Source organism: Massilia alkalitolerans DSM 17462 (assembly GCF_000427785.1).
In the GTDB taxonomy this organism is placed as follows: domain Bacteria; phylum Pseudomonadota; class Gammaproteobacteria; order Burkholderiales; family Burkholderiaceae_D; genus Telluria; species Telluria alkalitolerans.
In genome coordinates this window covers 1-107699 of the sequence record NZ_ATYR01000021.1, presented here as the reverse complement: position 1 = coordinate 107699, position 107699 = coordinate 1, and the positions used below count along the sequence as shown (strand labels likewise).

Sequence of the window (107699 nt, the reverse complement as noted above, 5' to 3'; positions counted from 1 at the left end):
TTTCGATCCACACTTCCTCCCCACGCTCGGTCACCCTCACGCAGTTGTGCTTCACTTCGCTCACTGTGGTCAGCTCACGGCGGGACTTTCACCCACAAGAGTGCGCTCATGCTGAGCGCACAACAAAAAAGCGGACCGAAGTCCGCTTTCTGATGACACCGCGTTAAGAATTAACGCTTGTCGATCCCCGGCACATCACGCACCGGCGAACCCACGAACAGCTGACGCGGACGACCGATCTTCTGCTCCGGATCGGCGATCATTTCGTTCCACTGGGCGATCCAGCCGATGGTACGGGCCATCGCGAAGATACCGGTGAACAGCGAGACCGGGATGCCCAGGGCCGACTGCACGATGCCCGAGTAGAAGTCGACGTTCGGGTACAGCTTGCGCGAGACAAAGTATTCGTCGTTCAGCGCAATCTTTTCCAGTTCCATCGCCAGCTTGAACAGCGGGTCGTCCTGCAGGCCCAGTTCGTTCAGCACTTCGTGGCAGGTTTCGCGCATCAGCTTGGCGCGCGGGTCGAAGTTCTTGTAGACGCGGTGACCGAAGCCCATCAGCTTGACGCCCGAGTTCTTGTCCTTGACCTTCTCGATGAAGGCCGGGATGTTCTCGACCGAGCCGATTTCCTTCAGCATGGTCAGTGCGGCTTCGTTGGCGCCGCCGTGCGCCGGGCCCCACAGGCAGGCGATACCGGCAGCGATACAGGCGAACGGGTTGGCGCCCGACGAACCGGCCAGGCGGACGGTCGAGGTCGATGCGTTCTGCTCGTGGTCGGCGTGCAGGATCAGGATGCGGTCCAGGGCGCGCACCAGCACGTCGTTGACCTTGTACTCTTCGCACGGGTTGGCGAACATCATGTGCATGAAGTTCGCGCTGTACGACAGGTCGTTGCGCGGGTACATGAACGGCTGGCCGACCGAGTACTTGTATGCCATCGCGACCAGGGTCGGCAGCTTGGCGATCAGGCGGATGGCCGAGATCTCGCGCTGCTTCGGATCGTTGATGTCGAGCGAGTCGTGGTAGAACGAAGCCAGCGCGCCGACGGTGCCGACCAGGACCGACATCGGGTGCGCGTCGCGACGGAAGCCGCGGAAGAAGAAGTTCATCTGCTCGTGAATCATCGTGTGACGGGTCACGGTGTCGTCGAACTTGGCCTTCTGTTCGGCGTTCGGCAGTTCGCCGTTCAGCAGCAGGTAGCAGGTTTCCAGGAAGTCGCAGTTGACGGCCAGCTGCTCGATCGGGTAACCGCGGTACAGCAGTTCGCCCTTGTCACCGTCGATGTAGGTGATGCTCGAGTTGCACGAGGCAGTCGACATGAAGCCAGGGTCGTAGGTGAACTTGCCGGTCTGGCCGTACAGCTTGCGGATGTCGATGACGTCCGGGCCGATGGTGCCTTTGTAGATCGGCATGTCGACCGACGGGCTGCCGTCGGAGAACGACAGGGTGGCTTTGGTATCAGAGATATTCATGGCACTTCCTTCTTGTGGGAGTGGATCTAAAAACAGTTACGAATTCTGGCTGTAGGTCTCGAACTACGCCTGCCGCAGGCGCGCCAGCAAGGCGCGCACGTGCGGCTGGTCGACCTCGCCTTCAGGCTCGGTCCGGCCCAGCAGCAGGTCCATCAGCGGGTTGTCCGCCAGGTCCAGCAAGCGGGTCAGCGCATCGACGTCCTCGTCGCTCAATTCTTCTTCATGCGCATCCAGGAAGCGCGTGAGGATCAAATCGTTTTCGAGCAGGCCGCGGCGGGCACGCCAGCGCAGGCGGGCACGATTGGCGGGGTCGGATTGATGCGTTTTCACTAGAGTCCGTTGTTGGGTCAACATCATACTCCGCATGCCGATATTAGGCAGTACGGTACTTTTACTGTATTTGCGGCATCTTTATCGGGGGATGCCGCAATTTGTCGCAATATGCATGCGACGCTTGAACGCGCGGTCGGCGAAGCCGACCACCCTACGAGAATCGTGCTACCCGTAGGGTGGGCGGGTTTCCCGCCCACGCGTTCAAATCACATCTGAACAGACGCGACTTAAATCGCGCGGCGCACCAGCAGTTCCTTGATCTTGCCGATCGCCTTGTTCGGATTCAGGCCCTTCGGGCACACGTCCGTGCAATTCATGATCGAGTGGCAGCGGAACAGGCGGTACGGGTCTTCCAGGTTGTCCAGGCGCTCGTTGGTGGCTTCGTCGCGCGAATCGGCGATGAAGCGGTAGGCCTGCAGCAGGCCGGCCGGGCCGACGAACTTGTCCGGGTTCCACCAGAACGACGGGCACGAGGTCGAGCAGCAGGCGCACAGAATGCACTCGTACAGGCCGTCGAGCTCTTCGCGCTCTTCCGGCGACTGCAGGCGCTCTTTCTCCGGCTTGATCGAGTCGTTGATCAGGTAGGGCTTGATCGAGTGGTACTGCTTGAAGAAGTTGGTCATGTCGACGATCAGGTCGCGCACCACCGGCAGGCCCGGCAGAGGACGCAGCACGATCGGCTGGGTCAGCTCGTTCAGGTTGGTGGTGCAGGCCAGGCCGTTCTTGCCGTTGATGTTCATTGCGTCCGAACCGCACACGCCTTCGCGGCAGGAGCGGCGCAGGGCCAGCGAGTCATCGACGTCGGACTTGATGCGCTGCAGGACGTCGAGCAGCATCTTGTCGGTGTCTTGCAGCTCGACGGTGACGTCTTGCATGTAAGGCTTCGAATCCTTGTCCGGATCGTAGCGGTAGATCTTCAGTTGGACGGTGCGTGCCATGTTTTTACCTGTCTTATCGGGCCGCGATCTAAAACGCGGCCCTTCGAAAAATTAGAAAGTACGGGCCTTCGGCTTGAAGGTGTCGACGGTCAGCGGCTTCTGCACCACCGGCTTGTATTCCAGGCGGTTGCCTTCCGAGAAGAACAGGGTGTGCTTCATCCAGTTCTCGTCGTCGCGGTTCGGGAAGTCGCTGTGGGCGTGGGCGCCGCGCGATTCCGGACGGGCAGCTGCCGACACGATGGTTGCCTTGGCGGTCTCGATCAGGTTGTCGAGTTCCAGCGCTTCCACGCGGGCGGTGTTGAACACCTTCGACTTGTCCTTGAACGAGACGTGCTTGCGGCGCTCGTCGAGCTTCATGATTTCCTTGACGCCGGTCTCCAGCAGTTCCTGGGTGCGGAACACGCCGCAGTACTTCTGCATGGTGGCGCGGATGTCGTTGGCGACGTGCTGGACCTTCTCGCCGCCGGTCGAGGTCTCGAGGCGGTTCAGGCGGTCCATGCCGAAGTCGGCGGCGTCCTTCGGCAGCGGCTTGTTGACCTTCTGCTTCAGGTTCGATGCGACAACGTGGTTGCCGGCCGCGCGGCCGAACACCACCAGGTCGAGCAGCGAGTTGGTGCCGAGGCGGTTGGCGCCGTGGACCGAGACGCAGGCGCACTCGCCGATCGCGTACAGGCCGTTGACGATCTTCTGGCCACCGGTGCCGTCAGGTGCGACGACCTGGCCGTGGATGTTGGTCGGGATGCCGCCCATCTGGTAGTGGATGGTCGGGACGACCGGGATCGGTTCCTTGGTGGCGTCGACGTTGGCGAACTTGTGGCCGATTTCCAGGATCGACGGCAGGCGCTTCTCGATGGTGTCCTTGCCGATGTGGCGCAGGTCCAGCAGCACGTGGTCCTTGTTCGGACCGCAGCCGCGACCTTCCTTGATCTCCTGGTCCATCGAACGCGAGACGAAGTCGCGCGGCGCCAGGTCCTTCAGGGTCGGCGCGTAGCGCTCCATGAAGCGTTCGCCGTTCGAGTTGATCAGGATACCGCCCTCGCCGCGCACGCCCTCGGTGATGAGGACGCCCGCGCCGGACACGCCGGTCGGGTGGAACTGCCAGAACTCCATGTCCTGCAGCGGCAGGCCGGCGCGCGCCGCCATGCCCATGCCGTCGCCGGTGTTGATGAAGGCGTTGGTCGATGCGGCGAAGATGCGGCCTGCGCCGCCGGTGGCGAAGATGGTGGTCTTCGCTTCCAGGATCATCACGTCGCCGGTTTCCATTTCCAGGGCCAGCACGCCGAGCACGTCGCCGTCGGCGTCGCGGATCAGGTCGAGGGCCATCCACTCGACGAAGAAGTGGGTGCGGGCACGGACGTTACGCTGGTACAGGGTATGCAGCAGCGCGTGGCCGGTACGGTCGGCTGCGGCGCAGGCGCGCTGGACCGGCTTCTCGCCGAAGTTCGCGGTGTGGCCGCCGAACGGACGCTGGTAGATGGTGCCGTCCGGGTTGCGGTCGAAAGGCATGCCGAAGTGTTCGAGTTCGTACACGACCTTCGGGGCTTCGCGACACATGAATTCGATCGCGTCCTGGTCGCCCAGGTAATCGCCACCCTTGACGGTGTCGAACATGTGCCAGTACCAGTCGTCTTCGCTCATGTTGCCCAGCGAAGCACCGATGCCGCCCTGGGCAGCCACGGTGTGCGAACGGGTCGGGAACACTTTCGACAGCACCGCGACGTTCAGGCCGGCTTCGGCCAGTTGCAGCGATGCGCGCATGCCGGAACCACCGGCGCCAACGATGACCGCGTCAAAGCGGCGGGTAGGGATTGCAGTTTTGATTGCTGCCACGATTACACACTCCAGAGAATTTGCACGGTCCAGGCGGCGCAGGCGAGCAGCCAGAAGATCGTCGCCAGCATCAGGAACAGGCGCAGGCCTGCCGACTTCACATAGTCCATCCAGATGTCACGGATGCCGACCCAGGCGTGGTAGAACAGGCCCAGGAAGGTCACCAGGGCGAACAGCTTGAACCACTGGCGGGCGAACAGGCCGGCCCAGCCTTCATACGTGAAATTCTGGCCGGTGAGGAAAGCGACCAGCAGAACGACCGTGAACACGGCCATGACGATGGCGGTGACGCGCTGCGCCAGCCAGTCCTTGACGCCGTAGTGGGCGCCGACGACGAGACGGCGCGGTCCGATATTATTCTTGTTTGCCATGATTAAAACACTCCGAACAGTTTCAGGGCGACCAGCGCGGTCAGCACCAGGCTGATGATCAGCACCCAGCGGGCGGTCTTCTGTGCAGCATCCTTGTCCAGGGCCAGGTGGTTATCCATGAACAGGTGGCGCACGCCGGCGACGAAGTGGTGCAGGTAAGCCCAGGACAGGCCCAGAATGATGATTTTCGCGAACGGATTGCTCACGACGCCACGGAAGTGCTCGAACGAGATTTCCGACATCAGGCTTTCCTGCAGCAGGTACAGCAGGAACGGCAGGAACAGGAACAGACCGGCGCCGCTGACGCGGTGCAGGATCGACACGATGGCCGATGGCGGCATGCGATATTTACCTGTGATATCACCAATGCCAACGTTGCGGAACTCCGGCCGCCCTTTTTTTGCAGCTTCTCTCACGGCTTCGGACATGAAACACCTCCCTCTATGACGACAGTTTTTTAATGAACCCTTCATTTTCGCCGATTTTGTGACGGGGTACCAAGCATCCAGGGGTGGAAAACCGGGGCATCCCTGCGGCGAACCGGGCACTGTTCGTCGCGTACGCAAAACCAACTTATTTTAATCGCTTGGAGCGATCGCTGCAGAGGGCCGCTTGGTCCGCCACAGTTGGCGCCTATTCTGCGGCGCCCCCACGGTCATCTCTTATGACAACTCGTTCTGATAATGGTGGCGGGCGGTCGAATAAATTCCGCGCCGCAACTCCACCGGCTTGTCTCCATAACTGAACGACACCCGATCCGCGCACAGCAGCGGCGTGCCTTCCGGCACTTTCAGGTGCTCCGCGGCGGCCGCATCCGCCGCCACCGCGCGGATCTTCTCGGTCGCCCGGATCATGCGGGTGCCGAATTCGGACTCGAACAGTCCGTACATCGGCCCCTTGTATTCCATCAGGCGCTCCGCCGTCAGGCCCTTGAACAGCTGGCCCGGCAGCCACAGCTCTTCCAGGATGGTCGGCACCCCGTCGAAGGACTGCACGCGCTTGATGTAGACCACGGCGTCGCCCGACTTCAGCTCGAGCAGGCGCGCGACCTCGGCCGTGGCGCGGATGCGCAGCACGGCGATGAAGCGGCTCTCGGGATGGTGGGGAACGCCCTCGTCGGGCATCAGGCGCAGGAAGCGGAAGTGGGCGCGCTCCTCGGCATGGGTCGCCACGAAGGTGCCCTTGCCCTGGCGGCGCACCACCAGGTTCTCGGCCGCCAGCTCGTCGATGGCCTTGCGCACCGTGCCCTGGCTGACCTTGAAGCGCCCCGCCAGCTCGACTTCGCTCGGCATCAGCTCGCCCGGCTTCCACTCGCCCGACTGCAGGCTTTGCGTGATCAGGGCCTTGATCTGCTGGTACAACGGGCGGAACGACGGCGATGCGTCGGTACCGCTTGCATCGCTGCTGTTGGGCGAAAGGGGGTTCATAGACCACGATTTCACCACAAAACAACCCCCTACGTCCAGTATATGACTCCCAAGACATGTGTCTTATATAAGACATATGATATGAATTGACAGATAGAACAGTCGAGGCATAAACTCGTGGCCGGCCTGGACCTCCGCGCCTGTCTTCGACCATGCGCGCGATATCCAATTGACACGGTGCGCTTTTGGTATCATTGCAGTTTCCCCAAACTCGCACCCTCGGCTCGACCGTTTTCATTCCCTTTTTGGAGATTCATCATGGCTAAAACCCCAATGCGCGTCGCCGTTACCGGCGCGGCCGGCCAGATCGGCTATTCCCTGCTGTTCCGCATCGCCAACGGCGACATGCTGGGCAAGGACCAGCCGGTCATCCTGCAGCTGCTCGAGATCGACAACGAGAAGGCACAGAAGGCGCTCAAGGGCGTCATGATGGAAATCGACGACTGCGCATTCCCGCTGCTGGCCGGCATGACCGCCCACGCCGACCCGATGACCGCCTTCAAGGATGCCGACGTGGCCCTGCTGGTCGGCGCGCGTCCGCGCGGCCCGGGCATGGAGCGCAAGGACCTGCTGGAAGCCAACGCCCAGATCTTCACCGTGCAGGGCAAGGCCCTGGACGCCGTCGCTTCGCGTGACGTGAAAGTGCTGGTGGTCGGCAACCCGGCCAACACCAACGCCTACATCGCCATGAAGTCGGCCCCGAACCTGCCGGCCAAGAACTTCACCGCCATGCTGCGCCTGGACCACAACCGCGCCCTGTCGCAGGTTGCCGCCAAGCTGAACAAGCCGGTCGGCTCGATCGAGAAGATGGTCGTGTGGGGCAACCACTCGCCGACCATGTACGCCGACTACCGCTTCGCCACCGCTGACGGCGCATCGGTCAAGGAAGCGATCAACGACGACGTCTGGAACCGCGACACCTTCCTGCCGACCGTCGGCAAGCGCGGCGCCGCCATCATCGACGCCCGCGGCGCATCGTCGGCTGCCTCGGCCGCCAACGCAGCGATCGACCACGTGCGCGACTGGGTGCTGGGCACCAATGGCAAGTGGACCACCATGGGCATCCCGTCGGACGGTTCGTACGGCATTCCGGAAGGCACCATGTTCGGCTTCCCGGTGACCACCGAAAACGGCGAATACAAGATCGTCCAGGGCCTGGACATCGACGCCTTCTCGCAGGAACGCATCAACCTGACGCTGAAAGAGCTCGAAGAAGAGAAAGCCGGCGTCGCTCACCTGCTCGCCTAAGCAACAAACCCGGCGTGGCCATCCGGCCGCGCCAAACGTGCCATGCCGGCCCGCCGGCATGGCCGAATCGTTTCAAGACATACCATGCATCCTTCCGAGGTTTTATTCCAGGGCAAACGCCAGCCGCTCCTCCTCCCCGCCTGCGACCACTACGCCGGCTCGGAGAAGCTGATGCGCAAATCGATGGCCCTGCAACAAGAGCTTGGGCCGGTCTTCGACATCACCTTCGACTGCGAAGATGGCGCCGTCGCGGGTAGCGAAGCGGCGCACGCCACGCTGGTGGCGAGCCTTGTCAACAGCAGCGACAACCGTTTCAACCGCATCGGCGTGCGCCTGCACGACACCGGCAGCGCGCACTTCGCGAACGACGTCGCCACCATCGTCGGCAGCAGCGCCGAGCGCCTCGCCTACGTGGTGCTGCCCAAGGTCGAAAGCGCCGACGAGGTAATCCGCGCCATCGACCTGATCAACGAACATGCCGTCAAGGCCGGCCGCAACGATCTTCCCGTACACGTGCTGATCGAGACCCATTGCGCCCTGCGCGAAGCCTACGACATCGCCGCCCTGCCCCAGGTCGAATGCCTGTCCTTCGGCATCATGGACTTCGTCTCGGCCCACTACGGCGCGGTGCCGGCCAGCGCCATGCGCACGCCCGGCCAGTTCACGCACCCGCTGGTGGTGCGCGCCAAGCTGGAGATGGTGGCGGCCTGCCATGCGCACGGCAAGGTGGCCTCGCACAATGTCACCACCGATATCAAGGACAGCGCCGTGGTCGCCAACGACGCCCAGCGCGCCGGCGCCGAATTCGGCTTCACCCGGATGTGGAGCATCCACCCGGACCAGATCAAGCCGATCCTGAAGGCCTTCACCCCGCGCCTGTCGGAAGTGAACGAAGCCACCAATATCTTGACCGAGGCCATGGCGGCGCAATGGGGGCCGATCGCGCAACACGGCCGCTTGCACGACCGCGCGAGCTACCGATATTATTGGACCGTGTTGCAGCGCGCAAAACTGGCTGGCCTGGCGCTGCCGGAAGCCGCTGCGGCAATCGTCAACCTCACGGATTCCAACTAATGGCCACCCTTCTCTCCCGCATCCTTGCCGCCGGCGCATTCGCGTTCGCGGCCGCCGGCATCTGCACCAGCGCAGCCGCCGCCCCCGAAAAACACCCGAAGGCCGAAAAGGTCCTGAAGGCCAAGGCGAAGGCCAAGCCGGCGTCGAAAGCTAAAAAAGCCGCGGTCGGCGCCGCAGCGGCCGGCGCTGCCGCCGCCGTCGCTGCCCCGGTCTATGGCGCCGATGTCATCGACGAACCGGACATCACCGACACGGTCGTCACCGACTATGCTTGCGAACTCGGCAACAAGATCACGATCTACACGAACGCGACGGACAATGCGCACATCGCCCTGCGCTGGAAGAAGCGCCTGCACCGCCTGAGCCGCGTGGGCACCACCACCGGCGCCCAGCGCTTCGAGAACCCGCACTGGGGCCTGATCTGGATCGGCATCCCGGCCAAGGGCATGCTGCTGGATTCGAAGCTGAACCGCCAGCTGGCCAACGAATGCAAGAACGCCGAGCAGGCGGCGCCGGTAGTCGCGACGCTGCCTGCCGAAAAGAATGGCTGATCCGCGGCTGAACCCCGTCGGATCACCTGTATAGCAGTACCGGAATAACAACATATCCCCACTGAAGGAGAGATTATGTCTCGCAACACCCTGAACACGCTGAAGGAATTCCCGGTCGGCGCCGGCCAGAACGGCCAGTACTACTCGCTGCCGGCACTGGGCGAAGCCCTCGGTGTGAACCTGTCGCGCCTGCCGGTGTCGATCCGTATCGTCCTCGAGTCCGTCCTGCGTAACTGCGACGGCAAGAAGGTCACCGAAGAGCACATCAAGCAGCTGGCCAACTGGGGCCCGACCGCCGAGCGCACCGAAGAAATCCCCTTCGTCGTGGCCCGCGTCGTGCTGCAGGACTTCACCGGCGTGCCGCTGCTGGCCGACCTGGCCGCGATGCGCAACGTCGCCGCCAAGACCGGCGCCGATCCGAAGAAGATCGAGCCGCTGGTGCCGGTCGACCTGGTAGTCGACCACTCGGTCACCATCGACCACTTCCGCGAGCCGGGCGCGCTGGACCTGAACATGAAGCTGGAATTCCAGCGCAACAACGAGCGCTACCAGTTCATGAAGTGGGGCATGCAGGCCTTCGATACCTTCGGCGTCGTGCCGCCGGGCTTCGGCATCGTCCACCAGGTCAACCTGGAATACCTGGCGCGCGGCGTCATGAAGCAAGGCGACGTGTTCTACCCGGACACCCTGGTGGGCACCGACTCGCACACCACCATGATCAACGGCGTCGGCGTGGTCGGCTGGGGCGTGGGCGGCATCGAAGCCGAGGCAGGCATGCTGGGCCAGCCGGTCTACTTCCTGACCCCGGACGTCATCGGCGTCAACCTGACCGGCAAGCTGCGCGAAGGCTGCACCGCGACCGACCTGGTGCTGACCATCACCGAACTGCTGCGTAAAGAGAAGGTCGTCGGCAAGTTCGTCGAGTTCTTCGGCGCCGGCACCCGCTCGCTGTCGACCACCGACCGCGCCACCATCGCCAACATGGCCCCGGAATACGGCGCGACCATGGGCTTCTTCCCGGTGGACGAAGCGACCGTCGACTACTTCCGCGGCACCGGCCGTACCGAAGAAGAACTGGCCGCCTTCGAAGGCTACTTCAAGGCCCAGGGCATGTTCGGCGTCCCGCAAGCCGGCGAGATCGACTACACCCGCGTGGTGGAACTGGACCTGTCGACCGTCACCCCGTCGCTGGCCGGCCCGAAGCGCCCGCAAGACCGTATCGAACTGGGTCACGTGAAGAACACCTTCACCGAACTGTTCAGCAAGCCGACCACCCAGAACGGCTTCAACAAGTCGCCGGACGAGCTGCACAAGGTCTACGAGACCACCAACGGCGTGCGCGTGAAGAACGGCGACGTCCTGATCGCCGCGATCACCTCGTGCACCAACACCTCGAACCCGAGCGTGCTGCTGGCTGCCGGCCTGCTGGCCAAGAAGGCGGTCGAGCGCGGACTGACCGTGGCGCCGCACATCAAGTCCTCGCTGGCCCCTGGCTCGCGCGTGGTCACCGAGTACCTGACCGCTGCCGGCCTGCTGCCTTACCTGGACAAGCTGGGCTTTGGCGTGACCGCCTACGGCTGCACCACCTGCATCGGTAACGCCGGCGACCTGACCCCGGAACTGAACGCCGCGATCGTCGAGAACGACATCGTCGCCTCGGCCGTCCTGTCGGGCAACCGCAACTTCGAAGCACGTATCCACCCGAACATCCGTTCGAACTTCCTGGCCTCGCCGCCGCTGGTCGTCGCCTACGCCATCGCCGGCAACATGACCCGCGACCTGATGAGCGAGCCGCTGGGCAAGGACCAGAACGGCGTCGACGTCTACCTGGGCGACGTGTGGCCGACTTCGCAGGAAGTGGGCGAACTGATGCGCTTCGCGATGAACTCGGAAGTCTTCCGCAAGAACTACGCCGACGTGAAGGGCAACCCGGGCGAACTGTGGCAGCGCGTGTCGTCGACCGAAGGCCAGGTCTACAACTGGCCTGAGTCGACCTACATCGCCGAGCCGCCGTTCTTCAGCGACTTCGAGATGACTCCGAAGGCAGCCGCCACCGGCATCCAGGGCGCGCGCGCACTGGGCGTGTTCGGCGACTCGATCACCACCGACCACATCTCCCCGGCCGGTTCGATCAAGGAAGACGGCCCGGCAGGCAAGTGGCTGAAGGACCATGGCGTCCTGAAGGCGGACTTCAACTCCTACGGCTCGCGCCGCGGCAACCACGAGATCATGATGCGCGGCACCTTCGCCAACGTGCGTATCAAGAACAAGATGATCCCGGCCAAGCCAGACGGTTCGGCGGTCGAAGGCGGCATCACCATCCACCAGCCGTCGGGCGAACAGCTGTCGATCTACGACGCAGCGATGAAGTACATCGCCGAAGGCACCCCGACCATGATCTTCGGCGGCGAAGAGTACGGTACCGGCTCGTCGCGCGACTGGGCAGCCAAGGGCACCCAGCTGCTGGGCGTGAAGGCCGTGATCTGCCGTTCGTTCGAGCGCATCCACCGCTCGAACCTGGTGGGCATGGGCGTGCTGCCGCTGCAGTTCATCGGCAACGACAGCGTTGAAAGCCTGGGCATCACCGGCAAGGAAACCTACGACCTGAAGGGCCTGGAAGGCGAGATCAAGCCGCAACAACTGGCGACCCTGGTGATCCACCGCGAAGGCGGCGAATCGCAGGAAGTGCAAGTGCTGCTGCGTATCGACACCCCGATCGAAGTCGACTACTACAAGCATGGCGGCATCCTGCCGTTCGTGCTGCGCCAGCTGCTGGCTGCGTAATTGGCGGGGCCCGCGCCAGCGGGCTGCCGACAAGTAAAAAGGCCGGAGCCTGCGAGGGTTCCGGCCTTTTGTTTTTCTGCCGTGGAGCCGATCGCCGCACCGTAGGCAAATGACTACAGCCCGACAAGCCTTCCGCGATTGTGCACTGCACCATATCGGCCTATCGTGGCTGGACCAGTACACAATCAGGAGGGCCATATGATCGACAATCTTCACGACATCCAGAAACTGCACTACGAGGGGAGAAATGCTTCGGTGCATACATTCGACAAGTATGAACTTGGCCTGGGGGAGCACTATCCAGCTATTTCCGTTTTCACGGAAACCTTGCCCCAGGGGCTGATCAGCGATGAGATCTGATCGCTCCCAGGAACGACGGATAGGGGCTGTCGGCATCCCCGCCGCTAGCCGGTATGGATCGTGGGGCGAAGCCTGAAAAGTGTGAAAGCTTGATGCTCGTGATCCCACGATGGCCTCGGTCTCGCAAGCAAAAAAGGCCGCAAGCTGCACGGGTTCCGGCCTTTTGTCCGTCAAAAGCGGTTCACGTTTACAATGCTGAACCGAATTTTTTCGCAGTCAATATGCTGAACCCCATCGTTTTTCATTCGAGCAAGGCTTTCCCTGGCAAGATCGCCACTGTCGCCCTCTTCGTCTTGTGCTTGCTCTGCGCCAGCGCGAGCGCGCAGCCGCAGCCGGTGCGCGTCGGCCTCGATGCCGAATTCGGGCTGGATAACAGCACCTCGGCCCAGGCCGTCGAGCTGGGCATGCGCACCGCCATCGCCGAGATCAACCGCGCCGGCGGCGTATTGAAAGGCAGGCCGATCGAGCTGGTCACGAAGGATCACCGCTCGATCCCGGCCCGCGGCATCCGCAATATCGAGGAATTCGCCCGCATGCCCGACCTGGTCGCCGTGTTCGGCGGCCGCTTCAGTCCCGTCATCATCGAAGAACTGCCAACCCTGAAAGCGACCAAGACCCTGTTCATGGCGACATGGTCCTCGGCCGACGGGATCATCGACAACGGCATGAAGCCGAATTACGTGTACCGCCTGTCGCTGCGCGACAGCCTGGCCATGCCCAAGCTGCTGCAGACGGCCCACAAGCGCGGTTTGCGCAAGGTCGGTCTGCTGCTGACCAACACCTCCTGGGGACGGAGCAACCTGGCTGCCGCCGAAAAGTTTGCCGAAGCAAACAAGGACATCGCAATCGTGCAGACCGCCTGGTACAACTGGCGCGACCAGACCCTGGTGGCCAAGTACAACGCGCTGCGCAGTGCCGGCGCCCAAGTGGTCGTGCTGGTCGCCAACGACGACGAAGCGGCCGTGCTGGTGCGCGAAGTGGCCGCGCTGCCGAAGGCCGAGCGCGTGCCGATCCTGAGCCACTGGGGCGTCACCGGCGGCGAGTTCGTGCGGCAGGCCGGGCCTGCCCTGAACCACGTCGACTTTTCCGTGGTCCAGACCTTTTCCTTCTTCAAGGCCGACCCGATCCAGCTCGAGCGCTTCATGCGCAACGTCGCCACCGTCTCGAAGGTGCGCAGGATCGAGGACATCCAGGGACCGGTGGGCGTGGCCCACGCCTACGACCTGATGCACATCCTGGCCAAGGCGATCGACCAGGCCGGCAGCACCGACAGGAAAGCCGTGCGCGACGCCCTGGAGAAGCTGCGCACCCACCGCGGCCTGGTGAAGACCTACGCTCCGCCGTTCACCCCGACCCGCCATGAGGCGCTGGGCGCGCGCGAACTCCTGATCGCACGCTACCGTGCGGATGGCGTGATCGTGCCGACCGACGACTGATGATGGCGCTGTGGTCGACGTCCCGCACTGCGAGCCTGACGCAGCGTTTTGCCCTCGCCTCCGCGATCCTGGCCGGCGTGGCCGTGCTGCTGGTGGCGGCAGCCTCGTTCTGGCTGGTCAATCGCCAGCATGATGCCGCGGTGGCGCTGCTGCAGCAGCGCGAAGCGGCCTTCAACGCCAGGAGCGTCGGCAATACCCTCAGGACCCTGGTCACGCGCATGGGCGAAGTGGCGGACAGCCCCATCCTGGCGACCGGCCTGGTCGACAGCGCGGGCAAGGAAACCTACCTGGCGCCCTTCCTCGGCGGCCTGCGCCAGATCGCGGGCATCCCGGTCCAGGTCATGTTCACCGATTTCGAAGGCAAGGCGGTGGCCGGCAATGGCCTCGAGCGCTTCGACCAGGAGCAGCTGGCCTGGCTGCGCGACCGCATCGACCGCGGCGTGGACCAGGCGGCCATCTTCGTGCAGCCGCAAGGCGCGGAGCTGGTCGGCGTCAGCCTGCTGCGCTACTCGCGCACCAATACCCCCGAGGGCGCCCTGGTCTACAAGGTCAGGATGCAGGACCTGCACCCGAACCCCGCGTCGACCCTGACCTGGAAGGGCCAGGCCGCGGCGGCGCCGGCGGAGCACATCCTGGAGATGCCGGTGACGGTGCCGGCCCAGCTTGCGCACCTGGGACTGATGCTGCGCGTGGACGCGTCCGGGCTCGACGACATCCTGGAGGAGCCCTCGTCCCAGTATGGCCTGATCGGCTCGATCGCCGCGCTGATCGCCCTCGGGGTGTTTCTGCTGGGCTCGCGCTTGTCCCTCGGCCTGACCCAGGACCTGCGCAAGCTCGAGCGCTTCGCCGGCAGGTTCGGCGAAGAAGGCATCACCGAGCACCGCGCCGAACTGGCCGGCAGCAGCGAAACGGTCACCCTGGCGCGCTCGATCAACCAGATGCTCGACCGCCTCCATGAACAGCAGGAGCACCTGCAGCAGGAGCACCGGCGCAAGGACGAGTTCCTGGCCATGCTGGCGCACGAACTGCGCAATCCGCTCGCGCCGATCAGCAGCGCCGCCCAGCTCCTGCGCATGCTGTTCGCGGGCGAACCCCGGGTCAGGCAGGCGAGCGAAGTCATTTCCCGCCAGGTCACGCACATGACCCACCTGGTCGACGACCTGCTGGACGTGTCGCGCGTCACGCGTGGCCTGGCCACGATCGACAAGACCGAGGTGGAACTGGGCGAGGTGCTGCGCGAAGCGGTCGAGCAGGTCACCCCTGTGATCAACGCCCGCGGGCACCGCCTGACGCTGGACGGTTCACCCCACCCGCTGCTGGTCAGCGGCGACCGCACGCGCCTGATCCAGGTCGCGGCCAACCTGCTCAGCAACGCCGCCAAATACACGCCGGAGGGCGGCCAGCTGCGCGTCTCGCTGCGCCGGCACGAGGGGAGCGCGGTCTTCGAGGTGCAGGACAACGGGATCGGCATCGGTCCGGAGCTGCTGCCGGTCGTGTTCGACCTGTTCACCCAGGGCCAGCGCACGCCCGACCGTGCGCAGGGCGGGCTCGGCCTGGGCCTGGCGCTGGTGAAGAAGCTGGTCGAGCTGCACGGCGGCGCGGTCGAAGCCCGCAGCGGCGGCGCCGACCAGGGCAGCACCTTCATCGTTCGCCTGCCGCTGCTTCCGACCTATCATGGCGCAGCCAGCGCGACCGCCACCGCCATTGCTGCGGGCTCGGCCACCGGGCAGCCTCGCCGCATCCTGGTGGTGGACGACAACGCCGACGCCGCCAACACCCTCGCCCTTCTGCTCCAGAGCGCCGGCCACGTGGTCACGACCGAGCACTCGGCACGGGCGGGACTGGCGGCGGCCGGGCGCGAGGACTTCGACGTCATCCTGCTCGACATCGGCTTGCCGGACATGAGCGGGCACGAGCTCGCCAAGGCCCTGCGGCAGCAGCCGCGCAGCGCCGGGGCTCTGCTCGTCGCCGTCAGCGGCTACGGCCAGGAACAGGATCGCCGCATGTCGCTGCAGGCCGGCTTCGCTGCCCACCTGGTCAAGCCCGTCGTGGCGGAAGAACTGCTCGCAACCATCGCCGGCGCCAGGGGGATGCCGACGGCGCACCCATCGTCGAAATAAAAGGCCGAAACCCGAAAAGGCGGATCCTGAAAAGGTTCCGCCTTTTGTTTTTTGCCGTGCCGGTATCGCCCCATCGCCCCGCAAGGACCGCCAGGCAAAGCCTGAGCGGTGCGCGAGGCAATGGCAAGGAAATCGTACTAGCCTGTCGCCGTCATGAACCACCGGGAGAGTCCCATGAACGAGCGAAAGCTGATTGGCGTGAGCTTCTGCATCACGTATGTCGTGTTGACCGCCGCCTGCTTTGCCCTTGTGCGGTTTGGCGTCGTCACGAACTGCTACGCGCAACCCCCTGTACCGGCTCGGCTGCTGGGTCGCGCGCATCGACGAAGAAGCACTGGCAAGCGAAGAAGCCTCACGCCCGCGCCCCCATCCTGAGCTCGAGAAGAACTGCGAGCGGCGCGCTGAAGAAATTTATTGAAACAAGCGTTCTGTACGTCCACGCACCGAGGGAGTGGGCGATCAGGAGGATGATGGCTTATCGGGAAAGCAGACAGCACGCAGGTCTGCCCCCTCATTCCAAGCGGAGGCCAACATGCTCTATACCATTGCGATCATACTTCTCGTTCTGTGGGTGCTCGGCATGGTTACTTCGGTAGCCGGCGGACTGATTCACCTTCTTCTCGTCGCCGCCGCCGTCGTCATCCTGATTCGCCTGTTCACCGGCAGAAAAGTGCTCTGACGGGTGACATCGTGAGATGACTAAGCGCCTAACAAAACCCCGAGGGCAAGGCGCATCGTCGAAGACAGTACGCTAGTACGGCGAGACGATGCAACGCAGCCATCGAGGGAATTGTTAGGCGCGCTAAGCCGGAATCCTTGTGGGTTCCGGCCATCCCTACATCTCCGCCCACATCCTGAGCAGGTTGTGATAGTGCCCCGTGATGCCCACCACGGCCTCGCTCTCGCCATGCGCCGCCCGCAGCTTCTGGATGTTGGTGTCCAGCTCGAACAGCATGGCCCGTTTCGTGTCGTCGCGCACCATGCTCTGGGTCCAGAGGAAGGACGCCACCCGCTCCCCGCGCGTCACCGGCAGCACCTGGTGCACGCTCCCTGACGGATACACGATGGCGTCGCCTGCCGGCAGCTTCACTTCATGCGTGCCGTAGGCATCGACCACCACCAGCTCGCCGCCCTCGTAATCGTCCGGGTCGCTTAAGAAAACAGTGGTCGACACGTCCGCCCGCAGCGGCGGCAAGCCGCCGCGCTGGGGGCGGATTGCCCCGTCCACGTGCAGGCCGTAGTGCTCTCCCCCGCCGTAGGCGTTGAAGTAAGGCGCCAGGATCCGCAAGGGCAGCACGCTCGAGAAGAACAGCGGATTGTTCATGAGCGCCTGGCTCACCGTCTGCCCCAGCTCCACCGCCAATGGCGATCCTTCCTTGAGCTGGCGGTTGCGCTTGACCTGGGCGCCCTGCGAGCCGACGCTTTCCCGTCCGTCCACCCATTCCGGCGCTCCCTCCATGCGGGCACGGATCGCAGCGACCTGCTCGCGCGTGAGTACGCCCGGGATGTGCAGCATCATGATGTGAGTCCTCGTAAAAGAAAAAAGCCCTCCCGATCATATCAGGAGGGCGAAGTCCGGTTGCCCGGCGGGGGTGGTACCCGATATCAGAACTTGAGGTTGGCCGTCAGGGCCGCCGAGCGGCCCGGGCCCACGCCGGCGTAGTGCGGCGACGAGACGCGGTCGAAGTACAGCTTGTCCGTCAGGTTCTGGATGTTCAGCTGGAAGGATACGTTCGGGTTCAGCACGTAGGTCGCCATCGCGTCGAAGCGGGTATAGCTCGGCGAATACTTGGTGTTGTTGACGTTGGCGAACTGGCGGTCCACGAAGTTGGCGCCGCCGCCGATCGTCAGGACGCGGCTCACCGCATAGGTGGTCCACAGCGAGGCGCTGTGCTTCGGCGTGGTCGGGAAGGCGTTGCCGTTGAACGGCGACGGAGTCCAGACCGGGTTCGCGGTCGTGCCGGTGTTGGCGAAGCCGTTGTCGGCAACGATGCCGTCCAGGTAGGTGTAGCCGCCGAACACGGTCCAGGCGTTGGTGATGCGGCCCGACAGGCCGAACTCGACGCCCTTCATCTCCTTGCGGCCCACGTTCTGGCTGGTGCCGTCCGGTGCGGTGACGCGGGCATTGTCCATGTCGTTCTTGAACACCGCGGCGCTCAGCGACAGGCGGCCGCCCGGCAGCACTTCCCACTTGGTGCCCAGCTCGATGCTGCGGCTGGTCTGCGGCTGCAGGTTCTGGACCGCCACGCTCAGGGCATCGAGGCCGTCGCCGCCATCATTGCCCGGCGGGGTGGCCGAGGTCGCCCACGACAGGTAGATGCTGCCGTTCGCCTTCGGCTTGTACACCAGGCCGGCCTGGTAGGTATCGAAGCTCGACTCGACGCGGGCACGGGTGGCCGCGCCGCCGGCGGCAGCGGGCGAGGTATGGAGGGAGCTCGAGAAGTCGTCCCAGCGCGCGCCCAGGTTCAGCAGCCACTGCGGGCTGAACTCGATGGTGTCGAAGCCGTACACGGCGCGGGTGCGGGTCACGACGTCGGTCCTGGCCGGCGACACGCTGCGGGTGGTCAGCCACGGGTCATAGGGGTTCGGGTTGACCAGGGTGGTGCAGTTGTACAGGGTGGCGGCGCCTGCGGTCGGGCAGTTGAAGTTGCCAGTGAGCGGGTTGTTGGTGCCAGGGGTGAACACGTAAGTGCCGCGGTCGGTGTTCTCGCGCGAGAACTCGACGCCGACGTTGAAGCTGTGCTTGATACCGGCGGTGGCGAAGTTGCCAGTCAGGCTGGTCGCGTTGGCCAGGGTCCGGGTGTCGACCAGGCGGGTGTTGGCGCGGCGCCAGACGGTGCCGTAGCGGACGGTGTTGCCCTTCGAGTCGTCCGGCTGGGTGTAGACGTAGTCCTGGCCGGTCTTGCCCCAGCGGGTGACGTTGCGGATCGCGAGGTTCGGACTGAATTCGTGGCGCAGGTCGACGGTGGCGACGTCGGTCTCGGTGTCGCGGAAATCGCGGTTCTTCAGGCCGTAGAAGGCTTCGCGATCGACCGTGAACGGAGTGCCGCCGCCGTTCCTGGCGACGTCCGGGCCGCTGCTGACCGGGTTGTTGAACGGGATGCCGGTATCCGGGATCTCGCTGCTATGCATGTGGTAGTAGCTCAGGATCGCGCGGGTCGGGCCGTTCAGGCCGAAGGTGACGGTGGGCGCGATACCCCAACGCTCGCCGCCCACGACGTCGCGGCCGGCGACGTCGTTGTTGTGGACCATGGCGTTCAGGCGGAAGCCCGTGTTCTCGCCGATGACGCGGTTGATGTCGGCGGTGGCGCGGCCGTACTTGTCGCTGCCCAGGCCCACGGTGGCGTTGCTGAAGTTGCTGTCCTTGGCGGTCTTGGTGACGATGTTGATGCCGCCGCCGGCCGAGGAACGGCCGCCCAGCGCCGAGTTCGGACCCTTGACCACTTCGACCTGCTCGATCGCGAAGATCTCGCGCGACTGCGAACCGGAATCGCGCACGCCGTCGATGTAGGTGTCGGTCTGGGCGTTGTAGCCGCGGATGAACAGGTTGTCGCCCACCGGGTTGCCGCCTTCGGAAGCGCCGATGGTGATGCCCGGGACGGTGCGCAGCGCGTCGGTAAGCGACACGGCGCCGGTCTGCGAAATGGTTTCAGAAGTCACGACGGTGACCGACTTCGGGGTGTCGAGCAACGGCGCGGTGAACTTGTCCGAGCTCGATTTTACCGGGCCCTGCACGGCGCGGTCGTGGCCCGCATTGACGACCACCTTGGGCAGGCTGGCGCCCTCAAGCAGTTCGGGCGCTTCTTCCACACCCGTGGCATGCGCCAGCGGCATGGCCAGCGTGGCCAGCACAGCCATTGCGGAGGCCGACATGAGGGGAGCGGAAGGACGGGAGTGTTTCTTGCTCTTGATATAAGTCATTTTATTCTTGGGGTCAGAGAAAGGCGCCGGGCCTAAAGCAAACGTTAATGAGAACGATTCGCATTATCCTTTCTATTTAGGCTTTTTGCAAGCAGCGCCTTTCCTCTTCCGAAGGAGGCCTTGTGTTCATGGCATGTGGCCGAATCAACTACAATACCGGAGATATGGGTTTATCATGACCTTGACCATTATTTGAAAAGAGAGACCCCTAGCGCCATGCGTCGTCCTTCCAAAGATTCAACCCCTAAACTCTCCGCCGAAAGCCAGCGTCTCGTCAGCATTGCGCAAGCCATCATGCAGGCCGCCAGCCGCGTTGAAGAACGGACCTGGGAGCACCAACTGGACACGCAACTGCAGAAGCTGCTCAAGACCAACCACCAGGACAGCATCGATGCCGCGCTGAACGCCCTGTTCAAGGACGATCTCGCCTCCTACGACGTGCTGATGGATGCGGTCGAGGCCGTGAGCGAATCGGCCAGCATGGTCGAGCAGCAGGACGGCGGCGACGTCACCTGGCAGGCCCTGCTGGTGGCCGCGCCGGTGCTCGCCTGGACCCGCTTCAACATCGCCTCGGGCAACATCCCGGCCGAGATGCTGAGCACGCTGCAGGCGCACTTCTCGGCCCACCTGCTGGCCGAAGGCACCCGCATCGCGATGGCGCCCACGCTGTACTCGATCGACCAGCTGCCGCGCACCCATGCCGAAACCTATGCGCTGACGCACAAGCTGGCGGCCGCCGCGCACAAGGGCGGCACGGTCAAGCCGGCCGCGCGCGTGGAAGAAACCGCGCCCTTCCTGGCCGACACCCGCTACCTGCTGGTGGCGATCGTTGCACCGCAGGGCGCGCCGATGTTCCGCTGGCAGGAGCCGCAGCACCATATCGGTTTCGCCGAGGAGCGCAACCGCGCGCTGGAACAATGGCGCACCCAGGGCACGGCCAACATCGCGCGCCTGCTGCCGGGCTGCGGCGTCGAGCTGCTGCTGCCGGAAGCCTATTACGTGGCCTGCCGCGAAGCCGACAAGCTGATCCGCCCGATCTCGATCCGCGCCGCCGTCCACTACCTGACCCACACGCTGGGCGTGGAGCCTTCGGACCTGCGCGCCGTGGTCGCCGGCTTCGGCGAGGAGTCGGCCGACATCCAGATCGACGAATACCGCGTCTCCTTCACCATGCGCCAGGACAGCGACGTCATGTACGGCATCGTCTGGCCACTGTATGGCCAGGAAGACGAGAACGGTACCCCGATGGAAGGCCCGTTCGCCACCGGCCCTGCCCCGCTGACCCCGATCAACGAGATCGTGGCCCACCTGAACGAGGCCGGCATCGCCCACATCAAGCGCATCAACGAGCGCTACCCCGCCGAATACTGCGACGACTGCGGCGGTCCGCTGTTCGCCGACCCGACGGGCGAGCTGGTGCATGCCGAGATGCCGGAGGATACGCCGCCGGGGAGCGAGCACTTCCACTAAGCCGGTTCGTGTGCTCTTCATGGGGGCGGCGCCGCCGCCCCCATGCTGCTGAACAATAAACATACGGAGACTTCCCCGATGCCGCGCCCCGCCGTCCGCCTCGCCCTCGCCACCCTCGCCCTCGCCACCGCCAGCCTCGCCCTCGCCGCCCCGGCGACATCCCCGCAGCAAGCGCGCAGCACCAGCATCAAGTCCACATTCAACTACCTCAGCTTCCTGCCGAAGTCGTATTCGAGCAAAGGAGAAAAAGTCCCGTTGATCGTCTTCCTGCACGGTTCCGGCGAGCGCGGTACCGACCTGAACAAGGTAAAAGCCTGGGGCCCGCCGGCCATCGTCGAGAAGGACCCGGACTTTCCCTTCATGGTCGTCTCGCCCCAGGTGGCGGAAGGCGAATGGTGGGATTCCTACCGTCTGAAGTCGATGCTCGACGACGTCCTCAAGCGCTACAACGTCGACCCCAAGCGGGTCTACCTGACCGGCATCAGCATGGGCGGCTACGGCGCCTGGGATTTTGCCTCGCGCTATCCGGACTACTTCGCCGCTGTGGCCCCGATTTGCGGCGGCGGCATCCCGCGCCTGGCCGGGCGGCTGAAGGACATTCCGGTCTGGGCCTTCCACGGCCTGAAGGACGACGCGGTGCCGGAGCAGGAATCGGCGCGCATGGTAGAGGCGCTCAAGGCCCAGGGCGGCAAGGTGAAGTACACGGTGCTGCCGGAAGCCGGCCACATCGAGGCATGGGTGCATGCCTACGGCGAGGCCGGGTTGTTCGACTGGTTCGCGCAGCAGCGCCGCCAGTGAGTCCGACATGGGGAAAATGATGCCGCGATTTTCCAGGGCCTCGGCCGCCTGCTTCGGCCTCGTCCTGCTTGGCGCATGCGCTTCCCGGCAGGCGGCACCCTTACCGGAACATGGCTTGGCACAAGGCCGGCCCCAGGTAGAGGGATGCCCTTATATTTCGGTGCCAAAAGACAGTCTGGTCATCAAGGGAAATCATCACCTGCCCGACGCGGTGTACTGGCCCAGGTCTCTGGAAAAAACCTACACCGGATGCGTGTACTTCTGGCAGGGCCGTCGCGCCTCTATTCAATCGCCCGTTTTAGACAGGGAAGCCTGGTTGATGGCGTGATTCAAGATATCGTGGACTCCGTTTTCGACGATTCAGACCTGCCGCCCATGGTCTACTGCAAAGCCCAGGACCACCCTCCCGAGTCGGGAGATTGCGCCCGCTTCAGCGAAGGATGGCGTTCCTGGCTAGAAAATTTTTCAGCCTTCACCAACCGAAGCAACTGATCCATCGATGCCATGCCGCCCGCGCCGGACTTGCAGCGCGCTCGCCGCATCAACGCGGCAGGCTGGCGATGACCTTGCTGGCGAAGTCGGCCGGGTTGCCGGCATGCCAGCGCCACACGATCACCAGGTCGTGGTCGGGCGACACGACGATGGTATTGCTGCCCGCGCCCAGTGCGGCATAAGCATTCGCCGGCAGGCCCGGCAGGTTCTTGCCCTTGGTATTCAGCCACCACAGGTAGCCGTAATCCGGACCATGCGCGCTTGGCGTGAGCGCTTCCTTCACGTAGGACGCCGGCAGCACCTGCTTGCCCTGCCACTCGCCGCCGCGCAGCCACAGGTAGCCGAAGCGCGCCATGTCCCAGGAATTGATCCACATGCCGCCGCCCCAGCGCGTACCGCCGCTGACGGACGCTACCTGCTTGCCGTTCAGTTCGACATAGCTGTTATGGTAGGGCACCCACTTCCAGCTGTTGGAGGCGCCGATCGGGTCCATCACCTGCTGCTTGAACACCTGCGGCACCGACTGATCGAACACGCGCAGCAGCGACAAGGCGAAGCGGTTGATGCGCACGTCGTTGTACTCGTAAAAGCTGCCCGGGGCCTGCAGGGCGCGCGCCTTGCGCTCGCCGGCGCCAAAGGCATCCTTGCCGACAAAGTCGGCGTTCTTGCCCCACAGGCTGCCCTCCCACTCGGTTTCCTGCTGCAGGTGCTGCTTCCAGGTGACCTGCGCATTGCGGCCCGAGGCATAGCCGCCGTCGACCACGCGCTTGCCCACGGTTTCGTCGACCGCGATGCGTCCGTCGCGCACGGCGACGCCGGCAACCGTTGCCAGCATGCTCTTGGCCACCGAATAGGTCGGGTCCACAAACTGCGTGTCGCCGAACTCGGCCACCACATAGCCCTTGTAGATCACCAGCCCGTTGGTGCGGGCGCGCTCGGTCGGCATCGAGCCGAGGCGGGTCCCGAAAGTGGCTTCCTGGTCCGAGAAATCCACCGCGCGGGTGGTCTCGCGCGATTGCGCGAACTGCACGGCGGCGGCCAGGGCCTTGGCGTCGATGCCGAGTTCGGCGGGCGACTTGCGGGACCACTCGCCGGCGGGCGGGAAATACGTCGAGGATGCAGGGGTGCTGGCCGTTGCGGCGCAACCGGCGAGCGTCGGCAGCAGCGTGGCCAGGCCCAGCGCCAGTAGGCCGCGGCGTGAAAGCTGAATCATGAATCGGTCCACTGAGAATATGGAAAACGGATCAGGCTGGAGTTGTAGTAGCGCTTGTCGCCGCTGACCTCCTGGCCGATCCAGTCGGGCCTGTCGAACACCGTGTCCTCGGAGGGCAGCTCGATCTCGGCCACCACCAGGCCGGCGTTCTCGCCCAGGAATTCGTCGACTTCCCAGGTGAAGCCGGCGTGCTCGATGCGGCGCCGGTATTTTTCGACGAGCGGGCGCTCGCACAGGGTGTCGAGCAGCTCCTGCGCCTCAGGCAGGGGAATCGGATATTCCCACTCGCCGCGGCGCACGCCGCTGCCCTTGCTCTTGATGGTGAGTGCTCCTTTCTCGCCCTCGATGCGCACGCGCACCGTGCGCTCCGGGTCGGAGCACAGGTAGCCCTGGCGCAGCAGCACGGGCTCCCCGAGCTGGCGCCAGCCATCGCCGCTGAGCAGGAACTTGCGTTCGATCTCGACGCCCATGGCCTGCCTTCAGTCCAGCGTCTGCAGGATCGGCGTCAGAATCGCCGCGCCCAGCGCCGCACTGCGCGCGCCGTTCCAGCCGGTGTGCGGATCCGGCAGGTTGGCGTTGTCCTTGAAGGGCATTTCCAGGGTCAGCGACAGGCACTTGAAGGTGTGGCCGATGTATTTCGACGCCAGGGTCAGCAGTTCTTCGTTGTACTTGCTGGCCGCGTAGCCGTAGACGTTCTGGAAGTCCGGGCTGGCCGCCATGTAGCGCCCGATGAAGGCATTCTGCTCGTCCAGGCGCTCCGGGGTGAAGTCGGACAGCATCTCGCTGCCCGCCACGAAGTTGTACGGCAGCGCCTCGTCGCCGTGGATGTCGAAGAACATGTCGACGCCTGTTTCGTGGATCTTGTTCTTCACGCACAGCACTTCCGGGCTGCGCTCCAGCGAAGGCGTCATCCATTCGCGATTGAGGTTGGCGCCGGCCGCATTGGTGCGCAGGTTGCCGCGTACCGAGCCGTCCGGGTTCATGTTCGGCACGATATAGAACACGGCGCGCTGCAGGAGCTTGCGCGACACCGGGTTGGCGTTGTCCAGCAGCGCATCCATCATGCCTTCCACGAACCATTCGGCCATGGTCTCGCCCGGATGCTGGCGCGCAATCACCCAGATCTTCTTTTCCGCCTGCGGGTTGCCGATCACGACCAGGTTCATGTCGCGGCCGTCGATCGTGGTGCCGATGTCGTGCACCCGCGCGATCGGGTTCTCGGCCACTTCGCCCAGCAGGCGCAGGTGGCGCTCCCAGGTGTAGGGCTCGAAGTAGGCGTAGTAGATGCTGTCGAGTTCCGGCGTGTGGTTGATCGTCATCACCTGGCCATCGAAACTGGTCGGCACGCGGAACCAGTTCTCGGTGTCGTAGCTGGCGGCGACCTGGTAGTCCTCGAAGCCCTTCGGGTAGGTAGCCTGGCCGGCGTTCAGGAAGCGGATCGCGCAGGCCTGGCCGCGCGCGCCCTGCAGGCGGAAGTGGAACCACTGGTGGATGTCGGCGTGCGAATCCGCGCGCAGGTTCAGGTCGATTGCCTTGGGGCCGTCGGCGCGCACGACCTCGATGGCGCCGGAGTCGAAGGCCTGGCTGATTTTGATGGGCATGGCGAATCCTTCTTTGTCGGTTCAAGAGAAACGCATGATACTGCACAGATGCGTGCAGGAATGCGTGCAGCGATGCGCCACGTGAGGCGAGCGGACGAGGCCCGGCGCTGCCGTGCCCTGCCCGGCTGCGCCGGTGGTCTACCGTAGCGCGATTACTGCGCGTCCAGGTCGATCAGGTCCTTGCTGTACATCAGCATGATCTGGCGCATCAGTTCGACATTGCTGCGGTCCAGCACCACGGTCAGGTCTTCCTTGGCGTTCGACGCGAAGTTCATGCGCAGCGTGCCGGGCAATTCCTTGCACTGCACGAACTCGGCGCGCGGAGTGTAGGGATGGTCCCAGTCCTGCTGGCTCACCGGCGCGCAGGGCGGCGGCGGCACCAGGTTCGGGTCACGATTGACCGGCAGGTGCTTGAGCAGCCAGAACACGATGCTTGCCGGCACATAGAGCTGGACGTCGCTGGCGCCCTTGCAGGCAAATTTGACCAGCAACAGGTTGCCGACGCGATCGCAGGACATGGCCATGCTCTTGACTTGACGAATTACCGCAGGTTTCACGACGATATTCCTAGGGAAAAGGTTGAAAAAGGCGCAGCGATTCTACCGCATCCCATTGCCGTGTCACAAACAAAACGGGGAGCTCGCGCTCCCCGTGTCGGTTCTGCCACTGGCTTCTGCTACGCAGAAGCTGTGACTTCGTACGAGCCTCTGGCTCTTACTCCTTCGAGCCGCGGCCGCCGCCCTGCGAGTTGCGGCCGCCTTTTGCGGAGGCTGCACGCGACGGGCCACCCGAGCCGGCATTGGCCGACTGACGGTTGCCGTGGCTCATGCTGCCGGCACGGCGGGCTTCTTCCGAGGTGAACTCGTGGGCCGTCCCCTTGGCGTGGGCGGCCTTGCCGCCCTGGCTGGCGATTTCGCGCTGGCGGGCCGGATCCATCGAAGCGAAACCGCGGTTGCGGGTGCCGCTGCTCTGGCTGTTGCCGCCCTGATTGCTGCCTTGCTTGTTAGCTTGATTGCTTGAGGCCATGATGATCTTCTCCCTTGTACGCTTTATGAACCGCCGCGTCCTGCGGCAGGCTGTTGCCGGGCAAACTCGAAGCCCGATGAGTGACCGGCGAAATCATCTTAGGTAGCACTGATGAATGCTGGTATAGGACGCTTTCAGATGACTTTGTAGGAATTCACGCGACAGAAAATGCATCTGCGAAAGTGTACTTCCAGTAGTCAACAAGCCCTTCAGTATCCGTCCTACACAGCCCCCCTACCCCTTCCTATACTGTATTGGAGTCAAAGCGCGCATCATGGCGATACAAGACGGCGTGCATGCGCCGCACCGACACAGCGAAAGGAGTCGATATGGACGCGAACCAACGTAGCGAGGTCAATAACCAGACCAATAACGGCGCGAACGAAAAATGGACACCCGGCGCCAAGGGCAATACCACCAGCGGCCCCTTGGACCATACCTATCCGCAGGGTCCTAGCCAGCAGGGGACCATCCGCGGCGAGAACGAAATGCATCCTGACCAGGATCCGTCGCACATGGACCAGCAGGAAGTGGCCGCCGAAGACGGTGGCCGCGCCGACTACGAGACCACCCTGCCGGGCGCCGTCCCCGACGACCTGCCGGGCGGCTCGATGCAGAGCCAGCAGACCGGCGGCTCGGGCCCGCAACAGGGCATCACCGACAGCCACCAGCGCCAGATGGAGCAGCATTCACAGGCCTGGGGCCTGCTGGAACAGCCGGTTGGCCACCGCGACAAGCATTCCGGCACCGACCTGCGCGCCCATCCCGCCAACCAGCAGGGCCATAGCCAGGACGCGCATGCGATGAACCCCCATGATCCGGCCCAGCCGGAACTGCAGGGCGGCTCGCTCGGACGCCACCACGGCGTGGCGCCCGGCACCTATCAGTCCCAGGGCACGAGCGCCGAAGTCGGCTACGGCAACCGGCAAAGCGCGGCGGGCAAGGTCGAAGGCACCGGCATGGCGGTCGGGCCGCATCCCGTGAACCAGCAAAGGAGCAAGGAATGAACCAGCAAAACGACCAGAACCGGCAATCGAGCACCGACCGCAACGGTTCGCAAACCGGACCGGCGGGCAGCGAAGGCAAGGCCGAGCCGCACAAGTCGAACGACGTTACCGGCGGCCTGCCGCGCAGCCCGGGCAACAGCGGCCCGCGCACCGAGGACGAGGGCTGGAAGCCGGGCCAGAGCGTGAAGGCGGAAAAGAACCCGGTGCACGAGTCGAACGACGTCGCCGGCGGCCTGCCCAAGAGCCCGGCCGGTGCGAACCGCCTGGCGGGCGACCGCAAGATGGACGACGACACCGGTTTTTCGCGCCAGTAAGCCACCATCGGGGGCGGCCCTGCCGCCCCTTCCGCTCCGCTGATCCCATCCGGGCCGAACATTGATGCACCTCCAAGCCGCAAGATCCTGACGGAACCCGTCCGTTCCCGCTCGACTCCAACCGCACTCAACACGTTCCGTTGTCCGCATGTCGCGGTGGCGGCGCACGTGTATGGAACGTATGCGGAGACGAATCATGACGGAAGACGCAACGCTCGCGGTTTCGGTGGTGGTGCCCGCCTGTGGCCGCATGGACCTGCTCGACCGCTGCCTGGACGCGCTGATGCGCCAGCAGTTCGATCCGCACCAGGTCGAAATCATCGTCGTCGACGATGAGCCCAACCACAACACCCTGCACCTGGTCGCCGGCTGGCGCACCCGCACGCTCGAGCGCGGCCCGCGCCTGTCCTACGTCGCCAACCCGGGGCCGGTCGGGCCGGCATCGAGCCGCAACCGCGGCTGGCGCGCCGCGCGCGCGCCCATCGTTGCCTTCACGACCGACGACGCGGTGCCGGAACCGGGCTGGCTGGCCGAGGGCCTGGCCGCCTTCCGCGACAAGGCCGACGTGGTCTGCGGGCGCATCCAGACCCCGGTCCCGGCCCGTCCCACCGAATACCAGCGCAGTGCCCACGGGCACGAGGCCGCCGACTTCACCAGCGCCAGCTGCTTCTTCCGCAAGACCGCGCTCGAGCGGCTCGACGGCTTCGACGAGCGCTTCAGTGTGCCGCGCGGCAGCGATGCGGACATGTATTTCCGGCTGCTGGAACACGGCGTGAGCATCGTGCGGGCGCCGCGCGCCCTGGTAGTCCACCCGGTCCGCCCCGCGCCCTGGGGCGCGAGCCTGCTGCAGATCCGCCATGCGGTGTTCGACGCCCTGCTCTACAAGAAGCATCCGGCCCTGTACCGCCAGAAAGTCGAGGCGCGCCCGCGCTGGGACCACTACGCGATCGTCGGCGTGCTGCTGCTCGCCCTGGCCGGGCTGCTGGCCGGCCTGCCGCTGCTGGCCGGCCTGGCCTTCGCAGGATGGCTGCTGCTCACCGGCCGCCTGTGTGCGCACCGGCTGCGCGGCGTCGCGCACACGCCGGCGCACGTGGCCGACATCGTCATCACCTCGGCGCTGCTGCCGCCGCTGGCCGTGTTCTGGCGCCTGGCCGGCGCGGTGCGCTACCGCGTCCGTTTCGCCTGAGGCCGCCATGCGCAGACTGAAGGTTCTCACCTGGCACACCCACGGCAGTTACCTGCACTACCTCTCGCACGCGCCGCACGATTTCCACGTCCTGTCCAAGCCGGGCTGCCCACCCGGCTATGGCGGCCGTTGCGGCAGCATGCCCTGGCGCGACAACGTGCATGACATGCCGGTCGAGCACGCGCGCCACCACGAATTCGACTGCATCCTGTTCCAGGACGACCACCAGTGGGAGAAAGACCAGTACGAGTACCTGGCGCCGGCACAGCGGGCGCTGCCGCGCATCTACCTCGAACACGATCCGCCCCTGGCCCACCCCACCAACACACGCCATCCGGTCGACGATCCGGGCGTGCTGCTGGTGCACGTCACTCCGTTCAACGCCCTCATGTGGGACAGCGGGCGCGCGCCCGTGCGCGTGATCGAGCATGGCGTGCCGGCGCCGCACGAGCTGCACTACAGCGGCGAGCTGGCCCGCGGCCTGGTGGTCACCAACCACCTGGCACGGCGCGGCCGGCGCATGGGGCCCGACCTGTTCCTGCAGGCGCGCCGGACGGTGCCGCTCGACCTGGTCGGCATGGCCGCACAGGAACTCGGCGGGCTCGGCGAGATCGAGCATGCCCAGCTGCCCGCCTTCATGGCGCGCTACCGCTTTCTGTTCAGCCCGATCCGCTATTCGAGCCTGGGCCTGGGCGTCATCGAGGCCATGATGGCCGGCCTCCCGGTAGTCAGCTTCGCCACCGCCGAAATGGCCACCGTCATCGAGAACGGCGTGTCAGGCTACACGGCGACCTCGCTGGAGCCGCTGCTCGGGCACATGCAGGCCCTGCTCGACGATCCGGGACTGGCCCGTCACCTCGGCGAAGGCGCCCGCCGTACCGCACGCGACCGCTTTTCGATCGGCCGCTTCAGCAGCGACTGGGATGCCGCGCTGCGCCACGTCACCGGCCAGGGCACGGCCCGGCAGGAGCATGTATGAAACTCGATGAAGTCCAGGCCGCGGCGAACGTGGCAGCAATGGCAGCGGCACAGGCAGCGGCGCTCCCCCCGCCATCCCTTGCCGCGGGCGGTGCCGGCGCACGCCGCATCGCCATCATCAGCGACCACGCGTCGCCGCTGGCCGCACCCGGCAGCATCGACTGCGGCGGCCAGAACGTCTACGTAGCCCAGCTCGCACGCGAACTGGCGCGCGCCGGGCACCTGGTCGACGTGTTCACGCGCCGCGACGCCCCTGAGCAGCGCCAGGTCGTGCCCTGGCTCGAAAACATCCGCGTCATCCACGTGCCGGCCGGGCCGCCGCGCTACGTGCCGAAGGAACAGCTGCTGCCCCACATCGATGCGTTTTCGCGCTACGTCACGCGCTTCGCGCGGCGCCAGCCGGCCGCCTACGACATCGCGCACGCCAACTTCTTCATGTCGGGCATGGTCGCCCAGCAACTGAAGGCGGCGCTCGGACTGCCCTTCGTCATCACTTTCCATGCGCTGGGCAGGGTCCGGCGCCTGGCGCAGGGCACGGCCGACACTTTCCCCACCGAGCGCATGCGCATCGAAGCCGCGCTGATGCGCGCGGCCGACCGCATCATCGCCGAATGCCCGCAAGACCGCTACGACATGGAACGGCTCTACGGCGCGCCACTCTCGCGTATCGCGATCACGCCCTGCGGCTTCGCGCCCGACGAACTGTGGCCGGTGCCGATGCCTGAAGCGCGCGCCCGCCTGGGCCTCGACGAAGGCCGCTTCATCGTGCTCCAGCTCGGCCGCATGGTGCCGCGCAAGGGCGTCGACACCGTCATCCAGGGGGTGGCCATGCTGCGCCACCGCTACGGTGTCGACGCGCAGCTGCTGGTGGTGGGCGGCGACATCAGCGGCCACAGCGGCGCCGGCAGTGGCGACGGCCTCGAGCTGGCGCGCCTGCGCAGTGTCGCGGCCGACCTCGGCATCGCGACACACGTGCGCTTCACGGGCCAGCAGCCGCGCGCGGTGCTGCGCGACTACTACAGCGCCGCCAACGTCTTCGCCAGCACGCCCTGGTACGAACCCTTCGGCATCACGCCGATCGAGGCGATGGCCTGCGCCCGTCCCGTGATCGGCGCCGAGGTGGGCGGCATCAAGAGCACCGTCAACGACAGCGTGACCGGCTTCCTGATCCCCTCGCGCGATCCGGCGGCGCTGGCCGACCGGCTGGCGCGCCTGCACCGCCATCCCGAGCTGGCGCGCGCAATGGGCGAGGCCGGGCGCCGCCGCGCCTGCGAACACTACACCTGGCGCCACGTCGCCACCCAGCTGGCCGCCATCTACGCCGACGTGCTCGATGCCACCCGGCCTGCGGCAGAGGCCGCAGCCTATCCCAACTAAGTCACCTTGAGGAGCCCATGAGTAACTCGACGCAGCAGCATCCTTCCCTGCAAGGCAAGGTCGTACTGGTGACCGGCGCCGCCAGCGGCCTGGGCGCCGCCCTCGCACGCCGCCTGGCCGCCTCCGGCGCCAGCATCTTCGGGGTCGACCGGCAGGCCGCGCGCCTGGCCGACAACATGGCGCAGCTGCGCGAACTGGGCGTGCAGGCGCACGCGCTGGGCGTCGACATCGCCGACCCGACCGTGGCGCCGCGCGTGGTGGCGCATGCCGTCGACGTGCTGGGCCGCCTCGACATCCTCGTCAACAATGCCGGCACCGACGTCACCCTGCCGATCGCCGAACTCGCGGACCAGGACTGGCTGCGCGTGGTGGGCACCAATCTGACGGCGCCCTTCCTGCTGTCCAAGTACGCGGCCGAGGCCATGCGTCGCCACGGCTACGGCCACATCGTCAACATCGCCTCCACCGCCGCCAAGCGCGCCTGGCCCAACGCCAGCGCCTATCACGCCAGCAAATGGGGCCTGCTGGGCCTGTCGCACGCCCTGCACGCCGAACTGCGTCCGGAAAACATCCGCGTCACCGCCGTGATCGCCGGTGGCATGCGCACGCCCTTCCTGCTCGACCGTTTCCCCGACCTCGACGCCGACAGCCTGCAAGACCCGGCCGACGTCGCCGAGGCCATCCATTCCGTGCTGGTGCTGCCGCCCGCCACGGTGGTCGCCGAACTCACGGTCCTGCCGCTGCGCGAAACCTCCTGGCCATGAAAGCGATCTTCCTCGACAAGGATGGCACCCTGGTCGACGACCTGCCCTATAACGTCGAGCCGCGCCGGATCCAGCTGGTGAGCGGCGCCGGCGCCGCCCTGCGGCTGCTGGCCCGGCTCGACTACCGCTTCTTTGTCGTGACCAACCAGTCCGGCATCGCGCACGGCTGCTTCGGCGAAGACGCCATGGGGCCGGTCGCCGACCGCCTGGCCGACCTGCTGTTTCGCGAGAACCTGTCGCTGGACGGCTTCTATTACTGCCCGCACCACCCGCTGGGCACGGTCGGCAGCTACGCCATGGTGTGCGCCTGCCGCAAGCCCTCGCCGGGCATGCTCATCAAGGCAGCGCACGACCACGACATCAACCTGCGCGAATCCTGGATGATCGGCGACATCCTGCACGACGTCGAAGCCGGCAACCGCGCCGGCTGCCGCACGCTCCTGATCGACAACGGCAACGAGACCGAATGGCGGCTCGGCCCGCGCCGCGTGCCCACCCGGATGGCGCCCGACCTGTATGCGGCGGCCGTGCTGATCGCCTCGCACGAGGAGGCGCGGCTGTGAGACTGGTTCACGAAGAGGCGCCCATGAGCGCCCAGTCGTCACGGCCCTGGCAGGCCGCACGGCGCATCCTGTGCGTCCGGCTCGATTCGCTCGGCGACGTGCTCATGTGCACGCCGGCGATCCGGGCCCTGCGCCAGTCCCTGCCGGGCTGCCACCTGACCCTGCTCAGCTCCCCGTCGGGCGCGGCGGTAGCGCCGTACGTTCCCGAGCTCGACGCTGCGATCGGTTTTCGTGCCCCGTGGATGAAGCACGACCACCCCATGGGCGCGCAAGCGCTGCAGGAATGCGCCGCGCAGCTCGCTGCCCAGCGCTTCGATGCCGCCGTCATGTTTACGTCGTACTCGCAAAGCCCCCTGCCCGCCGCGATGCTGTGCCAGCTGGCGGGCATTCCCTTGCGCCTGGCCTCCTGCCGCGAGAAGCCTTACCAGCTGCTCACTCACTGGGTGCCGGAGCGCGAGCGCGAACGGGCGACCCGCCACGAAGTGCAGCGCCAGCTCGACCTGGTGGCCGACGTCGGCTGCACCACGTCCGACACCTCGCTCTCCTTCGCCGTCGCCGCGGCCCACGCCGCGCGCGTCAGTGCCATGCTGGAGGAAGGGGCGGTCGATCCGTCAGCACCCTATCTGGTGCTGCATGCGGGGGCGAGCGCCGCCTCGCGCCGCTATCCCATCCGCCACTGGCTGGTCTTGATCGGCATGCTGCACAGGCAGTTCAAGCACAAGATCATCCTCACCGGCGACGGCAACGACGTGGAGGCGCTGCGCCCGCTCACCGACGGCTGGCGCAGCCCGGCGCATTCCCTGATCGGCAAGCTCGGACTGGGCGAACTGGGTGCGCTGATCCGCGGCGCAAGCCTGCTCATCACCGGCAACACCGGCCCGGCGCACATCGCGGCCGCCGTCGGCACGCCGCTGGTCGACCTGTATGCGCTGACCAATCCCCAGCACACCCCGTGGCGCGTGGCGCACCGCCTGCTGTTCCACGACGTCAGCTGCCGCAACTGCCTGCGCAGCAGCTGCCCGCAGGGTCACCATGCCTGCCTGGACTCCGTGGCGCCGCGCACCGTGCTGGAGGCCGCCGTCGAGCTGCTGGCTGCCGCCCCGCACAGGCCGGCACGCACGGACGACGCGACGCTTGCCTTCGCCTAGATCAGGCCGTATTGACGCAGGCCGTCTGTGAAAGCGCAAAAAACTGAGCACAAACCTATTACAAAAACTCAAGTATTCGGACGAGCTCTGATATAATTTCAGAGTTCGTCGGGGCGTAGCGCAGCCTGGTAGCGTACCTGCATGGGGTGCAGGGGGTCGGAGGTTCGAATCCTCTCGCCCCGACCAACAAATCAATCAAGCAGGGCCAACCATCGGTTGGCCTTTTGCTTTTCCGCGTCACCCATGCGCCGTCACCAAGCATGGCGGTGCCGATTCCCGCCATCCCGTGATCGTCAGGCCGTCCCGAGCTCGTTCGGTCAACAGCCCATGCTATGCTTGAGTTCAAAGGCATTGCTGCGTTCAGCAAGACTCAACCACGCATCGAGGAAAGATATGAAAGACGTCAAAGTAGATGTGCGCGTCAACGTCACCGTCGACCCTGCAAGCGTTCTCCTTGTGCTTGCGACGGCAACCATGGGCTTGTTCTTCTATAAGCAAAACAAGCAACAGAAGTCGCTACCGAACGCATCCTGATGATGTAATGGATGCGCCCGCGCCTGGCGCGGCAGCGTGAAGCGCCAGGGCGGTTTGTCATGCGGATCCGGAGCCCTCGTCATCAAGGGCTTGCGTGCCGGCAGTCGCGTCTGCTTGCTGCTGCAGATACTCCGACGACGCCGCCTCGGGCGCCACCAGCTGCCCTACAGTCCGCGCAGCGCCATCGGGATCACCGGCACCTTGCTGCGCTCAACGATCCTGGCGCCCCCTCTGCCGTGTCCATGACCCAGCAAACTTCTTTAGTAGCTCCAGGTCATAGGACGCGTAGTCTACTGGCATGCTCTGCCGTGATACGCTGATTTCAAAAGCCGGAGGCTGGACGGGGGAATTCGGCATGAACGGCGTTGACGTGTAATAGATGAGCCATCGTTTTGGGTATTCGGCTCGCGGCAACTCTTCCCCGGATGTCAGGGGGGCCCATTCCGCGCTCAAGACCCCGCGCCCACAAGCAGTCTTGCCGGATTCGATCGTGAACGTATCGCCGGGTTTCAGTTTCCCCTTGAATGAGCGCTCAACGCGAAACCTGGCGCGCTCTACGACGGATGTAAAACGAGGGAATGTCTTATCTGAGACCGATACGTTTCTGACGTCGCTGACAAGCGCAACGACCACAAATTCCGCATTGTCGAAATTCGACTTCACGCGCTTTGGCGAATCTTCCCAAAACTCAGGCGCAACTGGCCCGCAGGCCATGACGCCAGACGATGCAGAGCAGGACAGGACAGCAGCAAAAATGAACGGTCGCATCATCGGCCTCCTTGCGCATGCGGATGAGGATAAGGTTCAATAATCGTCCAAGGTCCACTCACGATCACCGTAAGCCTGCCTATTTCCACTCGCCCCTCAGTTCCAGCACCTGCTGCTGGAGATACTCCGGCGACGCCGCCTCCGGCGCCACCGGCTGCCCTACCGCCAGCGCCAGCTTCGAGCGGATCCCGCGCGCGAACGAGCGCTCGAACACGTTCGACTTATCGCGCGTGAACACGCTGCCCCACAGCCCGCGCAGCGCCATCGGGATCACCGGCACCTTGCTGCGCTCGACGATCTTGGCGATCCCGCTGCGGAACTCGTTGATCTCGCCGGTGTGGGTCAGCTTCCCTTCCGGGAAGATGCACACCAGTTCGCCCTGGTGCAGCGCTTCCGCGATGTCGACGAACGCGCGCTCCATCATGAACGGGTCCTCCTTGGCCGGCGCAATCGGGATCGCCTTGGCCGCGCGGAAGATCCAGCGCAGGAAGGGCGTCCTGAAGATGCGGTGGTCCATCACGAAACGGATCGGGCGCGGGCTGGCGGCGCCGATGACGAGCGCGTCGACATAGCTCACGTGGTTGCAGACCAGCACCGCCGGGCCCTGCTCGGGAATGCGGTCGGCGTCGATGGTGCGCACGCGGTAGCCGGTATGAATCAGGAGCCAGGCCAGGAAGCGCATCAGGAATTCCGGCACCAGCGAGAAGATGTACACCGCCACGCAGGCGTTCAGCAGCGCCGTCACCAGGAACATCTCCGGAATCGTAAAGCCCTGCCCCAGCAGAACGATGGCCAGGCCGGCGGCGGCCACCATGAACAGCGCATTCAGGATGTTCATGCCGGCGATGGTGCGCGAGACGTGCTTCTGGTCGCAGCGGGTCTGGATCAGGGCGAACAGCGGCACGATGAACAGGCCGCCGAACACGCCGATCAGCACCAGGTCGAGCATGATGCGCCAGGCGCCCGGCAGGCCGAGCAGCGTGAGGGCGCCCACGGTCGCGGCGCCGTTGAGCTCGGCATAGGCCACGCTCGCGAAATACAGGTCGATGCCGAACACCGACAGGCCGATCGAGCCGAACGGCACCAGGCCGATCTCCACCTTGCGGCCCGACAGCTTCTCGCACAGCAGCGAGCCGGCGCCGATCCCGAGCGAGAACACGGTCAGGAGCAGCATGATCACGCTGTGGTCGCCGTGCAGGTAATCCTTGGCGTACAGCGGGAACTGCGACAGCACCAGCGCGCCGTAGAACCAGAACCAGGAATTGCCCAGCATCGACAGGAACACGGTGCGGTTCTGGCTCGAGAACTTCAGGTTGCGGATCGATTCGGCGAAGGGGTTGCGGCTGATTTTCAGGTCCGGCACCGGCGCCGGCGAGGGCGGAATGCGCCAGCTGGCGATCAGGCCCAGCACTGCGCACAGCAGCGTACCGCCGGCGACCAGTTCGATACCCCAGGGTTTCACGCCGACCAGCAGGGTGCCTGCGACCTCGCCCAGCAGGATGCCGACGAAGGTCCCCATCTCGATCACGCCATTGCCGCCCACCAGCTCGTCCGATTTCAGGTGCTGCGGCAGGTAGGCGTACTTGACCGGACCGAACAGGGTCGAGTGCAGGCCCATGCCGACCACGGCGGCGATCAGGACCCACAGCGTATGGGTCAGCCAGCCGATGCCGGCTACCAGCATGATGGCGATTTCCAGCAGCTTGACGAACCTGGCCATGCGCGCCTTGTCGAACTTGTCGGCGATCTGGCCGGAGGTCGCCGAGAACAGCACGAAAGGCAGGATGAACAGGCCTGCGATCAGGTTGTTCAGCATGCCCGGGTCGGCCGTGGTCCAGTTCGCCGTGTCGAAGGTCAGCGCAACCAGCAGCGCGGTCTTGAACAGGTTGTCGTTGAAGGCGCCAAAGAACTGGGTCCAGAAGAAGGGGCCGAAACGGCGCTGGGTCAGCAGGGAAAACTGGCTCGGTTGGCTCATGCGGGTTGGCTCGTGAACATTGGAAGGCGTAATCTACAACAGCGCACGGGGTGGATTACCCTGTTTTATTGTTGCGTTGCCGATATTAATTCCTAAAGTGTCGGCTGGCGATACCGGATGGGTAAAAAGCATAGACCGCCGAACGGTTCAAGCGGCGCGCCATGTCAACCGGAGGCATTGATAAACTTGATTGAAACGTCTCAAGCACTCGTACATACAACACGATTGTGCAGCGCAGCGCAGGTAGAATCCGCGGATGACTTCTTCCGACTTCCTCCTCCGCTACGCCAGCGTGACAACCGCGCTGTTCGACCACATCGAACACGACATGCTGGCCCTGTCCTGTGCCTTCATCGACGATGACGACACTGCGCCACCAGCCTGGCAGGATGCCCTGCCCCCGCATGCGATGCTGCCACTCGGCCTACCCCAGGCCTAAAAGCTGGGCAAAAAAAAATGATTCGATTCTGCAAGCAATGCCGCAAAATCGAATCATGTTGCAGCCGCCAGTCGGCGGCGGCATCCGTCCTCAGGCCAGGGTTTCCAGGCGAATACGCGTGACCTTGCCGATCACCGCCGGCAGCTTCTCGATCTTCTCGATCGCCGCGATGATGTTCTTCTCGCGGGTCTGGTGGGTCAGCAGGATGATGTCAAGGTTGACCTGGTCGCCCGGCTCCTTCTGCAGTACCGCATCGATAGAGATGCCGGCATCGGCCAGGATGCGGGTCAGGTCGGCCATCACGCCGAGCTGGTCCTTCACATACACGCGCAGGTAGTAGCTGGTGGTGATCTCGGCCATCGGCACGATGGCGACGTCGGTCATCTCGTTCGGCTGGAAGGCCAGGTGCGGCACGCGGCAGTACGGATCGACGGTCGCCAGGCGGGTCACGTCGACCAGGTCGGCGATCACCGCCGAGGCAGTCGGTTCGGAACCCGCGCCCTTGCCGTAGTACAGCGAGGCACCGACCGCGTCGGCCTNCACCAGCACCGCGTTCATCGCGCCTTCCACGTTGGCAATCAAGCGTCCCGTCGGAATCAGGGTGGGATGCACGCGCAGCTCGATGCCTTCGCCGCCTTCCGTATGGGTGCGGCGCGCGATGCCCAGCAGCTTGATGCGGTAGCCGAGCTGTTCGGCGTAGCGGATGTCGCGGGCCTGCAGCTGGCTGATGCCCTCGATGTAGGCCTTGTCGAACTGCACCGGGATGCCGAAGGCGATCGCCGACATGATGGTGAGCTTGTGCGCCGCGTCCACACCCTCGATGTCGAAGGTCGGGTCGGCCTCGGCATAGCCCAGCTCCTGGGCCTGCGCCAGCACGGTGGCGAAGTCCAGGCCCTTCTCGCGCATTTCCGAGAGGATGAAATTGGTGGTGCCGTTGATGATGCCCGCCACCGATTCAATGCGGTTGGCAGTCAGGCCTTCGCGCAGCGCCTTGATGATCGGCACGCCGCCGGCAACCGCCGCCTCGAAGGCCACCATCACGCCCTTTTCCTGGGCCGCGGCGAAGATCTCGTTGCCGTGCAGGGCCAGCAGCGCCTTGTTCGCGGTCACGACGTGCTTGCCGTTGGCGATTGCCTTGAGCACCAGTTCACGCGGCAAGTCGTAGCCACCGATCAGTTCGACAACGATGTCGATGTCCGGGTGGTTCACCACGGCGAAGGGGTCGCCGACGACTTCCACGCCGGCGCCGACGATCCCGCGCGCCTTCTCCAGGTTACGCGCCGCCACCATCGTAATCTCAATACCGCGGCCGGCGCGACGGCGGATATCCTCCTGGTTGCGTTGAAGAACGTTGAAGGTGCCGGCGCCGACGGTGCCGATGCCCAGGAGGCCTACTTTGATGGGTTTCATGATCTCGTATCTCGTTAGTGACCGTTCGGTCCGTCAGCGCGCGTGGCGTCGTCGGTAGCTGTCGAGGAATCGCGCAATGCGTCCGCAGGCATCCGTCAGGTCGTCGGAATTGGGCAGGAACACCAGCCGGAAATGGTCCGGGGCGATCCAGTTGAAGCCGGTGCCTTGCACCAGCAGCACTTTTTCCTCGGACAGCAGTTCGCAGATGAACTGCTGGTCGTCCGCGATCGGGTACATCTTCGGGTCGAGGCGTGGGAACATGTACAGCGCCGCTTTTGGCTTGACGCAGGACACGCCCGGAATATCGGTGAGCAGCTTGTGCGCGAGGTCGCGCTGTTTCAAGAGGCGACCGCCGGGGCCGACCAGGTCGGCAATGCTCTGGTAGCCCCCCAAGGCGGTCTGGATCGCGAACTGGCCCGGCGCGTTGGCGCACAGGCGCATCGAGGCCAGCATGTTCAGGCCCTCGATATAGCCCCTGGCGTGGCGCTTGTCGCCCGAGACCACCATCCAGCCGGCGCGGTAGCCGCAGGAACGGTAGTTCTTCGACAGGCCGTTCAGGGTCAGGAACAGCACGTCGTCGGCCAGCGAGGCGATCGAGACGTGCTCCGCGCCGTCGTACAGGGTCTTGTCGTAGATCTCGTCGGCGTAGATGATCAGGCCGTGCTGGCGCGCCAGTTCGACGATCTCGAGCAGCACCTCGCGGTGGTACAGGGCGCCGGTCGGGTTGTTCGGGTTGATGACCACGATCGCGCGCGTGTTCGGCGTGATTCTCTTGCGCATGTCCTCGATGTCGGGCAGCCAGCCGGCCTGCTCGTCGCAGACGTAGTGCACCGGGTTGCCGCCCGCCAGGCTCACCGCCGCGGTCCATAAGGGATAATCGGGCGCCGGCACCAGCACTTCGTCGCCGTTGTTCAGCAGGCCCTGCATGGCCATCACGATCAGTTCCGACGCGCCATTACCCAGGTAGATGTCATCGATGCCGACACCCTCGATGTTCTTGCTTTGGGTATAGTGCATCACCGCCTTGCGCGGCGCGAACATGCCCTTGGAGTCGGTATAGCCGGCCGCGCCGTGCATGTTGCGGATCATGTCGTGCACGATCTCGTCGGGCGGATCGAAGCCGAACACGGCCAGGTTGCCGATGTTCAGCTTGATGATCTTCTGGCCGTCGTCTTCCATCTCGCGGGCCTTTTCCAGGGCCGGGCCGCGGATTTCGTAGCAGACGTCGTCCAGCTTGTTCGATTTCAGGATCGGTCGCAAAGTATCCCCTGTGAGCTAGGTCTCGCGCCTGCACATTTGTTGCAGTGCGAAAAATACCCATTCTGCCGAAAGCGCCCGATTTAAGCAACCTCACCCCTTCCCGGCCAAATAAAATCCTGCCGAATGGCGTCAGGAAGATCGCAGCTTGCCGTCCCCTCCTTCCGGCGTGCGGGGCGGCCCGGCTCTCCGGTTACAATGGATGTTTCTATGTCATTGCCATCCGCGCTACGATGAAGCTCCATTCCGACAATACCCAGCAATACCAGACCGTCACCGGCTATGACGCCAGCGGTGTCGAGATCAATGCCCAGCGTTTCAACTTCAGCCTGACCGTCATGCCGGAAGTGCCGCCGCGTCCCTGGAACGTGACCCGTTTCGAAGACCTGACGCCTGCCCATTTCGAGGAAATCGCCAAGGATGCCCCGGACGTTGTGGTGCTCGGCACCGGCGAGCGCCAGCGCTTCATCCACCCGAAAATGGTGGCCAGCCTGTCGAGCATGCACGTCGGCGTGGACTGCATGGACAACCAGGCCGCCTGCCGCACCTATAACGTGCTGATGGGCGAAGGCCGCAAGGTCACGCTGGCCCTCATTATCGGCAGCGGCGCCTGATTCCCTGCCCTGCCGCGCCGGACGCGCCGCCCCCTGCCGCGGTGTGCCTTCGCTTGTACCATTCCATAGCCCTCACCAAGCCATCACCAATATGAACCCATCGGCTTTCGCCTTCATCATCACCGGCGTCATCCTGAACGCCGCCGCCCAGCTCCTGCTCAAGGCCGGCACCAACGCCCTCGGCGGTGCCATCCACCTCACCCGCGACAACTGGTTCATGACCGGCCTCAAGGTGGCCACCCAGTGGCCGATCGTGGTCGGCATGCTGTGCTACGGCGTATCGCTGGTAGTGTGGATCCTGGGCCTGTCGCGCACTGACGTCACGGTCGCCTATCCGATGCTCTCGCTCGGCTACGTGATCGGCGCGGTGGGCGCCTGGATGTTCCTGGGCGAAGTCATCTCGCCGCAGCGCATGCTGGCGCTGGGCGTGATCGTGCTGGGCGTGGTCCTGCTGGCGCGCAGCTAAATATTTCCATCTTGCATCTTGAAGAAATGAAAACCCCCGCTATATTGCGGGGTGAAACCTGCATTGTCGACGTCAATACGGACTAGCAAGGCGCGGCCGCGCCGATTATCATTCCGGTATCCGCTGCCCTGCAGGGACCCGGCGCCAGTGCGCCATGACACCAGGAGAATCCCGTGGCCGAGAGCCAAACCGCCGCTACCATCGACAACTTTTCCGCCCCCATGACGGGAGGCCAGACCTTCGAGCTGGCTGGTCGTCCGGCAAAGTACACCGTGCTGTATTTCTATCCCAAGGACAATACACCGGGCTGCACCACCGAGAGCATCGCCTTCCGCGAGGCCTATCCGGAGTTCCAGGCCGCGCATGCCGAGATCTACGGCATCAGTCGCGATTCCCTGCGCTCGCACGAAAACTTCAAGGGCAAGCTGGGCCTGCCCTTCGAACTGATCTCCGATCCGGAAGAAGCGGTGTGCCAGCAGTTCGGTGTCATGAAGATGAAAAACATGTACGGCAAACAAGTGCGCGGCATTGAGCGCAGTACGTTTATCATTGACGCTCAAGGCCGATTGGTGAAAGAATGGCGTGGCGTGAAAGTCAACGACCACGTGGCCGAAGTGCTGGAATTTCTGAAGAGCCAGCCCTGAAAACGGATGGCTCCAGCAACCCAGTTACCGATAACTTTGCTGGACATTGCCACCTATTTTGAGTTACCGCGCTTTTCATCATTACGCTCATCAGCATTATTCTTCCCGCTGCTGCCGGACCGGCATCCTCCGGCTGCAGCTCTCAAGCTGGCATCGCCAGCCACCGCACCACCCCCAAGTAGCATCGTTTTCGTGCAGCGGCGCGCCCCGTGCTGCGCCCGCACGTCCTATTAAGTCCTTTTTCGAATCGAGAACCTGATGCCACTGCCAAAAATGCCAACCAAGCCAGCGACCATGCTGCTGGCAAAAGATTACCCCAAGGCCGAACCGGGCAAGTCGCCGGTGCGTCCGGCGTCCGCGACGGCCGACGCCGAACTCGAAGAACTGATCAGCGGCCAGGCCGTGCCGACGCCGAAGGCGACCCGGGCACGCAAGGCCAAGGCCGCCGCCGCCCCTGCCGCCAATGATGCCGCCCTTGCCGGCACTGCCGCAGGCACGACCGGCACCGCCCCCGTCGACGTCGTCGGCGCACCCGCCGCCGAAGCGCCTGCCGGCGAGGCCCCGCTGGCCAAGGGCCCGGCGCGCAAGTCGAAGGACGGCGTCGGCGCACGCCTGCGCGAGCTCGATGCCGACCAGCCGCATCCGGCCAAGCACAAGCCGGTCGAAGTCAACGTCAAGTCGTCCACCAGCCGCAAGGCCGACCGCAGCGGCACCACCAAGGTCTTCGTGCTCGACACCAACGTCCTGATGCACGACCCGACCTCGCTGTTCCGCTTCGAGGAACACGACGTCTACCTGCCGATGATGACGCTCGAGGAACTCGACAACCACAAGAAGGGCATGTCGGAAGTCGCGCGCAATGCCCGCCAGGTGGCGCGCACCCTCGACGCCCTGATCGCCAACGTCGACGACGACGCGATCGAGGCCGGCATCCCGCTGGCCAAGCTGGGCAACAAGGATGCCCGGGGGCGCCTGTACTTCCAGACCAACCTCGATTCCGCGCCCCTGCCCGAAGGCCTGCCCGAGGGCAAGGCCGACAACCAGATCCTGGGCGTCGTCCGCGCACTCGAAGACCGGATGGACGGCCGCGCCATCGTGCTGGTGTCGAAAGACATCAACATGCGCATCAAGGCGCGTGCGCTGGGCCTGCCGGCAGAGGATTACTTCAACGACCATGTGCTGGAAGACACCGACCTGCTGTACTCGGGCATCGTCCAGCTGCCGGACGATTTCTGGAACAAGCACGGCAAGGACATGGAGTCCTGGCAGGAAAACAAGAACGGCAATTCGGCCACCTATTACCGCGTGACCGGTCCGGTGATCCCGACCCTCTTGGTGAACCAGTTCGTGTTCATCGAGCCGCGCAACGGTGAAGCGCCCTTCTATGGCCAGGTAAAACAGATCAACGGCAAGACCGCGGTGTTCCAGACCCTGCGCGACTACAGCCACAACAAGAACAACGTGTGGGGCATCACGGCGCGCAACCGCGAGCAGAACTTCGCGCTCAACCTCCTGATGAACCCGGACTGCGACTTCGTCACCCTGCTGGGCCAAGCCGGTACCGGCAAGACCCTGCTGGCGCTGGCCGCCGGCCTGGCCCAGGTGCTGGAGACCAAGCAGTACAACGAGATCATCGTCACCCGCGTCACGGTGCCGGTGGGCGAGGACATCGGCTTCCTGCCGGGTACCGAGGAAGAGAAGATGTCGCCGTGGATGGGCGCTTTCGACGACAACCTGGAAGTGCTGATGAAGTCGGACAGCGACGGCGGCGACTGGGGCCGCGCCGCGACCCAGGACCTGATCCGCTCGCGCATCAAGATCAAGTCCCTGAACTTCATGCGCGGCCGTACTTTCGTGAACAAGTTCCTCATCATCGACGAGGCGCAGAACCTGACGCCAAAGCAGATGAAGACCCTGGTCACGCGCGCCGGTCCCGGCACCAAGATCCTGTGCCTCGGTAACATCGCCCAGATCGACACGCCTTACCTCACCGAAGGCTCGAGCGGCCTGACCTACGTGGTCGACCGCTTCAAGGGCTGGAGCCACAGTGGCCATGTCACCCTGGCGCGCGGCGAACGCTCGCGCCTGGCGGACCACGCCAGCGACGTGCTGTAAGCCGGTCGTCATCCATCGCCTGCCGGTTGAAGGCAGGCGGCATCCGGAACGCTCGCCACCTGGCGGGCGTTTTTCATTTCCAGCCCCTATTCATCCCGCATGATCTTCCTGCTGAAACTCCTGCTCGTACCAGTCCTGATCGCCCTCGTCACCCTGGCCGGCCGCCGCTGGGGCCCGGGCGTGGCCGGCTGGCTGTCCGCCTTCCCCATCGTCTCCGGCCCGATCCTGCTGGTGGTCTCGCTCGAACAGGGCCCGGCCTTCGCCGCCAGCGCGGCCGGCAACACGCTGCTGGCGGTGCTGGCCATCCTGGTCTTCAGCATCGTTTATGCGCGCTGTGCCCGGCTCGGCATGGGGCGCGCCATGACGGCCGCGCTGCTCGCCTATGGGCTGGCCGTGCTGGCGCTGCGGGCCGTGTCGCTGCCGCTTTGGCTTGGCTTCGCTGCCGTCGTGATCGCGCTGCTGGTGGCGCCGCGCCTGTTCGGTCACGCCCCGGCGCAGGCTGCCGCCGTCAAACCGGCCAATGACCTGCCCTGGCGCATGCTGGCCGGCGCCCTGCTGTCGCTGAGCGTCAGCTATGCCGCCGCCAGCCTCGGCCCGCGCCTGGCCGGCCTGTTCGCGATGTTCCCCGTGATGAGCACGGTGCTGGTCGGCTTCTCGCACCGTGCCAACGGTCCGGGCTTCGCGGTGGCGCTGCTGCGCGGCATGGTCAACGGCTACTATGCCTTTGCCGTGTTCTGCCTGGCGCTGTCGCTGCTGCTGGGTTCGCAGCCGATCGGCCTGGCCTTCCTGCTGGCGACCGGCGCCGCACTGGTGGTGCAGCTGGGCGTCAAATGGGGCATGCAGCGTCTTTGCGCGCCGCAGCGTGCCGGCGGCCAGAAGGCAGCATAGAATAGCCGCGTTCATCCACCGAGGAGAGTCCGATGCCGCACATGCTGTTGATCCATGAACCCGTCGGCCAGCGCGCCACCCGCAGCGAGGCCGAGGGTCGCGCCGTCTACGAGCGCATGCTGCGCTGGGGCGAAGACCTGCGCAGCCGCGGCCTGCTGCTGGGGGCGGAATCGCTGGCCTCGCAAGACAAGGCGGTGCGCGTGAGCGTCCCGTCCGGAGGCGTCGGGCCGGGGAAGGCGCGCATCGTCGACGGTCCGTTCGCCGAGGCCAAGGAGATGGTCGGCGGCTTCTTCCTGCTCAATGTCGACACCCGCGAAGAAGCGGTCGCGCTGGCGCAGCAGTGTCCAGCGGCGGAGTGGGCGACGGTGGAGGTGCGCGGCCTGGCGCCCTGCTTCGACCGCTAAGAAAAACATTTTCATCCGCGATGTCGAATGAGGCACGCTCCGTTCGTCGTAGCAGATGGAAGCCCTCCCAACGCTTCCATCCCCACGACAAGGAGACCGCCATGCGTTTCATGATCATCGTCAAGGCCACCCCCGACACGGAAGCCGGCATCATGCCCGCCCAATCCCTGTTCGACGCCATGACCGCGTACAACCAGGAGCTGGCCCGTGCCGGCGTCCTGCTCGACGCGAACGGCCTGCGCCCCAGCCGCGACGGCTGGCGCATCCGCTACGACGAAGGGCGCCGCACCATCATCGACGGCCCCTTCGCCGACACCAAGGAGCTGATCGCCGGCTACACCTTGATAGGGGTGCGCTCGCGCGAGGAGGCGATGGAGTGGTCGCGCCGCTTCCCCAATCCGCACGGCGAGTTCGCCAAGGCCGACATCGAAGTCCGCCAGCTCTACGAGCCGGCCGACCCGCCCTCTTGACGCCCCCCCCACAAAAGGATATGAGCATGAAAAAGCAGATCGCCATCACCCTCCCGGTCCAGGACCTCGAACGCAGCAAAGCCTTCTTTGCCGGACTGGGCTTCGGCTTCGACGAGCGCTTCAGCAGCCAGCACGGCGCCGGCATGATCGTGTCCAACGACATCACCGTGATGCTCGCCTCCGAAGACATGGCCCGGACCCTGTGCGCCAAGCCGCTGGCCGATCCGCGCAGCAGCAGGATCGCGCTCCTGTGCCTGTTCTGCGACAGCCGGGCCGAGGTCGACGCCGTCGCAAGCAAGGCCCTGGCCCTCGGCGCCACCCTGCCGGAGCCGGTGGAGGACCACGGCTTCATGTACCAGCACGGCTTCGAAGACCTCGACGGCCACATGTGGGCGCTGACCTACATCGAGAGCATGCCCGAGCAGCAGGCCGCCGCCTGAGCAGACAAGGAGAGCACCATGAACAAGCAGATCTACGTGAACCTTCCGGTGAAGGACCTGGAACGCAGCAAGGCCTTCTTCGGCGCGCTGGGTTTCGGATTCAACCCGCAGTTCACCGACCAGAACGCCGCCTGCATGATCGTCAGCGAGGACATCTATGTGATGCTGCTGACCGAGCCCTTCTTCCAGGGCTTCACCAACAAGCCGGTCGCCGATGCGCGCAAGTCGACCGAAGTGCTGCTGTGCCTGTCCTGCGACAGCCGCGCCGCCGTCGACGACATGGCCGCCAGGGCGAAAGCCGCCGGCGGCAGCTGGCCGAACCCGCCGAAGGACCACGGCTTCATGTACCAGCACGGCTTCGAAGACCTCGACGGCCACATGTGGGAGCTGGCCTATATGGAAGGCATGCCGGCGCAGGCGGAAGACGCGGCAGCCGCAGACGCGGACGTACAGATCTAATGGACGCCCAGGTCGAACGCAGCATCGCCGCCGTCTGGCGCATCGAGTCGGCCAGGATCGTGGCGGTCCTGGCGCGCATGGTGCGCGACGTCGGCCTGGCCGAGGAGCTGGCCCAGGACGCCCTGGTGGCGGCCCTCGAGCACTGGCCGCGCCAGGGCATCCCGGACAATCCCGGCGCCTGGCTCACGACCACGGCCAGGCACGCCGCGCTCGACCGCCTGCGCCGCGACCGCCTGCTCCAGCAGAAGCTGGAGCAGATCGGCCTCGACCTCGAAGCCCAGGAGGCATCCATTGTGCCCGATTTCGTCGACAGCCTGGATGCCGCCCGCAACGACGTGATAGCCGACGACCTGCTGCGCCTGATGTTCACGGCCTGCCACCCGGTGCTCTCGCTCGACGCGCGCCTGGCGCTCACGCTCAAGCTGCTGGGCGGCCTGTCCACCCAGGAGATCGCACGCGCCTTCCTGGTGCCTGAAGCCACCATGGCGCAGCGCATCGTGCGCGCCAAGCGTACCCTGGGTGAAGCGCGCGTCCCCTTCGAGCTGCCGCCGCCGAACGAGCTGGGCGAACGCCTCGGCGCGGTGCTGGAAGCCGTTTACCTGATCTTCAACGAAGGCTATAGCGCGACCGCGGGCGAGAACTGGATGCGCCCTGCCCTCGTGGACGAAGCCCTGCGCCTGGGCCGCATGCTGGCCGAGCTGGCCCCTGGCGAGCCGGAGGCGCACGGCCTGGTCGCGCTGATGGAACTGCAGGCCTCGCGCATGGGAGCGCGCCTCGACGCCGAAGGGCGCCCAGTGCTGCTGCTCGAACAGGACCGTTCGCGCTGGGACGGGGTGCTGGTACGGCGCGGCCTGGCGGCGCTCGCGCGCGCCGCGCAGCTGGGCCTGGCGCGCGGCCCCTACCTGCTGCAGGCCGGGATCGCGGCCTGCCACGCCCGCGCCCGCGTTGCCCGTGACACCGACTGGCGCGCGATCGCGGCGCTGTACGGCGAGCTGGCGCAGGTCCAGCCCTCGCCGGTGGTCGAACTGAACCGCGCGGTGGCAGTCGGCATGGCCGACGGTCCCGCGGCCGGCCTGGTGCTGGCCGACGCGCTGGCGCTGGGCGGCAAGCTGGCCGGCTACCACTGGCTGCCGAGCGTGCGCGCCGACCTGCTCGCCAAGCTGGGCCGGGTCGAGGAAGCGCGCGGCGAATTCGAACGCGCCGCCGCCATGACCGCCAACGGCCGCGAGCGCGAACTGCTGCTCGAACGCGCGCGCGCGCTGCGCTCCTGAATGAAACAGCCCCGTGGGCCAGTGGCGCACGGGGCTGGCGATGGAGGTTTAAGGGCTCAGCGGACGATGCAGTCGGGCCCCTGGCCCTGGTCCGGCCCGTTGGCGGCCGCCGGTCCGCCAACGCTGCCGGCGTCGAAGCTTGGCGGCGGCACGAACTGGATGCCCGGGTTGACCGGCACGAGCACCGGCGGCTGGTTCACGTTCGGCACGTAGCCGAACTGGCCGGCCTGGAAGCCGAGCGCGCCGCCGTGGTTGGTCACGACGATGGCGCCGTCGGTCACGTTCAGGTGCAGGCCGGGCGGCAAAGCCGGCGCCGGGGCGCCCTGGACGGGCACCGGCACGTACTGCGCAACGAAGGTGGTGCCGCGGATGCCGATGGTCGCGGTCGGCGTCTTCAGCGAGAACTTCTCCTTGTTGCGCTTGCCCATCAGGCCGGTGATCGAGCGCAGGCCGCCCTTCACCAGGCTGTAGCTGGCACTGTCGCGTTCCGGCTTGCCCTCGTCGAAGGAAAAATTCTCGACCTTGAAGGTGGTACCGGGGCGCAGCGTGATCTCGCTGTTGTCGATGAACTTGATCTGCGCATAGGTGTTCTTTTCCGACACCAGCGTATCGCCGCTCTCGACCTCGGACTTCAGGCCCAGCACCTTGACGCTGCCGTCGGCCTTCTTCGCCATCAGCGGGCCGCTCAGGCGCGCCACCACGCCTGCGACCTGCGCGGCCCAGGCGGCATTGCCGGTGACGAGCAGCGCCGCGAACAGCAGCGTGCCCAGGGCCCGCTTAGTTGCAGTACATTTTTGTGGCTGGTTTTTCATTCTTTGCTCCAGTGTTCGTACCTGCCGCCGGACCGGGCCCGTTCTCCGACTGCTCCGACGGCTTGGCGCCTTCGCCATCCTGCTTGCCGGCGGCCGGCGTGGCTGCCGGCCGCTTCTCCTGCGCCGGGGTGCGCGTATTGACCAGGTTGACCGTGGTCTGCTGGACCTGGGCCACCGGCTTCTTCGACTCGCCGCCCTGGCTCGGGGCCGGGTTGAACACGGCGCAGCGCGCGTCGAGCGGGTGGGTGGCGCAGAAGTCGGGCTTCGGCAGCACCGCCTCGCAGCCTTGCAGGGTCGGGTTCGCCGCGCACTGCTCCAGGCGCGGCAGGATCGCCGCGCAGCCCGGCTGGGTCGGGCCGAGGATGCACTGCTGCATGCTCGGCAACACCGCGCTGCAACCGGCCAGGGCCTTGTTCGCCTCGCATTGCGCCAAGGTCGGCAGGATGCCGGCGCAGGACGGATCGTTCTTGTTGACCAGGCAGGCGTTGAAGGCCCGCTGCATGACCACATTGCAGCCCAGCCTGCCGGGGTTGGCGCGGCAGCTGTCCACCGACGGCAGTACCTGGGTGCAGCCCAGGGCATCCGGATTGCCCACGCAGGCGTGGGTGGCCTGTTCGATCACGCCGCTGCAGCCCGCGGTGGCCGGGTTGGCCAGGCAGACGCTCAGCTGCGGCGGCGTGGGATCGGGCTGCACGGGATCGGGCTTCACGGGATCAGGCTGCACGGGATCGGGCTTCACGGGATCAGGCTGCACGGGATCTGGCTTCACGGGATCGGGCTGCACAGGGTCGGGCTGCACGGGATCTGGCTTCACGGGATCTGGCTTCACGGGATCTGGCTTCACGGGATCTGGCTGCACGGGATCTGGCTTCACAGGATCAGGCTGCACGGGATCGGGCTGCACAGGATCGGGCTGCTGGGTTCCCGGCTTCGTTTGCACGACTTCCAGCGTGCCGACCACGCTGCCCTCCGGGTAGCTCACCTGGCCGCCGGTCAGGCGCACCTTGCCCGACGCGGACGCCACCCGGCCGGCCGGGCCGATGGTCAGCGCGCCGTCGTTGGCGGCCAGCAGCGTGATGTTGCCGCTGTCGGTACCGACCCGGCCCTGGATGTTCAAGGGGCTGTGCGTGACCAGGCGGATGTCGCCGCTGCCGGTCCTGACGCCGTCGAGCGACCCCGAACCAGGGCCGACGGTCAGGCCGCCGGTGCTCTCGATCGAAATCGCACCGCCGTTGCCCACGCCTTCCTGGGCCACGTTGCCCACGACGAGGGCGCGGTCGTTCACGATGTTGATCGGCGCATTGCCGCTCGCCGTGTTCTTCGCGCTCAGCAGGAAATTGGTGCTGGTGCGCAGTGCCCGGTCGGCTTCGCCGATGCCGCCGCGCGCCTGGATCGACAGGACGTTCGCGCTGAGCCCGCCCGTTCCCTTGACCGATGCGACCTCGGCCACGATCGCCACCGGCGCGGCCACCGGCGCATCGACCTCGAGATGCTCGCCCGTGAGGGTGATGTCGTTCTGCGAGGCGAGGCCGGCGTGCTCGCCGACGCTGCCGATGCGCAGATTGCCGGTCCAGTGGACCCGCAGGCCGGCGCCGCCGGCGCTGCCGGTGGCGCTGCCGGCCAGGGTGCCGATCTGGTTATTGCCGAGCAGGTTGGCACTATTGGCTTCCACCAGCAGTTGCGGCGTCCTGATGACCTTGTTTGCCTGCTGGATGTCGCCGCTGGTGCGCAGCGTGGTGCGGCTGTTGGAGGTGATGTCGGCGGTGAGCGTCATGCCGGCGCTGCCCGCATGGATGTCGATCTCGCCCGACTTCAGCGCGCCGTCGACGACCACGCGGCCGATGCCGCCGATGCCGATCTTGCGGCCGGCATCGATCGCGCCGGCGCTGCCGACCTGGAACAGGCCGCCAGGCGCGTGCAGGGTGGCCAGGAGCCGGCTGGTCGCGCCGTTCAGGAGCACGGGCGCGTTCAGGTACACGCTGCCGGCGCTATCGATGACCAGGTTGCCGTCCAGGGTCAGCGGATTGTTGATCACGATCTCGCCGGTATGGCCGCTGTTGCCGATGTTGATCTCGTAGGCCTTGAAGGCGCCGAGGCGGCCAGGAGCCAGCGTCAGCGCGCCATTGACCTCGGCGGCGTTGACGAAAATGCTGGTGCCCTTGTCGAAGCTGTTGAAGGAGACGACCGGCAGCGTACTGCCGATGCCGCCGATCATGCCGGCCAGCGTCATCCGGTTCGACTTCAGGTCGATATAGTCCGGGCTCGCAAGCTGGCTGCCGGCAAGCAGGTTGATGTGGTTCTTCGCTCGCAGGTCGATGCTGCCCGTGGTCGAGGTCAGCGCCGCGCCGACGGTCAGCTCGTTGCCCGCCTCGGCGCGCACGTCGTGCGGCGTGGTGAGGTTCTCCAGGATCTTCAGGTCCCTGGTCGCCTGCAGCACGATGTCGGCATTGGTGGCGGTCAGCGTGCTGGCCTTGATGTAGGTGGTGTCGCCGGTGGAGACGCCATCGGCGATCACGATGTTGTCCGGGTCGATCAGCCAGCTGCCCTTGCGCCCGCCCGACGCGCCGCCGCCGGCATCCACGCGCACGCCGTCGATGTCGAGCCGGCGGCCCGAGGTTTCGACCAGGCCACCCTTGCCCGCGCCGGCGCCGCGCGCCGAGATGCTGCCGCTGGCAAGGGTGGCGCCGTCCGACCACAGCACGACCTTGCCGCCCTCGCCGTTCGCGGTGGCGTCGGCGCGGATGCTTGCCTCCTTGCCGAAGCTGGTCTGCTGCGCGTTCGGCAAGGCGGCATTCCTGCCCTGGTAATCGCCGCCCACCAGCACGGTGCCGCCCTGGGCGGCGCCGCTGGCGTCGACCTGCGCATTGCCGCCCAGGCTGACGCGCTCGCCCAGCAGCTGGATCTCGCCGCCCTTGCCGCTGCCTTGCGCGCTGGTGACGCTGCCCCCTTCCAGCACGGTTTCCCTGCTGGCCTTCAGGACGATCCTGCCGTCCTGACCCAGCACCGCGCTGTCGGCATTGACCACGCCGCGCTGGTTCACCAGGGCGCCGTAGATGCCGACGCGGCCGCCCTGCGCCACCACCTGGCCCAGGTTGATGGCCTGGTCGTTCGGCGCCGACACCACCACGCTCAGGTCGGGGTTGCCGGCATCGACCAGCTGCACGCTGCGCCCGGCCGCCAGCACCACCTCGCCGTTCGGGGCGGTGATGACGCCGCTGTTCTCGACCTTCGGGGCGACCAGGAAGACCTTGCCGCCGCTTGGGGTCGTGATCGCGCCTTCGTTGCGGACGTTCCCCACGTTGGGAGCGGCGCTGAAATTCTTCTTCCCGGCCAGGAAGTCGCTGTCGCTCATGTCCAGCGTCGAGGCCACCAGGCCGTTCACGTCCACGCGCGCGCCCTGTCCGAAGACCACGCCGTTCGGGTTGATCAGGAAGACCTTGCCGTTCGACTGCAACGCGCCGAGGATGCGGCTGGGGTCCTGGCCGACGATGCGGTTCAGCACCGCGCTGTCGCTGCTTTGCTGGATGAAGCGCGTGATCTCGCCGGCGTTCACCGAGAAGCTCTGCCAGTTGATGATGGTCCCGGGGGTGTTCGTGATCGAGAACACGTTGCCGTCCTGGGAGAAGCTCGCCTGGCCCGCCACCACCTTGGGCAGGGTCGGGGCCGCGGCGCTCGTTGCCACGCCGCCGAAGCAGGCGGCGACGCACAGCGCCGCCCGGCTGAGTCGAATAAGTCCGTTCCTCATGAAATTCTCCTAGTAGGCCAGGCCGACGCGCAGGTGCAGCCTGTCCTTGTCGGCGCCGCCCAGCGCGCCCTCTTTCACCACCTTGCCGTAATCGACCTGCAGGCTGGTCGCGCGCCCCACCGAGAAGCGCAGTCCGACGCCGGCGCCGGCAATGGTGGTGCTGCGCAGTTCGCCCGGCAGCGCCTTGTTGCGCTTGCCGTAGGCGCTGTCGTAGAAGCCCAGCAGGCGGCACTGCCAGCCGCTGCGGCTGCACAGATTCGGCGTATACACTTCCAGGTTCAGGCCCAGGCCCGAGTCGCTTGCCAGGGCGCGCTCGTCGAAGCCGCGCACGCTGGTCGAGCCGCCGGCGCCGAACTGCTCGCCCGGCACCAGGGCGTCCGGCGAATACTGGCCGTTGGCCAGCACGCGGCCCAGCCAGTCTCCGGCGCCGATGCTGCTGCTCCAGGCGCCGGCCAGGCGCAGGGCGGTGTAGCCGGCCTTGGCGCCCGAGCGCGCCGCGCTGAAATCTTCCTGCGCACCGCGCGAGCCGCCGGGGAGGTTGCGCAGCAGGGTCGCCGAGACGTTCACTTCGCTGTTGCCCAGCACCGCGCGGCCGAGGTAGCCGATGCTGAGCGGGCGCACGGTGACGTTGTTGCCGAAGTCCTGGTTGAAGAACATGACGCTGTTCTTGTAGGCCTTCACTTCCAGGCCGGCCACCAGGCGGCCTTCGAGATCGCGTCCGCCCAGGCTGCGCTTGTCCAGCACCTTGCTGTAACGGGCGCCGTAGACCGCGCCGCGCCCGCTCACCGCCAGGTCGAACAGGCCGGCGCTGACCACGCCCGAATCGACGTCGGAATAGCTGGCATAAAGGTCGAGGGCGGCGCCTTGCGCGTACAAGGGCACGTGATAGCCCAGGCCCCAGACCGCGACCTGCGACGGCTCCTCGACCGTGGTGGTGTACTGCAGGCTGCCGACGTGGTCGCGGCCCCAGAGGTTGGCGTGCTGCAGCACCAGGCCGGCGTGGGTCTTGCCGGTCTCGCCCGTGCCGGTGTTGTCGAAGTTGGCCATGACGGTCCAGGGGCGCTCTTCCGCGACTTCGATGCGCGCGTCCACCGTGTCCATCCCAGCTTCGTCCTGCGCGCCGCTGCCGAGGCTCAGCTTGAGCTTCCTGGCCGGGTTCTCGTTGGCCAGCTTCAGGTTGGCCGAGACGCGCGCCAGGTTCGGGGTCTCGCCTTCGCGCAGGGCCGGCAGGCTGCGGCGGATGTTCGCGGTGCCGAAGCTGCTGTTGCCGTCCACCGTGATCCTGCCGATCCGCGTCTGCAGCACATGCAGGCGCACCACCCCGCCGTCGAGCTCCTGCTCCGGCAGCTGCACCGTGACCAGGTTGTAGCCGCGCGCGTGGTAGAGCGCTTCGAGCGCCTCCAGGGCGCGCTGGACGTCGCCGAAATCGCGTCCCTTGCCGGTAAACGGCGCCACCGCGCCCTCGATCTCGGCAGCGCCGAGCAGGGTGTTCCCACTGACGTCGAAACGCTGGACGTCGAAGCGGACGATGTCGTCGGTACTGCCGGCGGCACCGGGTTCCTGGCCCCAGGCGCTGGCCACGGCCATGGCAAGCACTGAGCCTGCAAGCAGGCGCGCAAAGCGTTGTTTCATCGGATTTGCTTTATAGACTGTTGTTTTTATAAGTTTTTCTTATGAATCATGGACATGCGATGGCCGCACAAGGGCCATAGTCGATGGGCAGTGTAACGAGCTTTTTGTTGCAATGGAGAAAAACTAGAACGTCAACGGAAACTTCCCCCACACAAAGGGGGGCGTTCCGTTGCTTCATTGACACACTACTTGCTATCGAAGCGCGTCACCCCATCCCAGTCCAGGCCCGGGGGATGGGCGCGGTAGTGATCGATGCGCTCCAGGTACAGGGTGTACAGGCCGCGCCCGGGATGAGCGCTGGCCAGCGCCCGGATCGCCGCCTGCGCGGCATCCCAATCTTGTGTGCGCAGCAGCGCCAGCGCCGCGTCCCACTGCGCCAGCTCGTCGATGACGGCGGGCGCCAGCTCCGCGGGCTTGCCGAGCGGTTCGTAGATCGCGACCGGCTCGTTCTTGCCCTTCACCCGTACCCGATCGAGCTCGCGGTAGACGAATTCCGGCGCCGCCAGCCTGGTGGCGGCGCCGACCGCGATGCCGACGCCGTAGACCTTGGTGATGCCTTCCAGGCGCGCCCCGAGGTTCACGGCGTCGCCCATGACGGTATAGGCGCGGCGGATGTTGGAACCCATGTCGCCCACATGCATGAGGCCGGAATTCAGGCCGATGCCGATCTTCAGTTCCGGCCAGCCGCGCGCCAGGAAGTCGCGATTCAGGCGCGCGGCGCTGGCCTGCATCAGGAGCGAGGTGGCCACCGCGCGGCTGGCATGGTCGGCAAACGCGACCGGCGCGCCCCAGAAGGCCATCACGGCGTCGCCGATGTACTTGTCGAGCGTGCCCTGGTGGCTGGAGCGGATGTCCTCGGACATCGCGGTGAGGTAGAGGTTGATGTACTCGCGCAGCTCCTTCGGGGAGAGGCCCTCGGAGATGGTGGTGAAGCCGCGCACGTCGACGAACATGACGGTCAGCTCGCGGCTCTCGCCATCCATGTTGTAGGCTTGCGGGTCTTCGGCCATCTTTTCCACCAGCTCGGGGGCGACGTACTCGCCGAAGCGGGTGACCAGCGCCCTGCCCTTGCGGAATTCGAAGAAGTAGCCCCAGGCGAGGTTCAGCACGAACAGGGTGGCGACCAGCAGCAGGCAGATGAAGACGTTCAGCACCAGGTCGTGTTCGGTGTAGGCGTACCAGTTCAGCCAGCCGCAACCGATGAAGACGGTGGACGCGAGCAGCACCGACCAGGCCGGGGCCAGCACCGGCAAGGCGAAGCTCAGGAGCAGCCCGACCACGACCGCCAGGCCGGCTTCGAGCGCCTCGGCGGACCAGGGGCGCGCCTTGAAACGCCCGTCCAGCATCGACTTGATCATGTTGGCGTGAATCTCGACGCCCGGATACTGGGCGCTCACCGGCGTGGCCCGCAGGTCCTGCAAGCCCGGGGCGGTGGTCCCGACCAGCACGATCGTCCCTTCGAGCAGCGCTTTCGGCAGCTTGCCCGCCAGGACGTCGGCCGCCGACACGTAGGGGAAGGCCCCGCCGTCCGGCCCGCCGCTGCCGCGGAACTGGACCGTGCTGACCATGCCGTAACCCACTGGGAAGCGCACCACGCCGGCCTTGTTGGTGAACATCTGGATGGTGTCGAAAGCGGAGGCGTCGCGCTCGGCCTGGGACATCTGGTCCACGCTGGTGTCGAGGACCGGCTTGATCGCGCGGGTGTCCAGGAAGGCCGCCATGGTGGCCAGCGACAGCGAGGCATGGTAGCCGTCGCCGATGCGGAACACGAGTGGCGAGGACCGCACCAGCCCATCGGCATCGGGGATGGCCGTGAACACGCCGGCGCCGGCCGCGGCCTGCTGCAGGCGTGCGATGTTGGCCTCGTAGCCGGTGCTGAAGGCGGCCGTCGCTGCGCGGCCGTTGAGGAATTCGGTGGTGAACAGCGGTTTCGGCAGCACGCCCTTGGCCTGCTGGTCCGAAATATTAAAGCCGAGCACCACCGGCTTGCCTCGCATCGAACGCGCGAACATGCCGTCGTAATCGAGCGCCGGCTTGAGCGTGTCGAGCCGTTCGCGCAGTGCGCCCACGTCCTTCAGCTCGCGCGCGGCCAGGCGCTCCAGCACCTCGTAGCCGGAACTGGTGTCGGGCTCCGGGAACGAGACGTCGAAGCCCACCGCGCCGACCCCGTAGTGCTCGGTCAACTGGTCGACCAGCCGGGCCATGACGTTGCGGCTCCACGGAAAACGGCCCACCTCGGTCAGGCTGCGGCTGTCGATATCGACGATCACGATGCCTGGATCGAGCTCGTAGGGCTCGAGGCGCATGCGCAGGTCGGCGATGATCGTGTCCTGGCGCTCGATGGTGTGGCTGGTCCAGGCACCCCAGACGTAGAGCACGGCGGCGAGCGTGAAGAGCAGCCCGAGCGCCCAGCGCGCACCGTACCGGGAGAATGCCTGGCGAAGACGCTTCATGACCGGCTGCGGGTGTTACGGCCGGTAGCCCGGAATCGCCGACTCGTCCACCTCGTCGATCTGGTGCGCATCCATGTTCTTGTGCGCGAACTGCAGGTACACGCGGTTGCGCACGAAGATGTCGAACAGGTCCGGGTCGATGTGGCCGTTGAGGGCGAACTTGCCGAGGATCTGCAGCGACTCGGACAGCTTCTTGCCCTTCTTGTAGGGCCGGTCGCAGGCGGTCAGCGCTTCGAAGATGTCGGCGATCGCCATGATGCGCGCCTGCACCGACATCTGGTCGCGGGTCAGCCCTTTCGGGTAGCCCTTGCCGTCCATGCGCTCGTGGTGGCCGCCTGCGTACTCCGGCACGTTCTTCAGGTGCTTCGGCCACGGCAGCGACTCGAGCATGCGCACGGTGACGTCGATGTGGTTGTTGATGATCTTGCGCTCGTCCTCGGTCAGGGTGCCGAAGCGCACGGTCAGGTTGCGCACTTCGTCCTCGCTCAGGAAATCCTGCTCCTCGCCGCTTGGTCCGGTCCAGCGGTACCGGGCGATGCGGCGCACGCGCTCCTGGTCTTCCGGCAGCATGCCCTCGCTGCCCACGTTGGCGCGGCGCAGGAAGTCGCGGTCGGCGCGAATGCGCATCTGTTCCGACAGCAGGCGGTCCTCGATCGCCGCCGGGTTGGCGTCCGGCTCGATTCGCGCGCGCAGCGCGCGGATCTCGCAGTCGCGCAGCAGCACCTCGAAGCGGGTGTCGACCAGGTGGATGCGGTCGAAGATGGTTTCCAGCTTGGTCGACTTGTCGACCACGTGCACCGGTGTGGTGATCTTGCCGCAGTCGTGCAGCAGGCCAGCCAGCCACAATTCCTTGCGGTCGGCGTCGTTCATGCGGAATGCGGCGAGCGGCCCCTGGGTGGTGTCGTGCACCGCCTCGGCCAGCATCATGGTCAGTTCGGGCACGAACTGGCAGTGGCGGCCGGTATAGGGCGACTTCTCGTCGATGCCGATGTTGATCAGGTTGACCAGCGCTTCCAGCAGGTTTTCCAGTTGCTGGATCAGGAGCTGGTTGGTCAGCGCCACCGCGGCCTGCGCCGACAAGGCCTCGATGAAGCGCTGGTCGGTCGGGGAAAACGCGCGGATCTTCCCGGGCTCCGGGTCATTGGCCGAATTTTTTGCGTTAACCAGCTGGAGCACGCCCACCAGCTCGCCCTCGTGGTCGGTCATCGGCACCGTCAGGATCGACTGCGAATGGTAGCCGAAGGTCGCGTCGAACGAACGCATGCCCGAGAAGTTGAACACGTCGGCCTTGTAGACGTCTTCGATGTTCACCGACTGGTTGAAGTTGGCCGCGTAGGCCGCCACCGAAGCAATGTTCTTGTTGCCGTAGTTGTCGTAGAGCGGCACCGGCGCGATGTCGATCGGCTTGCCGCTCACCCCGCCCTGGTAGATGTCGAGGGTGTCGTTGATCGAGATGTGGAAGCACAGGCTTTTCCTGTCTTCGCTCGGACGGTACAGGGTGCCGCCGTCGGCATCGGTCATGTGCTTGGCCACGCGCAGGATGCGGTCGAGCAGCGCGGCGGTGTCATGCGTGTCCCCGAGCGCCACGCTGACTTCGGTAAGCTGGTGCAGGCGTTGCGCGATTTGGGTGGGATTCAGCTCTTGCATGGTCTTCAAGCCGGAAGCGGTCGTATGCATATGCATGCAGCAACTTTTTCCAATAAGTAATGTTTCCGGAGTGTAGCTTCCTTACGACCCGGTGTATATCCCAGTGGTGGGGGGAGTTCAAAAAATGCGGATTTTTGATGCTTTTGGGAACAAAACCCTTATCATGCTCGGTATTCCAAAAACATAACAATGTTCGGCTGGGAGTCCCGATGAAATTCCGCTTCTGGGGGGTGCGTGGTTCGATACCGTCCCCAGGTCCACGAACGGCGCGCTACGGCGGCAACACCACCTGCATCGAAGTGCGCAGCGACGACGGCACCCTGATCATCCTCGACGGCGGCACCGGCCTGTTCCCGCTGGCCCAGCACCTGCTGGCGCGGCCGCAGGCGCCGGCAATCCAGGCCAACATCTTCATCACCCACAGCCACTGGGACCACATCCATGGCCTGCCCTTCTTCACGCCGCTGTTCATCAAGGGCAGCCGCGTGCGCCTGCACGGCGCCCACGACCCGGTGAGCGGCAAGGGCATCGAGCACGTGATGGCGGTGCAGTTGCAGAACAGCTACTTCCCGGTCAGCGAAACCCAGATGGGCGCCACCATCGAGTACTGCACCCTCGACGTCGGCACGCCGGTCGCGGTCAGCGATGCGGTGGTCGGCAACGTCCTGATGAACCATCCGGTCACCAACCTCGGCTACCGCATCTCCTGCAATGGCCGCTCGCTGTTCTTCACCGGCGACCACGAACCCTGGCACAACCCCTATCCGCCGGGCGACCCGGCCTTCGACGCGTTCGAGGCGCACCTGGGCGAGCGCCAGCGCGCGATCGACGCCGCCATGGCCGGCGTGGACGCGCTGATCGTCGACTCTTCCTACACCCGCGAGGAATACCCGTCCAAGGCCGGCTGGGGCCACGGCACCTTCGATGCCGCCATCGAGATGGCGCTGCGCGTGGGCGCGCGTGCCCTGTACTGCACCCATCATGAGCCGACCCGCGGCGACAACGAGCTCGAGGCCGCATTCGCCGCCGCGATGGCGCGCTACCGCGAGCGCCTGGGCGAGCTGCAGGTGCGGCTGGCCTTCGAAGGACTGGAAGTCACGCTGTGATGCTGATGTGGTTCCGTCACATCAAATTCGATAAATTTATTGCGCGATACATAAACAAACGGTACTATCCCTGAAGAAACATTATTGACAAAATAGCATTCTAACCGCTTGTCTCTCTACCAGGGATTCCAATGATCGCTCGCACTTCCATCGCACTCGCACTGGGCCTGTGGTTCAGCGCTGGCCAGGTCCAGGCCGTACCGCTGACTTCTACCGAGATGCTGCAGCAGTTCAATGTTGTCGTCAGCGGCAACCTGAACTCGACCTCGCACGTCGACGGCCGTACCTATGTGGGTGGCGATGTGAAGGGTGGCGCATATGTGCAGCACGCGGGCAGGACGCCGGCGTCGAAGTATGCCGGCCTGACGGTGGGCGGCAACGTGAGCGGCAATGTGCACGTGAACGGCCTGGGGGCAGTCGTCGGCGGCAACGTCAAGAATGCCACTGTCAATTCCGGCGAAAGCCATGTCGGCGGCACGGCGTCCAATTCCAGCTTCAACGGCAATGTCTATGTCGCCGGCGCCGCTTCCAACGTCAATTTCGGCCAGAAAATCCATGCCGCCAGCTACAGCGGCATCAACCTGAACGGCAAGGTACTGAACGCGACCACCAGCACGATGAACGGCATGCTGGCGGCCTCCACCTCCACCGATTTCTCGTCGCTGATGACAGGGCTGTCCACGCAATTGTCGGCACTGCAGGCCACCCCCGGCACCTCGGTCATGTTCAGCAATAACGACCGCCAGGTCACCTTTTACGGCATGCCGGTCGACGGCATGCTGGTGTTCGACCTGACCACGCTCGACAGCAAGATCTTCTCGTCCATCACCTCCGATCTCAGTTTTAACCTGAACGGCGCCAGCACGGTCATTTTCAATACCAACGACAGCATCCTGAACCTCAACGCCAACTTCGCCCAGCCCCACAACCTGGCCAGCTCGCTGATCTGGAACTTCGCTGGCGCAAGCAGTGTCAGCGTCGGCCGCACTTTCGGCGGACAGGTGCTGGTGCCAAACGGGACGTTCAGCAACACCGGCGGCGCCAACGTCGAGGGGGGCGTATACGCCAAGAACCTGAATCAGGGCGGCGAAATTCACCTGCAGAAGTTCACCGGCTCGCTTCCTGCGGAGGTGCCGGAACCGGGAACCCTGGCCTTGCTGATGGCCGGCGCAGGGATGATTGCCTTCACGGGTCGGCGGCGCAAGCTTTCAGGCCGCTGAAACAGACGCCGGCAACAGCACAGCAGGGCGCTCATCCCGCCCAGGCCCGGGCAAGCGGCGCCCGGTGCGCTTCGGGCGCCACCGGACGCGAAAAGTAAAAGCCCTGCCCTTCGTCGCAGCCGAGGGTCTGCAGCAGCTGCATCTGGCGGCGGCTCTCGATACCCTCGGCCACTACCCGCATGCCCAGCGCGTGGGCCATCGCAATCATCGAGGCGATCAGGGTGTCGCCTTCCGGGTGTTCGATGCGCAGCACGAAGGCGCGGTCGATCTTGAGCACGTCGAAGCGCAGCTTCTGCAGCTGGGACAAGGACGAGTAGCCGGTGCCGAAATCGTCGATGCACAGCTTGATGCCCAGTTCGCGCAGCTGGCTGAACACGGCGGACTCGCCGATCCCTTCCTGCATCATCGACGATTCGGTCACCTCGATTTCCAGCATTCCCGGGTCGATGCCGTGGCGCGCGACCGCGTCGCGGAACATCGCGATGACATCGGACTGGCTGAACTGGCGCGGCGAGATGTTGACCGAGACGGGAACCAGGGCCGCGCCGTGGCGCGTCCAGCTGGCCAGCTGGCGGCAGACGCTGTCGATCACCTGCTCGCCCAGGCGCACGATCAGGCCGGTCTCTTCCAGCAGCGGGATGAAACGGTCGGGCCCGACCAGGCCCTGGCCGGGGCGTTCCCAGCGCACCAGGGCTTCCATGCTGGCGGCGCTGCCGGTAGCCAGATCCACCCGCGGCTGGTAATGCACCACGAACTGCTGCAGGTCGAGCGCCCGGCGCAGCTCCATTTCCGTCTCGAGCCGAGCGCGGATGGCCTCGAAGAAGCGCGACTGGAAGAAGCAGAAGCCGCCCTTCCCTTCGGTCTTGACCGAGTACATCGCGATGTCCGCATTCTTGAGCAGGGTCTCGGCATCCTCGCCGTGCTCGGGAAACAGGCCGATCCCGATCGAGGCGCCCAGCACGTGGGTCGCGTGCTGCACGTGGAAACCGTCGTGGAAGGCCGCGAGGACGCGGCCGGCGACGTGCTCGACGTCTTCCCGGCTGCCGACCTGCTCCAGCAGCACCACGAATTCGTCGCCGCCCAGCCGCACCACGTGGTCGCGCGGGCGCACCGCCAGTTTCAGGCGCTTGCCGACGGTACGCAGCAGCTCGTCGCCGGCCGCATGTCCGAGCACGTCGTTGACGGCCTTGAAGCCGTCGAGGTCGATGAACAGCACGGCCAGCCCATGCCCGCCAGCGCGCGCCCGCGCGATCGCCTGCGGCAGGAATTGCTGGATCCAGTAGCGGTTCGGCAGGCCGGTGAGCTCGTCCGAATTGCTCCTTCGCTCGAGCTCGGTCAAATGCGCCTTCGATTCGCTGATGTCGCGGATCGTGACCGCCAGGTCGCCGTTGGCGCGCACCGCCTTGTAGCGGATCCAGCGGGCCCGCAGCGGCTGGTCGGGCCCCTGCTCGACCGCTAGTTCACGATCGTAGAAGCCGCTCTCGAGCGCCTTGCACAGCCGCTCGCAGGCCCGGCGGAACACCTCGCCCTGGTAGAACTCGGACAGGCGGTGCCCGATCAGTTCCTCCGCCTGCTTGCCGAACATGGCGGCGCCGTGCTGGTTGCAGTCGACGACGCTGAAATCGCGAATCACGCCATGCCGGTCGCGCAGCGGGCGGTTGATGAAGAAGCCGTCGCCGGCGTCCTCGGTGGCCAGGCGGTAGGCGGCGCGCAGGGCGTCCATCTGGTGCCGGCGCCAGCGCGCGTGCACGAAGACGCCGGTGGCCAGCAGCCCGGCCAGCATGATCCAGGCACTGTTCCACCAGGCGGCGGCCAGCCGGGCCTCGCGGTGGACCCGGTAGGCCCCCATGGCGCTATGTTCGTCGATACCGACGATGCCGATCAGCCCGAGGTCGGGAAACGGCCGCCAGCCGACCACGCGCTGCCGCCCGTCGGCGAACCAGCGCCGTCCGCCGAGCAAGGCCACGCCCTGCGCACCCCGGCCGGGCATGGGCGCGCGCAGGAATGGCTTGCGGTAGGAATGGACGGTGTCGCCCGTGCGGGTGGCCAGCAGGGCGTCGTCGGTCCGGGCCACGGCGGCGAAGCCGTATTTCCCCAGGATCGGCTCGGCGTAGTGCTGCGTGAAAAACGCAGGCAAGACGTTGATGAGCACAATGCCGTCGAAGCGCCCGTCGGGGGTCAGGAGCGGACGCGAGAATGCCACCACTTCGCGCCCGGTCAGTTGGCCGTCCAGCGGCCCGCTCAGGTACAGGCGATCCTCGAGGGCATGCTGCTGGGCGACGAAATAGGGCCGGTTGCCGAAGTAGCGCCCGACGGCGGCCGGATGCGTGCTGGTGACGACCATGCCATTGCGGTCGATGAACGCTACCGCAGACATATATTGTTGAGAAAAGATCCCTGCTTCCAGGGTGCCGGCCAGGTCGCCGCGGCTTCCCGAGCTGGCCCAGCTGTGGCGCAACAGGAGCAGCAGGCGGTCGGTCTCGTCGATCGAGCGGCGCGTGCGGATGACGAGGCTGTGCGCATAGGCCCCGGCCTGCTGTTCCAGCTCGGCGCCGCGCTCGCGCTCTTCGTGCCCCAGCCCGCGCAGCACATGGCTCCACAGCACGGCGATGACGACCACGGCGATTGCCGGCCACACGAGCAGGAGCAACATCCGCTGGCGCAGGAAGGCCAGGAAGGGACGCAGTGGGCTGTTCACACCGAGACCAAGCGTGCTCACAGCCGGGATCGCCTTGTCGATACGCGGATTCATGGTTCCTGCGCGGCAGTGGAGCGCAACCCAGTATAACCCGTGCGCAGCGCACGCCTCGCCACGTGCGGCGACGCGTGCAGCGACCAAAAAAAACCCGGCAAAAGCCGGGTTTTCGTACAACAAATACTGCTGTTACATGATGTGGGTGCCGATCCACCAGGCGATCGCGGCCATGAAGGCCGAGGCCGGGATGGTGAAGATCCAGGCCCAGACGATGTTGCCCGCCACGCCCCAGCGCACCGCCGACATTTTCTGCGAGGCGCCCACGCCGACGATCGCGCCGGTGATGGTGTGGGTGGTCGAGACCGGGATGCCGAAGTAGCTCGACATCAGGAGGGTCATCGCGCCGCCGGTTTCCGCGCAGAAGCCGCCGACCGGCTTGAGCTTGGTGATCTTCTGGCCCATGGTCTTGACGATGCGCCAGCCGCCGAACAGCGTGCCGAAGGCGATCGCCGCATAGCAGGAGATGATGACCCAGGCCGGCGGATGGGTGTCGTTGACGCTGACGTAGCCCGCCGCGATCAGCAGCATCCAGATGATGCCCATGGTCTTCTGCGCGTCGTTGCCGCCGTGGCCCAGCGAGTAGGCCGCGGCCGAGGCCAGCTGCAGGCGGCGGAACCAGGTGTCGACCTTGCGCGGTGTCGACTTCACGAAGGTCCAGGACACGATCAGCATGATGATCGACCCGAGCGCGAAGCCCAGCAGGGGCGCGACCACGATGAAGGCCACGGTCTTGATCAGGCCGCCGGAGATCAGCGAGCCGGTGCCTGCCTTGGCCACCGCCGCGCCCACCAGGCCGCCGATCAGCGCGTGCGAGGACGAGGACGGGATGCCGTAGTACCAGGTGATGATGTTCCAGGCGATCGCCCCGACCAGCGCACCGAAGATGACGTAGTGGTCGACCACGTGCGGGTCGATGGTACCCTTGCCGATGGTCTGCGCCACCTTCATGTTGACCACGAAGATCGCGATGAAGTTGAAGAAGGCCGCCATCGCCACCGCGTGCTGGGGTTTCAGTACGCCGGTCGACACCACGGTGGCGATCGAGTTCGCCGAGTCGTGGAAGCCGTTCATGAAGTCGAACACCAGTGCCAGCAGCACCAGGAAGCCCAGCACGTAAATGCTGATGTTAATAGTTTCCATGTTTATTCTTGTTGTGCGCGGTGCGCTGTTGGCCGATTATGCGTTCTCGACGATGATGCCTTCGACGATGTTCGCCACGTCTTCGCAGCGGTCGGTGACGGTCTCGAGGATCTCGTAGATCGCCTTCATCTTGATCAGGTTGCGCACGTCCGGTTCGTCGCGGAACAGCTTGGACATGGCGGCGCGCATCACGTGGTCGGCGTCCGATTCGAAGCGGTCGATCTCTTCGCAGATGGCGACGATCTTCTGGGCGTTGCCCATGTCGTGCAGCAGGGAAACGGCTTCCTGCACCTTCTTGCAGGCCGACAGGCACAGTTCGGCCAGGCGCGCAGCTTCCGGGGTCACCGCATGCAGGTCGTACAGCGAGACCGTCTGGGCCGCGTCTTCCATCATGTCGAGGATGTCGTCCATGCTGGTGATCAGCTTGTGGATGTCATCGCGGTCGAGCGGGGTGATGAAGGTCTTGTGCAGCAGGTCGACGCATTCGTAGGTGATCTTGTCTGCTTGTTTTTCGATACTTTCGACGGCGTGGGTGCGGTTTTCCAGATCGTCGAAGTTGGTCATCAGGCCAACCATTTCCTGCGCGCCCTTCACGCACAGGGCGGCGTGCTGGTTGAACAGGTCAAAAAACTTGCCCTCCTGGGGCATCAGGCGTCCGAACATATTATTCTCCGTTGTGAATCTCTTGGGACTTCGAGACCGCTGCCACGGCTGGCAGCGGCGAGGTGGTAATTCGCGGCTTATTGCTTCTTAATCGCCCTGATAGATGCCCAGGTTGCCGCTGTAGTTGCCGAACTTGGTGTAGGAGCCGATCCAGGTAAGGCGAATCGCCCCGATCGGGCCATTACGCTGCTTACCGATGATGATCTCGGCGGTTCCCTTATCGGGCGAGTCGGGATTGTAGACCTCGTCGCGATACAGGAAGATGATAACGTCCGCATCCTGTTCGATAGCGCCCGATTCGCGCAGGTCGGACATGACGGGTCGTTTATTGGGTCGCTGTTCCAGCGAACGGTTCAGCTGGGACAGTGCGATGACGGGGCAATGCAGCTCTTTCGCCAGGCCCTTCAGGCTTCGCGAGATCTCGGAGATCTCGGCCGCGCGGTTGTCGCCCGGCTGGCTGCCCTGCATCAGCTGCAGGTAGTCGACGATGATCAGGCCCAGTTTGCCGCACTGGCGCGCCAGGCGTCGTGCCCGTGCGCGCATTTCGATCGGGTTCAGCGCCGGCGTCTCGTCGATGTAGAGCTGGGCGTCGTTCATCTTTTGAATGGCGTGCGTCAGGCGCGGCCAGTCTTCGTCGTTCAGGCGGCCGGTACGCAGGCGGTGCTGGTCGAGCTGGCCCACCGAGCCGAGCATACGCATGGCCAGCTGGGCGCCGCCCATTTCCATCGAGAAAACAGCGACCGGCAGGCCGGCTTCGATCGCGACGTTCTCGCCGATGTTGACCGAGAACGCGGTCTTGCCCATCGACGGACGGCCGGCGACGATGACCAGGTCGCCCGGCTGCAGGCCGGAGGTCATGCGGTCGAGGTCGATGAAGCCGGTCGGCACGCCGGTGATCTCGCCCTGGTTCTCGCGCGAGTACAGTTCGTCGATGCGCTCGACCACCTGCGTGAGCAGCGGCTGGATCGGGTTCCAGCCCTGCTGGCCGCGCGCGCCGGTTTCGGCGATGGCGAAGATCTTCGATTCGGCCTCGTCAAGCATCTGCTTGACTTCCTTGCCTTGCGGGTTGAAGGCGTTGCCCGAGATTTCGTCGGCGACCGTGATCAGGTTGCGCAGGATGCCGCGGTCGCGCACGATCTCGGCGTAGCGGCGGATGTTGGCCGCCGACGGCGTGTTCTGCGCCATCGCGTTCAGGTACTGCAGGCCGCCCACCTCCTCGGCCTTGCCCAGCATGTTGCAGGCTTCGTAGACCGTGATCACGTCCGCCGGCTTGCCGGCGTTGATCAGGCGGACCATCTGTTCGAAGATGATGCGGTGGTCGTAGCGGTAGAAATCCTCTGCGTGCATGAAGTCGGCAATGCGGTCCCAGGCGGCGTTATCGCGCAGCAGGCCGCCGATGACGGACTGTTCTGCTTCGATGGAATGCGGCGGGATGCGCAGGGAATCGACTTGCGGATCGGATGGCGAATTCATGGCGGGCATTATACCGTTTCCGGTCACACGGCTGACATAATTGGCGAGATTTCCGGGGATAAAAAAAGCCGGGCGAACCCGGCTTTTTCATTAAAACAACAGTTGCCTGTCGTTATGCTTAAGCAGCTTCGCCGACGACGGCGATGGTGATTTCCGAGACGACGTCGGTGTGCAGCGCGACGGCGACCGGGAATTCGCCGGTGGTCTTCAGCGGACCGGTCGGCATGCGAACCTGCGACTTCTCGACCGGGAAGCCTTGCTTGCTCAGGGCTTCGGCGATGTCGAAGTTGGTGACCGAACCGAACAGACGGCCGTCCACACCCGCCTTCTGGGCGATGGTGACGGTCATGCCGCTCAGCTTGTCGCCTTGCGCCTGGGCAGCCGACAGCTTTTCAGCTGCTGCTTTTTCCAGTTCGGCGCGCTTGGTTTCGAACTCGGCCACGGCGGCCTGGGTAGCGCGGCGTGCCATTTTTTGCGGGATCAGGAAGTTACGTGCGTAACCGTCCTTGACTTTGACGACGTCGCCCAGGTTACCGACGTTGACGACTTTTTCGAGCAGAATAACTTGCATATTTTTTCTCCAGGATATCTAGCTGACGTGCCGCGATTAAGCGTTGTGCAGGTCGGTGTACGGCAGCAGCGCGAGGTAGCGTGCGCGCTTGATGGCGGTGTCGACCTGGCGCTGGTAGTGCGCCTTGGTACCGGTCAGACGTGCCGGCATGATCTTGCCGTTTTCCTGGACGAAGTCCTTCAGGGTGTCGACGTCCTTGTAGTCCACCTGTTCCACGCCTGCGGCGGTGAAGCGGCAGAACTTCTTGCGCTTGAACAGCGGGTTCTGCTGTTTGCGCTTCATTTTTTCTTTAGCTTTGTTTTTGTCGAACTTTTTACCGAATGCCATGTTGAGGCTCCTGTATCTGTAATCTAAATAGGCCGAGTACTGTTACGCGGCACTGAAATCAATGATGTGAAACACCAAGGCTTTGCTGTTGCGGTTTTTCCGTGCGAGGAATCCTTCGAAGCGGTAGGCGGCGCCGAGTTCGGCGCTTTCCAGCCTGCCTGAAATCTCGCCCGCGCCGAGCGCAGGGATTTCAAACGCGACCTGCCTTGCCACTCCGGCCTCGACCTGCTGCGAATCGTGCATCAGGATCGCGCCCACGATGGGGACGCCGGCCGGGGTGAAACGCAGTACGTCTCGCTCCGCGATGGTCGCGATGAGCTGGAACTGATTCACTGCGTTCTACGAATTCCCGAGAAAACCTGGTTCAGCTTAAGCAGCGGCGGCCGGGGCAGCAGCAGCTGCTTCAGCGCGGTGGCTCTTGGCTGCGTCTTCGCGCTGGACCGACTTCATCATCGGCGACGGTGCGGTTTCGGCCTTCTTCATCTTGACGGTCAGGTGACGCAGGACGGCATCGTTGAACTTGAATGCGGTTTCCAGCTCGACCAGGGTCTCGTTGTCGCACTCGATGTTCATGCAGATGTAGTGAGCCTTCGGCAGCTTCTGGATCTGGTATGCCATCTGGCGACGGCCCCAGTCTTCCACGCGATGGATGTTACCGCCGCGGCTGGTCACCGTGGTCTTGTAACGCTCGATCATCGCCGGAACTTGTTCGCTCTGGTCCGGGTGGACGATAAAAACGATTTCATAATGACGCATGCAACACTCCTTGAGGACGTTTAAACAAATGCCCACCTCGGCGTCAAGACGAGTGTGGGAAGGGAAAGCCTTCGATTATAGCCTGAAAAACCGGTAAATGGGAACCCATGGCATGGCCCGGCCCGGCAGATGGCGGCGAAAAGCGGGCATCGGCACCACGAATGCGGACGCACTGCACAAATTTTTTACAGTTTTCCCGTGTTTGCCCTTGCGCATATCAGAATACTGTACAAAAATACAGTCTGCTCTTACAACTAATGCCGTAAAACACCCATGCTCAAGCTCACTGCAAGGCAAGAACAGATCCTTAACCTGATCAAGGAAGCGATCGAGAACACCGGTTTCCCGCCGACCCGCGCCGAAATCGCGGCCGAGCTGGGTTTCAAGTCGGCCAATGCGGCCGAAGAACACCTGCAGGCCCTGGCGCGCAAGGGCGCCATCGAGATTTCGCCGGGCACCTCGCGCGGCATCCGCCTGGTCGGCGCCTCCGTCGAACAGGTCCCGATGGTGCCCGCCGCCCTCATGATGTCGTTGCCGCTGGTCGGCCGCGTGGCCGCCGGTTCGCCGATCCTGGCCCAGGAACACGTCGAAGCCACCTACTCCGTGGACGCCGCCATGTTCTCGGCGCGCCCTGACTTCCTGCTGAAGGTCAAGGGCTGGTCGATGCGCGATGCCGGCATCTGCGACGGCGACTTCCTGGCCGTCAAGAAGATCGACAGCGCCAAGAACGGCCAGATCGTGGTGGCCCGCCTCGGCGAAGAAGTCACGGTCAAGCGCTACCGCAAGACCGGCAACCTGGTCGAGCTGCTGCCGGAGAATCCGGATTTCAAGGTCATTCAGGTGAACCCGGAAGACGAGTTCGCGCTGGAAGGCCTCGCCGTCGGCCTGATGCGCAGCTGGCACTAAGCCTGCGCCCACCAAGCCGCCGGCTCACCCGGCGGCTTATTGAATCTTCTTGTCCGCCCAGTGGGAATCCTTCGGGGCGGATTTCACGATCGCGTTGTGCTGGGACACAAAGGCATCGGTCGCCGAGCGCCATGCGGCGTAGTCCGCCAGCACCAGCTTCGAACTCACCTTTGCTTCCTCGGTCAGGTTTTCCTGCAGCTGGGCCAGGTGGGCGTTTGATTTCTCCATCTCCTCCTTGTTCATCAGCTTCTGGATGTCGCTCGGGACGCGCTTGGTCAGCGGCAGCGCCGCGTTCAGGTTGGTGACGTACTTGTTGTAGCACTCCTGCCACGCCTGCACGGCCGCGCTGATGCGGTCGATGTCGGCATTGACCTTCGACATCGCCGGAATGCGCGGCGCGGTGCAGCGGAACTCGCCCGACTTCAGGTCTTCGCCGTCGTAGCCCTTGATCCAGTAATCGATGTCCTTGCGGCGCTTGACGCGCTGGTCGATCAGTTCGAGCGAGGCGATCGCGACCTTGTTGCCCTTGGCGGCGGATTTCTTGAACAGATCGACCGCCCTGGCTTCGTCGACCTCCCCTGCTTCGCCATAGAAATACATCTGGCCCAGCGCCTGCTGCGCGGCCGGATTGCCGGCATTGGCCAGCTTGGTGTAGATCTTCATCGCGCCCGCGTAGTCCTTCTTCTCGAACAGGGCGTTGGCGTCTTCCAGCTCGCCGGCAAAGGCGGCGCCGCACAGCAGCAGGGATGCAAGGAACAGCTTGGTCTTCATGGGCGGATCGGTGTGATGAAAAGAAATCCCATGATAGCGGCAATTCGGCGCCCGGCTCAACCGCTGAAACAAAACGGCGCCAGTGGCGCCGTTTTGAAGGCGTGGGAGACTTTTTCCGTAGGGTGGGCAGCTCCACCTCGAAGGCCGGCATATCGACAACGCGACCGCCGCCCACGCGTTCAACGCTCGGTCGAGCAGTGGCACAGCTCACCTGCTGTTTGAACGCGTGGGCGGCGTCCACGTGAGCGGCTGATCCAGCAATGTGGCGGAGCCGCCCACCCTACGAAAAAAAACGGCAACCGAGAGGTTGCCGTCATGCTTATGCGTCGAGCGCCTGGCGGAAATCCGCCAGCAGGTCCTCGGTATCCTCGATGCCCACCGAGACGCGGATCAGCGACTCGGCGATGCCCATGCTGGCGCGCCGCTCCGCCCCCATCTCGAAGAAGATCGTGTGCGCCACCGGAATCACCAGGGTGCGGGTGTCGCCCAGGTTGCTGGCCGGGATGCCGAGCTTCAGGCGGTTCAGGTAGTCGAAGCAGTCGATATCCTCGCGCAGCTCGAAGCTCATCAGCGAGCCGCCGGCACGGAACAGCTCTTTCGTGATGCCGTTCTGCGGATGCGAAGCCAGTCCCGGGTAATGCACGGCCGCCACGCGCTCATCCGCCTCCAGCATCTGCGCCAGCGCCAGCGCATTCGCGCTGGTGCGTTCCATGCGCAGCGCCAGCGTCTCGGCGCCCACCGCGATGTGGTGCGCCGCTTCCGGCCCGAGGGCCGCGCCGAAGTCGCGCAGGGCCTTGGCGCGCAGCTGAGCCAGGCCCTGGTTGGCAGCCGGCTGCTTGCGGAAGTTGGCCGCGATGTGCGGGTAGGCGCTCCAGTCGAACAGGCCGGTGTCGGTCAGGGCCCCGCCCAGCGCGATGCCGTGGCCGCCGATCGACTTGGTCAGCGAATTGACCACCAGGCCCGCCCCCACCGCCTTCGGGCGGAACAGCCAGGGCGTGGTCATGGTGTTGTCGACCACGTACAGGATGCCGCGCTCGCGGCACAGCTGGCCGATGCGCGCCAGGTCCGCCACCTGGGTGCGCGGGTTGGCGATGGTCTCGACGAACACCATGCGGGTATCGGGCCGGAGCACCGCTTCCACATTGGCGACGTCAGTCGCATCGACGAAGTCCACCGCCACGCCCTGGCCGGCTACCGTCTGCCACAGGCTGTTGGTGTTCCCGAACAGGAAGGACGACGAGACGATGTGGTCGCCCGCCCTCAGCAGGCCCTGGAACAGCGCGCCGATGGCGCCCATGCCGGTAGCGAAGCAGATGCTGCCGACGCCGTCTTCCATCTTGCTGATCTTGTCTTCGAGCGCGGCGACGGTCGGGTTGCCCTGGCGGCCGTAGCGGAAACCCGGTTCCTTGCCCTGGAAGACCGAGGCCAGCTGGCGCGCATCGTTGTAGCCGAAGGCCACCGAAGTGTGCACCGGCTTGTGCAGCGAGCCCTGCTCGATGCTCTTCCTGCGGTCGTTGTGCAGGATGGTGGTCGTGAAACCGTACTTCTGCTCGCTCATGGTCTTACTCCGCCGTGGCTGGACGATTGAGATTGAGCTGGTTGGTGGCCGCATCCTCGACGCCCTTGCTGCCGCCATTGTGGCGCGCGGATTCCTGGCGATCCAGGTATTCCGGGGTCACGTCGCCGGTCACGTAGACGCCGTCGAAGCAGGATGCCTCGAAGTTCTTCAGCGCCGGGTTGACGTCCGAGATCGCCTTCTTGAGCGCATCGACGTCCTGGTAGACCAGGCGGTCGGCGGTGATCTCCGCGCAGATTTCCTCGTTGGTGCGGCCATGGGCGATCAGCTCGTCGCGGGTCGGCATGTCGATGCCGTACACGTTCGGGTACAGCACCGGCGGCGCGGCCGAGGCGAAGAACACTTTGCGGGCGCCGGCATCGCGCGCCATCTGCACGATTTCACGGCTGGTGGTGCCGCGCACGATCGAATCGTCGACCAGCAGCACGTTCTTGTCCTTGAATTCGGAGGCGATCGCGTTGAGCTTCTGGCGCACCGACTTCTTGCGCATGCCCTGGCCCGGCATGATGAAGGTGCGGCCGATGTAGCGGTTCTTGATGAAGCCTTCGCGGTACTCGACGCCGAGCTTCAGGGCCAGCTGGATCGCGGCCGGACGCGAGGAATCGGGGATCGGCATGACGACGTCGATCTCGTCGACCGGGATCTCCTTGCGGATCTTGTCGGCCAGGTATTCGCCCATGCGCAGGCGGGTCGCGTAGACCGAGGCGCCGTCGATCACCGAGTCCGGACGGGCCAGGTAAACGTATTCGAAGGCGCAGGGATTCAGCGACGGATTCTCGGCGCACTGGCGCTCGTGCAGCTGGCCGTCGTTGGTGATGAACACCGCTTCGCCCGGCGCGATGTCGCGCACGAAGCGGAAGCCCAGGCCTTCCAGCGCCACCGATTCGCTCGCCACCAGGTACTCAAGGCCGTGCTCGCCCTCGTTCACGCCCAGGCACAGCGGACGAATGCCGAACGGGTCGCGGAAGGACAGCATGCCGTGGCCGGCGATCTGCGCCACCACGGCGTACGCCCCGCGCACGCGGCGGTGCACCGCCGCCACCGCCTTGAAGATGGCGTCGGTGTCCAGGTTGTAGCCGTCGGCCGCTTCCTGGATCTCGTGGGCCAGCACGTTCAGCAGCACTTCCGAATCGGAGTCGGTGTTGATGTGGCGGCGGTCGTTCTTGAACAGCTCTTCCTTGAGCTGGGCCTGGTTGGTCAGGTTGCCGTTGTGGGCCAGGGTGATGCCGAACGGGGCGTTGACGTAGAAGGGCTGCGCTTCTTCCTCGCTCGAGGAGCCGGCGGTCGGATAGCGGCAGTGGCCGATACCGGTATTGCCCTGCAGCGTACGCATGTTACGGGTACGGAACACGTCGCGCACCAGGCCATTGGCCTTGTACATCGAGAACATGCTGCTGTGATTGGTTGCAATACCCGCCGCGTCCTGGCCGCGATGCTGCAGCAGCAGCAAGGCGTCATACAGAAGCTGGTTGACGGGATTGTTCGAGACGACGCCGACGATGCCACACATGGTGCGCTCCTAAAACTGGATTGCTGATTACGAAAGATTAGTAGTTCACGTGCTGCGCCAGGGCAGCAGGGAGAAAGGGTTTGACGGTGCGCGCTCCGGTTTCCGCCATCGGCGAGAGCAGCGCGTTCCTCCAGAAATCCTGTTGCGGGATGGACGTCATCCCACACAATATGACGGCGGCCAGCACGATTACAATGCCGCGCGCCAATCCAAACAATCCACCCAGGCCGCGGTCCGCGAGGCTCAGGCCGGTGGCCGTGATCAGGGCCCCGATCGCCAGCGACAGCAGGCCCATCAGGATGCGCACGCCGAGGAACAGCAGCACGAAGGCCATGATCAGGCGCGCGGTCTCGCCGGGCAGCAATTCCGGCAACATCGGCGCCAGCGTCGCCCCGTAGGCGTTCGCTACCACGAAGGCCACGATCCAGCCCAGCAGCGACAGGATCTCCTTGACCAGCCCGCGCAGGGTGGAAATGATGACCGACGATACCAGTACGAACAAGACCAGGTAATCGAAAATCGTCACGCCGCCAGCCCTTGCCTGCTACTGTGGATCAGAGCGGCACCATGGTGCCGGACAGGCCCATGGCGATGAGCTTCGAGCGGATCTTCTCGCCCTCTTCCTTGCTGTACGGCCCCACGCGCACGCGGATCAGGTCACCGGACCGTTCGGTGAACGAAGACACGCCGGCGGCGCGCAGGCGGCCCTGCAGCTCATCCACCTTTTGCTCGGTCGCCAGCGCGGCCACCTGCACCACGTACTTCTGCGACGGGCCGGTGGCCTTCACGACCGGCTTGCCCTCCAGGATGGCCATGGCGCGCGCGGCGTCGTTCTGTGCCGGGACCGGTTTCAGCTCGACCGGCTTGACCGGCGGCTTCTCGGCAGGTTTTTCAAGCTTCTTCGGCTCCAGGTCGGCGACCTTCGGGTGCGCTTCAAGCTTCGGCTCGCGCTTGGGCTCCGGCTTGACCGGTTCCGGCTTCGGCTCGGCCTTGGCCACGGCCGGCTCGGTGCGGGCGGTGTCGAGGGTACGCACCGGCGGCGGATCGGCCGGGGGCGTCCCCACGCTGGCCGCAGGCGCCGGCGGCTGGGCCGATGCGAGCGTCGGGTCGTCCATCGGCTCGACGATTTCCTCGCCGCTGTCGACGCTGGCCGCGGCGGGCACCGGCAGCGCCGCCGCCTTGTCCTTCGACGGAATGTTGATGGCGATGTCGGCGCCAAGCGGCTTGGGCTCGGAATCGAGCAGCATCGGCAGGCCGACCGCCGCGGCGAGGGCCAGCGCGATCGCGCCTACCAGGCGGCGGCGCGCGCGCTTCTTCTCGGGGAGGATCGGATCGGCGCCGGCACGGCCACGGCCGCGGGTGGCCCCTTCGCCGGCGTTGGACGCGCGCTTGGCGCGGGCCTGCTGCCCATAGGCGGCGTCGTCGTCCTTGACGAAGTGGCCGCTGTCCCGGACAGTGTCTTGCTTGTTTTTGCTACCGAACGAGAACAAGCCCATGCGTATCTAGAATCAGTGTAGTGAGTTTTTGCGGGCCGCCATGACGCCGGCGACCGTGTAGAACGAGCCAAAGACCACAATTCTATCATTCTCCCCAGCCCGGCTCACGGCATTCGCATAGGCTTCGGCCGGCGTGGCGAAAGTGGTGACCGAAAAATCACCCTCTTTCGCCCCCGCGGGCCCGATCGCCGCGAGCTTTTCGGCCAGTTGTTCCGGTTGCGCCGAGCGCGGCGACGGCAGCGCGGTGACGCACCAGTGGTCGACGATGCCCTTCAAGGGCGCGATCACGGCCTCGATGTCCTTGTCTTCCATGATGCCGAATACCGCATAGGTGTAGCGGTGGAAGCCCATGTTACCGAGGTTGTGCGCGAGGGCCGCGGCGGCATGCGGGTTGTGGGCCACGTCCAGAACCTGCGTCGGACGGCCCGGCAGCACCTGGAAGCGTCCCGGCAGCTCGACCATGGCCAGGCCGGCACGCACTTCCTGCGCGCCGCAAGGCAGCTGCATGCGCAGCACTTCGAGGGCAGCCAGCGCGGCCGCGGCGTTGAGCAGCTGGTTGGCGCCGCGCAGGGCCGGATAGGCCAGCGAATTGCGGCGCTGCCCACGGCCGCCATAGCTCCATTGCTGCTGGTCGCCCTGGTAGTTGAAGTCACGGCCCAGCAGCCACAGGTCGGCGCCGATGCTTTCCGCGTGATCGATGAGCGATTGCGGTGGCACCGGATCGCTGCAGATCGCGGCCTTGCCCGGACGGAAGATGCCGGCCTTTTCAAAACCGATCTTCTCGCGGGTGTCGCCCAGGTAGTCGGTATGGTCGATGTCGACGCTGGTGACGATCGCCACGTCGGCGTCGACCACGTTGACCGCATCCAGGCGACCGCCCAGGCCGACCTCGAGGATGGCGACGTCTACACCGGCCTGCGAAATCAGGTGCATGATCGCCAGCGTGGTGAATTCGAAGTAGGTCAGCGAGACCTCGCCGCGCACGGCTTCGACCGCATTGAATGCCTGGATCAGCGCCTCATCGGACGCCATCTCGCCGTTGATGCGGGCGCGTTCGTTGAAGTCGAGGAAGTGCGGCTTGATGTACAGGCCGACGCGGTAGCCGGACTGCAGCAGCATGGCTTCGAGCATGGCGCAGGTCGAGCCCTTGCCGTTGGTGCCGGCCACCATGATCACGGGACAGCTGAAGGCGAGCCCCATGCGTTCCTTGACGGTACGGACACGGTCGAGGCCCATGTCGATATGGGTTTCGGCATGGCGCGACTCGAGCAGCGCCAGCCAGTCGGGCAAGGTGGTCGGGAGTGTAGGCATTGGAATGGGACTTCAATGTACGTGCCGGGAAGCACGGGTGCGGACGCGTGGGCGCCCGCACCGGGATGGAATCAGGCCAGCGCGTCGGCGGCCTGGTTTTGCAGCAGTGCCAGCAGGCGGGCGATTTCTTCGCGCATCTTGCGGCGGTCGACGATCATGTCGACGGCGCCCTTCTGCACCAGGAACTCGGCGCGCTGGAAGCCTTCCGGCAGCTTTTCGCGCACGGTGTTCTCGATCACGCGCGGGCCGGCGAAGCCGATCAGGGCTTTCGGCTCGGCGATGACGACGTCGCCCATGAAGGCGAACGAAGCCGAGACGCCGCCCATGGTCGGATCGGTCAGCACCGAGATGAACGGCAGCTTTTTCTCGGACAGCTTGGTCAGCATGGCGGTGGTCTTGGCCATCTGCATCAGCGACAGCAGGCCTTCCTGCATGCGCGCGCCGCCGGTGGCGGTGATGCAGATGAAGGGCACCTTCTGCTCCAGCGCCACCTGGGCGCCGCGCACGAAGCGTTCGCCGACGACCGAGCCCATCGAGCCGCCCATGAATTCGAATTCGAAGCAGGCGACGACGACCGGCAGGCTCATGATCGAGCCGCCCTGCACGATCAGGGCATCGGTCTCGCCGGTGGCGTCCATGGCCTGCTTGAGGCGATCAGGGTACTTTTTGCTGTCCTTGAACTTCAGGGTATCGACCGGCAGGGTTTCCTGGCCGATGTCGTAACGGCCGCCCTCGTCGAGCAGCGCATCGAGGCGCTCGCGGGCGCGGATGCGCATGTGGTGGTCGCACTTGGGGCAGACGTGCTGGTTCGATTCCAGGTCGGCGCGGTACAGGACCGATTCGCACGACGGGCATTTGACCCACAGCCCTTCCGGCATGGTCTTGCTCTTGGCGGCATCGGAGCGCTGGATCCGTGGGGGCAGCAGTTTTTCTAGCCAACTCATCTTTTCTCCTTGCGGCAAGTCTTCGAAGTGGCGGTAGTGTAGCCGCAAGCGTGCCGCTTGTCGAATCATGTCGGCCTGCCAATTGCCATTCCGACATCACTCAAACGATCGCCATTGGCCCTGCTGCACTAGGACTGTCCAAAGACGCGCCACAGGTAAACCGCGCCGAGGAACAGGCCGGTCAAAAGCAGAAAATAGACGAGGTTGTACAGGATGCGGAACCACGAAAACGACTTGCCGGCGTTTTCCGTTCCACATACCTCGTTGCTCGATTGTCGTGAAGCCATTCGCCCACAAATCCGCCAACCAGCTCGAACGCGAGATAAAGCGGGATGGGAGCAAGGAATACCATGATCCATTGCCCTGCACTGTTCGGCAGATCCGGATAGCTCAGGCTGATCAATACCAGGCCGACGACAAAAGAAAGCCCGAGATAAACCAGCAGAAATTTGAACGCGGTACGCATCAGCAAATAGTACAGTTACCATGCCCGCATTCAATAAATTTTCAATCTACTGGTCAACAATTGCGTGCAGAGCCGATTTGTGTAACAGCTTTCAGGTTCCCCCCGCAATTTGACTCTGGCCACAATAAAAAGGGACGCTGTCACGGCGTCCCTCCCCCAGTGGGCCGATCTCCATTCATGCCTTGGCGACTGTGTCCGGCATTTCCTCGATCCTGTATTCCAGACCGCCGTAGTGCCTGGCTACGAAATTGTAGAGCCAGGCCACCAGGCCTGTGCAAAGGAAGACAAGTGCACCATAGATGAGCGGTGCAATGATTGCTGCCGCAAAGACGCCGACGAAGCTTCCCTGCGACATGCTGACGAGCGCCAAGCCGGCGAAAGCAGGTATAGAGATCACCATGTACAGTACCGCCAGGACTCTAGCGGTCTGTTTCACGGACACATTCACGATCTGTATTTTCATTGCGATATCCAAAGGATTGTTTATCGGAAAAAACAGATCCAATGTACTGCCATGAAGTACAGCGCGAGACGCGGCAGCACAAACCGCGTCTTGCGTGAAGGCAATCTTCGTTCAGGCGTCCAGCGCGGTGCGAATACCCGAAGTGAAGCTGCGCACCGCGTCCACAGCCTGCTCCTTCGGCACCGATTCCAGTTCCTGGATGATGCGGCTGCCGATCACCACCGCATCCGCCACTTCCGCCACCGCACGCGCGGTGGCGCCGTCGCGGATGCCGAAGCCGACGCCGATCGGCAGCTTGACGTGTTCGCGGATCGCGCCCACGCGACGCGCCACGTCGGCGGTGTCGATGCTGCCGGACCCGGTCACGCCCTTGAGCGAGACGTAGTAGCTGAAGCCGCTACCGTACTGCGCCACCTGCTGCACCCGCTTCGTGGTCGAAGTCGGGGCGAGAAGGAAGATCAGGTCGAGGTCATTCGCCCGCATGGCCTCGGCGAAGGCCGCGCACTCTTCCGGCGGATAGTCGACCACGATCGCGCCGTCGGCGCCCGCTTCCTTCGCGCAGCGAATGAAGTTGTCGGGGCCGATGCGCTCGATCGGGTTGGCGTAGCCCATCAGGACCACCGGCGTCGTCGCATTCGTCTTGCGGAATTCGCGCACGAAACCGAAGACGTCCTGCAGGCCAATGTTGAACTTGAGCGCGCGCTCGCAGGCGCGCTGGATCACCGGGCCTTCGGCCATCGGGTCGGAAAACGGAACGCCCAGCTCCAGGACGTCGGCGCCGCCCTCCACCAGGGCGTGCATCAGCGGCACGGTCAGTTCGGGACCGGGGTCGCCGGCGGTAATGAAGGTGACGAGGCCGGTCTTGTTCTGCGCCTTGAGGGCGGCAAAGGTCGATTCGATACGGGACATGCTGTTCTTTCTTTTAAAGGTTCACGAGGGTGCGGGAAGACGGTCAGCTGAAATCCAGCCCCATCCTCTGCGCCACCGTGTGCATGTCCTTGTCGCCGCGGCCCGACAGGTTGACCAGGATGAGCTGATCCTTCGGCAGCGTGGCCGCCAGCTTGGTCGCGTAGGCGATCGCGTGCGAGGACTCCAGCGCCGGGATGATCCCCTCGATGCGGCAGCAGTCGTGGAAGGCCTGCAAGGCTTCCTCGTCCGTGATGCTCACGTACTCGGCGCGCTTGATGTCCTTCAGCCAGGCGTGCTCCGGCCCCACGCCCGGGTAATCCAGGCCGGCCGATACCGAATGCGTCTCGATGATCTGCCCGTTCTCGTCCTGCAGCAGGTAGGTGCGGTTGCCATGCAACACGCCCGGGATGCCGGCGCTCAGGGACGCCGCATGCTTGCCCGTCTCCAGGCCCTCGCCCGCCGGCTCGACGCCGACCAGCTTCACGCCCGGCTCGTCGATGTAGGGATAGAAGATGCCCATGGCGTTCGAACCGCCGCCGACGCAGGCCAGCACGTAGTCCGGCTGGCGGCCGGTCATGGCCGGCATCTGCACGCGGCACTCCTCGCCGATCACGGACTGGAAGTCGCGCACCATCATCGGGTACGGGTGGGGCCCCGCCACGGTGCCGATGATGTAGAAGGTGCTTTCGATGTTGGTGACCCAGTCGCGCATCGCTTCGTTGAGCGCGTCCTTCAGGGTCTTGGAGCCCGATTCCACCGGCACGACGGTCGCGCCCAGCAGTTTCATGCGGTAGACGTTCTGCGCCTGGCGCTTGACGTCCTCGCTGCCCATGTAGACCACGCACTCCATGCCGAAGCGCGCGCAGATGGTGGCGGTGGCCACGCCGTGCTGGCCGGCGCCGGTCTCGGCGATGATTCGCTTCTTGCCCATGCGGCGCGCCAGCAGGGCCTGGCCGATCACGTTGTTGATCTTGTGCGCGCCCGTATGGTTCAGGTCTTCGCGCTTGAAGAAGATCTGGGCGCCGCCCACCTGCTCGGACCAGCGCTTGGCATGGTAGACCGGCGAGGGACGGCCGACGAAGTGGGCCAGTTCGTAGCGGAATTCCTCGAGGAATTCAGGGTCGTTCGAGAAGCGCGCATAGGCGTCGTTCAATTCGGCCAGCGCATGCGACAGGGTCTCGGCGACGAAGCTGCCGCCGTAGGGGCCGAAGTGCCCGCTCTGGTCGGGCAGCTGGTAATCCGGGGTCTGGAACAGCGGGGTGTTCCCGCTAGGACGATCTTTCATGATGGTTCTCACTCGATGGGGTGGCGTCGGCGGCCCGCACTGCCTGAACGAAATCGGCAAGCTTGCAGGCATCCTTGATGCCCTTCTGCGCTTCGACGCCACTGCTGACGTCGACCGCGAAGGGACGAACACGTACCACCGCGTCAGTCGCGTTGTGTGCGTTCAACCCACCACTCAAAACGACCCGAGGCGCGAGCTCTTTTGGGACGAGAGACCAATCGAAGACCTTTCCTGCGCCGCCGTAGGCGTCCACCCAGGTATCCAGCAACAGGCCGGAGAACCAGGGGCTGGCGGCGCGGTATATACCTTCGTATTCTAGCAGTTCATCCGGGCTTGTGTCCGGCCTGACGCGGAAGGCTTTCACGAAGGGCCGCGCTACTGCCGCGGCGAGCGCCGCGCACTGCTCGACCGTTTCGTCGCCGTGGAACTGGATCAGCGACAGCGGCGCCCGTTCGGCGACCGCCCTCACCTCGTCCACCGTCGCGTTGACGAACAGCGCCACCGCGCTGATATAGGGCGGCAGCGCCCGGCACAGCTCGGCCGCCTGTTCCGGCGTGACGTAGCGCGGGCTTTTCGGATAAAAAACGAAACCCAGCGCGTCGGCGCCGGCGCTGACGGCCGCGCGCAGGTCTTCCGCGCGCGTGATGCCGCAGATTTTGATGCGGGTGCGTTGCATGACGATCCTTGACACTAGTGCGAATTACAGCCAGGGCAGCGGGTGTGCCGGCTCCTGCGGCAATCCCCACTTCGGATCGTAATCGATTTTTGCCAGGTACAGGCCGTCCGGCATGAAAGTGGGCGCGGCCACGTCGCGCGAGCGGCTCTCCAGCACCTCTTTCATCCAGCCGGGTTCGTTGCGGCCCGTGCCCACATAGACGAGCGAGCCGACGATGTTGCGCACCATGTGGTGGAGAAAAGCGCTGGCCCGCACCGTGAACACGAGCACGTCGCCATAGCGCTGGATGCTCACCTCGTGCATCTGCTTGACCGGCGAATTGGCCTGGCAGCCCGAGGCGCGGAAAGCCGAGAAATCGTGCTCGCCGATCAGGTACTGGCCGGCCTCAACCATCCGGTCCACGTCGAGCGGACGGAATACCCACCCGGCCCGGTCCGCCAGCAGCGCCGAAGGGTTCGGGTTGTTGTACAGCACGTAGTGATAAGTGCGCGAGCGCGCCGAGAAGCGCGCGTGGAACTCGTTACCCTCGGCATCCGGCTTGACCTCGTGCGCCCAGCGCACCACGATCGAGTCGGGCAGGAAGGCGTTCACACCGCGCACCCAGCTCTGCATCGCGCGGTCGAGCTCGGTGTCGAAGTGGACCACCTGCTCGATGCCGTGCACGCCGGCGTCGGTGCGGCCGGCGCAGGTGGTGCCGAGGAAGGTACAGGCGAACTTCTCGAGGGCGATCTCGAGCTGGTCCTGGACCGTATTGCGCGCCGGCTGCTTCTGGTAGCCGTTCCAGGCGGTGCCTACATACTGGACACCCAGTGCGATGCGCCTCACGCGAGCAGGGAGCGCATTGCGCTGGCCTTGCTCACCTGTTCGCTGCTGCCACCCTTGATGACTTCATCGAGCAGCTCGCGTGCACCCTCCTTGTCGCCGATTTCCTGGTAGGCGATCGCGAGATCGAGCTTGGTTTCCATTTCCATGTGCTCCGGCGACAGCGCAGCCGGCTCGAGTGCCTCGCCCGGCACCGGCAGGTCCGCCGTGCTCACTGCGGGCTGCTCGAAGGACGGCAGGTCGAGGTCGATGTCGGCCAGGTCGAAGCTCGGTTCCATCGGCGCGGCGGCAGCCGCGGTCGCAGGGAACTCGTCCAGGGCGAACGGGTCTTCGTCGGCGGCCGGGCTGGCTGCAGCCGCCGGCGGCGCGTCGAACTCGAAGGGCTCGACCGCAGGCTGGGACAGGCTCGGCGCGGCGCTCGGCACGGCCGGGCTGCCGAAGTCCATGGTATCGAGGTCGAACAGCGGATCGTCCGCACCGTTCGAGGTCGCCGTTGCGCCGAGGATGGCGGGCACTTCTTCGTGGAACGGGGTCGCCTCGGCCACGGCGGCGGGCGTTGCCGCGGCAGGCGGCAGGCCGAAGTCCATGGTGTCGAGGTCGAACAGCGGGTCCTCTTCGGCGGCGGCCGTGGCCAGCGCCGGCACCTCGTCTTCGTCGACCGCGGGCAGCGGCGGCAGGTCGAATTCGGCGGCCAGGCCGGCCATGTCGTGGTTCGCCACTGCGGCGTCGCGGTCCGTGGAGCCCGGGACGGCTGCGGCGGTTTCCGGCTCGCCGAAGCTCATGTCGAAGGCGAGGTCGAAGGGCTCTTCGCCGGCGGGTGCAGGCGCGGCGGTGAGGTCGGGCGGCGTGATCGGATCGAGCGCGAAGTCGAGGTCCGGCACGGCGGTGTCGTCAAGCGCGGCGTCGCGGCCGGGGCCGGCCATGGCGATCGGTTCGGTGCTGGCGACCGGTTTGAAGCTCAGGCCGCCGAGGTCGAAATCGAGCGAGTTGTCATCGAGGCGCTGCTCGGCCACCGGAGCGGCGAGCACATCGGATTCCGGCACGGCAGTCGCGTCCTGCTGCTCGTCGTGGTCCATCGCAGCGTAGGCCGCACCGGCCATGGCGCCTGCGCCGAGGGCCGCCATCGGGGCCCCACCGCGGAACGAGGCTTCGAGCTGCTGCGACAGCAGCGACTGCTGGTCGCGCTCCTGCGGGCTCGGGGTCGGCATGACCGGCGCCGCGCCGGCGGCAGCGGCATACAGCGGATTGGACGGGTCGATACTCAGGCCCAGCGCGGCCGCCTGGGCCCACTCGTCACCCAAGCCGCGCGTCATGCTGTACAGCTCGCTGGCCTGGGTCTCGAAGGCGCGCAGGTCCTTGCGGGCGGCATAGATCTCGAGCAGCTTCAGGCGCACGGCATGGCGTTCCGGATGGGTGCGCAGCGCTTCCTTCAGGATCTCCTCGGCCTGGGCGTCGCGGCCGTAGGCGATGTAGACGTCGGCTTCCGCGACCGGGTCGACTTCATTGGTGTCGAGCTGCGAGGCCGACGGGGCGAAGCTGGAATTGAACACGCTGTTGCTGGTGTCGACGCTCTGGCCGCCCGCTTCCGCGAACAGCGAGTGCGCCCCCTGGGTCGGCACGCCCAGCACCGAGGGCTCGGCGACGACGGCCTTGGCGCCGTCCTGCTTTTTCCGGCGGCGCTGCGAGATGCCCAGCGCGCCCAGCAGCAGGATGGCGGCGCCGGCGGCGACGACATTGATGTTGTCCATCAGGGTATCGGCGAAGCCCTTCTCCGCGGGCTTGGGCTCGGCCGGCGCTGCCGGCTTGGCCTGCGCGGCCGGCTTGGCTGCCGGTGCGGCGGGCGTGGCGGTGGCGGCGCCGGCGACGGCGCCCGCCGCGGCGGCGTTCTGCACTTCGCTGCCGGAACGGCTCTTCACCGTCATCAGCTGTTCCAGCTCGTTGACGTTCTTCTCGAGTTCCTTGACGCGGGCCTGGGCCTGCTCCAGTTCGCGCTCGCGCGCGATGCTGTCTTCGGCGCTCGCCGTGGCTGCGCCTTGCGCGCCGGTGGCCGCCTGGGTGGCTTTCGACAGGCGCAGCTGGTCCTGCGATTCGTTGGCGGCGGTCGGGCGTTCCTCGACCTTGGCGCTGATCTTGCCGGCCGCGCTCTGGCCGGCCTGCGGCGTACGCTGCGGAGCGGCGTTGGCCACCTGCCCTGCCAGCTTGTTGCGGTAGGCGTTGAAGTCGGCCGCGTGCGCGACCACGATGCCGCGCGCCTCGGCGTCGCCGCTGCCGCTGCCCCGAATTGCGCCGGAATCCGGCACCGACAGGATCTGGCCCGACTTCAGGCGGTTCATGTTGTTGCCGATGAAGGCGTCCGGATTGGCGCGGTACAGCGCCACCAGCATCATGTCGAGCGAGATGTCGGCAGGCTTGAGCTTGGCGGCGATCTTGCCCAGGGTGTCGCCCTGGCGCACGCGGTAGCTCGAAGGGGTCTCGGCCGCGGCAGCTGCAGGCGCGGCAGCGCGCGGCGCCGGAGCCTGCTGGGCCTGCTGCGGCTGTTGCGTGACCGGCGCTGCCGGCTGCGGCACCGCTGGACGCGGCTGGGCAAGCGGCGCGGACGGCTGGGCCGCTGCCGGGCGGGTCTCGGCCGCCGCCTGGGCCGGCTGGGTGTTACGCAGTTCGGCCGGGTCGAGCAGGAAGGTGTACTCGCGCACCAGGCGGCCGCTGTTCCACGACAGCTCGATCAGCATGTCGACGAAGGGCTCGTTCAGCGGCTGGGTCGAGGAAACGCGGATGAACTGGCGGCCGGCGCGCTGCTCGACATTGAAGCGCAGCGACAGCAGGGCCGGGTTGAATTCGATGTTGGCCGCGCGAAAGGCTTCCGGCGAGGCCAGCTTCACTGCCAGGCTCGATGCATCCTCGCCGGCGGTCGTCGTCAGTTCGATTTCGGCACGCAGCGGCTGGCCGAGTGCCGACAGCACCGTCAGCTTCCCGAGGCCCGCAGCCGAGGCGGCGGACGACAGGAGCACGGCAGTTGCCACGGCCGCGGTGACTGATTTCAGCGCAAATGCCATGAGCGGAGGACGGTGAGGAAAATGCATAATCGGCAGTGAGAGAAAGTTGGCCAGAGGAAAGACGATTTCCCAGGAGTCTCAACATATCATCATGCTCTGGAGCATGCAAGCTCCCAGCGCACAAGCTTGTCGAGGGAGCTGGAGATATGTGGCCAGAATGACCGATGCGGGGAGTGTTCGATAGCGTTTGATTACAAGCGCTTAGCACTATTACAGCAGGTGTGGCAAGGCTGCCAACACGGTGAGGGGCGGTGATTGGTCGTGGTTCCGTCGTCGAGCTCGATGATCTTGCCGTCGCCTATCACCGCGTGGGCGGGAGACCCGCCCACCCTACGGTTACTTGTCCAGCACGATGCGCAGCATGCGGCGCAGCGGCTCGGCCGCGCCCCACAGCAGCTGGTCGCCGACGGTGAAGGCCGACAGGTAATCATTACCCATCGACATCTTGCGCAGGCGGCCGACCGGGATGCCCAGTCCACCGGTGACGGCGGCCGGCGACAGGTCGCGCATCGAGGCTTCGCGGGTGTTCGGCACCACTTTCACCCACTGGTTGTGCGAGGCGATGATGTCGTTGATCTCGTCGAGCGGCACATCCTTGGTCAGCTTGATGGTCAGCGCCTGCGAGTGGCAGCGCATTGCGCCGATGCGCACGCACAGGCCGTCCACCGGAATCGCCCTGGAACCGAAACCTTCGCCGCGGCCGAGGATCTTGTTGGTCTCGGCGCCGGCCTTCCACTCTTCCTTCGACTGGCCGTTGCCCAGGTCCTTGTCGATCCACGGAATCAGGTTGCCGGCCAGCGGCACGCCGAACTGCTTGGTTTCATCAAGGGAGAGGCCATGCTGGGTTGCCAGCACGGTACGGTCGATCTCGAGGATGGCCGAGGCCGGGTCGTCCAGCAGCGGCTTGACGGCGCCGTTGATGGTGCCGAACTGGGTCAGCAGCTCGCGCATGTGCTGGGCGCCGCCGCCCGATGCCGCCTGATAGGTCATGGAGGTCATCCATTCGACCAGGCCCTGCTCGAACAGGCCGCCCAGGCCGATCAGCATGCACGACACGGTGCAGTTACCGCCGATGAAGTTCTTCACGCCGCGCGACATGGCGTTCTTGATGACTTCCTTGTTGACCGGGTCGAGCACGATGACGGCGTCGTCGTTCATGCGCAGGGTCGAGGCGGCGTCGATCCAGTAACCGTTCCAGCCGCTGGCGCGCAGCTTCGGGAACACTTCGGTCGTGTAGTCGCCGCCCTGGCAGGAGATGATGATCTCGCACTTGGACAGTTCGGCGATGTCGGTCGCGCTTTTCAGGGTGGTTTCGTTCTTCGCCATCTTCGGCGCGGCGCCGCCCGGGTTCGAGGTGGTGAAGAACACCGGCTCGATGTGGTCGAAATCGCCCTCTTCCTGCATGCGCTGCATCAGGACCGAGCCCACCATGCCGCGCCAGCCAACCAGGCCTACTAGTTTCATTTTGCTTTCCTTGGAATGTGAATTATTGGAGGGCCGCGACGACCGCGTTGCCCATGTCTTCGGTACCGACCTTATTGGTACCTGCTTCGTAAATGTCGGAGGTGCGCAGGCCCTGGGCCAGCACGCGCTTGACCGCGTTCTCGATGCGGTCGGCCTGTTCGGTACGCCCGAACGTAAAGCGCAGCATCATCGCGGCGGACAGGATGGTCGCCAGCGGATTGGCCACGCCCTGGCCGGCGATGTCCGGCGCCGAGCCGTGCGAGGGCTCGTACAGGCCCTTGTTGTTGGCGTCGAGCGAGGCCGAGGGCAGCATGCCGATCGAACCGGTGAGCATGGCGGCGGCATCCGACAGGATATCGCCGAACATGTTGCCGGTCACGATGACGTCGAACTTCTTCGGCGCGCGCACCAGCTGCATCGCCGCGTTGTCGACGTACATGTGCTCGAGCTCGACGTCCTGGTATTCCTTGTGCACCTCGGTGACGATGTCGCGCCAGAACTGGAAGGTTTCCAGCACGTTGGCCTTGTCGACGCTGGTCACGCGGCGGTCGCGCTTGCGCGCGGCCTGGAAAGCCACGTGGGCGATGCGGCGGATCTCGCCTTCGGCATAGCGCATGGTGTCGAAGCCCTCGCGCTGGCCGGCGAATGGCCCGTCCGGGCATTCGCGCACGCCGCGCGGCTTGCCGAAATAGATGTCGCCGGTCAGCTCGCGGATGATCAGGATGTCCAGGCCCGAGACGACCTCGGGTTTGAGCGTCGAGGCGCCCGCGAGTTCCGGGTACAGGATGGCCGGACGCAGGTTGGCGAACAGGCCGAGTTCGCGGCGCAGGCCGAGGATGGCCTGCTCCGGGCGCAGCGCGCGCTCGAGCGTGTCGTACTTGTAGTCGCCGACGGCGCCGAACAGCACCGCGTCGGCTTCCTTCGCCAGCTTCAGCGTGCCTTCCGGCAGCGGGTGGCCGTGGGCCGCGTAGCCGGCGCCGCCGACCTGGGCGCTTTCCATCTCGAAGGGCTCGCCGAGGGCGTTCAGGACCTTGACCGCCTGGTCCATGATCTCCGGGCCGATGCCGTCACCCGGCAGGATTGCGATTTTCATGCGGTCTCTCTTTATCAGATCGTGTTGGCCAGCCACGGCTGGGCTGCCAGGTGGCGCTGCTCGAAGGCGCGGATGTCGTCGGCATGGCGCAGGGTCAGGCCGATGTCGTCCAGGCCGTTCAGCAGGCAGTACTTGCGGAAGTCGTCGATGGCGAAGCCGTAGGAGATGCTGCCGTCCTGGGTGCCGACGCGCTGCTTTTCCAGGTCCACCACCAGCGTGAAGCCCGGATTCGCCTCCACCGCCTTGAACAGCCCATCCACCTCTTCTTCCGACAGGACGATCGGCAGCAGGCCGCTCTTGTAGCAGTTGTTGAAGAAGATGTCGGCGAAGCTCGGCGCCACGATGGCGCGGAAGCCATACTGCTGCAGGGCCCAGGGCGCGTGCTCGCGCGAGGAGCCGCAACCGAAGTTCTTGCGCGCCAGCAGGATCGAGGCGCCCGCGTAGCGCGGCTGGTTCAGCACGAAGTCCGGGTTGAGCGGGCGGGTGCTGCAATCCTGGCCCGGCTCGCCGTGGTCCAGGTAGCGCCACTCGTCGAATAGATTCGGGCCGAAGCCGGTGCGGCGGATCGATTTCAGGAACTGCTTCGGAATGATGGCGTCGGTGTCGACGTTGGCGCGATCCAGCGGCGCCACCACGCCTTCGTGTACGGTGAATTTATCCATGGCCGCTCCGGCTCCCTTTTCTAGAATGTTATTTGCCGCCGGCGCTGGTGACGACCTGGCCGACCTTCTGCACGTCCTTGCCAATGCCCGAGATGGTGTTGCAGCCGGTGAGGACGATGGCGGTCAGGGTGAGTGCGATTATTTTCTTCATGATGTTCCTGTAGTACGGTTAAAACGGTATTAACGCTCTAGAAGGCGCGTACGTCGACAAAGTGGCCGGCGATTCCCGCGGCGGCGGCCATGGCCGGCGAGACCAGGTGGGTGCGGCCGCCCTGCCCCTGGCGTCCCTCGAAGTTGCGGTTCGAGGTCGAGGCGCAGCGCTCGCCCGGCTCCAGGCGGTCGGCGTTCATGGCCAGGCACATCGAGCAGCCCGGCTCGCGCCATTCGAAGCCGGCTTCCTTGAAGATGCGGTCGAGGCCTTCGCGCTCGGCCTGCTCCTTCACCAGGCCCGAGCCCGGCACCACCATCGCCAGCTTGACGTTGGCGGCGCGCCGGCGGCCGCGCACGACCTCGGCGGCGGCGCGCAGGTCTTCGATGCGCGAGTTGGTGCAGGAGCCGATGAAGACCTTGTCGATCTTGATCTGGTCGATCGGGGTGTTCGGCGCCAGGTCCATGTAGGCCAGGGCCTTTTCGATGGCGCCGCGGCGCACGGCGTCGCTTTCCTCGCGCGGATCGGGCACGCGGCCGTCCACGGAAACCACCATCTCGGGCGAGGTGCCCCAGGTGACCTGCGGGCGGATCTCCGCTGCGTCGAGCTCCACGACCGTGTCGAACACGGCGCCTTCGTCCGAGTGCAGGGTGCGCCAGTAGGCGACCGCTTGGCTCCACTGCTCGCCCTTGGGCGAGAACGGACGGCCCTTGACGTAGTCGATGGTGGTGTCGTCCACCGCGACCATGCCGGCGCGCGCGCCCGCTTCGATCGCCATGTTACAGACCGTCATGCGGCCTTCCATCGACAGGGCGCGGATGGTCGAGCCGCCGAATTCGATGGCGTAGCCGGTGCCGCCGGCGGTGCCGATCTTGCCGATCACGGCCAGCACGATGTCCTTGGCGGTCACGCCCGGCGGCAGTTCGCCCTCGACCTGCACCAGCATCGATTTCGATTTCTTGGCAAGCAGGGTCTGGGTGGCCAGCACGTGTTCGACTTCCGAGGTGCCGATGCCGTGCGCCAGGCAGCCGAAGGCGCCATGGGTGCTGGTGTGCGAGTCGCCGCAGACCACGGTCATGCCGGGCAGCGTGGCGCCCTGCTCCGGGCCGATCACGTGGACGATGCCCTGGCGCTTGTCGTTCATGTCGAAGTAGGTCAGGCCGAAGCTCCTGGCGTTGCCGTCCAGGGTTTCGACCTGCAGGCGCGAGGTCGGGTCGGCGATGCCGTGGGCGCGGTCGGTGGTCGGCACGTTGTGGTCGGCCACGGCCAGGTTGGCCGAGGTACGCCATAGTCCGCGCCCTGCTTCGCGCAGGCCTTCGAAGGCTTGCGGACTGGTGACTTCGTGCACCAGGTGGCGATCGATATAGAGGACTGTGGTGCCATCGGCGTCGGCACGCACGACATGGGAATCCCAGAGTTTGTCGTAGAGCGTTTTTTGCATGGTCTATCCGGTGAACGCGGTACCCCTTATGCGGGGACGATTTTTGATTATGCCATAATTGTGCACTGCCGCACCAAGCCGGGGCAACGCATTTTTCTGCCAATCAAGTCGAAAGTATGCAAATATTATTTGCATAGACAACTCAGCATGCAAATAAAAAAAAGCCTGAGCGGGGAAGCTCAGGCTTTTGTATGCGATTTTGTCACAGAGCGGCGCACTGGCCGCCTTGCGCACTGCGGTAATTACCTACGCGGCCAGGCGCACGTTCGAACGGCCGCCGTCCATCAGGAAGGACAGGCCGACCACCAGCACCAGTTCGCCTTCGGCCGAGCGCGCGGTACCGGTGATGCCTTCGACCGACAGCGCGGTCATCGGTTTGATCACCAGGTCGGCCGTGCCGTCCACGGCGTTCACCGCCAGGATGTAGGGCTGCGGGGCGTTGATGACGATGCCGACGCGTTCCGAGCAGGCTTCGTAGCCCAGCGCCAGGGCCAGCGAACGCACCGGCAGCGGGCGTCCCTGGTCCTTCAGCACCGGGGCTCCGCCCACGCACTGGAACTCTTCCGGCAGCTCGACAACGCGCTCGACGACGGCCATCGGCAGCGCCAGCGAGGCGCCCGAGGTCGACACCAGCATGGTCGGGACGATCGACAGTTCGATCGGCAGGCGGATCGCGAACTTGGTGCCATGGCCGAGCGAAGAATCGATGCGGATCGCGCCGCGGTTCTTTTCGACCGCCGTCTTGACCACGTCCATGCCCACGCCGCGGCCCGACACCGAGGAAGCCACTTCCTTGGTCGAGAAGCCCGGCAGGAACACCAGCTGGTAGGCGTCGTCGTCGTTGGGGGCGCCGTTCTCGCCGATCAGGCCCTTGTCGATCGCCTTGCGGCGCAGCTTGACCGGGTCCATGCCCTTGCCGTCGTCCTGCAGCACGATCATGACGCTGTTGGCTTCCTGCCACGCCTTGAGCAGGATGAAGGCCTTGGCCGGCTTGCCGGCGGCGACGCGCTCTTCCGGCGACTCGACGCCGTGGTCCAGGGCGTTCCTCAGCATGTGCACCAGCGGGTCGTACAGGCTGTCCACCACGACGCGGTCGACTTCGGTCTCGGCGCCTTCGATGGTCAGCTCGACGTCCTTGCCGAGGTCCTTGGCCAGTTCGCGCACCAGGCGCGGGAATTTCTGGAACAGGCGGCCCACCGGCTGCATGCGGGTCGCCAGCGTGGCGCGCTGCAGTTCGGCCGAGTAGCGCGAGGCGCGTTCCAGGGTCTCGGTGAGCGTTGCCATCAGGGCGGCGGCCGGACCTTCGAACTTGAACTGCTGCAGGCGCTCGAGCAGCACGGCGGCCTGGTTGGCGGCCTGCACCGATTCGCCCGCCACTTCCAGCAGCGCGTCGAGCTTGACCGCATCGATACGGATGCTTTCGTCCTTGGCCGGGGCCGCGGCGGCGCGCGCATCGGCGACCTTGTCGTTCTGGCGGCGATCGACGCCATCCCAGCCGCCCTGTTTCGCAGCCGGCGTGGCTTCAGCGACGGACGCGGCGGCAGGCGCGGCGACGGCAGGCGCAGCGGCCACGGCCGATCCGGCCGCAATCGCGGAGCCCGCAGGCACCACGGCGTTGTACATGCCGACCCAGTCCAGGCCATCTTCGCCAGCGGCCGGAACCGGAGCCGAGGCGGCGGCCGGCGCTGCCGCAACCGGGGCGGCCACGGTGGGTGCCGGTGCGGCCACAGGCGCCGGCGCGGCTGCCGGCGCGCTGGTCGCGCCCTTGCCTTCGATCGCGTCCTTCAGGATGCGTTCGAGGGCTTCCGGCATTTGCGCCAGGCTTTCCGGCGGGGTGCCGTTGTTCAGGTCATTGAGCTGGTCCGCCACGAAGCCCGAGGCCTCGAGCGCGGCTTCGATCGCCAGCGGCGTCACCGGCGCGGCGCCGGTGCGCAGGGCGTCGAACAGGTTCTCGGTCAGGTGGCAGGCGGCGACCAGCGCGGGCAGGCCCATGAAGCCGGCGCCGCCCTTGATCGTGTGGAAGGAACGGAACACCGCATTCAGGGTTTCCTTGTTGTCCGGATCGCGTTCGAGGCGCAGCAAATGTTCTTCAACATTCACCGCAAGGTCCATCGCCTCGACGACGAAGTCCTTGAGCATATCGTCCATTAGAACCCCAGATCGGCCAGAAGATCGTCAACGTTGTCCTGGTTCAGCGCCGTATCCGGCACCGACGGGCCCTGCATCAGCGGCGCGGGCGCGGCCGGCACTTCTTTCTTCGCCAGCTTTTCCTTCAGGTCGGCCGGCGCGCTGTCGCGCAGCAGCTGCGCCAGTTCCGATTCCACGGTCTGGGTGATCTTGACTACTTTCTTGATCAGCTGGCCGGTGATGTCCTGGAAGTCCTGGGCCATCATGATCTCGAGCAGGCGCGCCTTCTCGGCTTCGGTGGCTTCGTTCACGGCGGTGGCGAACTGGCGCGAATCGCCGGCCAGGGCCTTGAATTCGTCCAGGCTCAGCTTGCCCGAGAACAGGTCGGCCCAGCGGGTTTCCATGTCCTTGGCCTGCTTCGACAGCAGGTCCTGCGCCGGCATGCCGTCGTCCAGGGTGTTCAGCACCTTGTTGGCGGCCTGTTCGGTCAGGGTGGCGACGTATTCCAGGCGGTCCTGGGCGTCGACGATGGCCGAGGACGCCTCGGTCAGCGCCTTGTCGTAGCCGAGCTCGCGCAGCGAATCGTGCAGCAGGCGCACGATGCCGCCGAGGCGTTCGAACATGGCGTGTTCGCCGTCGCTGGCCACGGCCGGCACGGACGCCGCAGCCGGCGCAGCTGCCGCGGCCGCCACTGGAGCGGCAGCGGCGATCGCCGGCGCACTTGCCGCCGATACCTGGTCGAACAGGGAGTCGAGGTCGTCTTCGTCTGCGACAGCTGCCGCAGCTGGGGCCGGTGCGGGCTCGGCCGCCGGCGCCGGGGCAGGAGCGTTGGCGCGCTGCGCCGCCACTTCCTCGAATAGTGCGTCGAAATCGTCAGCGGCGTCGGTCATAATCCCTGCTTCTCCATGGTGTATAAGTTCGCAATCAGCGGTATTCAGTAGTGTTTACTGCGACCATCCGGGATGGTCCAAAGTCTGCATGCGAGTGTAGCAGCGTAGTTGCCACAGGTAAATCTCGGCGACGGAGACACAACAAAATGGACAGCGAAACTTAATTCCGCGACAATTAAATGGCACGGTTCCTGAATGTTTACACAAGGGAGGTGTTGTTTTTCGTAACTCGATGGTTCTTCTTATCACGGCGCTGCAGTTGCCGAGCAATAAGAACCCAGAGTTTGATCAAGCTCAACAGTTTGCGTTCTTGCAATCGCCGCCGCGCCCGGTACGCCCCAGAATGGCGTGGCCATTGGAGGAGTCATCATGTACCGCAAAATCCTGATCACCACCGACGGCTCGGCCGTGTCGCAGCATACGGCCTGCGCCGGCGTCAAATTTGCGCAACAGATGGGCGCCGAGGTGCTGGCCCTGTTCGTCGCGCCCGATTATCAGTATCCCGTGTACGTGGAAATCATTCCGCCCTCCTATCCGAGCGAAGAAGAATATATCGCGCAGATGTGCCGCATGGGCGAGGAGTACATGGGAAGAATCATGCGCTCCTGCGCTGGCGCCGGCCTGAAGCACAGTTGCATGACCGCGTTTTCCGACACCGCGGCCCTCAAGATCGTCGATATCGCCGAGCAGGAAGGCTGCGACCTGATCTTCATGGGATCGCACGGCCGCAGCGGCTGGGGCCAGCTGTTGCTCGGCAGCGTCACCAACAAGGTGTTGTCGCACACGACCAAGCCGGTGCTGGTGCACCGCCTGATCAGTGAGCCCGCACCTGCTTGACAACGCGGTCGGCGTGAAGAAAGTACGACAGATGCCACTGCCGTCCTGTGTTAGCCTGCATTGGGAAGCACTGAATCAGTGCTTCCCTAGGTCATCGTTGCTTTCACCGAGAAGGATGGTTTTATGATTCGCATCGTCATTGCCGACGACCACACGATCATGCGCGAAGGACTCAAGCGCATCCTCGATGGTGCGCCGGATATCGAGATCGCCGGAGAGGCGACCAACGGTTTCGAAGTGCTGGCCCAGGTACGCCAGGGCGGCTTCGACCTGCTGCTGCTCGACCTGTCGATGCCGGGCCGTAGCGGCGTCGACCTGATCCGCCAGGTTCGCAGCGAGGCGCCCAAGCTGGCGATTCTGATCCTGACCATGCACGAGGAAGAACAGTACGCGGTGCGGGCGATCCGCGCCGGCGCCCAGGGCTACCTCACCAAGGAAAGCGCGGGCACCCAGCTGGTGGGCGCGATCCGCAAGGTGGCGTCGGGACGTCCCTATATCAGTACCGAAGTGGCCGAGCAGCTGGCACTCAATATCATGGCACCGAACGAACAGCTGTTGCATAAACAGCTGTCCGACCGTGAATTCGAGGTGTTTTCGCACCTCGTCGGTGGCAAGTCGATCACCGAAATCGCCAACAGCCTGCACCTGTCGGTCAAGACGGTCAGCACCCACAAGACCCGGATCATGCAGAAGATGGGCATGAGCTCGCTGTCGGAAATGGTCCAGTACGCCGTGGCGCACCGGCTGTTGTCCCCGATGAAAGCCTAGGATTAAGAAGTCTTAGACACGCCACCAGCGGTTTTGTGCCGCAGGTGGCCCCCGCCAGGGGGGCACCCACCTCCCCCTCGCACTGCCACTCCTCCTACAGCGCCTCGCTGACCTCTTCCTCTGTAGTTCAACATCAGGGGTCAGATTATTCCTACAAGCCTGTCAGCCTTCCTACCTACATATTCAGCCATCGCTGATATCCGTGCCGGACTCGTGTTGGCATACTGAATTCAGCGTTTCGACTTGCTTGCGATCCAAGTCCCAGCGTGAGCCCGCTGCTCCGCCCCGTGGTCGCCGAAACCCTGAGTCTTTCACCTGGAGATGAGCATGCAGTCCCAGCCAACGTCAGAACAACGCAACGTCACCCAGCCGACCATGCACTCCCCCATGGAAGCCGGCCGCCAGCGCCAGGGACGCCTCTGGTCCAATCTCAAGGAAGTCTGCGACCTGCTCCGCATCCCGGCCAGTGTCTCGGTGACCTCCGAAGAATTGCTGTTCCAGCATGTCCAGTTCAAGACCGGCCAGCGCGTCCACACCATCGGCCAGGCCTTCGACACCCTGTACATCGTCAACTCGGGTTTCCTGAAAACCGTACTCATCGACGAGTTCGGCAACGAACAGGTGCTGAGCTTCCCGATGAAGGGCGACATGCTGGGCGTGGATGGCATCCACACCCGCCACTACGCCTCGGAAGCGGTGGCCCTGTCCGACTGCGACCTGATCCTGCTGCCGTTCAAGAAACTCACCGCCCTCGGCCGCGTCCACGCCGAGCTCGAGAACATGATGTACGGCGTCATGAGCCGCGAGCTGGTGCGCGAGCAGACCATGATCGGCATGCTCGGCGCCCTCTCGGCAGAAGCGCGCGTGGCCCGCTTCCTGGTCTCGCTGGCCGACCGCTTCGCCGCGATGGGCTACTCGAGCAAGCTGTTCAACCTGCGCATGACCCGCCACGAGATCGGCAGCTACCTCGGCCTGACCCTGGAAACCGTCAGCCGCACCCTGTCGGCCTTCAACGAGATCGGCCTGATCACCGTCGACCAGCGCACCATCGGCATCAAGGACGCCGAAGCGCTCAAGACCCTGCGCCGCCTGCCGCCTTCGCGCTCGCGCACCAAGGGTGGCGCCAAGCAGAAGGCCGAGAGCGAGCAGCCGGGCGACGACCAAGTGCTGGCCACTGCCTGAACAGCTCGTAGCTAAAAAACAACAAGGCCGGTGCCCGCGAGGGCTCCGGCCTTGGTTCTATACGTGGTGTTGCTTTCGTAGCGTGGGCGGCTTTGCCGCCCACGCGTTCAAACCCGGCGAGATCTGCCTGCGGGTAGTTTCAACTGCTAACTATCACCGCGTGGGCAGGAAACCTGCCCACCCTACGATATAGAAGTGGTGTAGCGTCATTGATCCCGCGACAACACCCCATTGTTCACCCGCACCCGGTCGCCCTGGCGGAAGCCCGGATCGTTCTCGAACTGCAGGGTCTGGGTCGCGCCACTGTTCGCATAGCGCACGATGACTTCATAACGCTGGTCGCGGTTCATGTTGCGCTGGACATTGCGCCCTGCCAGGCCGCCGGCCACTGCGCCGGCCACCGTGGCCGCGGTGCGGCCGCTGCCGCTGCCGACCTGGCTGCCGAGCAGGCCGCCGATGACGGCGCCGCCCGCGGTACCCAGGTAGTTGCCATTACCCGACACTTCGATCACATTGACCGCCTCCACGGTGGCGCAGTTGGTGCAGTAGCGCGCCTGGCGCGGTTCGCTGACGCGCGCACCCGCCAGCAGCGGACGGCCCAGCACCGAGGTGGTGGTACGGCCGTTGGCGCGGATGGTGGCGGTCACGCGGCTGTCCGGGGCAATGCGGTCGGCGTTGCGGATGGTATACACGCCGTCGTACTCGCCCGGCCGGACTTCCGGCAGGAAGAACACGCCGCGGGCGCCGGCAATCGCCACTTCGGCACGGCCGCCTGGCGTGCCGAACACCGTGAAGCGCAATTCATTACCCGGGCTCAGATCCGGACTGCCCTGTACGTTGAAGCGCTCGATTGCCAGGTTAGTCGCCAGCTGGCCGCGCTGCTGGCGCGGCGCGTTTGGCTGCAGCAGCGATTCGCTCAGCAGATTGGTGGCAACCTGGTTGCCCAGGCGCAGGTTGGCGGTGACGCCGCTTTCCGGACGGATGCGGTCGTGGGTGCCGATGGTATAGGTGCCGGTGTACTGGCCCGGCTCGACTTCGGTCAGGTTCAGGTTGCGGGTGGCGCCGTCGATGCGCAGGGTCGCGATGCCGCCGGGGCTGCCGTACAGGTCGAAATGCAGCTCGACGCCGGGCGTCAGGCGGCGTACTTCTTCCACGTTGAATCCGTTGATGACCGGCCCATAGGCGCGGTTCTGGTATTGCTGGGCCTGGGCGGTAGCGCTACCCGTCAGGACCGGTCCAAGCATCATTGCCGCAGCGAACGCGGCCTGCAGCAGCTTACTGAAAACCATGGCTTCGCCTCCCCTTGTCGATTGGCAGTACAGGATCACCTTTTATCTGCAGGGAATTGTCGCTCGGGCACGACAAGGGGTCGGTACGCTATCGTACGCAGTGGACGGCGTCCCCGGATGTCACATAGATGCTGTCGCCCGGCTCCGGGCGGATCGCATGGCCACCCGTAAAGGCGCCGAAGGACGGCAGGATCATGCGGTCCTGCCCGACCACGAAGCACGGCAGGCGCAGCGCATCGAAACGGGTCGCCAGCACGTAGACCGGATGGATGTGGCCGGCCAGGGCGTAGCCCGGGGTGGCGAGATCCGGGTGGTGGCAGAAGGCGAAGGGGCCGAGCGCGTGCGGCTCGTCCACCAGGTCGATGCCCAGCGCCGCGGCCGGGTCGCCCGCGTGGCGGTCGTGGTTGCCGCGCACCAGCGTCAGCTGCAAGTCGCGGCGGCGCTCGCGCCAGGCCAGCATGGCCTGCTGGGTGGCGCTGGCATGGGCGGCGCGCGCATGCAGGAAGTCGCCCAGGAATGCGATGTGGCGCGCACCGTGCGCCTCGACCAGGGCGTCCAGCCCTGCCAGGTTCTCGGTGGTGGTCCCACGCGGCACCGGCACCCCGAGGGCGCGGAAGGCCGCCGCCTTGCCGAAATGGATGTCGGCAATGACCAGCATCTTTTCATGCGGCCAGTACAGCGCCTTCTGCGGCAGCAGCAGGAGCGTCTCGCCGGCGACACGGACTGCAACGCTGCTCATGCCGCTGCCGCCTTTTCGAGTTCGCGCACCATGCGCGCCACGCGGTCGGACAGCTTCTCGGTGCTGACCTTCTCGCGGAAGCGCTCGACCATCAGCGCGAAGCCGAAAGGCGTGGCGCGCTTGACCTCGCGATAAGCGACGCGGCGCCCGTGCAGTTCGACCAGCGTCTCGCGCAGGCGCGTCAGCTCCAGCTCCTGCTCCAGCACTTCGCGCTGGGCCTGGGTGAGCAGCAGGTTGCCCGCATCGTGCTTGCGGAAGACCTCGAAGAACAGCGAAGACGAGGCCTGCAGCTGGCGGTTCGACTTCGGCTGGCCGGGATAGCCCTGGAACACCAGGCCGGCGATGCGCGCCACCTCGCGGAAGCGCTGCTGTGACAGCTGGGTCGCATTCAGGCTGCCCAGCACGTCTTCCAGCAGGCAGTCGGTGCTGAACAGATCCACCTCGGAACCCATTTCCGCGGCAAAGATGCGGGACCAGTCCACCGGTTCGGGCGCGAGCAGCTCGAAGCCGTAATCGTTGATCGCGATCGAGAAGGTCGAGGGCTGCATGCGGCCGATCCGATAGGCGAACAGCGAGGCCAGTCCCATGTGCACCGAGCGCCCCGCGAAGGGATAGACGAACAGGTGCCAGCCTTCGCGGCTCTTCATGCTCTCGATGACCAGGGTCTCGCTGGTCGGCAATGCCGACCAGCGGCACTGGATCTCGATCAGCGGCCGCAGCGCTTCCATCTCGGGGCTGTCGTAGATGCCTTCGGACGCCAGGCGCAGCTCTTCCAGCGCCGCATGCGCCAGTTCGGACGACATCGGCATCTTGGCGCCCTGCCAGCGCGCAATCGCCCCGCGGTTGCTGGTGGCGCGCTTGACGAACGCCGTCATCTCGTGCACGCGCACGAATTCCAGGATGCGCCCGCCGAACAGGAAGTGGTCGCCGGGCTTGAGGCGTGAGATGAAGGATTCCTCGACGCTGCCGATGCGGCCCCCGCTCATGTATTTCACGGAGATGGTGGAATCGGACACGATGGTGCCGATGCCCATGCGGTGGCGTCGTCCGATCGCCGTATCCGGCACCCGGTACACGCCCTCCTCGTCCGGCAGCACGCGCCGGTATTCCGGATAGGCCAGCAGGCTCTGGCCGCCGCGCGCGACGAAATCGAGTGCCCATTGCCATTCTTCCTCGTCCAGGTTGCGGTATGACCAGGCGCGCCTGACTTCCTGGTACAGCTCACTGGAAATGAAACCGCCGCCCAGCGCCACCGTCACCAGGTGCTGCACCAGCACGTCGAAGGGTTTGTTGGGCACGTAGCGCCCCTCGATGCGGCGCGCCGCCACCGCCTTCTTGGCGCCGGCCGCCTCCAGCAGTTCCAGGCTGTTGGTCGGCACCAGGGTCACGCGCGAGACCCGCCCCGGCGCATGGCCGCTGCGCCCGGCGCGCTGCAGCAGGCGCGCGATGCCCTTGGCGCTGCCCACCTGCAGCACGCGCTCGACCGGCAGGAAGTCCACGCCCAGGTCCAGGCTGGCGGTGCAGATGACCGCCTTCAGCTCGCCTTTCTTGAGCCCCATCTCGACCCATTCGCGCACCTCGCGGTCGAGCGAGCCGTGGTGCAGCGCGACGATGCCGGCCCAGTCGGGCCGCTCGTCGATGATGTTCTGGTACCAGATCTCCGACTGGGCGCGGGTATTGGTGAACACCAGGGTCGCTTCGTGCAGCTCGATCTCGCGGATCACCGGACCGAGCATCTGCAGGCCCATGTGGCCGCCCCAGGGGAAGCGCGCCACGTTCTCCGGAATCAGGCAGTCCACCTCGATTCTCTTGCGCATATCGCCCTCGACCAGCACGCCCTCGTCGCCACCGAGCAGCACGTGGCGCGCCAGGTCCAGGTTACCCATGGTGGCCGAGACGCCCCACACCAGCAGTTCCGGGCGCCAGCGGCGCAGGCGCGCCAGCGCCAGCTGCACCTGCACGCCGCGCTTGCTGCCCATCAGTTCGTGCCATTCGTCGATGACGATCATGTCCAGGTGCCTGAACTGCTCGGCGGCTTGAGCGTGGCTCAGCATCAGCGACAGGCTCTCGGGCGTGGTCACCAGGGTGGCCGGCATCTTGCGCGACTGGCGCGCGCGCTCGGCCGAGCCGGTGTCGCCGGTGCGCGCGCCTACCTGCCACTCGGGCATGAGCTGGGCAGCGGACTCTTCCAGCGCGCGCATGGTGTCGGCGGCCAGGGCGCGCATCGGGGTGATCCACAGCACCCGCAGGCCGGCCGTGTGGCGGCCGGTCTTGAGGCCGGCGCGCTGCAGGGCCGCGAACCAGACGGCGAAGGTCTTGCCGGCGCCGGTATTCGCATGCAGCAGGCCGGACTGGCCTTTCAAGGCCGCTTTCCACACCTTGCGCTGGAAGGGGAACACGGTCCAGCCGCGCGCGGCGAACCAGGCGTCGATGCGTTCGGTGACAGGATTCTTGCTCATGCACCAGCCGCGGCCAGCAGGCCTTTCAAGGTGTCGAGGGTATCGGCCTCCTCTACCGGCTTGTCGAAACGGCGCCGCAGGATGCGCGGGAAGCGCACCGCGATGCCGGCCTTGTGCCGCGTCGACAGGGCGATGCCCTCGAAGCCGATCTCGAACACCATGGTCGGCTTCACCGAGCGCACCGGCCCGAATTTCTCGATGGTGGTCTTGCGCACCGCATTGTCGACCTGCTGGATCTCGGCGTCCGTGAGCCCGGAATAGGCCTTGGCGAAGGGGACCAGCTTGCGTTCCCCGCCCTCCCCGTCCCACACCGCGAAAGTGTAGTCGGTGTAGAGCGAGGCGCGGCGGCCGCTGCCGGCCTGGGAGTAGATCAGCACCGCGTCCACCGTGTAGGGATCGACCTTCCACTTCCACCAGGTGCCGACGTCCTTGGTGCGGCCCACGCCGTACTGGGCGCTCCTCGCCTTGAGCATCATGCCTTCCACGCCGCGCTCGCGCGATTCGCTGCGCAAGCTGGCCAGCACTTCCCAGCTGTCGGCCCGGATCACGGGCGAGAGCCGCAGTTGCGGCAGGTCGATCGCCGCCACCTCGGTTTCCATCAGCGCGCGCCGCTCGTGCTGGGGCAGCGCGCGCAGGTCGACGCCGCCGAATTCGAGCAGGTCGTAGCAGCACAGCACCGCCGGCAGTTCATTGAGCAGCTTGGCGCTGAGGGTCTTGCGGCCGATGCGCTTCTGCAGGTCGGCAAAGGGCGCAGGCGCATCGACGCCGGGATGCCAGATCAGGACTTCGCCATCGAGCACCGTGCCTTCCGGGATGCGCACATTGGCCAGCTCGGGAAAGCGCTCGGTGATCAGGTCTTCGCCGCGCGACCACAGGAAGTTCTGGCCGCCGCGGCGCACCAGCTGGGCGCGGATGCCGTCGTACTTCCACTCCACCTGCCAGTCGTCGATTTCCCCCAGCGCGGCGGGTTCGCCCTGCAGCTGGTGCGCCAGGAAGAAGGGATAGGGCTGGCCGCCGCGCAGGGTGTGTTCTTCATCGGACTGCGCGGCGATCAGCTGCAGGAAGCTGGTGGCGGTCGGCCGCACCGAGTTGTCGGTCCAGCCCATCAGCCGCTGGGCGATCAGCTTGCTGTCGACCGCCGCAATCGCCGCCAGCGCGCGTGTCACCAGGAGGCGCGATACGCCGACCCGGAAACCTCCGCCGATCAGTTTGACGAACAGGAAGCGTTCGCGCCAGTCGAGTTCATCCCAGGCCGCATACAGGGCCTCCCTGATCGTGCCCGGGTCGGCGCCGCGCAGCGGGCCGATCCTCTGCTCCATCCACTCGGCCAGCCCGACGTCGCTGCGCCGCGTGGGCGGCGGCAGGATGTGGGCGATGGTCTCGGCCATGTCGCCCACCGCATGGTAGGACTCGTCGAACAGCCACTCGTCCAGGCCCGCGTACTCGATCGCGTACTGGCGCAGCAATTTCGTCGGTACGGCTTGCCGTGGCTTGCCGCCGGCGAGGAAGTACACGGCCCAGGCCGCGTTTTCGGGGGCGGCGTGCGAGAAATAGGATTGCAGGGCGTCGAGCTTGCGGGTGGTGGAGGTGGTTTCGTCGAGTTCGGCGTAGAGGCGGGCGAATTCACGCATCGGGCGCTCCTTCCGCTTCCCCTTCCTTCGGCGCCTTGTTCGCCGCCGCGCCGGCCGGAGGACTTGCCTCGTCCTCTTCCTCGTCGCCGTACTCGGTATCGAAGCCCTTGGCATCCAGCCCGTTCTGGCACAGCCAGCGCACCATGGTCGGGATCGAGCCGTGGGTGACGATGATCTGCTGGGCTTCGGTAGCCTTGATGGCGCTCATCAGGCCGGGCCAGTCGGCGTGATCCGACAGCACGAAGCCGCGGTCGACGCCGCGCCGGCGCCGTGCGCCGCGCAGCAGCATCCAGCCGCTGGCGAAGGAATCGCTGTAGTCGCCGAAGCGCTTCATCCAGGGCGAGCCGCTGGCGGACGGCGGCGCGATCACGATCGCGCGCCGCAAGGCCGCCTTGTCGATCTCGCCCACCATGACGGTCTCGGGCAGCTCGACCCCACCTACCCGATAGACCCGGTTGAGCGGCTCCACCGCTCCATGGCAGACGATCGGCCCGATCGACGCATCCAGGCGCGACAGGATGCGCTGGGCCTTCCCAAACGCGTAGGCGAACACCACGCTGCAGCGCCCTTCCTCGGCATTGCGGCGCCACCAGGCATTCATCTCGTCGATGACCTGCTGCTCGGGGTCCCAGCGGTAGATCGGCAGGCCGAAGGTGGATTCGGTGATGAAGGTGTCGCAGCGCACCGGCTCGAAGGGCGCGCAGGTCTTGTCCGGCTCCACCTTGTAGTCGCCGGACGCGACCCAGACCTCGCCGCCGCACTCCATGCGGATTTGCGCCGAGCCAAGCACATGGCCGGCCGGGTGCAGCGAGATGGTGACACCATTATGGGTAATCGTTTCGCCGTATTCCAGGCCCTGCACGTGGATGTCGCCCAGGCGCGATGTGAGCACGCCCACGCCGGGCGCGGCTGCCAGGTAATGCCCGTGACCATAGCGCGCATGGTCACCGTGGGCATGCGTGATCACGGCCCGGTCGACCGGGCGCCAGGGATCGATGTAGAACCCTCCAGGTACGCAATACAAGCCTTCCTTGCGGACGACGACCATGTCCCCCATGCGGTCCCTTCACATAAAATGCGCGCCTTAAGCCGGCTCGAGAAACTCGGCCAGGAAGGTGCGCGGTTCTTCCTGGTCGGGAAATTCCAGTGTCACCTGGTCTCCGGCAACGGCGACGATCACGCCCTCGCCATGCTTCGGCGCCCTGACGCGGCTGCCGACCTCGAACTTCGGGCCGGAAGACGCGGGCGCCGGTTCGCGGTCGAACTCGTCGTCGCGGATCTCGATTTCTTCGAGCGCCAGCGCCGGCGGGTTCAGGCAGTTGTCGCACTTGCAGCACTTCTCGAAGCCCTCGACTTCGTCGCCAAAGTAATCCAGCAACAGCTTCCAGCGACAGAATCCGCTTACCGCATAGCCTACCATTTGCTCGAGCGCTTCGCGGTCCCGTTCAGCCTTCTGAACATATACCTCCGCCAGTTGCCCGAACACTTGCGGGTCAGGCTCCCCCTTGGCCAACACGTACTCGAGCTTGCGGTTCTGGCGCAGCAACTTGCCGTCCTTGAGCAGCTTGATGCACACCTTGAGCTTGGCTTCGCCCGCCTCTTCCAGCGCTTCTTCCAGTCGCGCGGTGGTGACAGGCGCCTCTTGCGCCAGCTCGCGCACGACGGTATAGACCGTCTGCAGCTCGGCCGCCGCCGGATAGTGCTTGACCAGGAAGAATTGCTGGATACGCTTGTCGTCCTGCAGGAACAGCAGCGTGCAGCTGGCGTCCAGCCCGTCGCGTCCGGCGCGGCCCGATTCCTGGTAATAGGATTCGAGGTTGGCGGGAATCTGCAGGTGGATCACGAAGCGGGTATCGCTCTTGTCGATACCCATGCCGAAAGCATTGGTGGCGACCATCACGCGCCGCTCGCCGTCCATGAACAGGTCCTGGTTCAGCTTGCGCTCGGCGCTGGACAGCTTGCCGTGGTAGATCGTGACCGATTCGCCGGCCTCTTCCAGCACCGCCAGCATCTCTTCGGCCATCTTGACGGTGGCGGCGTAGACGATGCCGGTTCCTTCCGTCTCCTGCACCAGCTTGCGTGCCTGCATCAGCTTTTCCTGGGGATTGGTCACCTGGATCACGCTGTAATGCAGATTCGGCCGGTAGATGCCGGTGTTGATGACGTTCAGCTTGCGGCCCAGCTGCTTGCCGATGTCGGCCATGACCTCGTCGGTCGCGGTCGCCGTCAGGGCCAGCACCGGCGGCTTGCCGAGGGCGTCGAGGGCGGCGGACAGGCCGATGTAGGCCGGGCGGAAGTCGTGCCCCCATTGCGAGATGCAGTGGGCTTCGTCGACCACAACGATGTCGAGCGTGACCTGCTGGAGCACGGCGATGAATTCGGGCGAGACCAGGCGTTCCGGGGTGCAGAACACGATCTCGCAGGCTTCGCTGGCGATCGCCTCGATCGCGGCCGCTTCCTCCTCGGCGTTGAGGCTGCTGTTGACCTGGACCGAACGGATGCCCAGTTCTTCGAGTTTTTCGAGCTGGTCCTTCATCAGGGAAATCAGGGGTGAGACGACGATGGTGATCCCTTCGAGCATCTTGGCGGGGATCTGGTAGCACAGCGACTTGCCGCCGCCGGTAGGCATGATCGCCAGCGTGTCCTTGCCGTCGAGGACGCTATCGATGATGCGTTGCTGGCCGTCGCGCAGCTGTTCGATCCCGAAGGTGGAACGGAGCAGGCGGCGGATGGTATTGCGGCGCACGGCGAGCAGGCCGCGGTGCAGGAGTTTGGGTTCGTGTCGGGTCATGATGGAGGCTACTCTATGCCCGCCGCATCACGGCACATATAGGACGCAGCCTACCTCACCCGTAGGAACTCAACTTTTCACATAACTAAAATTCATCGTGACAATGTCACAAGGTTTACTCCTACAAACCCACGGAGGTTTTGCCGATGGTTACCGTCGAGAGGAGTGACTAAGATGACACCATCCTCACTACGCATCTCAACCGATCAGGAGTCTCATCATGGCACGCCGTCACCCAATGACCTGGACCGCAGTCCACCTGGCACTGGCCAGTGCGGCCACCTGGCTGCTGTTCGAGACCGAGGCGCTGACCGGTTCCCTGCTGCTTGCTTTTCACTGAATGGCAGTAGCTGAATGTGCCGCCTGCATTGAACGGCGAACATCGCTAAGTTTCTCCCTTCGCGCCTGTCCGTATATTTTATGACGTCAAAAGCCGGATGACCGTATCGATTGAATAAGGTTTTTCGACGAAAGGAAAACGGCGAGTGTGCTGCTCCCAATAGGCACGCGCAGTAAATCCTGACGTCAACACCATTTTGACAGACGGGTAAGCGTCGGCGACAATTTCTGCGAGATCAAGCCCGTTCATGCAGGGCATCATTACGTCGGAAAAAACCGCATTGATATCCGCATTCGCTTTCAGGAGATCGAGTGCTTCACGCGCCGAGTAAACCACCCGGACATCGATGCCGTGGCAGGTCAGCAATTCTCCCGTTATATTCGCAAGATCTGGCTCGTCGTCGACGACCAGGGTTATGAAGCGAGGTCCTGCAAGTTTGTCGGTTTCTTCTACGCAGCTGGTATCTTCGATCATGGCTGCCTTGGTCTCAACGCATCCTGATATCTGCCACAGCATCGGGAAGGCTGAATCCCACCGGCAAGCGAGGCATTGTCACGGTGAACGTCGTTCCATCTTCCGGATTGGACGTGACGTGAATCTTCCCCTCATGTGCATGGATGATCTCGCGGGCAATGTAGAGACCGATACCCAGGCTGGTGCGCTCCGTATAGTCATGCTCCATGTGGCTGGCGTGCGACGCGATGCGTACCATGGGATCAAAAATGCTTGCCATCTTTTCTGGAGGGATGATCTCTCCTCGATTGGTCACGGAGATGCTCACATGATCGCCATCACTGGCAAGCCGGACGCTCACAGGTAAATCCAGGCCGCTGTACTGGATCGCGTTGCCGATCAAATTCGACAGCGCTTGCGCCAGGCGCCCCTCATCGAAGATGGCGTCAAGCTTCCCTGGCACCTGCAGATTGATCGAGCGCTCGGGATGGAAGGTGCGTGCCTCGTTGACGACCTCTTCACACAGCCCGACCAGGCTGCTTTGCTTGACGCGGATAGGGATGCCGGGACCGAGGTGGGTGCGCGTGAAATCGATCAAGTCATTGATCAACTTGCTCATGCGTTTCCCACTATTGAACATCCGTGTTGCAACCAGAATGTATTTCGGCGGCAGGTCGACCGCTTGCATAAGAAAACTCGATCCCGAGACCACGGTACCGAGCGGATTGCGCAGATCGTGTCCAAGAATCGCAAGGAACATGTTCTGCGATTGCTTGACCATGAATTCGTAGCGGGCAATCGATTCAGCCAGCGCTTGGTCGACCGCTTCATTAAAACGGGTAATGTCGGCAAGATCGCTGCGCTGATGCCCTCCCGTGTCAGCCGCCCACAGCATCAACACGCTCGAACGCAATGCGCGGTACTCGGAGACGAGCTGGACAACCGTATAGCCCGACAAAAGGCGCGCCTCGGCATGTGTTTCAGCGGCCGTATCGTCGGGGCCACGCTTTCCGAGCCCGCGCGACTTGGCGATCTGCTCGTATTCGGATTGGGGTGTTGCCAGATCGGCAGCAAAGGCATGCAGCATTTGCTTGGCATGGTCGCGCAGTTCGACATCGTCCATCGTCAGGGCCGGCGGCTCGATCGTTCGCGCAAAATCCTCCCACGCCTGCATGATGGGCTCCATGTTATTTTCGATGAAACGGCTTAATCCATATTGGATCATGAGAAATACCTTTATATTGCCGATTCAGCGAGATTCACCTAGAGCGGAAATTCATATTAACACCCATTTGATATGGCAGTTTCTTTATCGGGCAATTCTGAATTAGGCGGGAATTACATGTTAAATAAGGAAAAACACCTGTACAATATTGGCCCGTAAATTCCCGCCCTGATTCGACAACATTTTCTCAGGCTTTTTAATCGGGTGGCGATAAGAGGAAAACAAGCCTATCAATTTTTCGCGGCGATTTGCAGGGCAATGCTAGAGATGCTTGTAGAAAAAGGTCGTCGCGCAGAATGCGCCGTCGGGCATGAGCGCAAACTTCGGCACCACGCCGGCGCGCTGCCATCCGGCCCGCTCGTACAGGCGCTCGGCGTCGCCACCCGTCACCGTATCGAGCACCAGCACGGTTTTCCCCTCCTCCTTCGCCACCACGTCGAGCGCCGCCATCAGCTGCTGTGCGACCCCGGCGCGGCGCGCGCGGCGATGCACCAGCATCTTGGCGACGTCGGCCCGGTGCGGCTGGTTGTCAGGCATCGCCATGACGAGCTGCACGGTGCCGACGATCCGGCCCGCGCCGTCTTCGGCCACCAGCAAGGCGCGCTCGCCGCGTGCGACGCCGTCGGCCACGCTACGCCAGAAGGCCAGCGCCTTGTCGCGCGCCAGCGGCAGCATGAAGCTCACGGAAGCGCCGCCTTCGACGCAATCGACCAGCACGTCCGCCAGCGCCTCGACGGCGGCCGCGGCTTCCCCGGCGCCGAGGCGCCGCACAATCGGGTATTCGCTCATGGGTTCCTCCGGTTCGACGTCACCAGCGCCACCAGGTAGCGCGCATCCCTGGCGCCGGGGTTGTGGAAGCTGACCGGGCGGTCCACGCGCATCGCCAGGCAGTCGCCTGCCGCCAGCTGCCAGCGGGCGTCGCCGACCGTGATGTCCATCTCTCCGTCGATCATCCATACCTGCTGCTGAATGTCGGCGTCGCGCATCGCCGTATCGAAAGCCACGCGCTGCCCGGCCGGGAACACGACCTCGACCAGCTGGATCGGCGAAGGCGCCGCCGGAGACAGGTGGCGGCGCTGGTAGCCGCTGACCGGATCGGTCCATACCGCTTGCTCCGCGGCGCGCGATAGCGGCGAAGGCGGGGTGTCGCCCTCGCCGCCCCCCTCGAACAGCGCCGCCAGCGGGACGCCGAGGGCGGTGGCCAGCTTGTCGAGCACCGTGGCGGTGGCGCTGCTCTCGCCGCGCTCGATCAGGGAGATGGTCGAGCGGCCTACGCCGCTCAACTCGGCAAGGGTGGCCAGAGAGAAGCCCCGTTCCTCGCGCAGGGTCCGCACGCGGCGGGAGATCAGTTCGTTGATGTCCATGAATCCATTATAATGGATTTAAACATCCGGTAAACTGGATATCGCGACCATAAAAAAAGGCAATGGGATGGACGCCCCCTCCCGAAACGGCATCGATGTGCCAAAGTGGAAGTGTCAACTGACCACGACATCGAGGGGGGCGTCATCATGAAGATTACGACAATTGGCATCGACCTGGCAAAGGATGCGTTCCAGGTCCACGGCATAGGTGAGCAAGGTGAGGTTCGAGTAAAACGGCAGCTCAAGCGTAGGGAAATGATGGAGTTCTTCACGCGTATCGAGCCCTGCCTGATCGGCATGGAGAGCTGTGGTGGTGCCCACTATTGGGCACGGCGGCTTCGCGACGTGGGCC

At 65.1% G+C, this 107699-nt stretch carries 99 protein-coding genes, 1 tRNA gene and 1 pseudogene; 40 read left to right on the top strand and 61 right to left on the bottom strand.

The genetic code is table 11. The features are described 5' to 3' along the window. Nucleotides 1-170 precede the first annotated feature (170 nt). From gltA to YWC_RS0118915, 7 genes are all read right to left on the bottom strand, one after another. Nucleotides 171-1472 carry a citrate synthase gene (gene gltA, locus YWC_RS0118945; RefSeq protein ID WP_027866797.1) on the bottom strand — a complete coding sequence of 434 codons (1302 nt, stop codon included), beginning with the start codon at nucleotides 1470-1472 and terminating at the stop codon, nucleotides 171-173. A 63-nt stretch (nucleotides 1473-1535) separates the two neighbouring features. Continuing rightward, on the bottom strand, nucleotides 1536-1838 hold the full coding sequence (locus tag YWC_RS0118940) for an FAD assembly factor SdhE (RefSeq protein ID WP_371846429.1): 303 nt from the start codon (nucleotides 1836-1838) through the stop codon (nucleotides 1536-1538). A 194-nt stretch (nucleotides 1839-2032) separates the two neighbouring features. After that, nucleotides 2033-2743, bottom strand: a complete 711-nt coding sequence (locus YWC_RS0118935; protein ID WP_027866795.1) for a succinate dehydrogenase iron-sulfur subunit — start codon at nucleotides 2741-2743, stop codon at nucleotides 2033-2035. A gap of 51 nt (nucleotides 2744-2794) precedes the next feature. Beyond that, a complete protein-coding gene (sdhA, locus tag YWC_RS0118930) occupies nucleotides 2795-4573 on the bottom strand; it encodes a succinate dehydrogenase flavoprotein subunit (RefSeq protein WP_027866794.1) in 1779 nt (592 codons plus the stop codon). Between the two features lie 2 nt (nucleotides 4574-4575). Next, on the bottom strand, nucleotides 4576-4944 hold the full coding sequence (sdhD, locus tag YWC_RS0118925) for a succinate dehydrogenase, hydrophobic membrane anchor protein (RefSeq protein WP_027866793.1): 369 nt from the start codon (nucleotides 4942-4944) through the stop codon (nucleotides 4576-4578). A 2-nt stretch (nucleotides 4945-4946) separates the two neighbouring features. After that, nucleotides 4947-5360, bottom strand: coding sequence for a succinate dehydrogenase, cytochrome b556 subunit (gene sdhC, locus YWC_RS0118920; RefSeq protein ID WP_027866792.1), 414 nt, complete (start codon nucleotides 5358-5360; stop codon nucleotides 4947-4949). Between the two features lie 246 nt (nucleotides 5361-5606). Further along, nucleotides 5607-6371 (bottom strand): GntR family transcriptional regulator, encoded by a 765-nt coding sequence (locus YWC_RS0118915; protein ID WP_027866791.1) that lies wholly within the window; start codon nucleotides 6369-6371, stop codon nucleotides 5607-5609. A gap of 258 nt (nucleotides 6372-6629) precedes the next feature. Here YWC_RS0118915 and YWC_RS0118910 point away from each other — a divergent pair, with 258 nt between their 5' ends. The 8 genes from YWC_RS0118910 to YWC_RS32925 all read left to right on the top strand — a co-directional run bounded on the left by YWC_RS0118910 (nucleotide 6630) and on the right by YWC_RS32925 (nucleotide 16623). Continuing rightward, nucleotides 6630-7619 (top strand): malate dehydrogenase, encoded by a 990-nt coding sequence (locus YWC_RS0118910; RefSeq protein ID WP_027866790.1) that lies wholly within the window; start codon nucleotides 6630-6632, stop codon nucleotides 7617-7619. 84 nt (nucleotides 7620-7703) lie between these two features. Further along, entirely contained in the window at nucleotides 7704-8693 is a 990-nt protein-coding gene (locus tag YWC_RS0118905) for an HpcH/HpaI aldolase/citrate lyase family protein (protein WP_027866789.1), read from the top strand. Next, on the top strand, nucleotides 8693-9244 hold the full coding sequence (locus YWC_RS0118900; protein ID WP_027866788.1) for a hypothetical protein: 552 nt from the start codon (nucleotides 8693-8695) through the stop codon (nucleotides 9242-9244). The genes YWC_RS0118905 and YWC_RS0118900 overlap by 1 nt, the downstream gene beginning before the upstream one ends. A gap of 75 nt (nucleotides 9245-9319) precedes the next feature. Further along, complete coding sequence (gene acnA, locus YWC_RS0118895; protein WP_027866787.1) at nucleotides 9320-12028, top strand: aconitate hydratase AcnA; 2709 nt, start codon at nucleotides 9320-9322, stop codon at nucleotides 12026-12028. A 198-nt stretch (nucleotides 12029-12226) separates the two neighbouring features. Next, nucleotides 12227-12388 (top strand): hypothetical protein, encoded by a 162-nt coding sequence (locus YWC_RS32930; RefSeq protein ID WP_156923797.1) that lies wholly within the window; start codon nucleotides 12227-12229, stop codon nucleotides 12386-12388. A gap of 221 nt (nucleotides 12389-12609) precedes the next feature. Next, the gene (locus YWC_RS30020) at nucleotides 12610-13824 is read left to right on the top strand and encodes an ABC transporter substrate-binding protein (RefSeq protein ID WP_211238986.1); all 1215 of its coding nucleotides are present in this window, start codon (nucleotides 12610-12612) and stop codon (nucleotides 13822-13824) included. After that, a complete protein-coding gene (locus tag YWC_RS31710; protein ID WP_051306565.1) occupies nucleotides 13824-15944 on the top strand; it encodes a hybrid sensor histidine kinase/response regulator in 2121 nt (706 codons plus the stop codon). Before YWC_RS30020 ends, YWC_RS31710 begins: the two co-directional genes overlap by 1 nt. A gap of 532 nt (nucleotides 15945-16476) precedes the next feature. Beyond that, nucleotides 16477-16623 carry a lmo0937 family membrane protein gene (locus YWC_RS32925; RefSeq protein WP_156923795.1) on the top strand — a complete coding sequence of 49 codons (147 nt, stop codon included), beginning with the start codon at nucleotides 16477-16479 and terminating at the stop codon, nucleotides 16621-16623. Nucleotides 16624-16779: 156 nt separating this feature from the next. Here YWC_RS32925 and YWC_RS0118870 read toward each other — a convergent pair whose 3' ends face one another. Both YWC_RS0118870 and YWC_RS0118865 read right to left on the bottom strand, forming a co-directional pair. Beyond that, nucleotides 16780-17463, bottom strand: a complete 684-nt coding sequence (locus YWC_RS0118870) for a Fe2+-dependent dioxygenase (protein WP_027866786.1) — start codon at nucleotides 17461-17463, stop codon at nucleotides 16780-16782. An 86-nt stretch (nucleotides 17464-17549) separates the two neighbouring features. Next, nucleotides 17550-19817 carry a TonB-dependent receptor gene (locus tag YWC_RS0118865; protein ID WP_229413141.1) on the bottom strand — a complete coding sequence of 756 codons (2268 nt, stop codon included), beginning with the start codon at nucleotides 19815-19817 and terminating at the stop codon, nucleotides 17550-17552. Nucleotides 19818-20081: 264 nt separating this feature from the next. Between YWC_RS0118865 and YWC_RS0118860 the strand changes: the two genes are divergently transcribed. The 3 genes from YWC_RS0118860 (at nucleotide 20082) to YWC_RS32920 (ending at nucleotide 22461) form a co-directional block, all read left to right on the top strand. Continuing rightward, a complete protein-coding gene (locus YWC_RS0118860; protein WP_027866784.1) occupies nucleotides 20082-21335 on the top strand; it encodes a DUF2863 family protein in 1254 nt (417 codons plus the stop codon). A gap of 78 nt (nucleotides 21336-21413) precedes the next feature. Then, a complete protein-coding gene (locus tag YWC_RS0118855) occupies nucleotides 21414-22133 on the top strand; it encodes a carboxylesterase family protein (protein ID WP_084416489.1) in 720 nt (239 codons plus the stop codon). Between the two features lie 7 nt (nucleotides 22134-22140). After that, a complete protein-coding gene (locus tag YWC_RS32920; protein WP_156923793.1) occupies nucleotides 22141-22461 on the top strand; it encodes a hypothetical protein in 321 nt (106 codons plus the stop codon). Between the two features lie 213 nt (nucleotides 22462-22674). Here the strand turns inward: YWC_RS32920 and YWC_RS0118850 are convergent, their stop codons facing one another. From YWC_RS0118850 to YWC_RS0118830, 5 genes are all read right to left on the bottom strand, one after another. Then, entirely contained in the window at nucleotides 22675-23838 is a 1164-nt protein-coding gene (locus tag YWC_RS0118850) for a serine hydrolase domain-containing protein (RefSeq protein WP_027866782.1), read from the bottom strand. Further along, nucleotides 23835-24308, bottom strand: a complete 474-nt coding sequence (locus tag YWC_RS0118845) for a CYTH domain-containing protein (protein WP_027866781.1) — start codon at nucleotides 24306-24308, stop codon at nucleotides 23835-23837. Before YWC_RS0118845 ends, YWC_RS0118850 begins: the two co-directional genes overlap by 4 nt. 9 nt (nucleotides 24309-24317) lie before the next feature. Continuing rightward, nucleotides 24318-25439, bottom strand: a complete 1122-nt coding sequence (locus tag YWC_RS0118840; RefSeq protein WP_027866780.1) for a M14 family metallopeptidase — start codon at nucleotides 25437-25439, stop codon at nucleotides 24318-24320. Between the two features lie 152 nt (nucleotides 25440-25591). Beyond that, complete coding sequence (locus tag YWC_RS0118835) at nucleotides 25592-25957, bottom strand: hypothetical protein (protein ID WP_051306568.1); 366 nt, start codon at nucleotides 25955-25957, stop codon at nucleotides 25592-25594. 196 nt (nucleotides 25958-26153) lie between these two features. Further along, entirely contained in the window at nucleotides 26154-26465 is a 312-nt protein-coding gene (locus tag YWC_RS0118830; RefSeq protein WP_027866778.1) for a KGG domain-containing protein, read from the bottom strand. Nucleotides 26466-26794: 329 nt separating this feature from the next. On the opposite strand from YWC_RS0118830, the gene YWC_RS0118825 reads away from it, so the two are divergent. From YWC_RS0118825 to YWC_RS32910, 11 genes are all read left to right on the top strand, one after another. Next, the gene (locus tag YWC_RS0118825; protein WP_027866777.1) at nucleotides 26795-27472 is read left to right on the top strand and encodes a hypothetical protein; all 678 of its coding nucleotides are present in this window, start codon (nucleotides 26795-26797) and stop codon (nucleotides 27470-27472) included. Next, nucleotides 27469-27786, top strand: a complete 318-nt coding sequence (locus YWC_RS0118820) for a hypothetical protein (protein WP_027866776.1) — start codon at nucleotides 27469-27471, stop codon at nucleotides 27784-27786. Before YWC_RS0118825 ends, YWC_RS0118820 begins: the two co-directional genes overlap by 4 nt. A gap of 196 nt (nucleotides 27787-27982) precedes the next feature. Further along, nucleotides 27983-28972, top strand: coding sequence for a glycosyltransferase family 2 protein (locus YWC_RS0118815; RefSeq protein WP_027866775.1), 990 nt, complete (start codon nucleotides 27983-27985; stop codon nucleotides 28970-28972). A 7-nt stretch (nucleotides 28973-28979) separates the two neighbouring features. After that, entirely contained in the window at nucleotides 28980-29951 is a 972-nt protein-coding gene (locus tag YWC_RS0118810; protein WP_036214992.1) for a glycosyltransferase family 4 protein, read from the top strand. After that, on the top strand, nucleotides 29948-31327 hold the full coding sequence (locus YWC_RS0118805) for a glycosyltransferase (RefSeq protein ID WP_229413140.1): 1380 nt from the start codon (nucleotides 29948-29950) through the stop codon (nucleotides 31325-31327). Before YWC_RS0118810 ends, YWC_RS0118805 begins: the two co-directional genes overlap by 4 nt. A gap of 17 nt (nucleotides 31328-31344) precedes the next feature. After that, on the top strand, nucleotides 31345-32091 hold the full coding sequence (locus tag YWC_RS0118800; protein WP_027866772.1) for an SDR family oxidoreductase: 747 nt from the start codon (nucleotides 31345-31347) through the stop codon (nucleotides 32089-32091). Next, entirely contained in the window at nucleotides 32088-32654 is a 567-nt protein-coding gene (locus YWC_RS0118795) for a D-glycero-alpha-D-manno-heptose-1,7-bisphosphate 7-phosphatase (protein WP_027866771.1), read from the top strand. Before YWC_RS0118800 ends, YWC_RS0118795 begins: the two co-directional genes overlap by 4 nt. Nucleotides 32655-32677: 23 nt before the next feature. After that, a complete protein-coding gene (locus tag YWC_RS30005) occupies nucleotides 32678-33802 on the top strand; it encodes a glycosyltransferase family 9 protein (protein WP_051306563.1) in 1125 nt (374 codons plus the stop codon). 109 nt (nucleotides 33803-33911) lie between these two features. Further along, nucleotides 33912-33988: transfer RNA gene (locus tag YWC_RS0118785), tRNA-Pro, on the top strand. Nucleotides 33989-34195: 207 nt separating this feature from the next. Further along, nucleotides 34196-34336, top strand: coding sequence for a hypothetical protein (locus tag YWC_RS32915; RefSeq protein WP_156923791.1), 141 nt, complete (start codon nucleotides 34196-34198; stop codon nucleotides 34334-34336). A gap of 379 nt (nucleotides 34337-34715) precedes the next feature. Next, a complete protein-coding gene (locus YWC_RS32910) occupies nucleotides 34716-35147 on the top strand; it encodes a hypothetical protein (RefSeq protein WP_156923789.1) in 432 nt (143 codons plus the stop codon). A gap of 36 nt (nucleotides 35148-35183) precedes the next feature. Here the strand turns inward: YWC_RS32910 and YWC_RS0118775 are convergent, their stop codons facing one another. Beyond that, the gene (locus YWC_RS0118775; RefSeq protein ID WP_027866770.1) at nucleotides 35184-37079 is read right to left on the bottom strand and encodes an MFS transporter; all 1896 of its coding nucleotides are present in this window, start codon (nucleotides 37077-37079) and stop codon (nucleotides 35184-35186) included. Between the two features lie 256 nt (nucleotides 37080-37335). Here YWC_RS0118775 and YWC_RS30000 point away from each other — a divergent pair, with 256 nt between their 5' ends. Next, nucleotides 37336-37518, top strand: coding sequence for a hypothetical protein (locus YWC_RS30000; RefSeq protein WP_036214990.1), 183 nt, complete (start codon nucleotides 37336-37338; stop codon nucleotides 37516-37518). A gap of 90 nt (nucleotides 37519-37608) precedes the next feature. On the opposite strand, the gene YWC_RS0118765 is transcribed toward YWC_RS30000, so the two are convergent. Together YWC_RS0118765 and YWC_RS0118760 are read right to left on the bottom strand one after the other, a co-directional pair. Beyond that, complete coding sequence (locus YWC_RS0118765) at nucleotides 37609-38928, bottom strand: homoserine dehydrogenase (protein WP_027866769.1); 1320 nt, start codon at nucleotides 38926-38928, stop codon at nucleotides 37609-37611. 33 nt (nucleotides 38929-38961) lie between these two features. Then, nucleotides 38962-40188, bottom strand: coding sequence for a pyridoxal phosphate-dependent aminotransferase (locus YWC_RS0118760; RefSeq protein ID WP_027866768.1), 1227 nt, complete (start codon nucleotides 40186-40188; stop codon nucleotides 38962-38964). Between the two features lie 230 nt (nucleotides 40189-40418). On the opposite strand from YWC_RS0118760, the gene YWC_RS29995 reads away from it, so the two are divergent. From YWC_RS29995 to YWC_RS0118705, 10 genes are all read left to right on the top strand, one after another. Continuing rightward, complete coding sequence (locus tag YWC_RS29995) at nucleotides 40419-40799, top strand: Mth938-like domain-containing protein (protein WP_036214987.1); 381 nt, start codon at nucleotides 40419-40421, stop codon at nucleotides 40797-40799. A gap of 91 nt (nucleotides 40800-40890) precedes the next feature. Then, complete coding sequence (locus YWC_RS0118745) at nucleotides 40891-41265, top strand: SMR family transporter (protein ID WP_027866766.1); 375 nt, start codon at nucleotides 40891-40893, stop codon at nucleotides 41263-41265. Nucleotides 41266-41438: 173 nt separating this feature from the next. Then, a complete protein-coding gene (locus tag YWC_RS0118740; protein WP_027866765.1) occupies nucleotides 41439-41909 on the top strand; it encodes a peroxiredoxin in 471 nt (156 codons plus the stop codon). A gap of 258 nt (nucleotides 41910-42167) precedes the next feature. Then, nucleotides 42168-44024, top strand: coding sequence for a PhoH family protein (locus YWC_RS0118735; protein ID WP_027866764.1), 1857 nt, complete (start codon nucleotides 42168-42170; stop codon nucleotides 44022-44024). Between the two features lie 99 nt (nucleotides 44025-44123). After that, nucleotides 44124-44912: a hypothetical protein gene (locus YWC_RS0118730; protein WP_051306561.1), complete on the top strand. Its 789-nt coding sequence runs from the start codon at nucleotides 44124-44126 to the stop codon at nucleotides 44910-44912. A gap of 32 nt (nucleotides 44913-44944) precedes the next feature. Beyond that, entirely contained in the window at nucleotides 44945-45316 is a 372-nt protein-coding gene (locus YWC_RS0118725) for a YciI family protein (protein WP_027866762.1), read from the top strand. A gap of 101 nt (nucleotides 45317-45417) precedes the next feature. Beyond that, the gene (locus YWC_RS29990) at nucleotides 45418-45786 is read left to right on the top strand and encodes a YciI family protein (protein ID WP_036214985.1); all 369 of its coding nucleotides are present in this window, start codon (nucleotides 45418-45420) and stop codon (nucleotides 45784-45786) included. 26 nt (nucleotides 45787-45812) lie between these two features. Next, nucleotides 45813-46226 (top strand): VOC family protein, encoded by a 414-nt coding sequence (locus tag YWC_RS0118715; protein ID WP_027866761.1) that lies wholly within the window; start codon nucleotides 45813-45815, stop codon nucleotides 46224-46226. Between the two features lie 18 nt (nucleotides 46227-46244). Beyond that, on the top strand, nucleotides 46245-46685 hold the full coding sequence (locus YWC_RS0118710) for a VOC family protein (RefSeq protein WP_027866760.1): 441 nt from the start codon (nucleotides 46245-46247) through the stop codon (nucleotides 46683-46685). Further along, nucleotides 46685-47956 (top strand): RNA polymerase sigma factor, encoded by a 1272-nt coding sequence (locus YWC_RS0118705; RefSeq protein WP_027866759.1) that lies wholly within the window; start codon nucleotides 46685-46687, stop codon nucleotides 47954-47956. Before YWC_RS0118710 ends, YWC_RS0118705 begins: the two co-directional genes overlap by 1 nt. Before the next feature lie 56 nt (nucleotides 47957-48012). Here the strand turns inward: YWC_RS0118705 and YWC_RS29985 are convergent, their stop codons facing one another. The 5 genes from YWC_RS29985 to YWC_RS0118680 form a co-directional block, all read right to left on the bottom strand. Beyond that, nucleotides 48013-48768, bottom strand: coding sequence for a FecR family protein (locus YWC_RS29985; RefSeq protein ID WP_051306560.1), 756 nt, complete (start codon nucleotides 48766-48768; stop codon nucleotides 48013-48015). Then, the gene (locus YWC_RS31705) at nucleotides 48734-52513 is read right to left on the bottom strand and encodes a two-partner secretion domain-containing protein (RefSeq protein ID WP_051306559.1); all 3780 of its coding nucleotides are present in this window, start codon (nucleotides 52511-52513) and stop codon (nucleotides 48734-48736) included. Before YWC_RS31705 ends, YWC_RS29985 begins: the two co-directional genes overlap by 35 nt. A gap of 9 nt (nucleotides 52514-52522) precedes the next feature. Further along, nucleotides 52523-54145, bottom strand: coding sequence for a ShlB/FhaC/HecB family hemolysin secretion/activation protein (locus YWC_RS0118690; RefSeq protein ID WP_027866758.1), 1623 nt, complete (start codon nucleotides 54143-54145; stop codon nucleotides 52523-52525). Nucleotides 54146-54330: 185 nt separating this feature from the next. Next, the gene (locus YWC_RS0118685; protein ID WP_027866757.1) at nucleotides 54331-56598 is read right to left on the bottom strand and encodes a CHASE2 domain-containing protein; all 2268 of its coding nucleotides are present in this window, start codon (nucleotides 56596-56598) and stop codon (nucleotides 54331-54333) included. Between the two features lie 15 nt (nucleotides 56599-56613). Beyond that, nucleotides 56614-58245, bottom strand: coding sequence for a GAF and HD-GYP domain-containing protein (locus tag YWC_RS0118680; RefSeq protein WP_027866756.1), 1632 nt, complete (start codon nucleotides 58243-58245; stop codon nucleotides 56614-56616). Nucleotides 58246-58454: 209 nt separating this feature from the next. On the opposite strand from YWC_RS0118680, the gene YWC_RS0118675 reads away from it, so the two are divergent. Further along, nucleotides 58455-59351, top strand: a complete 897-nt coding sequence (locus tag YWC_RS0118675; RefSeq protein WP_027866755.1) for an MBL fold metallo-hydrolase — start codon at nucleotides 58455-58457, stop codon at nucleotides 59349-59351. A 131-nt stretch (nucleotides 59352-59482) separates the two neighbouring features. Continuing rightward, nucleotides 59483-60571, top strand: a complete 1089-nt coding sequence (locus YWC_RS0118670; protein WP_229413139.1) for a collagen-binding domain-containing protein — start codon at nucleotides 59483-59485, stop codon at nucleotides 60569-60571. Nucleotides 60572-60602: 31 nt separating this feature from the next. On the opposite strand, the gene YWC_RS29975 is transcribed toward YWC_RS0118670, so the two are convergent. The 8 genes from YWC_RS29975 to rpsF all read right to left on the bottom strand — a co-directional run bounded on the left by YWC_RS29975 (nucleotide 60603) and on the right by rpsF (nucleotide 68256). Further along, the gene (locus tag YWC_RS29975) at nucleotides 60603-63323 is read right to left on the bottom strand and encodes a bifunctional diguanylate cyclase/phosphodiesterase (RefSeq protein ID WP_084416487.1); all 2721 of its coding nucleotides are present in this window, start codon (nucleotides 63321-63323) and stop codon (nucleotides 60603-60605) included. Between the two features lie 132 nt (nucleotides 63324-63455). Continuing rightward, the gene (locus YWC_RS0118660; RefSeq protein ID WP_027866753.1) at nucleotides 63456-64466 is read right to left on the bottom strand and encodes an inorganic phosphate transporter; all 1011 of its coding nucleotides are present in this window, start codon (nucleotides 64464-64466) and stop codon (nucleotides 63456-63458) included. Between the two features lie 36 nt (nucleotides 64467-64502). Beyond that, nucleotides 64503-65129: a DUF47 domain-containing protein gene (locus tag YWC_RS0118655; protein WP_027866752.1), complete on the bottom strand. Its 627-nt coding sequence runs from the start codon at nucleotides 65127-65129 to the stop codon at nucleotides 64503-64505. A gap of 87 nt (nucleotides 65130-65216) precedes the next feature. Further along, the gene (locus YWC_RS0118650) at nucleotides 65217-66602 is read right to left on the bottom strand and encodes a replicative DNA helicase (RefSeq protein WP_027866751.1); all 1386 of its coding nucleotides are present in this window, start codon (nucleotides 66600-66602) and stop codon (nucleotides 65217-65219) included. Nucleotides 66603-66720: 118 nt separating this feature from the next. Continuing rightward, entirely contained in the window at nucleotides 66721-67173 is a 453-nt protein-coding gene (rplI, locus tag YWC_RS0118645) for a 50S ribosomal protein L9 (RefSeq protein WP_027866750.1), read from the bottom strand. Nucleotides 67174-67209: 36 nt separating this feature from the next. After that, a complete protein-coding gene (gene rpsR, locus YWC_RS0118640) occupies nucleotides 67210-67500 on the bottom strand; it encodes a 30S ribosomal protein S18 (protein ID WP_027866749.1) in 291 nt (96 codons plus the stop codon). Nucleotides 67501-67542: 42 nt separating this feature from the next. Next, entirely contained in the window at nucleotides 67543-67833 is a 291-nt protein-coding gene (priB, locus tag YWC_RS0118635; RefSeq protein ID WP_027866748.1) for a primosomal replication protein N, read from the bottom strand. Between the two features lie 36 nt (nucleotides 67834-67869). After that, nucleotides 67870-68256 (bottom strand): 30S ribosomal protein S6, encoded by a 387-nt coding sequence (rpsF, locus tag YWC_RS0118630; protein WP_020656856.1) that lies wholly within the window; start codon nucleotides 68254-68256, stop codon nucleotides 67870-67872. Between the two features lie 273 nt (nucleotides 68257-68529). Here rpsF and lexA point away from each other — a divergent pair, with 273 nt between their 5' ends. Further along, nucleotides 68530-69162: a transcriptional repressor LexA gene (lexA, locus tag YWC_RS0118625; protein ID WP_027866747.1), complete on the top strand. Its 633-nt coding sequence runs from the start codon at nucleotides 68530-68532 to the stop codon at nucleotides 69160-69162. Between the two features lie 36 nt (nucleotides 69163-69198). Here lexA and YWC_RS0118620 read toward each other — a convergent pair whose 3' ends face one another. From YWC_RS0118620 to YWC_RS0118525, 21 genes are all read right to left on the bottom strand, one after another. After that, nucleotides 69199-69933, bottom strand: coding sequence for a tetratricopeptide repeat protein (locus YWC_RS0118620; RefSeq protein ID WP_027866746.1), 735 nt, complete (start codon nucleotides 69931-69933; stop codon nucleotides 69199-69201). Between the two features lie 319 nt (nucleotides 69934-70252). Continuing rightward, a complete protein-coding gene (locus YWC_RS0118615; RefSeq protein ID WP_027866745.1) occupies nucleotides 70253-71491 on the bottom strand; it encodes a cystathionine gamma-synthase family protein in 1239 nt (412 codons plus the stop codon). Between the two features lie 4 nt (nucleotides 71492-71495). Further along, the gene (gene purF / locus YWC_RS0118610) at nucleotides 71496-73019 is read right to left on the bottom strand and encodes an amidophosphoribosyltransferase (protein WP_027866744.1); all 1524 of its coding nucleotides are present in this window, start codon (nucleotides 73017-73019) and stop codon (nucleotides 71496-71498) included. Nucleotides 73020-73056: 37 nt separating this feature from the next. Further along, entirely contained in the window at nucleotides 73057-73545 is a 489-nt protein-coding gene (locus tag YWC_RS0118605) for a CvpA family protein (RefSeq protein WP_027866743.1), read from the bottom strand. 28 nt (nucleotides 73546-73573) lie between these two features. Further along, nucleotides 73574-74515, bottom strand: coding sequence for an SPOR domain-containing protein (locus YWC_RS0118600; protein ID WP_027866742.1), 942 nt, complete (start codon nucleotides 74513-74515; stop codon nucleotides 73574-73576). A 12-nt stretch (nucleotides 74516-74527) separates the two neighbouring features. Beyond that, nucleotides 74528-75826: a bifunctional tetrahydrofolate synthase/dihydrofolate synthase gene (gene folC, locus YWC_RS0118595; protein WP_027866741.1), complete on the bottom strand. Its 1299-nt coding sequence runs from the start codon at nucleotides 75824-75826 to the stop codon at nucleotides 74528-74530. Between the two features lie 71 nt (nucleotides 75827-75897). Continuing rightward, entirely contained in the window at nucleotides 75898-76770 is an 873-nt protein-coding gene (gene accD / locus YWC_RS0118590; RefSeq protein WP_027866740.1) for an acetyl-CoA carboxylase, carboxyltransferase subunit beta, read from the bottom strand. Between the two features lie 181 nt (nucleotides 76771-76951). Then, complete coding sequence (locus YWC_RS32905; RefSeq protein ID WP_156923787.1) at nucleotides 76952-77236, bottom strand: hypothetical protein; 285 nt, start codon at nucleotides 77234-77236, stop codon at nucleotides 76952-76954. Between the two features lie 175 nt (nucleotides 77237-77411). Beyond that, on the bottom strand, nucleotides 77412-77699 hold the full coding sequence (locus tag YWC_RS0118585; RefSeq protein ID WP_027866739.1) for a hypothetical protein: 288 nt from the start codon (nucleotides 77697-77699) through the stop codon (nucleotides 77412-77414). 111 nt (nucleotides 77700-77810) lie between these two features. Continuing rightward, a complete protein-coding gene (gene trpA / locus YWC_RS0118580) occupies nucleotides 77811-78608 on the bottom strand; it encodes a tryptophan synthase subunit alpha (RefSeq protein ID WP_027866738.1) in 798 nt (265 codons plus the stop codon). A gap of 43 nt (nucleotides 78609-78651) precedes the next feature. Then, nucleotides 78652-79893: a tryptophan synthase subunit beta gene (gene trpB, locus YWC_RS0118575; protein WP_027866737.1), complete on the bottom strand. Its 1242-nt coding sequence runs from the start codon at nucleotides 79891-79893 to the stop codon at nucleotides 78652-78654. Further along, complete coding sequence (locus YWC_RS0118570) at nucleotides 79877-80569, bottom strand: phosphoribosylanthranilate isomerase (RefSeq protein ID WP_027866736.1); 693 nt, start codon at nucleotides 80567-80569, stop codon at nucleotides 79877-79879. Before YWC_RS0118570 ends, trpB begins: the two co-directional genes overlap by 17 nt. A gap of 24 nt (nucleotides 80570-80593) precedes the next feature. Beyond that, entirely contained in the window at nucleotides 80594-81394 is an 801-nt protein-coding gene (truA, locus tag YWC_RS0118565; protein ID WP_027866735.1) for a tRNA pseudouridine(38-40) synthase TruA, read from the bottom strand. Beyond that, nucleotides 81391-84399, bottom strand: a complete 3009-nt coding sequence (locus YWC_RS0118560; protein ID WP_229413138.1) for a FimV/HubP family polar landmark protein — start codon at nucleotides 84397-84399, stop codon at nucleotides 81391-81393. Before YWC_RS0118560 ends, truA begins: the two co-directional genes overlap by 4 nt. A 381-nt stretch (nucleotides 84400-84780) precedes the next feature. After that, nucleotides 84781-85908 (bottom strand): aspartate-semialdehyde dehydrogenase, encoded by a 1128-nt coding sequence (gene asd / locus YWC_RS0118555; protein WP_084416486.1) that lies wholly within the window; start codon nucleotides 85906-85908, stop codon nucleotides 84781-84783. 22 nt (nucleotides 85909-85930) lie between these two features. Further along, nucleotides 85931-87001: a 3-isopropylmalate dehydrogenase gene (gene leuB, locus YWC_RS0118550; protein WP_027866732.1), complete on the bottom strand. Its 1071-nt coding sequence runs from the start codon at nucleotides 86999-87001 to the stop codon at nucleotides 85931-85933. Between the two features lie 14 nt (nucleotides 87002-87015). Next, complete coding sequence (gene leuD / locus YWC_RS0118545) at nucleotides 87016-87663, bottom strand: 3-isopropylmalate dehydratase small subunit (RefSeq protein ID WP_027866731.1); 648 nt, start codon at nucleotides 87661-87663, stop codon at nucleotides 87016-87018. Nucleotides 87664-87691: 28 nt separating this feature from the next. Then, nucleotides 87692-87814, bottom strand: coding sequence for a lipoprotein (locus YWC_RS32180; RefSeq protein WP_084416485.1), 123 nt, complete (start codon nucleotides 87812-87814; stop codon nucleotides 87692-87694). Nucleotides 87815-87851: 37 nt separating this feature from the next. Then, nucleotides 87852-89252 (bottom strand): 3-isopropylmalate dehydratase large subunit, encoded by a 1401-nt coding sequence (gene leuC / locus YWC_RS0118535; RefSeq protein ID WP_027866730.1) that lies wholly within the window; start codon nucleotides 89250-89252, stop codon nucleotides 87852-87854. A 246-nt stretch (nucleotides 89253-89498) separates the two neighbouring features. Next, entirely contained in the window at nucleotides 89499-91400 is a 1902-nt protein-coding gene (locus YWC_RS0118530; RefSeq protein WP_027866729.1) for a chemotaxis protein CheA, read from the bottom strand. Continuing rightward, complete coding sequence (locus tag YWC_RS0118525) at nucleotides 91400-92269, bottom strand: protein phosphatase CheZ (protein ID WP_027866728.1); 870 nt, start codon at nucleotides 92267-92269, stop codon at nucleotides 91400-91402. The genes YWC_RS0118530 and YWC_RS0118525 overlap by 1 nt, the downstream gene beginning before the upstream one ends. Before the next feature lie 369 nt (nucleotides 92270-92638). On the opposite strand from YWC_RS0118525, the gene YWC_RS0118520 reads away from it, so the two are divergent. The 3 genes from YWC_RS0118520 (at nucleotide 92639) to YWC_RS0118510 (ending at nucleotide 95056) form a co-directional block, all read left to right on the top strand. Continuing rightward, a complete protein-coding gene (locus YWC_RS0118520) occupies nucleotides 92639-93106 on the top strand; it encodes a universal stress protein (RefSeq protein ID WP_027866727.1) in 468 nt (155 codons plus the stop codon). A 123-nt stretch (nucleotides 93107-93229) separates the two neighbouring features. Then, entirely contained in the window at nucleotides 93230-93874 is a 645-nt protein-coding gene (locus YWC_RS0118515) for a response regulator (protein WP_027866726.1), read from the top strand. A gap of 387 nt (nucleotides 93875-94261) precedes the next feature. Further along, a complete protein-coding gene (locus YWC_RS0118510; protein ID WP_027866725.1) occupies nucleotides 94262-95056 on the top strand; it encodes a Crp/Fnr family transcriptional regulator in 795 nt (264 codons plus the stop codon). A gap of 206 nt (nucleotides 95057-95262) precedes the next feature. On the opposite strand, the gene YWC_RS31700 is transcribed toward YWC_RS0118510, so the two are convergent. From YWC_RS31700 to YWC_RS0118455, 10 genes are all read right to left on the bottom strand, one after another. Then, a complete protein-coding gene (locus tag YWC_RS31700) occupies nucleotides 95263-96345 on the bottom strand; it encodes an outer membrane lipoprotein (RefSeq protein WP_051306557.1) in 1083 nt (360 codons plus the stop codon). A gap of 88 nt (nucleotides 96346-96433) precedes the next feature. Continuing rightward, nucleotides 96434-97084 carry a ligase-associated DNA damage response endonuclease PdeM gene (pdeM, locus tag YWC_RS0118500; protein ID WP_027866724.1) on the bottom strand — a complete coding sequence of 217 codons (651 nt, stop codon included), beginning with the start codon at nucleotides 97082-97084 and terminating at the stop codon, nucleotides 96434-96436. Beyond that, nucleotides 97081-99543, bottom strand: a complete 2463-nt coding sequence (locus YWC_RS0118495) for a ligase-associated DNA damage response DEXH box helicase (protein WP_027866723.1) — start codon at nucleotides 99541-99543, stop codon at nucleotides 97081-97083. Before YWC_RS0118495 ends, pdeM begins: the two co-directional genes overlap by 4 nt. Beyond that, nucleotides 99540-101174, bottom strand: coding sequence for an ATP-dependent DNA ligase (locus YWC_RS0118490; RefSeq protein ID WP_027866722.1), 1635 nt, complete (start codon nucleotides 101172-101174; stop codon nucleotides 99540-99542). Before YWC_RS0118490 ends, YWC_RS0118495 begins: the two co-directional genes overlap by 4 nt. Further along, on the bottom strand, nucleotides 101167-102231 hold the full coding sequence (locus YWC_RS0118485; protein WP_027866721.1) for a ligase-associated DNA damage response exonuclease: 1065 nt from the start codon (nucleotides 102229-102231) through the stop codon (nucleotides 101167-101169). Before YWC_RS0118485 ends, YWC_RS0118490 begins: the two co-directional genes overlap by 8 nt. Before the next feature lie 27 nt (nucleotides 102232-102258). Beyond that, nucleotides 102259-103965: a RecQ family ATP-dependent DNA helicase gene (locus YWC_RS0118480; RefSeq protein WP_027866720.1), complete on the bottom strand. Its 1707-nt coding sequence runs from the start codon at nucleotides 103963-103965 to the stop codon at nucleotides 102259-102261. Nucleotides 103966-104383: 418 nt separating this feature from the next. Then, on the bottom strand, nucleotides 104384-104779 hold the full coding sequence (locus YWC_RS0118470; RefSeq protein WP_027866719.1) for a response regulator: 396 nt from the start codon (nucleotides 104777-104779) through the stop codon (nucleotides 104384-104386). A 13-nt stretch (nucleotides 104780-104792) separates the two neighbouring features. Continuing rightward, a complete protein-coding gene (locus tag YWC_RS0118465; protein ID WP_229413137.1) occupies nucleotides 104793-105944 on the bottom strand; it encodes a sensor histidine kinase in 1152 nt (383 codons plus the stop codon). 300 nt (nucleotides 105945-106244) lie between these two features. After that, on the bottom strand, nucleotides 106245-106772 hold the full coding sequence (locus YWC_RS0118460) for a GNAT family N-acetyltransferase (RefSeq protein ID WP_027866717.1): 528 nt from the start codon (nucleotides 106770-106772) through the stop codon (nucleotides 106245-106247). Beyond that, nucleotides 106769-107347 (bottom strand): helix-turn-helix domain-containing protein, encoded by a 579-nt coding sequence (locus tag YWC_RS0118455; protein WP_027866716.1) that lies wholly within the window; start codon nucleotides 107345-107347, stop codon nucleotides 106769-106771. Before YWC_RS0118455 ends, YWC_RS0118460 begins: the two co-directional genes overlap by 4 nt. 147 nt (nucleotides 107348-107494) lie before the next feature. On the opposite strand from YWC_RS0118455, the pseudogene YWC_RS33585 reads away from it, so the two are divergent. Then, nucleotides 107495-107699, top strand: a pseudogene (locus tag YWC_RS33585) (IS110 family transposase); the annotation flags it as partial.

What these genes read in the sequence shown, in the direction of transcription:
- rpsF (WP_020656856.1), bottom strand. Translation starts at nt 68,256, where the DNA reads ATGCGTCATTATGAAATCGTTTTTATCGTCCACCCGGACCAGAGCGAA.
- gltA (WP_027866797.1), bottom strand. Translation starts at nt 1,472, where the DNA reads ATGAATATCTCTGATACCAAAGCCACCCTGTCGTTCTCCGACGGCAGC.
- sdhD (WP_027866793.1), bottom strand. Translation starts at nt 4,944, where the DNA reads ATGGCAAACAAGAATAATATCGGACCGCGCCGTCTCGTCGTCGGCGCC.
- YWC_RS0118825 (WP_027866777.1), top strand. Translation starts at nt 26,795, where the DNA reads ATGGACGCGAACCAACGTAGCGAGGTCAATAACCAGACCAATAACGGC.
- leuC (WP_027866730.1), bottom strand. Translation starts at nt 89,252, where the DNA reads ATGCAAAAAACGCTCTACGACAAACTCTGGGATTCCCATGTCGTGCGT.
- lexA (WP_027866747.1), top strand. Translation starts at nt 68,530, where the DNA reads ATGCTCAAGCTCACTGCAAGGCAAGAACAGATCCTTAACCTGATCAAG.
- YWC_RS0118775 (WP_027866770.1), bottom strand. Translation starts at nt 37,079, where the DNA reads ATGAGCCAACCGAGCCAGTTTTCCCTGCTGACCCAGCGCCGTTTCGGC.
- YWC_RS0118660 (WP_027866753.1), bottom strand. Translation starts at nt 64,466, where the DNA reads ATGGAAACTATTAACATCAGCATTTACGTGCTGGGCTTCCTGGTGCTG.
- YWC_RS32180 (WP_084416485.1), bottom strand. Translation starts at nt 87,814, where the DNA reads ATGAAGAAAATAATCGCACTCACCCTGACCGCCATCGTCCTCACCGGC.
- YWC_RS0118860 (WP_027866784.1), top strand. Translation starts at nt 20,082, where the DNA reads ATGCGTCGTCCTTCCAAAGATTCAACCCCTAAACTCTCCGCCGAAAGC.
- YWC_RS0118495 (WP_027866723.1), bottom strand. Translation starts at nt 99,543, where the DNA reads ATGAGCAAGAATCCTGTCACCGAACGCATCGACGCCTGGTTCGCCGCG.
- YWC_RS0118935 (WP_027866795.1), bottom strand. Translation starts at nt 2,743, where the DNA reads ATGGCACGCACCGTCCAACTGAAGATCTACCGCTACGATCCGGACAAG.
- YWC_RS0118810 (WP_036214992.1), top strand. Translation starts at nt 28,980, where the DNA reads ATGCGCAGACTGAAGGTTCTCACCTGGCACACCCACGGCAGTTACCTG.
- YWC_RS0118915 (WP_027866791.1), bottom strand. Translation starts at nt 6,371, where the DNA reads ATGAACCCCCTTTCGCCCAACAGCAGCGATGCAAGCGGTACCGACGCA.
- YWC_RS0118460 (WP_027866717.1), bottom strand. Translation starts at nt 106,772, where the DNA reads ATGAGCGAATACCCGATTGTGCGGCGCCTCGGCGCCGGGGAAGCCGCG.
- YWC_RS0118620 (WP_027866746.1), bottom strand. Translation starts at nt 69,933, where the DNA reads ATGAAGACCAAGCTGTTCCTTGCATCCCTGCTGCTGTGCGGCGCCGCC.
- YWC_RS0118910 (WP_027866790.1), top strand. Translation starts at nt 6,630, where the DNA reads ATGGCTAAAACCCCAATGCGCGTCGCCGTTACCGGCGCGGCCGGCCAG.
- YWC_RS0118600 (WP_027866742.1), bottom strand. Translation starts at nt 74,515, where the DNA reads ATGGGCTTGTTCTCGTTCGGTAGCAAAAACAAGCAAGACACTGTCCGG.
- YWC_RS32930 (WP_156923797.1), top strand. Translation starts at nt 12,227, where the DNA reads ATGATCGACAATCTTCACGACATCCAGAAACTGCACTACGAGGGGAGA.
- purF (WP_027866744.1), bottom strand. Translation starts at nt 73,019, where the DNA reads ATGTGTGGCATCGTCGGCGTCGTCTCGAACAATCCCGTCAACCAGCTT.
- YWC_RS0118745 (WP_027866766.1), top strand. Translation starts at nt 40,891, where the DNA reads ATGAACCCATCGGCTTTCGCCTTCATCATCACCGGCGTCATCCTGAAC.
- YWC_RS0118655 (WP_027866752.1), bottom strand. Translation starts at nt 65,129, where the DNA reads ATGTTCGGACGCCTGATGCCCCAGGAGGGCAAGTTTTTTGACCTGTTC.
- YWC_RS31710 (WP_051306565.1), top strand. Translation starts at nt 13,824, where the DNA reads ATGATGGCGCTGTGGTCGACGTCCCGCACTGCGAGCCTGACGCAGCGT.
- YWC_RS0118725 (WP_027866762.1), top strand. Translation starts at nt 44,945, where the DNA reads ATGCCGCACATGCTGTTGATCCATGAACCCGTCGGCCAGCGCGCCACC.
- leuB (WP_027866732.1), bottom strand. Translation starts at nt 87,001, where the DNA reads ATGAAAATCGCAATCCTGCCGGGTGACGGCATCGGCCCGGAGATCATG.
- YWC_RS0118455 (WP_027866716.1), bottom strand. Translation starts at nt 107,347, where the DNA reads ATGGACATCAACGAACTGATCTCCCGCCGCGTGCGGACCCTGCGCGAG.
- YWC_RS0118705 (WP_027866759.1), top strand. Translation starts at nt 46,685, where the DNA reads ATGGACGCCCAGGTCGAACGCAGCATCGCCGCCGTCTGGCGCATCGAG.
- YWC_RS32925 (WP_156923795.1), top strand. Translation starts at nt 16,477, where the DNA reads ATGCTCTATACCATTGCGATCATACTTCTCGTTCTGTGGGTGCTCGGC.
- pdeM (WP_027866724.1), bottom strand. Translation starts at nt 97,084, where the DNA reads ATGAGCAGCGTTGCAGTCCGTGTCGCCGGCGAGACGCTCCTGCTGCTG.
- YWC_RS0118690 (WP_027866758.1), bottom strand. Translation starts at nt 54,145, where the DNA reads ATGAAACAACGCTTTGCGCGCCTGCTTGCAGGCTCAGTGCTTGCCATG.
- YWC_RS0118940 (WP_371846429.1), bottom strand. Translation starts at nt 1,838, where the DNA reads ATGCGGAGTATGATGTTGACCCAACAACGGACTCTAGTGAAAACGCAT.
- YWC_RS0118905 (WP_027866789.1), top strand. Translation starts at nt 7,704, where the DNA reads ATGCATCCTTCCGAGGTTTTATTCCAGGGCAAACGCCAGCCGCTCCTC.
- YWC_RS0118865 (WP_229413141.1), bottom strand. Translation starts at nt 19,817, where the DNA reads ATGTCGGCCTCCGCAATGGCTGTGCTGGCCACGCTGGCCATGCCGCTG.
- YWC_RS0118710 (WP_027866760.1), top strand. Translation starts at nt 46,245, where the DNA reads ATGAACAAGCAGATCTACGTGAACCTTCCGGTGAAGGACCTGGAACGC.
- folC (WP_027866741.1), bottom strand. Translation starts at nt 75,826, where the DNA reads ATGCCTACACTCCCGACCACCTTGCCCGACTGGCTGGCGCTGCTCGAG.
- YWC_RS0118485 (WP_027866721.1), bottom strand. Translation starts at nt 102,231, where the DNA reads ATGGGGGACATGGTCGTCGTCCGCAAGGAAGGCTTGTATTGCGTACCT.
- YWC_RS0118680 (WP_027866756.1), bottom strand. Translation starts at nt 58,245, where the DNA reads ATGCAAGAGCTGAATCCCACCCAAATCGCGCAACGCCTGCACCAGCTT.
- YWC_RS0118685 (WP_027866757.1), bottom strand. Translation starts at nt 56,598, where the DNA reads ATGAAGCGTCTTCGCCAGGCATTCTCCCGGTACGGTGCGCGCTGGGCG.
- YWC_RS0118805 (WP_229413140.1), top strand. Translation starts at nt 29,948, where the DNA reads ATGAAACTCGATGAAGTCCAGGCCGCGGCGAACGTGGCAGCAATGGCA.
- YWC_RS0118815 (WP_027866775.1), top strand. Translation starts at nt 27,983, where the DNA reads ATGACGGAAGACGCAACGCTCGCGGTTTCGGTGGTGGTGCCCGCCTGT.
- YWC_RS0118465 (WP_229413137.1), bottom strand. Translation starts at nt 105,944, where the DNA reads ATGGAGCCCATCATGCAGGCGTGGGAGGATTTTGCGCGAACGATCGAG.
- YWC_RS0118870 (WP_027866786.1), bottom strand. Translation starts at nt 17,463, where the DNA reads ATGATGCTGCACATCCCGGGCGTACTCACGCGCGAGCAGGTCGCTGCG.
- YWC_RS0118735 (WP_027866764.1), top strand. Translation starts at nt 42,168, where the DNA reads ATGCCACTGCCAAAAATGCCAACCAAGCCAGCGACCATGCTGCTGGCA.
- YWC_RS31705 (WP_051306559.1), bottom strand. Translation starts at nt 52,513, where the DNA reads ATGAGGAACGGACTTATTCGACTCAGCCGGGCGGCGCTGTGCGTCGCC.
- YWC_RS32920 (WP_156923793.1), top strand. Translation starts at nt 22,141, where the DNA reads ATGGGGAAAATGATGCCGCGATTTTCCAGGGCCTCGGCCGCCTGCTTC.
- accD (WP_027866740.1), bottom strand. Translation starts at nt 76,770, where the DNA reads ATGAGTTGGCTAGAAAAACTGCTGCCCCCACGGATCCAGCGCTCCGAT.
- YWC_RS0118510 (WP_027866725.1), top strand. Translation starts at nt 94,262, where the DNA reads ATGGAAGCCGGCCGCCAGCGCCAGGGACGCCTCTGGTCCAATCTCAAG.
- leuD (WP_027866731.1), bottom strand. Translation starts at nt 87,663, where the DNA reads ATGGATAAATTCACCGTACACGAAGGCGTGGTGGCGCCGCTGGATCGC.
- YWC_RS0118830 (WP_027866778.1), bottom strand. Translation starts at nt 26,465, where the DNA reads ATGGCCTCAAGCAATCAAGCTAACAAGCAAGGCAGCAATCAGGGCGGC.
- YWC_RS0118800 (WP_027866772.1), top strand. Translation starts at nt 31,345, where the DNA reads ATGAGTAACTCGACGCAGCAGCATCCTTCCCTGCAAGGCAAGGTCGTA.
- YWC_RS32905 (WP_156923787.1), bottom strand. Translation starts at nt 77,236, where the DNA reads ATGCGTACCGCGTTCAAATTTCTGCTGGTTTATCTCGGGCTTTCTTTT.
- YWC_RS30000 (WP_036214990.1), top strand. Translation starts at nt 37,336, where the DNA reads ATGACTTCTTCCGACTTCCTCCTCCGCTACGCCAGCGTGACAACCGCG.
- asd (WP_084416486.1), bottom strand. Translation starts at nt 85,908, where the DNA reads ATGAAACTAGTAGGCCTGGTTGGCTGGCGCGGCATGGTGGGCTCGGTC.
- YWC_RS0118715 (WP_027866761.1), top strand. Translation starts at nt 45,813, where the DNA reads ATGAAAAAGCAGATCGCCATCACCCTCCCGGTCCAGGACCTCGAACGC.
- YWC_RS0118730 (WP_051306561.1), top strand. Translation starts at nt 44,124, where the DNA reads ATGATCTTCCTGCTGAAACTCCTGCTCGTACCAGTCCTGATCGCCCTC.
- YWC_RS32910 (WP_156923789.1), top strand. Translation starts at nt 34,716, where the DNA reads ATGAGCCATCGTTTTGGGTATTCGGCTCGCGGCAACTCTTCCCCGGAT.
- YWC_RS0118795 (WP_027866771.1), top strand. Translation starts at nt 32,088, where the DNA reads ATGAAAGCGATCTTCCTCGACAAGGATGGCACCCTGGTCGACGACCTG.
- YWC_RS0118525 (WP_027866728.1), bottom strand. Translation starts at nt 92,269, where the DNA reads ATGACCGACGCCGCTGACGATTTCGACGCACTATTCGAGGAAGTGGCG.
- YWC_RS0118900 (WP_027866788.1), top strand. Translation starts at nt 8,693, where the DNA reads ATGGCCACCCTTCTCTCCCGCATCCTTGCCGCCGGCGCATTCGCGTTC.
- YWC_RS0118820 (WP_027866776.1), top strand. Translation starts at nt 27,469, where the DNA reads ATGAACCAGCAAAACGACCAGAACCGGCAATCGAGCACCGACCGCAAC.
- YWC_RS0118480 (WP_027866720.1), bottom strand. Translation starts at nt 103,965, where the DNA reads ATGACCCGACACGAACCCAAACTCCTGCACCGCGGCCTGCTCGCCGTG.
- rpsR (WP_027866749.1), bottom strand. Translation starts at nt 67,500, where the DNA reads ATGGCATTCGGTAAAAAGTTCGACAAAAACAAAGCTAAAGAAAAAATG.
- YWC_RS0118835 (WP_051306568.1), bottom strand. Translation starts at nt 25,957, where the DNA reads ATGTCCTGCGATCGCGTCGGCAACCTGTTGCTGGTCAAATTTGCCTGC.
- YWC_RS0118570 (WP_027866736.1), bottom strand. Translation starts at nt 80,569, where the DNA reads ATGCAACGCACCCGCATCAAAATCTGCGGCATCACGCGCGCGGAAGAC.
- YWC_RS0118515 (WP_027866726.1), top strand. Translation starts at nt 93,230, where the DNA reads ATGATTCGCATCGTCATTGCCGACGACCACACGATCATGCGCGAAGGA.
- YWC_RS0118470 (WP_027866719.1), bottom strand. Translation starts at nt 104,779, where the DNA reads ATGATCGAAGATACCAGCTGCGTAGAAGAAACCGACAAACTTGCAGGA.
- YWC_RS0118650 (WP_027866751.1), bottom strand. Translation starts at nt 66,602, where the DNA reads ATGAATTCGCCATCCGATCCGCAAGTCGATTCCCTGCGCATCCCGCCG.
- YWC_RS0118845 (WP_027866781.1), bottom strand. Translation starts at nt 24,308, where the DNA reads ATGGGCGTCGAGATCGAACGCAAGTTCCTGCTCAGCGGCGATGGCTGG.
- trpA (WP_027866738.1), bottom strand. Translation starts at nt 78,608, where the DNA reads ATGTCCCGTATCGAATCGACCTTTGCCGCCCTCAAGGCGCAGAACAAG.
- YWC_RS29985 (WP_051306560.1), bottom strand. Translation starts at nt 48,768, where the DNA reads ATGAAAAACCAGCCACAAAAATGTACTGCAACTAAGCGGGCCCTGGGC.
- YWC_RS0118520 (WP_027866727.1), top strand. Translation starts at nt 92,639, where the DNA reads ATGTACCGCAAAATCCTGATCACCACCGACGGCTCGGCCGTGTCGCAG.
- YWC_RS30020 (WP_211238986.1), top strand. Translation starts at nt 12,610, where the DNA reads ATGCTGAACCCCATCGTTTTTCATTCGAGCAAGGCTTTCCCTGGCAAG.
- YWC_RS0118490 (WP_027866722.1), bottom strand. Translation starts at nt 101,174, where the DNA reads ATGCGTGAATTCGCCCGCCTCTACGCCGAACTCGACGAAACCACCTCC.
- trpB (WP_027866737.1), bottom strand. Translation starts at nt 79,893, where the DNA reads ATGAAAGATCGTCCTAGCGGGAACACCCCGCTGTTCCAGACCCCGGAT.
- YWC_RS32915 (WP_156923791.1), top strand. Translation starts at nt 34,196, where the DNA reads ATGAAAGACGTCAAAGTAGATGTGCGCGTCAACGTCACCGTCGACCCT.
- rplI (WP_027866750.1), bottom strand. Translation starts at nt 67,173, where the DNA reads ATGCAAGTTATTCTGCTCGAAAAAGTCGTCAACGTCGGTAACCTGGGC.
- YWC_RS30005 (WP_051306563.1), top strand. Translation starts at nt 32,678, where the DNA reads ATGAGCGCCCAGTCGTCACGGCCCTGGCAGGCCGCACGGCGCATCCTG.
- YWC_RS0118670 (WP_229413139.1), top strand. Translation starts at nt 59,483, where the DNA reads ATGATCGCTCGCACTTCCATCGCACTCGCACTGGGCCTGTGGTTCAGC.
- YWC_RS29995 (WP_036214987.1), top strand. Translation starts at nt 40,419, where the DNA reads ATGAAGCTCCATTCCGACAATACCCAGCAATACCAGACCGTCACCGGC.
- YWC_RS29990 (WP_036214985.1), top strand. Translation starts at nt 45,418, where the DNA reads ATGCGTTTCATGATCATCGTCAAGGCCACCCCCGACACGGAAGCCGGC.
- YWC_RS0118850 (WP_027866782.1), bottom strand. Translation starts at nt 23,838, where the DNA reads ATGATTCAGCTTTCACGCCGCGGCCTACTGGCGCTGGGCCTGGCCACG.
- YWC_RS0118675 (WP_027866755.1), top strand. Translation starts at nt 58,455, where the DNA reads ATGAAATTCCGCTTCTGGGGGGTGCGTGGTTCGATACCGTCCCCAGGT.
- YWC_RS0118615 (WP_027866745.1), bottom strand. Translation starts at nt 71,491, where the DNA reads ATGAGCGAGCAGAAGTACGGTTTCACGACCACCATCCTGCACAACGAC.
- YWC_RS31700 (WP_051306557.1), bottom strand. Translation starts at nt 96,345, where the DNA reads ATGGTTTTCAGTAAGCTGCTGCAGGCCGCGTTCGCTGCGGCAATGATG.
- YWC_RS0118855 (WP_084416489.1), top strand. Translation starts at nt 21,414, where the DNA reads ATGCCGCGCCCCGCCGTCCGCCTCGCCCTCGCCACCCTCGCCCTCGCC.
- acnA (WP_027866787.1), top strand. Translation starts at nt 9,320, where the DNA reads ATGTCTCGCAACACCCTGAACACGCTGAAGGAATTCCCGGTCGGCGCC.
- YWC_RS0118585 (WP_027866739.1), bottom strand. Translation starts at nt 77,699, where the DNA reads ATGAAAATACAGATCGTGAATGTGTCCGTGAAACAGACCGCTAGAGTC.
- YWC_RS29975 (WP_084416487.1), bottom strand. Translation starts at nt 63,323, where the DNA reads ATGAATCCGCGTATCGACAAGGCGATCCCGGCTGTGAGCACGCTTGGT.
- YWC_RS0118530 (WP_027866729.1), bottom strand. Translation starts at nt 91,400, where the DNA reads ATGGACGATATGCTCAAGGACTTCGTCGTCGAGGCGATGGACCTTGCG.
- YWC_RS0118840 (WP_027866780.1), bottom strand. Translation starts at nt 25,439, where the DNA reads ATGCCCATCAAAATCAGCCAGGCCTTCGACTCCGGCGCCATCGAGGTC.